Origin of the sequence: Oceanobacillus saliphilus (assembly GCF_023522835.1) — a bacterium.
Classification (GTDB): Bacteria; Bacillota; Bacilli; order Bacillales; family Amphibacillaceae; genus Oceanobacillus; species Oceanobacillus saliphilus.
In genome coordinates this window covers 256270-345010 of the sequence record NZ_JALCZU010000002.1, presented here as the reverse complement: position 1 = coordinate 345010, position 88741 = coordinate 256270, and the positions used below count along the sequence as shown (strand labels likewise).

The following is an 88741-nucleotide window of genomic DNA, read 5'->3' as shown; positions in this document are numbered from 1 at the left end:
TACGTCGCTGGGCAAGCCCGCTATACTTTTCTTTGTCCAGTGTCGCGTGGGCTAGCGACTCCAGTCATAAGCATGAGACATTCCGAGCGCAAAACCCATGCGCTCTGCGGCCTCCTGCATATGCCCTACGTCGCTGGGCAAGCCCGCTATACTTTTCTTAATAATTTTATCATATTTTACTTTATTTAGGGTGGGGTTATTGGTATTATAAAGAGAGTTGAATTATTATATATATCATTTAAGTATTTAGGTGTTAGGGATAATGAAAGGGGTGCCATTTTATGGAGTTATTATTTGGAGTAGTTTGCTTTGGGATTCTTGCACTAAACATTGGATACTGTCTTCTTGACAACGAAAAATAATAAAAGTGAAACATACTCAAGGACGAGGGGAAGAATACGTATCCCCACCTTTGAGTGTTTATCCCAGTAGAAACAAACTTGGCTGTCACCAAGCTTAACGGTGATAGCCAAGTTGTACTTATGTACATAGGAAAGTTGTATTATTCTTGCCAATGGTATGACATAACGCCCCTTGAACAGAATCGTGCTTATACGACAGTTAAACGATATTAGCAATGCGCCCTGCGTTTCTTCATCCGTATTCTTGAAGCGGAGGTCAACATGGCCATTGATGTCGGTATAGATAAGTTAAAAATAAAAGAGGGCAATTGTAGCATCTAGCCGCCCTTATTAATATTATTTTGTCAGTGACCATTCACTAAATGGATATATAATTAACTCCGATCTTCCAATGATTTCATCTTCATGAATAAATCCGAGGCCGTTTCTGCTATCCTTACTGATTAAGCGATTATCACCCATTACAAAATAACTGTCATCCGGTATTTGAATAGGCCCGAACTTTCCGGTTTTGTACATAGCATCCTCAGTTAAAAATGTTTGGATATATTCCTCACCATTTATGATTAAATCATTTCCGTTTAATTGGATTGTTTCACCAGGTAATCCTATTACCCTTTTAACATAGTTTTTTGTTGGTCTTTGAATAATGACAACGTCTCCGCGGTCAGGCTGATCCAGAATATAAATAATTTTATTGAATATTACTCTTTCTCCATGCTTTAAAGTAGGATCCATACTTTCACCTTCTACGATAGAAGTTGCAAAGATAAAAGTTCTAAGGAAAACTGCTATTAAAACGGCAATGATGATTGCTTTCGTCCATTCAAACCATTCATTTTTCTTCTTTGCTTCCGACACAGAAGTCATCCTTCCTTTACAAGTTTCATTTTAATAGTAGCATAGACTCATACAGTTATAAATCATTTTTTATTTAAAATCCGACTAGGATAAATAGCAGACATTAAATTTCAAAATAGAGAGGCTTAATTTAAAATGAATACAATAGAAGATATACTTGATCGCATTGAATTCCTCAGAAATAAAATGACTGAGGTGGCGATGGAAAAGGGTTTTACCAATATCGAGTCTGTCGAAATCAGTCAGGAACTGGATTTGCTGCTTAATTTATATGAAGAAGTCAAACACACCCAGATCACTGATTAACTATCAATGGAATCACAATAACGATTTAACGTAACGTCGTATTATTCAAGAATGTTTCTAAACGATTCAGCCCCTGTATGATCGTATCCATATCGTAAGCATACGAAAGTCTCATATAACCTTCGCCAAGACTGGAAAAACTATCACCTGGTACAAGTGCTACTTTAGCATCACGAACAAGCGCAAGTCCCAACTCAAAAGAAGACATTTCTCTAATTGGAAATTTAGGGAAAAAGTAAAAAGCTCCCTCCGGATTATTCACTTCAAGTCCCATCTTCTTCAGCCTGTCATACACATAATCCCTTCTTTTTCTGTATGCTTCCCGCATAATTCTGGTACTGTTCGAGTTGTTTGTCAATGCTTCCAATGCAGCATATTGGCTAATAGAGGAAGCACAGGTCACATTATACTGATGTACTTTCAGAATGTGCTTGCAAAGCCATTTCGGAGCAAGTACATATCCAATTCGGAATCCTGTCATGGAGTGTGATTTTGATAATCCGTTTATGACAATTGTTTTGTCTTTGATGGAGTCAAAACTCGCTATCGAGTAGTGTCGGTTTTCAAAAACAAGCTCACTATATATTTCATCTGCCAGAATAAATATATCTCTTCCTTTCAAAACTTCTGTCAGTTCCCGCAGTTCTTCCCTGGAAAAAGATGCACCTGTTGGATTGGATGGGTAGGGGAGAACTACGCATTTTGTCTTATCGGTAATATGCTGTTCCAAGGTCTCTTTTGTTAATTTAAATCCTGTTTTGGTCGTATCTGCATAGACTGTTTTCGCTCCAGCAAGTGTGATTAAAGGTTCATAGCCTGGATAGATGGGACCGGGCAGAATAACTTCATCTCCAGGAGATAATATTGTTCGGAATGTAATATCAATTGCCTGGGATGCGCCGGTTGTAACGATGATTTCTGATAGAGGATCGAAACGGATTCCATAATTCGTTTCATTGAATTTTGAAATAGCCTCTCTTAATTCAATTATACCTGCGTTGCTTGTATAGGTTGTCTTATTTTTGAAAATTGCTTCAGAAGCTGCATTTTTCACGTAGTCTGGTGTATGGAAATCAGGTTGTCCAATTGTGAGGGAGACAACGTCTTTTTCATCAGCAACCATATTAAAAAATTTGCGTATTCCCGAAATTTCGATATTTTTAACATTTTTATTCAATAGATAATCCATATAATAACCGCCTTTTCATAAATATTTCCTATTATGTGACAAAAACTTAATAAAATGTTCAAACAATTTCGATTTATAACCATAAAAATAGGGTATAATATAATTAGAACATAATAAGGAGTGTAGCATATGAGACCGAAAACATTGAACTTTGAACAATTGGTTAAGCAAAATAGACAAGAGCTTCTAAATGATGAAGAAAGTATAACACAAATAGAGCTTCGTTTAGAGAAAAAACAGGAAGCGCTGGCGAAGAAACAGCGTAAAGAGCTAGAAATCAATAAGTAAGTGATAAAAGCAGGGATGACACAAGGTCATTTCTGCTTTTCCAGTTTCATTGGTAATTTTCTGTTTCCAGCTAGTTGAATTAATAGGACAGCACCTATAATACAACCCATGCCAATCGTCTGTATGAACGTAAAGGGCTCGAGAAAAATAAATATACCTATAAGTGTCGCAACTACGGGTTCAATCGTCGATAGTATAGATGCCTTTGAAGCTTCGATATACTGTAAGCCATAGGTATAAACAATATAAGCAATTGCAGTAGGTAAAAGTCCCAGTCCAATTGCATAGAATAGAACAGATGGATCTAATAGCAGATATGATTTTTCTTTATACGGGAAAAATGGCGTAAGGGTAACAGCAGCTACAATAAAAGTAAATGTAGTAACGTTTAAACTTGAATATTTCTTTAGCGCAAATTTGCTGAAAATACTGTAGAGCGCATATCCCAATCCAGAACCAAGCCCCAATATAACAGCTGTAAATTCCAGGCTTTGAATACTATTAGGAGTTAAACCGACTACTAGACAGGTTCCGAGAAGTGTGAGTGCTAAAGCAGTCACTTTGGCTCCTGTAAAAGGTTCCTTAAAAACAAAGAAAGAGATGATTGTGACGAAAGCTGGAGCAGTATAGAGTAAAGCAGTAGCGATTGGGATTGTGGACAACTCAATTGCCGTAAATAAACAGTAATTAAAAAATATGATACTAAAAATACCTGTTCCTATAAAATAGTTGATATCGCCTATTGACTTCAAGGCAAGGTTTTTTGGAGAAACAGCAAACATATATGTAATCAATATAATTGCAGAAGACCAGGCCCGCAAAGTGACAACTTCCATAGGAGTAAATCCGAATTCATACAAATGTTTGACAAACCAGCCAATCGTCCCCCATAATGCTGCGCCAACAATAATTAATATAGCGTATTTCCTCAAAGAAATATGACCTCCCAACTATATATCGTATTTATTAGTGATTATAACTCAACTTCCGTACCAATAAAATAGGTTAAACCGTTTAATAGGGCTAAACTTAGAAAATCATTGATAATTACCCTCCTAGTTTACCTAGGTTTAGTTGCCATTTTTACTATGCGAAAGTTGAGTTAGAACAACTAAATGGCAACTAAATGTATATTTATATAAATGCAGGTAAAGAATGTTTATCGTAGGAAAAGGAGTAATTCATTGCGTAGCTGAACATAATTGTTCACCAACTTGTCTACATTTTTCAGGAAGAAGGTAGTTCATTTGGGGCTTAACAGATTCATGCAATTCATTCATATAGGAAACGTAGGCATCGTTAAGGATTATGTATACATATTCTGCTCTTTAGTAGGCATCATCATCATCTATTATTGTATGAAGCCGATTATACAATGGGCTGTAAAGTTAAAATTAGGTATATTCCTTAACTATTTGATCAGTAGCATTCTTGTATTGTTATCTATTGTTACTATTTCGTTTTTCGTGGAAAGATTTCATACGATCGATGGTATAAAATTTACTTTACAAAGTATGGCTATTTTCGGTATTATGCTGTCCATGTCGATATTGATTGGACGTTTTATAAGGAAAACAAATTAATAGAAGCGCATAACAGTGTCTATAGCTGTTATGCGCTTCTATTAGTTTTCCATTAGTTTATTGACCGTTTCCAACCATTGATATACAGGCTGGAAATATTCTTCAGGTGTAGAGAGACCAGGTGGCGCAGCATCCATTACCAGTTTTTTCTCGGTATCGGATAATTTTTCAAATTTATCCTTTAAGACATGTGTCTGATCGGCATAACGATGAAGCTCATATACGAAATCCTGTAGTTTCATTTTACCGCCTCCTTTATATGATGAGTACCCTTAATAACAAGGTAGTGAAACATCAATAAAGGAGGGGGAGAATACAAAATTTATATTATTTAGTTGGTGGCCATTCCATTTTCCCAAGAGAGGAAGGGGTATAGTAGGAAGAAGTATATCGTTTTTGCCTGGGTTTTGGTTTCTTTTCGGGTTTCCAGTCAATATATTGATAGACAATTCTTTTGGCCTGAGACAATGACATCTTGGTTTGGGGATTCCGATAGTTTTGGTCAAGGGATCCGAGATGTTTCAGGGTTTTGAAGTCTTCTTTAGAAGGAGGTATATGAAAATAATAATTATCGACTTTAACAAGTAATGTAGAATGCTGATTACTGAGTTTCGGATGGTCAGAGAAATGAAGCCCTACTTTTTCAGCCTTCTTTTCTTTCAACAGCTTGCTTATTGTGTCTTTTTTTATTTGGTATAGATGTTGCGGTTCTGGGGCTGTTTTTGCGTGTCGATTAATAGTGAATACGGCCTGCGCCAAATGTTGCAGAGGAATTTCCTGATTCATGGACATATCTCCTTTCTATATATTAGCTATATATCTATCGTATCGTAAAGCATGTCCAGTAGCAAATAGAATATAAAAAGAAGAGTCAAAATAAACATAACATTTTAACTCTTCCTCCTATTATTGAACTTTTTTCAAATCTTCAATGATAGTATCAAGAGCAGCCGAATCTACGCCACTGTAATTTTTAATGACTTCACCTTCAGGACTTACAAGGAAAAAGGAAGTGCCATGTGTAACCTGATCTGTTCCCTCTGGTGCTTCTTGAACAAAGTTTCTAAATGACTTAATAGATAGTTCCTTAATTGTTTGAAAATCATAGCCAGTGAGGAATGTCCAATTACTGAAATCAGCATTATAACTTTCTCCATAAGCTTTCAGTACTTCAGGACTATCAAATTCTGGATCTACGCTAAAGGAAACGAGCTGGGCATCAATACCCTCTTCGTCCAGCTTTGACTGCAAAGTTGCCATGTTGGATGTCATTGGCAGGCATACGGTTGTACAATTTGTAAAAATGAAATCAGCAATCCACCAATCACCTTCTAAATCATGAAGGCTTAGTGTTCCGTTATCCTGTGTTGTGAATTCAAAATCGCCAACATCCTCTGACATTGTTGTTTCGATAGGGTATCCTCCACAAGCAGTAAGAAAAATACTAAGTCCGATTATTATCAATAAATGCTTCATGAAAACGTCCTTTCTCAACAATTCATATAGATAATTTGATTCAAATTTATTATAACATTAACTATGTTTACCTATTTGACAATCATTGAAATCTTTATGACATTTTGACTTGTCCTGTCACCTGAGGTTATAATTTCTTACTTTGAAGTGTATAAACATGCAATTCAGGTTTACAAAGGAATCGGTAAGGAAGTCTTGTTGTGCCGATTCCGCTGTTAACATATAAGGTCAATTGTTCATTGTTCAAGGAATATTTCCCCTGGACATAATTTTCAGCAAATGCCGGTGTATATAAATCTCCTATAAAAGGGAAGCGTACCTGCCCGCCATGACTGTGTCCGGACATTTGAACATCTATCGGATAATGGGATGCTTTGTCTGCATAATCCGGTTCATGGGCCAAAAGGATCGTAAATAGTTCGGGGTCAGTGTCATGCAAAGCTTCATCCAAATCGGGGACACCGAGCATAACATCATCGATTCCGGCAAGTGTTATTTGCGCGTCATCTATCGTTATGGGGACATTACTGTTTTGTAAAAGATGGAATTGTGATTGTTCCATTACTTCTCGAACGATGTCTGTCCCATAGCCACCGTGATCATGATTACCATATATCCAATATTTCCCTTGATTTGCTTCCAATGATTGTAGTATTTTCGCAAGTCTAGGGTCCCAGTTGTAATTATTGGGTTCATCGACAAGGTCTCCGGTAAATACAATGATATCAGGATTTAAAGAATTAATTTTAGTTGCAAGTTCTTCCAATTGATTAAGAGAGAAATGAAAGCCAACGTGCGTATCGGAAAATTGAATAATTTTAAAATCATGAAATGCTGCATGTATTTTAGGAGAAAAAAGAGTTTCCTCTGTTATTTTAAGCAAGGAGGGTTCAATATTTCTGGAATAATAATAAGTGCCACCGCTAATACCAACAAAAGCAAGCAAACTTCCAAGTGAATTTTTTAAGAATGTTCGTCGGTTCATGTTAAGTCATACCTTTCAAAAAACATAAAAACAGATGATTTGAGTATAGCATGAATGACAGCCTATATGAAAACCGATGTACTGAAAAAAATAAAAAACTGTAAAGGTGTCAATGGATGTCATGATTCAATTACTAAAATCATCAGGGATTATTGACTTTACCAACCGATGAAACTAGCATCAATTAATGGATATGAATGATCTAAAGAACGTACTGACCGAAGCAGGGAGCGGTTAATACGTTTAAATCACCGTCTATATTACCAAAAAATGCATCGGTTAATTCCTCTTTTTCCTACTTGAATACGATTACCAACTTAACACCAAAAAAATAGGTTCCATTTCAGTATGAGATTGGAGTAATGACAGCTTGGGCTAAAGCATATTGATTTATTAACCCCCTAATAATTCCCCTGTTGGAGTTAATTGCAGGAATTACAATCACTATGGAACTCTGAATGATTCCCTTCAATCTGAATGGTACAATGAGAAATATGGAACTGGTTTTTAATCAACTCATTAGCCTTTTTCAGTATGTTGTCACGGTCTATTGATTTATTTACTACGAGATGGCAGCTCATGGACGTGAACTCGGATGTAATGGACCAAACATGCACATCATGTACATCTTCAATGTCTTCCATTTCTGCCAGGGCTTTTGTCATGGAATCAATATTGACATGATGCGGTTTACCCTCCATCAGAATATGTGTGGCATCCCTCGTGATTCGGAATCCGGCAATAACGATTAAAATTGCGACGAGAACACTTGCTATTGGGTCTGCAATATTCCAACCGAACAGAATGATAAAAAGACCTGCAAGAAGGGCACCAACAGATCCAAGCAAATCACCAATAACGTGAAATAGTGCACTACGAATATTCAGGTTTTCCTTTGAATCCCCACGCATTAGCAGCCAGGCTACTACTATATTGATACAAAGTCCCAAAAAGGCGATTATCATCATATTGCCACTTACATTTGGTGGATTGGCGAAACGATGAAAGGCTTCATAGAATATATAGAGAGAAATGATTATCAGCGTTATACCGTTAATAAAAGCAGCTATAATCTCGAATCGTCGATAACCAAAAGTTTTATTACCTGTTGCTTTTTTTTCACCGATTTTAAATGCGAGGAGACTAAGCCCCAATGCAACTGCATCACTCAACATATGTCCTGCATCTGATAATAAGGCTAAACTGTTCGTTAGAATCCCACCAATTGCCTCGACTATCATAAACGAGAAAATAAGAATAAAGCTCCAGAACAGTACACGGGTATTGGTTGTATGGTGATGGCCATGATCATGATCATGATGGTGTCCCATAGTATTCCTCCTAATTGGTGTGTTTGGAATGCTCAATTGTCTGCTCCAGTAAGTTCATGACATGATAGTCATCAGGCGAATAGTATGCCATGGTTTTATCCCTGCGTTTTTTGACCAAGTGTAATTGCTTCAAGTACTTTAATTGATGAGAGATGGTGGACTGCTTCATGTTTAGTTGTTCAGCAATTTCATTAACGGAGCATTCTTTTTGAAAAAGCAAATGCAATATTTTAATTCTGGTTGGGTCAGATAAAGCTTTAAAGATTTGGGAAACGTCTTCAATTAAACGTTCGTCCATTGTATTATATTGCAATATTCCACACCTCTTTAATATATGATCATATGTTCATATTGTAAGATGTGTGAACGTTATTTTCAACTGTTTGCAACCATAAATGATGTCTCAAATTAAGTGATATGGTAAAATTAGTATAGCGGTGTATAATCAGGATTAACATGTTATGCAATTCGTATTAGGTTAAAGTTTGTGATAGTTTTGATGAAGGGGGCGAATATATGAGTCTTATTCAAGATAAGCAGCTAGCCGAAATTTCCATTAACGATCTATTGATTCCCTCGGAAAAAGTTGCCCATGTGCAATTGAATAACCCTTTGGAGCATGCATTGCTTGTGCTCGTTAAATCAGGATACTCAGCAGTTCCGGTCTTGGACGCATCTTATAAATTGGTTGGAATTATTGGTAAAACGGTCATTTTAAATCAAATCCTTGGACTGGAAAATTTTGAAATTGAAAAACTCTCCTCCATGAAGGTTAAAGAAGTATTGAACAGGGATATTCCGACGCTTACAAGAGAAAATTCACTTCTTGACGGACTAAATGCCGTTATTGACCATCCATTTATCTGCCTGGTCGATAAGGAAGGATACTTTGATGGCATATTGACCAGAAGAGCCATCCTTAAAGAGATTAAAAAGAATATATATGTCAACTCGTACAAAAAACATTAATGTGATTATCAGCCTTTCCAAACGGAAGGCTGTTTTTTTTAGAGTAAGAGCACCGCAGGATTTTTCATTGCTGAACAAGTCATGCCCAACTTTGGAATCCTAGAAGCTTGTACTTTTGTCTTAAAATATTTGCGAGTAAATATACTGTCTGCTAAAGTAAGATAGAGATTATAAATATCAGGAGGAATTGGACATGAAAATGATGGATGCCAATGAAATTATCAGCTTTATTTCAAATAGTAAAAAAAGTACACCAGTTAAAGTATACATAAAAGGTGATTTGAATCATCTAACCTTCGACGATACGATTAAAGCCTTTGTTGAAAAGAACAGTGGTGTTTTATTTGGAGAGTGGAACGTAATCGAAGCTTTCATCGAAGCGAATAAGGATGCAATTACAGATTATGTTATCGAAAACGATAGAAGAAATTCAGCAATTCCCATGCTTGATTTAAAAGGAATAAACGCACGGATTGAACCTGGTGCAATTATTCGTGATCAAGTGGAAATTGGTGATGGTGCAGTTATTATGATGGGTGCTTCCATTAATATCGGTGCCGTTATTGGAGAAGGTACAATGATTGATATGAATGCAGTTTTAGGTGGACGGGCTACTGTAGGAAAAAATTGCCATATTGGTGCTGGGACTGTACTTGCAGGGGTCATTGAGCCACCATCTGCTAAACCGGTGATTATTGAAGATGATGTGGTAATCGGTGCAAATGTAGTTGTACTTGAAGGAGTAACTGTTGGCAAGGGTGCCATTGTAGCAGCAGGAGCAATTGTTACACAGGATGTAGCACCAAATACGCTTGTTGGAGGAACACCAGCAAGAGTATTAAAAGAAATTGATGAGCAAACAAAAACGAAAACAGAAATTAAACAAGAGCTTCGTAAACTGGACAATTAAGCAGACGATGACGATGGAGAAATATGAACTACTGCAAACAAGAAGAGAATTGCATCAGATTCCTGAATTAGGTTTTCAGGAATTTAAGACACAGAAATATTTACTTGGTAAAATTGAACAGATGAAGACGGATCGCGTTTCGATAAAAACATGGAAAACCGGGATTCTCGTCAAAGTTACAGGTACAGCCTCAACTCAGACAATCGGTTTCCGAAGTGACATGGATGGTCTACCAATTAAGGAATCCACTGATTTTTCATTTAAATCAATACATGAAGGCAGGATGCATGCTTGTGGTCATGATTTTCACATGACAATCGCACTCGGGACATTGGAACAGATCATCCATCATCCAATAAAAGATGATGTTGTGTTTATCTTTCAACCGGCTGAAGAGGGTCCAGGCGGTGCGTTGCCTATGCTTCAATCGGAGGAATTTCAACAATGGAAACCCGACGTTATTTTTGCACTGCATATCGCTCCCGAACTGCCTGTTGGGACGGTGTCATCTCGTGAGGGACTCCTCTTTGCCAATACGAGTGAATTGTTTATTGATTTTAAGGGGCTTGGAGGTCATGCTGCATACCCGCATTTAACACGTGATATGACTGTTGCAGCCAGCAATTTCATTGTTCAAATGCAGCAAATCGTATCAAGAGGGTTAGATCCATTAACCAGTGCTGTCATTACAGTAGGGAAGATGGAAAGTGGTGTCGTTCAAAATGCTATTGCAGAAACGGCAAGAATTGAAGGTACAATCCGGACACTTCATCCTGAAACTATTCTTATCATAAAAGAAAAACTTGAAAAACTCATGAGAGGATTTGAAATCAGTCATGAGTGTAAAATCACGGTAGACTATGGCGCTAATTATTATCAGGTTTATAATCAAGGGAACTATGTAGACCTATTTCGTCATTGCATGGGTGAAAATGATATTACATTTATAGAAGCGAATGCGGCTATGACAGGTGAAGACTTTGGAGATATGCTGAAAGAAATTCCAGGATTTATGTTCTGGTTGGGAGTGGATTCTCCCTATGGATTGCATAACAATATGCTAAACCCAAATGAAGATGCACTTGAAGTTGGTGTGAAATCTGTAATCAATACGTTTTATGCGCTCTCGAACGAACGTGCATAATGTGTACTTTTCTGTAAAAACTACAATTGTAAATGTACATGTTCAGAGGAGGAAACGCGTATGGCACGAATTGGTGTGGAAGGAACATTGACCGATGTAAAAACTGCATTAATGGAAATGGGTCACGAAATTATTGACTTACGTACTGAGAATGATGCAGCACATTGTGATTGCTGTGTTATTTCCGGTCAGGATAAAGATGTAATGGGAATGCAAACCACCAGTATTGCTGGACCAGTAATTAATGCACATGGGCAAAGTGCTGAAGAAGTTTGCCAAATGGTAAATCAGAAATTAAGTTAATGGATAAGCCAAAAAAAGGCAGAGTCAGTCTCTTATAGACATGACTCTGCCTTTTTAATTTATGCGAAAGTTGAGTTAGGAAGGTAGAAATTTTTGGCAGCAATTAATTTTTACACATAAACAGCCACGTCCAGCTCCGGTTCCTAGAAACTCCCGTCATAAGCAATTGAAATTCCAAGCGCCGTCCCTAAACTGGCGTTTTCGCTTTTGTTCTTGTGTCATTATCTCTATTACTTTCATATATAAAATAAGAACTTATAAAGAATGCTGCAAAGATATTCTTTCATAACAAGGGAGGAATTGGATTTGAAATTACGGGATCAAATACCGGATTTACATGCAGAAGGTGAGTGGATAAATACAAGAGGGATTCGGACGGAGGATCTTATTGGACATAAACCTACTCTTATTTATTTTTGGTCAGTGAGCTGTCATACGTGCAAAAGGGCTATGCCACTCATCAATCAAATGCGTGATGAATTTAAACGTGAATTACAGGTGTTAAGCATACACACGCCACTTACAGAGGATGATAAAGAAATAGAAAGTATTAAGAAAGAAGCAGAGAAATTCAACATAACGGAACCGCTATTTGCAGATCAAAGTGAAATGTTATCTAGGAGGTTTCAAATAAGATATGTACCTGCTTATTTTATTTTTACGAAAGAAGGAGAACTAAAACATTTTCAGTCCGGACGTAATGGTATTGCAATGTTAAGAAGACGGCTGGGCCGAATTTTGGAATAAAAGCGAACTGAAAATCATATTAGACAAATCACTCTTTCAAGGCTGTAGGAGTGATTTTTTATTTTAGACCAACATTATTTATGAAATATTTTAAAAAATTAAAAATAAGTGTAGCAATTTATTTCGGAAACCGTTATATTAATAATTATGGTATGTGAATTAGATCAGGGAGGGGGATTTTTTTGATTACATTTAAAAAGCTAAAACAATATTATTGGCCACACAAGAAATACTTCTTTTGGTCATTATTCTTTTTATTATTTGTAACAGGCATAACAGTTGTATATCCAATTATCTTGCAAGTGACGATAGATGAAGTTGTTCTTCAGAATAGGTATGAGTTAATCCCATGGATATGTGCCATCTTTCTTGGATTAATGGTTGTCAAAGGTCTTTCCACATTTATATTTCAATATTTAGGAGACCTCTTTGGGATGACAACCGTTTATCATCTGCGCAGGGCATTGTATGATAAACTCCAAGCATTGGCATTTAAGTATTACGATAATGCTAAGACTGGGGATATTATGTCACGCTTGACAGCTGATGTTGAAGGGTTCCGATTTTTTCTATCCGTTGGCTTCGCAGAATTGATTAGAATGGTACTACTGATTGCAATCAGTTTAAGTATTATGTTTTATTACTCGGTTCCACTAGCGTTCGTTACGATGGCTGCAATTCCGTTCCTGGCTATTGTTGTTTTTAAGTTTGATAAACGAGTCCATCCAGCATTCAGAGACATCAGAAAATCATTTGGTAAGCTGAATACAAGGGTTCAAGAAAACATTAGCGGTATGAATACAGTAAAATCTTTATCAAGAGAAGACTTTGAAATTGGAAGATTTTCTACAAGTAATGATAACTATCGGCAAAATTATATAAAGACATCGAAACTTTGGGCAAAATATTTTCCGTTTATGGAGTTTATTGGCAATGTTTGTGTTGTTGCATTGCTGGCTTTTGGTGGATATTTGGTTATGGAGGGGAAGCTTGGACTGGGTGAACTTGTCGCCTTCTTCAGCCTTGTATGGTATATCCTTGGACCATTAATGAACCTTGGGTTTATTGTCAACCAGTTTTCACAGGCAAAAGCATCAGGGGAACGATTAATTGAGATTTTGGATGCTAAAGAAGATATTGTTGAGATAGAGAATGCTGTTGACCATCCAATTAAAGGTCATGTGACTTTCAAACATGTTTCCTTGAATTATATTGAAAATGATGATGCTGCATTAAAAGATATCAATTTTGATGCACCTCCTGGAAAAGTGATTGGTCTGATTGGTGCCACTGGATCTGGAAAAACGAGTATTACTCAGTTAATCACTAGGTTCTATGAGCCACAGGTTGGGGAAGTACTGATTGACGGAAGACCAGTAGCAGATTATAAACTAAAAACGCTAAGAAGTCATATTGGCTTTGTTTTGCAGGAACCGTTTTTGTTCTCCACATCGATCAAGTCAAACATTGCTTACGGAAGGCCGGATATTTCAGAAAAAGAAATTATAGCAGCTGCAAAAAGAGCACAGGCACATGAATTCATTACGGAACTTCCTAATGGTTACGATACGATGCTCGGTGAACGGGGCATGGGGCTCTCAGGTGGCCAGAAGCAAAGAATAGCAATTGCACGTGCGATTTGCATTAATCCAAGTATTCTCGTCCTGGATGATGCGACATCTGCGGTTGATATGGAAACGGAATTCAACATTCAAAAAGCATTGCGTGAAGTGATGATAGGCAGAACGACATTTATTATTGCCCATCGTATTTCTTCTTTAAAACATGCAGATGAAATATTGGTTCTGGAAGATGGTAAAGTTGTGGAGCGCGGAACACATGATTATCTATTAAATCATAAAGGACCATATGAGCGCATTTACAACATTCAATATCAAGATCGTGAAGCAATCATGAACACAGTAGGTTGATAAGGAGGGGGACCTTGAATGGTAAATAAGCAGGATAAAGAAGAAAGCCGTCATTTATTGCGGTTTTCCTATACAGTTGACCAGGTAATCGATAAACCATTTAACTGGTCACAAATGGGGCGATTGCTCCAATTTGTTAAACCATATTCGAAAACATATTTACCAGCAGCAATCATAGCTATGCTCATATCGACTATTATTCGTTTAACGGTTCCTATATTAATAGGTAAAGTCGCAATTGATATGGCGATTATGGGAGAGGACTTTTCATTGCTTGGATACCTTGTAATGGGAATCGCTATCCTGTACTTAATAAATTTTGTCGCCAACACGTTTCGGATAAAATGGGTGAATATACTGGGGCAGAATGTAATTTTTGATCTTAGACAAAAATTGTTTTCACATGTTCAACGACTGTCCCACCGTTTTTTTGACACCCGTTCGGCAGGATCAATATTAGTTCGAATCTTGAATGATATCAATTCATTGCAGGAGCTTTTTACGAACGGAATCATCAATCTGTTGATGGATGCAGTGATGCTTTTTGGAATTATCGTAATCCTGTTTGTATTAAGTCCGCCACTTGCTTTGGCTGTGATTATTGTTATTCCACTAATGTTTTTTATCTCAACTAAACTCAGAAAAACAATCAGAAGATCCTGGCAGGACGTTCGTTCACATCAATCGCGCCTGAACTCTCATTTAAATGAGGGAATTCAAGGTATGAGAATCACCCAATCATTTTCACAGGAAAAAGAAAATGCTGCGTTTTTCAATGGCGTTAATGAAGGTTATTTCAACAGCTTTAAAGATGCAGCAAGAAAAAGTGCTTTTTTCCGTCCATTGGTTGAAATTTGTGATGCAATAGGGACAATAATTCTAATTGCTTTTGGTGCGTACTTGATTTTGAACGGAAGCATTGAAATTGGAACATTCGTATCCTTTGCCTTTTTCCTTGGAATGTTTTGGGAGCCTATTTCACGACTTGGACAGATGTATAATCAACTGCTCATGGCAATGGCCTCTTCTGAACGGATTTTTGAGTTTTTGGATGAGCAACCAAATGTGGAAGAAAAAAAGGATGCTTATACGTTTAAAGATATGAAGGGACACATTAAATTTGACCGTGTTGGTTTTTCCTATAATAAGGATCGTGTAGCATTACATGAAATATCTCTCGAAATTGAGGAAGGGCAGACCATTGCATTGGTGGGCCATACAGGCAGCGGAAAATCAACCATAGCTAATCTAATCAGTCGTTTTTATGATCCAACTTCTGGTGCTGTTACAGTGGATGGATATGATATAAGGGATGTTTTGCTTGATAGTTTACGTCAAAGGATAAGTGTTGTGCTTCAGGATACATTTATTTTCTCAGGGACAATTATGGAGAATATCCGATTCGGTAAACCGAACGCTACCGATGAAGAGGTGATTCAAGCTGCAAAAGTAGTAGGTGCAGATGATTTTATCCAGCGCTTGGCTGACGACTACCATACAGAGGTAGAAGAACGAGGTAACATCCTTTCTGCTGGCGAGAGACAACTACTATCGTTTGCCAGAGCACTGCTTGCTGACCCAAGCATTATTATTCTTGATGAGGCAACAGCGAGCATTGATACAGAGTCAGAAGTGAAAATTCAAAGAGCATTACGGAAACTTCTCAAAGGCAGAACATCCATAATAATTGCCCATCGATTATCGACAATACGGGAATCTGATAATATTTTCGTGTTGGAACATGGTCGGATTTTAGAGCAGGGCAGCCATGATGAATTAATGAAGAAACAAGGAAAGTATTTTGATCTGGTAAAATCGCAGTTTACAATGCTGGATGCAATCTGATCCAAAAAAAGGAGTAATCTTTCATACTGAAGGTTGCTCCTTTTCTTTTGAATGAGTATGATTGTTACTAGAGGCTGTTCGAAAAGTAACGAAATGATAAGCGTCAATTCTCTTCGTAGGCTTATCATTTTAGCTTCTCACGTATCAATTGTATACGTTTGGTTGCTTATAGCTTCGCCTTGATCTTATCACTTCTGATTTGGCAACTTTTTGGACACATACGAATAGAGTAAGTTTTAATGGAGGATAAAATATGAAAAAAGATTTCGCTGTTATCGGTCTTGGTCGGTTTGGTGGCAGTATATGCCGTGAACTAAGCAGGGAGGGGATGCAGGTTCTTGCAATCGATCATGACGAAGATCGAGTTAATGCGTATAAAAATATTGCGTACCATGCAGTTATTGCAGACTCTACGGACGAAGATATGTTGAAAGAAATAGGGATTAAAAACTTCGATCACGTTATTGTGGCTATTGGTGAGAATATCCAAGCAAGTATTTTGACCGCAGTAATTTTAACTGATCTTGGAATCAAAAAAATTACAGTTAAAGCACAAAATGATTATCATGAAAAGATATTGAATAAAATTGGCGTTAATCAAGTAGTACACCCGGAGCGCGACATGGGTAGAAGGCTTGCACATAACATTATTTCCAGCAATATACTCGATTATCTTGAACTATCTGATGAACATAGTATTGTGGAAGTGAAAGCAGGAAAGAAGATGGTAGGAAAATCACTGATTGATCTAGATGTCAGGGCCAATTACGGATGTAACATTGTTGCTATAAAGCGAGGCCGTGATATCAACGTATCCCCACGGGCTGATGACTCGCTTCAGCAAGATGACGTTTTAATCGTGATCGGAGCTGATAAGGATATATCTAGATTTGAAAAGAGACTTGTAATTGATGATGATTAAAAAAGACATGGAAGCTTGTAACTACGCTTCCATGTCTTTTTGTTTCTTATAGTTTATCAGAGCGGTCCATTTAAACTTCCATAATAATCGGTAATACCATTGGACGGCGTTTTGTTTTTTCATAAAGGAATGGTGCAATGGTATCTGTAATCTCATTTTTGATTTCAGACCATTGGGTGGTTTTTCTTTCCATTACTTTATTTAGATGAGACGAAACAAGTTTTTGCGCTTCGTTTATCAGGTCTTCAGATTCTCTCATATATACAAAGCCTCTAGAAATAATATCAGGGCCTGCAGCTATTTTGAATTCTTTCATATTAATGCTGACCACGACGATAACGAGTCCTTCTTCAGATAGGATGCGACGGTCTCGTAATACGATATTGCCGATATCACCGATTCCACTACCATCAACATAAATCGATCCAGAAGGTATTTTCCCTGAAATGGCTGCTTGGTCTTTGCTTAGGGCAAGAACATCACCATTATCCATAACAAATGAATTTTCCGGTTCTACATCACAAGCTGCAGCTAGTTTTACATGTTCTTTCAGCATACGATATTCACCATGAATCGGCATGAAAAATTTAGGTTTAATTAATCGCAGCATTAACTTCTGCTCTTCTTGACTGCCATGACCGGAAGTGTGAATATTACTTAATTTACCATGGATTACATCTGCTCCAGCACGGTATAATTTATTGATAGTCCTGCTGACACTTACCGTATTTCCAGGGATTGGAGATGAAGAAAATACGACAGTATCGCCAGGAATAATTTGAATTTGTCTGTGCGTCCCATTTGCAATGCGTGACAATGCTGCCATTGTTTCACCTTGTGATCCGGTGCAGAGAATAGTGATTTCATTTGCAGGAAATCTATTGATTTGGTTTCCCTCAATGAATGTTTCTTTTGGAGCCTGAATGTATCCGAGCTCTTGTCCAATTTTGATGGCATTCTCCATACTTCGACCAAATACAGCTACTTTACGTTTGTGTTTGACAGCTGATTCGACAACTTGTTGGAGTCTATAGATATTCGATGCAAAAGTAGCGAATATCAATCTTCCGTCAACGCGGTCGAAGATTTCATCTATGCTTTGGCCTACAACTCGTTCAGACATCGTAAAGCCAGGGACCTCACTGTTTGTGCTGTCAGACAGGAGACATAGGACGCCTTCTTTACCAATTTCAGCCATTTTTGTTAGATTAGCTGGTTCTCCAACAGGGGTAAAGTCGAATTTAAAGTCACCAGTATGAACGATATTTCCTGGTGGTGTTTTAACGACAACTCCATATGAGTCGGGAATACTATGGGTAGTACGGAAAAAACTGACGGAAGTTTTACGGAATTTAATAATATCATCTTCTTGAATCGTTGTTAATTTAGCACTTCTTAAAAGACCGTGCTCATCTAGTTTATTTCGGATTAGACCGATTGCTAGTGGTCCTGCATAAATAGGCACATTTACTTCACGTAGGAGATAAGGAATTCCACCAATATGATCTTCGTGACCGTGTGTTATGAAGAGACCTTTGATTTTATCCTGATTTTGTACAATATACGTATAATCAGGGATAACATAGTCAATTCCCAAAAGCTCATCCTCTGGAAATTTAATTCCGGCGTCAATTAGAATGATTTCATCCTGGAATTGAATCGCATACGTATTTTTTCCGATTTCGCCTAATCCACCTAGTGCGAAAACAGCGGTTTGGTCATTTTTTACAAATTTCATATTATACGTTCTCCACTTCTAATTTACCGGTTTCTTTTTCATAGTTCAGATGTGCCTCATCTAATTCTTGGATGTATTCGATGTTATAATTCCGGTTACTTAATTTCTTTCTTACTTCTCTTACTGATTCTGCTTCAACATAAATGCTTTTTGTACGTTCACGTACAGGAACCTCGTCCTGTCGTTCTTGATATAAAACTTTAAAAATCATTTTATCTCTCCTAACCGATTTTTCTTATTTTTTTGTTCAAGGAAATAAGCTATGCCTGTTATAGGCGATAACCGACTTCCGTTCAGATGATTATTATTTTTCCGTTAAAACTTCGTCCGGTATGTTTCCGTAGCAATACCAGATAATCTATAAATTACTTCATTGGTGTGATTGGTTACATCCTTGGTAGTCTTATTTAAAAGTTGTTGGAACACGTCCCTCTTTGCCTAAAAAGTCTCTCCACCGTTTCTTAAGCTTTTCTTTTAGGCGCTTCAGCATAAGGACACACGTCTCCTTTCAGATATCTAAGAAAAGCAACAAAAACTATCTACCGTCCAATCCTCTTATCTACAGTATAGTACTAAATGAGGAAAAGTTAAATAAAAATACATCATTTATAAAAAAATAGTAATAAGCGCTTATGAATTCTACTCGTATGTTTATCTTTTGCCGAGAATGAAATCTTATACATTGTTTGGCTTCGGAATCGTGTTTCGAACGGGTTTTCTGAAAGATTCAGACTGCCACAAAATCGGTAGACAGTGACATAAGGATAAAATGAATAGTAGTAATTTAAAAAGGTGACTGTGCTGTACAGTCACCAGGCGATTTATTCGATTGGAGTAGAATTGTCAGGGATTTCGAACGGATTATCTTTATTTATATGATCGTAAAACATGATTCCATTAAGATGATCAATTTCATGCTGAACGACAACTGCAGGATATCCTTTCAATCGCAGTTTTACCGGATTCCCGTCTATATCTGTTGCTTTAATGGTAATTCTTGCGTGTCTTGGAACATACCCTTCCACAGGCCGATCTACAGAAAGGCAACCCTCTCCTGAAGAAAGGTAGGATTTTTCCACAGAGTGACTAATAATCTTCGGGTTTACGAGTCCGTAGCTATACAATTTTCCGTTAAAATCTTCAAAATGAATAGCAATCATTCTCTTTTCAATACCAAGTTGGGGTGCAGCCAATCCAACTCCTGCTCTTAGATTATATTTGCCTGCTGTTTCCTCATCCTGACTGTTTTTAAGAAACTCTAGCATATCTTCAAGTATTTTTTTTTCTTCATTACTGATGGGGAGACTTACTTCTGCTGCTGCTTTTTTTAGGGAAGGATGACCTTCACGTACAATGTCTTTCATTAATATCATCATGCATTACTCCTTAATTGTTATAATGTACATAGAAAAGTGTATTAAAAAAGTAGCCGTTTTGTATAGGCTTTAAAAAGGTAAAAAAGTATGAAGATCGTATGGCTTCTTCATCTGCTAACAAAAACGACCTTGTCAAGCTCGAGCTTTTAAAGAAACTACTGGCATAAGCAATGAACGGCCTAAAGAACTAGGTCATTGGAGCGTTTTGCCAAAGGATGTGGCAAAACGTAGTGGAACTTCTTTATAGAGCAAATACTTTGCGGTTCCTTATTTATGCATCCGCTTCTTTTTATAGTCCTATGCTTTTGTGCATGGAAAATCGTTTCTCGCTTTGTCTATTCAATTTAATATTTTAACATATCCAGAGCGAATAAATCATAAATTTGAAAAGAGAGTAATGAATAGAGAGGTTACCATTAATTTTAGGGTATGGTTTATGATATACTTTTAAATACTAACGTTATTAGAACATATAGGAGGCAGAAATCGTGCAATTTAAGAACTTATTATTTATCCTATCTACCGTCATGCTGGCATTACTAACTGCGTGCAGTGGCCAGTCTACAGAGGAACAAATACATAGCCATTTGGAAGAAGCGGTTGTGCTTGAAGCTGAATTCGAAGACCAGCAAAGTGTCATTACAGACCTTGAAGTTCAGGAACAGGAAATTTACAACCAAATTATAGATTTGGGTATGGATGACTTTGACCAAATTACAGAACTCTCCAACCAAGCAATCGGAATTATTGATCAGCGAGAAGAAGAAATTGACGTTGAAAAACAGAGTATTGAAGCTTCTCATGAAGAATTCGCCAAAATTGAGGACTTGATCACCAATATTGAGAATACGGAGGTCCAAGATAAAGCGAATAGCATGTATGATGTAATGAATAATCGATATCGTTCTTACGGAGAACTGAATGAAGCATATGTGACTTCTTTGGAACTGGAAAGGGAGTTATACACCATGCTTCAGCAAGAAGATATTGAACAGGAAGAACTCACTGCTCATATTAACTCCATAAACGACAGTTATGAGCGTGTGCTTCAATCAAACGATGAATTTAATAATTACACAGTAGAATACAATGCGTTGAAAAAGGAGTTCTACGAGGCTGCACAGCTGGAAGTATCGTATGAAGAATAGGTTAAAACTTGCCTCCCTAAAAAGCGCTGGAACCAAATGGATCCAGCGCTTTTTCAATTGGTTTTAGTGCTCCTCTTGTTTTTCTATCCATTTTTCTCTCTCTTCCATCTCCCCATAGTAGAACGCTTTAACCTTAATACGATTTAATTGACATTTGGTCTATATCATTTAAATTAATACAGATTGAAGCGAGAGTTGTAACAGTTGTTGCTGGAAGGATGCTAAATGTAAGGATTTTTATGAAAATCCTTACATTTGAGTTATTTAAAGGTGTAAACTAATTGACCGAATGAGGTTAATAGGTTACTATTTAATTTGAATAATGATTGTACTAATATACTTTACATATTTTATGTAACAGGTTACTATTTAAACATGAGCAGTGATTATCATTAACTGAAACAGGGTACAATTATTATGGGTTACTATTTTGTACGTTTTTCGTGTTATGGGTAGGCTAGGAAGGATAATAATAAATTGGTGTAAAGAAAGGAAGAGGTGAACTATTTTGAAACATGTACTTGAAAATGTTGAAAGTCAGTTCGAAATGTTCCAGATTCTAAATGAAGATGGAAAAATTGTAAACGAAGATGATATGCCGGATCTATCAGATGAGGATTTAAAGGAACTTATGCGCCGCATGGTTTATACACGTATCCTCGATCAGCGCTCCATTGCGCTGAATCGTCAAGGGCGTTTAGGGTTTTATGCTCCGACAGCTGGCCAGGAGGCATCTCAATTAGGAAGTCAATTTGCACTTGAACAGGAAGATTTTATTTTACCTGGTTATCGCGATGTTCCACAGTTAATCTGGCAAGGGCTTCCATTATATCAAGCATTCTTATTTTCCAAAGGACACTTTCATGGTAACCAGTTCCCCGAGAACTTACATGCTTTAAGTCCACAAATCATCATTGGTGCACAGTATGTTCAGGCTGCTGGTGTTGCACTTGGAATTAAAAAACGCGGCAAGAAAAATGTTGCTATAACATACACAGGTGATGGCGGTACTTCCCAAGGAGATTTCTACGAAGGTATTAACTTTGCGGGTGCATATAAAGCTCCAGCTATTTTTATCGTTCAAAACAACCGATTTGCTATATCAGTACCAGTTGAAAAACAAACGAATGCCAAAACATTGGCGCAAAAGTCGGTTGCTGCTGGTATCGAAGGTATTCAAGTAGATGGTATGGACGTTTTAGCAGTATATGCTGTAACGAAGGATGCTCGTGATCGTGCAATCAATGGAGAAGGACCGACGTTGATCGAGACGTTAACCTACCGTTTTGGACCACACACGATGTCAGGAGATGATCCGACACGTTACCGTACAGAAGAACTTGATAATGAGTGGGCTAAGAAGGATCCACTTGTGCGTTTCCGTAAGTTCCTTGAGAGTAAAAAATTATGGTCTGAAGAAGATGAAAATAAAGTAATCGAAGAAGCAAAAGACGATATTAAAAAAGCGATTAAGCAAGCAGAAGAACAACCGAAGCAAAAAGTTACTGACTTAATCGGCAATATGTATGAAGAACTTCCATCCAATCTAAAGGAGCAAATGGAAATTTATAAAGAGAAGGAGTCGAAGTAAACCATGGCACAAATGACAATGATTCAAGCAATCACAGATGCAATGCGCACAGAGTTAAAAAATGACGAAAATGTGCTTGTATTTGGTGAAGATGTTGGTCAAAACGGTGGCGTATTCCGCGCTACAGAAGGATTACAGGATGAATTCGGTGAAGATCGTGTATTTGACACGCCACTTGCTGAATCAGGAATTGGCGGTCTGGCGATTGGACTTGCATTACAAGGTTATCGTCCAGTTCCGGAAATTCAATTCTTCGGCTTCGTCTATGAAGTAATGGATTCTATCAGTGGTCAAATGGCTCGTATGCGCTATCGTTCTGGAGGACATCATACAGCACCAATTACGGTTCGTGCTCCATTCGGTGGTGGTGTACACACACCTGAAATGCATGCAGATTCTCTTGAAGGATTAATGGCACAGCAACCAGGTCTTAAAGTTGTCATCCCTTCGACTCCTTATGAAGCAAAAGGATTATTAATTGCTGCAATCCGTGACAATGATCCAGTTATTTTCTTAGAGCATATGAAGCTATATCGTTCCTTCCGTGGTGAAGTTCCAGAAGAAGCATACACGGTTGAAATCGGCAAAGCTGAAGTGAAAAAAGAAGGAAAAGATGTAACACTTATCGCTTATGGTGCGATGGTACATGCATCATTAAAAGCAGCAGAAGAGCTTGAAAAAGATGGTATCGATGCGGAAGTAATTGATCTTCGTACAGTATCACCGATTGATTATGAAACTGTCATTGAGTCCGTTAAGAAAACGAATCGTGTCGTAGTTGTACAGGAAGCACAACGTCAAGCAGGTGTCGCTGCAAATGTAGTTGCAGAAATTCAGGAAAGAGCAATCCTTCATTTGGAAGCCCCTGTGTTGCGCGTGGCAGCTCCAGATACAGTTTATTCATTTTCCGATGCAGAAGAAGTTTGGTTACCAAACCATAGAGATATCGTTGAAAAAGTAAATACTGTTATTAATTTCTAATAAAAGATCAGGAGGTTTTCTTAATATGGCATTTCATTTTAAACTGCCCGATATTGGTGAAGGAATTCATGAAGGCGAAATAGTTAAGTGGTTCGTAAAAGAAGGCGATGAAGTAAAAGAAGACGATGTATTGTGTGAAGTACAAAATGATAAAGCGGTTGTAGAAATTCCATCTCAGGTGGATGGTACGGTTACGAAAATTCATGTTGAAGAAGGCGAAGTTGCTATAGTCGGTGACACGCTCATTTCCTTTGATGCAGAAGGTTATGAATCAGAAGATGAACCTGTTGAAGAGAAGAAAGACGAGCCTGCTTCAAAAGAAGAAAAATCAGAAAAGGCAACGGAAGAAGCTGCACCAGAAACTGCAGATTCTGATTCCGATGATGATTTTGATGGTGCACGTATTATCGCGATGCCTTCTGTCCGTAAGTATGCACGCGAAAATGACGTTAAAATCAGTACAGTAACAGGCTCTGGTAAAAACGGTCGTGTACTAAAAGAAGATATTGATACCTATCTGAGTGGAGATCAACAAGCAGCACCAGCAGAAAAAGCGGAAACACCTGAAGCATCTGTAGATACTCCATCTCAACCAGCAGCTGCACCACAAGGTCAGTATCCGGAAACACGTGAAAAAATGACTAGCATCCGTAAGTCAATTGCCAGAGCAATGGTTAACTCTAAAACAAAAGCACCACATGTTACCTTGCATGATGAAATTGATGTGACAGAGCTTGTTGCACACCGTAAGAAATTTAAAGCAATTGCTGCAGAGCAGGAAATCAAGCTTACCTATTTGCCGTATGTTGTGAAAGCTCTCGTTTCAGCATCCAAGAAATTCCCAATCATCAATTCGTATATTGATGAGAACACTGATGAAATTGTACAAAAGCACTACTTTAATATAGGGATTGCTGCAGATACAGATAGAGGATTGCTCGTTCCTGTTGTTAAAGATGCAGATAAAAAGTCGATTTTTGAGATATCTTCCGAAATTAATGAATTGGCAGGAAAAGCTCGTAATGGTAAACTGAAACCAGACGAGATGAAAGGGGCTTCTAATACGATTTCAAACATCGGTTCAGCAGGTGGACAATGGTTTACACCAGTTCTAAATTATCCTGAAGCCGTTATTCTCGGAATTGGTCGAATTGCAGAGAAGCCGATTGTTCGTGATGGGGAAATTGTAGTTGCTCCAGTTCTCGCTTTATCTTTAAGCTTTGATCATCGTATCGTTGATGGTGCAACTGCACAATTAGCTCTGAACCAAATTAAACGATTGCTGAATGATCCACAATTAATCATGATGGAGGCGTAGGTAATGGTAGTAGGAGATTTTCCGGTAGAAGTAGACACACTAGTAGTTGGTGCAGGTCCTGGTGGATATGTTGCTGCAATCCGTGCAGCACAATTAGGACAAAAAGTTACAATTGTCGACAAGGGAGCATTGGGTGGTGTATGTCTTAATGTTGGATGTATTCCTTCCAAAGCGCTAATTCAAGCTGGACATTTAGCTGAAGGCGCTCATGGTTCTGAAGATCTTGGTATTAAATCAGAAAATGTTACTGTTGATTTCGCCAAAGTTCAAGAATGGAAAGGTTCAGTTGTAAACAAGTTAACTTCAGGAGTAGAAAGCTTGCTTAAAGGAAATAAAGTTGACATCGTGAAAGGTGAAGCTTACTTTGTTGACAAAAATACAGCGAAAGTTATGGATGAAAAATCATCTCAAACTTATAAATTTAAAAACTGTATCGTTGCAACAGGTTCTACACCAATCGAAATTCCAACGTTCAAATTTTCGGATCGAGTTCTGGACTCCACTGGAGCATTGAACCTGAAAGAAATTCCAAAGAAAATGGTCGTTATTGGTGCTGGCTATGTCGGAAGTGAACTAGGATCAGCATATGCCAACTTTGGTACAGAGGTTATTTTTGTTGAAGGCGCTAAAGATATCCTTAGTGGATTTGAAAAACAAATGACCCAACTGGTTAAGAAACGCTTGAAAAATAAAGGTGCTACTATTGTGACACAAGCGATGGCTAAAGGCGTTGAAGAAACAAAAGACGGTGTGAAAGTAACATATGAAGCTAGTGGCAAAGAAGAAACGGTTGAAGCGGATTATGTATTGGTGACAGTTGGACGTCGTCCGAACACGAGTGAAATTGGACTTGAACAAGTTGGAATAGAACTTGATGACAGAGGTCTGATCAAAGTTAACAAGCAATGTCGTACAAGTGTTGAAAACATTTATGCAATTGGTGATATTGTTGCAGGACCACCACTTGCACACAAAGCATCTTATGAAGGCAAAATAGCGGCGGAAGCAATCAGCGGTGAAAAATCGGAAGTTGATTACATCGGTATTCCGGCTGTTGCGTTTACAGAACCTGAGCTTGCAACTGTTGGTTTGACGGAGCAGGAAGCGAAGGATGCTGGTTATGATGTGAAAGTTGGTAAGTTCCCATTTGGTGCAAATGGTCGTGCCCTATCATTAAATAATAGTGATGGCTTCTTGAAATTGATTACTCGTAAAGAAGACGGACTGGTTATCGGAGGTCAGATTGCAGGGCCAAATGCCAGTGATATGATTTCAGAAATTGGACTTGCTGTTGAAGCAGGGATGACTGCTGAAGATATTGCATTAACGATTCATGCACATCCTACTTTAGGAGAAATTACAATGGAAGCAGCAGAAGTAGCGATTGGCAAACCAATTCATATGATGAAATAATATATAATCAACATAAAAAGATGTCCCTTGTACTAATGAGGGGACATCTTTTATTTTGGACAGGTATGAAAATAATGCTTTCTTACCTGCATAAGTACTACGAAATCTCCAACAAGAAAGGATAGGGTTTTTCTATTCCTCCCGAAACGTAAATTCCAATTGTTCTATAATTTCCTTCTTGGCTTTTTTTCCGGATAATTGTGCAATGGTTGTACCATTTTTTGAGATTAAAAGGCTAGGACCGTTTTTCCTTTCAATGAAATCCATATTCATTAGATTGATATTCACTTTTTTTGCTTCGTTAAATTCAGTAGGATATTTTGCTTTTAATTCAATGAAAGCATCCATATATATTTTATCTGCTTCATCACTAGTATCATTTGGGATAAACATGACATCATAATCAGATGGCTTAAACGTGATTACTTCTGTAAGTGTACTATCATTTTGACAGGCCATTAATAAAACGAAGGCAGGAATCAGCATGAATCGCTTCGACTTCACTTTCCCCCCTCACTTTCCTTTTTAAAGTATGTTAACAATGACAGTGTATCAAAGGAAAGGGAGCAATTAGCCGATGTTAATGAACTGTAATGGGATTGTAGAATATCATGTAAATAAGAAATATTTGTACGGAAAATGTAATAGACAGGTAATCGTAAAATAGGATGTCTATTGTAGGAAAAGAGAGAAAGTCAGTTTGTTTTCCTGAGCAAGTGGTTAGAAAGCTTGGCAAATGGCTTTGTTGTGTTTATGTAGTGAAAACTATAAAATCCATCATTGCCCACGTTAACAGATTCCCTTATAATTAATCTAGTAATCTATTCGTATACATCCAGGAGGTAATTTACATATGAAGCAAATTCTTTTTGGTTTTCTAATAATCTGTTTTGTGTTTCTGGTAGCTTGTAATAATGAAACCGAAACGACGAGTCAAGGAAAATCAGAATCTGCGGAGTCGGACGGTACAGCTGTAAAAGAAGAAAAAGAAGAAAAGGACGAAAATGGTGACAGTGATCAAAGTGGTATAGAAGAAACACCGACAGTTGAACCACAATACATGGTCTCAGACAATTGGTCGCTTGTACCTATGAAGGAAGGCGTTAATGAAAACGTTGTATTGCTGACAATCGATGATGCCCCGGATAAATATGCAGTGGAAATGGCTAAAACATTAAAAGAACTTGATGCCAATGCGATATTTTTCGTGAACGGTCATTTTCTGGTAACACCTGAACAAGAAGAAATGTTGCAGGAAATACACGACTTGGGTTTTTCAATAGGTAATCATACATTTAATCATGTCACATTACCCGATGTATCAGAGGAGGAACAGAAAGAGGAGATTGTTAGTCTCAATGATCGTATTGAGGAAATCATTGGAGAACGTCCTGTGTTTTTCCGAGCACCTCATGGAGCAAACACAGATTACTCCATTGAAGTAGCCGAAGAGGAAGGTATGACCGTGATGAACTGGAGCTATGGTTATGATTATTTCAAACCATACATGGATGCGGAAAAACTGGCACATGCGATGGTTACCGGGGAGGGTCCGGAAGTGGATATATCTTATTCACTTCTTAAGCCAGGTGCAAATTTATTAATGCATGACAGAGAATGGACACTGGAAGCACTGCCGGATATTGTAAATGGATTAAGGGAAAAAGGATATGAAATGCTCGATCCTAACTTAATACAAAATCATTAAATCTAATAAACAGCCTGTTCATTCTGCAGGCTGTTTAATTTTTTTAGCAGATAGGAAAGTATAAAACTTTCCTATCTGCATAAGTGCAACTAAGGTTTTCACCGAAAAGCTTGGTGACAACCAAGTTTTCTAATATAAAATCATAATCTTTTTAATGTGATATACTAATTAGGGGTTGATTCTTTTAATGTGACATATTATAATATGAATACGTTATCATAATTCATTTAAAGGAGATGGCTTAATGGGTACAATAATTTGTCAGGATTGTCAGCATGTTATTGAACATTACGAAGAAGAGAAAGTTACAACTCTCTACGGTACATGTCCTACTTGCAATGAAACCAATAAATAATAATGATGAGCTGCATAATTGTGCAGCTCTATTTTTTATGAACAGAATACCTTTCAGATGTCACTTATATTCTATGTAAACGATTTCTATAATAGTATAATTATGTAAGAAATGATACGATTATGAGAGAACTATTATTAAAAAGGGGGATGGAAAAATGGGTTTCAAAACGAGAGTTACGGAATTATTGAGAATCGATTATCCAATTATTCAAGGTGGACTGGCACATCTTGCATATTCTGACCTGGCAGCGGCAGTATCCAATGCAGGTGGCCTTGGGCAGATTACGGCTATGAGTTTACAGGGCCCAGAGCAATTAAGAGATGAAATCAAGCGTGTCAGGTCTTTAACTGTGAAGCCGTTTGGAGTCAATTTTGCTATTGGGCAGCACGGAAGACCGTTTGAAGAAATGGTTGATGTTGCAATTGAGGAGAAGGTTCCTGCCGTATCAGTTACCGGTGGAAACCCAAAAGGACTATTGGATCGTCTGGATGGACATGATATTAAAAAGCTTGTCCTTGTGGCCGCCACAAGACAGGCTGAGAAAGCTGAAGAACTAGGTGCCGATGCTGTAATGGTTGTTGGGCAGGAGGGTGGTGGACACCTGGGCAGGGGAGATGTAGGGACATTTATATTGACTCCCCAAGTTGCAGATCGTGTATCCATCCCTGTAATTGCATCAGGCGGCATTGTCGATGGAAAAGGGCTTATGGCAGCTTTGAGTCTTGGTGCGGAGGGTATTGAAATGGGTACAAGATTCATAGCGACAAAAGAAGCACAAGCACATGAAAATTATAAACAAGCAATTGTTGAGGCAGATGAGAATAGCACAGTGGTCATAAAGCGAACAATTGGTGCTCCTGCAAGAGTATTAAGAGGGCCATGGACAGATCGCATCCTTGAAATTGAAAAACAGGAAGCGGGTTATGATTCGCTCAAATATTACATAAGTGGAAAGGTAAATAAAACGTATATCGAGCATGGAAACAACCAGGAAGGATTCGGTTGGGCTGGACAATCTGCAGCAAGAATTAATGATATTCCATCTGTTCACGAATTGATTGGAAATATTATAAAGGAAGCTGAGGAAATAAAATATAAATGGAGTAAATGAGGTGTTTTGTAATGAATTATGAATATCCAATAGATGAAACATGGTCAACGGAAGAAATTATTGACGTTGTCAACTTCTTCAGTCTCGTCGAAAAAGCTCATGAAAAGCAAGTAAAAAGACAGGATATTTTAGTATTATACAACCGATTTAAACAGATTGTCCCATCGAAGAGTGAAGAAAAATCGATCTTCTCTGAATTCGAATCCGTTTCCGGCTATTCCAGCTATAAAACGGTAAGAAAGGCAAGAGAATCCAAAGAAGAAATGATTAAAATGTAATAAAGGCAGCACATTCAAGTGCTGCCTTTATTATTTGTTTACCATTTCATTTCGGGAACGTAATGCCAACTGATAAAATGGAATCAATGTATCATAAGTATGCTTAACAGTTTCCAAAAATCTGTTTCCATCCTGCAGAATGTTATCATTCGCTTTAAAATGGCGACCGATCAGGAACTCTGCTTTTTTTACATCTCTGAATCGCTCCAAATCACTCTTTTCCAAATCGGTAAGCTGAATCGAATCCTTTTGCATATGATCAAGAGAAACAACAAAGTTATCGGGTAGCTGTTTGATTTCGTCAAACTTGGTTAGAAACGATTTCGCTATTTCTTTTTTATTTGGCAATTCATAAATGAGGGCCAGCCAGATGAACACATGGTCATCAAACAACCCCAATTGAAAATGCGGGTGTTTTTTATAGCCACGCTTATTATCGGCGATTGCCAACCATGTATCCTTTGGTGGGTTTACCGTTCTCCTTGCATGTTTCGCTATATGCAGATAGACTTCATTTCCTAATTGCAATGCCAAATGATCAGCCAATTCTGAACCCAATTCCTGAAATTTTGGCTGAATTCTTGTTTGGATTGCCTCCATTCGTTCATCCAGTCCATCTATTGTAAACGTATTGAAATCTTCTTGATTAAATCCATGAAAAGCCACATGTTTCATCCTCTCTACAACTTAAATTATAATAATTATTATTAAGGAAAATATGCAGGAAGTCAAGCCGAGGGAATAGCGAAAGTTTGTTAACAATTCTAAGGTGATGTGAACAAAAGCGCAAGCGCCCGTTTAGGGACGTACAGACTGGACTGAGCCGTAGGAGATAAAGGAAACACGGCGACCGGAGGGAGCCGATGTTGACTTATCGTACGGAGGTGAAGGAAGTCTCGCGAGTCCCTGGGCGCTGGAGCTGGACGTGGCTGTTTATGTGTAAGAATTAATTGCAGCCAAAATTTTATACCTTCTTATATGTTTAAAAAGGGTACAAATTGGGAAATGATTATAAAATAAATCACAATTATAAGAAAAAGTAATGAACAAATAAAAGACAATATCATAGTATAAAGAAAAAGATGGATTTGGTTAAACAAGCTATTGTGAAAGGAAGTGAAGATGATGAAATACGTAATGGAGGCACTGAGAAGAAAAGAGGCTCAGGAAAGATTGCCTGTTATCCGCATGGAGATTGATTATGAATTGGCAACGCTATATGATGCGATGCAGGAAGATGACAAAGTAATGATAATCAAGACGAAAGAGAGATTGGAAGAACTTAGAAAACAGATGCTGCAAATAGATAATGAACCAGTATAGTACTTGACCCCAATATGTATTGGAACATTATGAAAATATTCGAATACATATTGGGGTCATTCAAATACAATGACGTATTTACTCCATTTTGATACAATTATATATAGTTGACGAAAAGTGGAGGTAACAATATATATGGATGTCATGTTGCGCGATGAAATATATGATCAGGCTGTCAAGTGGGTACTTGAAGCTGGTCGTATTATCAGAGAGAAAATGCACGATCCACTGGATATTGAAATAAAATCCAATGCGAATGATCTTGTGACGAAGCTGGATAAAGAAACCGAACAATTTTTTGTACGTAAAATAAAAGAAAAATATAGCGACCACTTCATACTAGGGGAAGAAGGTTATGGAGATGAGCTTTCTTCATTAGACGGAACGATTTGGATTATTGATCCGATAGATGGGACGATGAATTTTGTTCACCAAAAAAGAAATTTTGCTATCTCTGTAGGAATTTATCATGATGGCGTGGGAGAAATAGGAATTATTTATGATGTAATGGCAAATATAGTTTATCATGCTAAAAAAGGTGACGGAGCATATAAAGATGATGTCCGATTGCCTAAATTAATGAAGAAAACAACGATCAATGAAGCAATCATAGGTATGAATCATTTTTGGCTATGTGAAAACAGTTTAGTGGATGAACGACATATGCAGCATTTTGTTAAACAAATTAGAGGAACACGGACATATGGATCTGCTGCATTGGAGTTCGCCTATACTGCTGAGGGCATTATTGATGGCTATATCTCCATGAGGCTATCTCCATGGGATGTGGCGGCTGGAATTGTATTAGTGAATGAGGTTGGTGGCAGAACAACGGATATCGATGGTAATGAACTCCACCTGCTAAAGAAATCTGCTATACTTACTTCTAATTCTGATTATCATCAGCATATTCTGGAGAACTTGCAAAAGGGAAGAAAGTGACGGAAAATCGTCACTTTCTTCTTTTTTTCAACGCTAAACCATACCCAAAAATGCCGAATCCAACAATGAGAAATAATAGAATTAGCCAAATATTGCGCATAGCGATAGCTAGACCAACAAGAATGAACATTAAAATTACACTCATGGCCAATAGTAGCATTGGGTAATTTACTTTTTTCATAGGAGCACCTCTATTTCCATCACCAAATAGTATATATCAAAATATAAAAATCTTCAAAATTTATCGCGCTTACAGCTTGCATTAAACCCAAGTCTTTGAAAGTTCAGGAATTCGTTAAAGTGTGGGGCAGGGGCAACTCCACGTCAGATATCCGATTCTAAAAAGCCTACAGGTCTTATTAATTTGGTACGAACAATCATAAAATTTTCACTTTATCTATTAAAAACAGTATTCATGTAACTGGCACGAATAATAAAGATTTAGTATGATAGTAGAAGGATTTATTAGAATGATGGGGGATTCATATGGATGGTTTTAGATTTGTGTTTGATATGGTTGTGGAAGTAAACGGTACTGAAAATATATTTTGGATTTTTTATACAATGAATTTTATTTTATGCGCAATTGCATACGAACTTGGATTTGCAAGGAAACTGCCACTCGGAAAAACAATTTTTGTTTACTTGATGTTGATGGTTGGTACATATATTTTAACTATATTTACAACTGTAATGAGGATGCCTACGATTGAAAGTCTGCTTGTAATCATACTTGTCCTTGCAGTTTACAGAATCAGACTCCATACGCAACGAAAAGCAAACAACAGCAAGCAATAAAAAACGTCCTTGGGGACGTTTTTTTAGGTTTATTAATAGAGTACTGTTATGACATAATATCTTGAAAACGGATCATCAATGCAGTTGTACTTTTTCTATAAGTATTGATCCACTTTCCTGTTTTCCCGATACAATCTAAATTTCCCGGTAGCGATACGTTTGTTGGTTTTAATCTCAACCCGATCATAGCAGGAATTGCATAAATACATATAAATTCGTCTATTTCTTAATCGTTTCGCTTTTAAAGAATAATCTTCTATATCTTCTATTTTATCGCAAAGAGAACATTTCACTTGCATCATATCACCTCTAACAAAGAATAAATAAATTATTATCTAGTATATCACAGATAAGACATAGATTATAAGTAGCCAAAACATGTTTGATAAGAAATAATGGGGGGAATAATAATACAAAGCATTATCAAGAAGGAAGGGACGGTTGTTAACATGAAAAAAAGATATTTACTTTCTGCAGTAGGTGCTCTTGGTGCTGGTGTCGCTGGATATTATTTGAAAGATGAAAGAAACAGGAATAAAATTAAAGATACGACAAATGAATTTACAAGTAAAATGAAGACGAAAGTGAATAAAACATTCGAGAATGCTGGTGTGCCTGACCAATCGCCAGATTTGAGTGATGATTTGTCCCAACTTGAAAATTCGAAAATGGTCTCCGAAGGTTCACAGTTTGGTGTTCAGTATTACAGCGATAAGAAAGAAGAAAATGATTCCGAAAGCCAGCAGCAATAAATAAGAAAGGTTTCTGACAATGTCAGAAACCTTTCTTATTTGTATAGTTATCCTTAGTCGGTAAGCGCATTTGCCTAAATTGTCTATAGGAAATTGCATTCCGATAATGTGCTATCTTAGCCTTTGATCATGCTGGTTTGATTGATCACTTTCGATGTTTTCCAATTTCTGTTTATCTTCTTCGTCTAAAACCTCTTTATTTTGATCTGGTTCCTGGGCCGGATCTTCGTCGACTGGTACTTCAGGCATCACTCTGCCGACAATTGCTGCAAGCTCATCAACGACACCTTGCACAGGATGCCCTTGACTTATTTTATTTCCCATTCCACGTATTCTTTCCGCAATGTCGGGATCAGCAACAACTACTGCAGTTTTTCCATAAGGATCATGGAAAAGAGCTTCCGTAACGGAATATTTGATTGTGCCGACACGTGAACGATCTAGGTTCTGATCCACATCGATCGCAACTACTGTGTATGGACCAGCGACAATTGCTGTAGCGTCGTTTACATTAGGAACCCCTGATGCAAGATTGGCAAGATGGTTAGCAATTTGGTTATTATCCAGATTCTGCCGTTCAATTGGGGTCGAATTTTTAACACGCTCAATTCGATCTGTTTCTATTTGTTCTCTAGCTAAAGGAGTTTCTTCTTGTTGTCCGCATGCTGTAAAAATCAAAACTACAGCCAAAATTAATATGTTTAATTGCAAGTTCATTCAGCATTCCTCCCATTCATATTAGCTGATGAACTTATTTTGGATAGTTATTGTAAAAATATACGGCAATAAACGATGAGATAGAAAAAAAGTCTGCTTTTATATCAGACTTTTCTTTAGATAGGGCTTTATTTTATCGGTGTCAGTCCCTGTATTATGCCTGAATATTCAGACTATGATTAATTAATAACTATCTTTTTGATATTTGTTATTGGATTATTTTTGTTGGAACCATCTTTATAAAAGTAATGTACAGGACCATCTTCTTTCAAAGGCTTTCCGTTCTGTGCAAACAGGAAATATCCATTCTTAAGTTCGTCAAGTGTAATCGTTACACCTTCATCGTCACCAGTGACCAATGTCGCATCCTGGGCTTCTGGTTTAATCTCTGCATTAGATATGAAATCCTGTAATGGCATAACATAGGAGTTTTTTAAAATTTTTTCTCCTTCAAGCTTTGATATACTTCTGTTAACCGGAGGACGATTCATTTTAGTTTCTAATACTTCTCTATTAAAACGTTCTGAGAGTTTTTCTAATTCATTATTTTCTTCTGTTTCACTGACCTGAACAGAAAATGCTTCTTCCAGTAAGATTTTTCTATCATCAAAAATCCAGACTGTTGGGTCCAATGTTATAGAATAGGAAACTTTCCCGGTAATTGGCACAATCATTTTCTCACCCCTAATTTATGTATCTCTATTTAGAATATCAGACATCAATTATTATTTCACCAGTAATGAATTATTTTTTATAAATTTTTCTGTTTTATTTGCATTTTCCTATAGCTAACGATAATATAAAATAAAAGAAAGTCTTTTTAGTGGAGGGGATTTAATTGATGCCTGAGGTGACTGTAGATCATCGTGAAAAAGCCCATGCCCTTCTTAAGGCTGACGCTGACAAAATTTTACGACTTATTGAAGTTCAAATAGAAAATCTGACGATGCCGCAATGCCCAGTTTATGAAGATGTGCTGGACACTCAAATGTTCGGTCTGTCAAGGGAAATTGATTTTGCTGTGCGTCTGAACTTGATCAGCGAGAATGAAGGTAAAGCGCTTCTTGAGAATTTGGAGAAAAAGCTTAATATATTACATGAAGCTTCACAAAAATCTTTGTGATCATTGATTCATGTTTTGGCGTTATGGTACAGCGGAGCAAAAACTTTGCCAGCATATTTTTGGCAAGGTTTTTTTGTTTAAAACATTTGAATAATTGAAATTATTAAGTTTATATGTAAAACGACATTATTTTTAATTGCCATACACTAAGAATATGTTATACTAATTAAAATTTCTTTCAATTCATCAAAATATATATGTTAGTACAAATGGTAGGAGTAGGATGATGATACAGAAGTTGAGAGATTATGACTTTACCTTAATCATAACACCAATACTTTTGGCTGGTTTTGGCATCGTTATGATATACAGCGCAAGCATGGTTACAGCTGTTATTGAAGGGCATGAAAGTACCCATTATTTAGTTAGACAATTAATTTGGTTTGGGTTGGGGATGGCGGGTTTTATTTTCTGCAGTATTTTCCCATATAATTATTATCAAAAGTTAATGAAATTTATTATCCTCGGAGTGGTATTACTTCTCATTGCCGTTCTATTATTCGGTAATTCAGTAAATAATGCAAAATCATGGTTTCAAATAGGTCCTATGAGTATGCAACCAGCAGAATTTGCCAAACTGGGTTTGATTATGTATCTCGCTTCAGTCTATTCAAAAAAGCAGGCCTATATTAATGAATTCAGTAAAGGGGTGCTGCCTCCGTTAGTGCTGACAGCAATCATTCTGGGATTAATCGTACTTCAGCCTGATATTGGAACTGCGTCGATTATTTTTCTTATTGCGTGTTCGGTAATATTCAGTTCAGGTATTCGTTTAAAGCATTTGTCATTATTGATAGGTATTGGAGTTGGACTTGCCCTTCTCGTAGTTCCGTATATGATAACTGACGAAAGACTATCCCGTTTTACGGGAGCCTATCAGCCATTTGCAACACCTGATTCCGATGGATATCAGTTGATCCAATCGTATTTGGCGATTGGTGTCGGCGGTCTGACTGGGGAGGGGCTTGGTCAAAGTGTCCAGAAGCTCGGTTATCTTATGGAAGCACATACGGATTTTATTATGGCAATTGTTGCAGAAGAATTAGGGTTTTTAGGTGTACTCATTGTAATAGGAATGCTTGCAATCATTGTATTGCGTGGTATTTTTATAGCTAGAAAATGTAATGATAGTTTTGGGTCTTTACTGGCAATTGGTATATCTTCCATGGTTGGTATACAGACCTTCATAAACCTGGGTGCTATCAGTGGGCTTCTGCCGATAACCGGTGTGCCACTTCCATTTGTCAGCTATGGTGGTTCATCACTTCTCATCATGCTTATTTCGATGGGAATACTTAATAACATTGCTATGGCAGTAAAAAGACAGGAAAGCAACGCAGTAGAGATGAAACCAAATAATAACAGTAATACGATTAATTATAATAGGGGTGGAAAGATATGGCAGAATTAAAAAACATTAAGAAAGTTCTAGTTGCAAATCGCGGTGAAATTGCTATTCGGGTGTTTCGCGCATGTACAGAATTAAATATACGCACAGTGGCAGTATACTCATCGGAAGATACAGTATCATTTCATCGATTCAAAGCAGATGAGGCTTATCTAATTGGAAAAGGGAAGAAACCCATCGATGCCTACTTGGACATTGAAGCAATCATCGATTTAGCTAAAGAAGTAAATGTCGATGCAATACATCCGGGTTACGGTTTTCTTTCGGAAAATATCAATTTTGCGAGAAGATGTGAAGAAGAGGGCATTATTTTTATCGGTCCAACGAGTGAGCACTTAAATATGTTCGGTGACAAAGTCAAGGCAAGAGAGCAAGCCGAAAAAGCGAACTTACCGATTATTCCTGGTAGCGGTGGTGCTGTATCTTCATTAGAAGAAGTTGAAGCATTTGGTAAGGATTACGGATATCCAATTATTATCAAAGCCTCTTTAGGTGGCGGTGGACGCGGAATGAGGATTGTCCACAATGAATCAGAGGTTAAGGAATCGTATGAACGTGCAAAGTCAGAAGCGAAGGCTGCTTTTGGAAACGACGAAATTTACTTAGAGAAATTTATTGAAAATCCAAAACATATTGAAGTGCAAATCCTGGGTGATAAGCAAGGCAATATTGTTCATTTGCATGAAAGGGATTGTTCTGTGCAACGACGACATCAAAAAGTCATTGAAGTTGCTCCGAGTCTTTCCTTATCGGATGAACTTCGTGAAGAAATCTGTAAAGCTGCAGTATCTTTAATGGAAAATGTTGGCTATATCAATGCAGGTACAGTAGAATTTCTTGTAACGAATAATGATTTTTATTTCATTGAAGTAAATCCTCGGGTGCAGGTGGAACATACCATTACAGAGATGATTACCGGAATTGATATCGTACAGACGCAATTAAAGGTAGCTGATGGATTAAGCCTTCATGATGAGGCAGTAGGAGTACCGCACCAAGAAGAAATCAAGATTAGTGGGTATGCGATCCAGTCAAGGGTTACAACGGAGGATCCACTAAATAACTTTATGCCTGATACAGGGAAAATAAATGCCTACCGTACAGGTGGGGGGTTTGGTGTAAGGCTTGATGCAGGAAATGGCTATCAAGGTGCTGTGATTTCACCGCATTACGACTCACTGCTCGTAAAAGTTTCCACATGGGCACTGACTTTTGAACAGGCTGCAATCAAAATGGTTAGAAACTTGAAAGAATTCCGAATCCGGGGAATTAAAACAAATATACATTTTCTAGAGAATGTAATCCTGCATGAAAAATTTATGTCGGGTCAGTATAATACAACATTTATTGATAATACACCGGAGTTATTCGTGTTCCCAAAAAGAAAAGACCGTGGAACGAAGATGCTTACTTATATCGCTGAGACAACTCTAAATGGCGTGGAAGGTGCAACTAAAAAAGAAAAACCATCCTTTTCACAATTATTGATTCCGGAAGTGGACTCTCATCAGGAGGTTCAAGCGGGAACCAAGCAAATACTCGATGAACGTGGTCCACAGGGGTTGGCAAACTGGCTGAAGGAACAGAAGGAAGTTATGCTGACAGACACAACTTTCCGCGACGCACACCAATCATTACTTGCTACACGTGTGAGGACAAATGATCTGCTGCATATCGCTGAACCAACTTCCAGAATGCTGCCAAATCTTTTCTCGGTTGAGATGTGGGGCGGGGCAACCTTTGATGTAGCATACAGGTTCCTCAAAGAGGATCCATGGACAAGACTTCTGAAGCTAAGAGAAAAAATGCCAAATGTTCTTTTTCAAATGTTGCTTCGTTCAAGTAATGCTGTCGGGTACAAAAATTATCCGGACAATCTAATTCAGGAATTCGTTGAAAAAAGCTCCAGTGCCGGAATTGATGTCTTCAGGATTTTTGATAGTTTAAATTGGGTGGAAGGTATGAAGCTTGCAATTGAGTCAGTTCGTGAAAATAATAAGATCGCAGAAGCAACAATCTGCTATACAGGCGATATTCTCGATTCAGGTCGCAGAAAATATGATCTGGACTATTATAAAAATATGGCAAAGGAGCTCGAAGCGTCCGGTGCACATATTCTAGGTATTAAAGATATGGCTGGATTATTAAAGCCGGAAGCAGCCTATCAATTAATATCTACCTTAAAAGAGACAGTCGATCTCCCAATACATTTGCATACACATGATACAAGTGGAAATGGCATTTATACGTACGCAAGAGCAATCGACGCAGGTGTTGATGTTGTGGATGTTGCAGCCGGGCCAATGGCAGGATTGACTTCACAACCAAGTGCTCAGACGTTGTATCATGCATTGGAAGGGAAGAGCCGACAACCGAAAATTGATATTGAATCTTATGAACAGATCTCACATTACTGGGAAGGTATCAGAGAATATTATCAGGACTTTGAAAGTGGCATGAAATCCCCGCATACAGAAATCTATTTTCATGAGATGCCAGGTGGGCAATACAGTAACCTAAAACAGCAGGCGAAAGCAGTCGGCCTGGAAAACAGATGGAATGAAGTAAAGACGATGTTCCGCAAAGTGAATGATATGTTTGGAGATATTGTAAAAGTTACGCCTTCTTCAAAAGTAATCGGCGATATGACGTTGTTTATGGTACAAAATGATTTAACGGAAGAAGATATATATGAAAAGGGAGATTCGATCGATTTTCCTGATTCCGTTATTGAATTTGCGCAAGGCTATATTGGGCAGCCATATCAAGGGTTCCCTGAAAAATTGCAAAAAATCATCTTGAAGGACAGAGAAGCAATTAACGTAAGACCGGGAGAACTATTGGAACCAATTGATTTTAAACAACTGCGAGATACCTTATTTGAGACATTGGAACGCCAAGTTACCAGTTTTGATCTGATTTCCCATGCGTTGTATCCAAAGGTGTTTATGGATTATACAAAATTCTGTGAAACATACGGTGATATGTCTGCGCTGGACACTCCGACCTTCTTCTATGGAATGAAGCTTGGGGAAGAAATAGAAGTGGAAATAGAAAAGGGTAAGACATTAATTGTTAAGCTCGTATCCATTTCCGAACCGAAAGAAGATGGTACGCGTGTTTTCTATTTTGATTTGAATGGTCAGTCACGAGAAATACGTGTGAAAGACGAAAGTATTGAATCGCTGCTAGTCACTAGACCCAAAGCAGATAAATCAAATAATAAGCATATAGGAGCGACAATGCCAGGGACAGTTCTGGCAGTTAATTGTTCCAAGGGTGATACAGTTGAAAAAGGTGATCATTTGTTAACGAATGAGGCTATGAAAATGGAGACGACTATTCAAGCCCCATATTCAGGTGTCATTAAAGAAATCCATGTCGACAGTGGAGATACGATTGAAGTGAATGATTTATTGATTGAATTTGAATAAATGAACAAGGCACCAGCTGGCCTGCCCGTTTCTGGAAATCAGTTGGCTGCTGCAGTACATTTATACTCTCTAGGCCTATATAAAAAAACAGGAAGCAATTATAAATTGCCTCCTGTTTTTTCTGTTTTGGCGCTTCTTGTGGACAGTAGAATAAAATAACTGAGCATCCCAAAGTACAAGGAAATTACCAATGCATGCATTAAGGCTACACCAAGATTCAATAAAGTAAAAATGATCATTGCTCCAAAGAATACTTGAAGGAGAATCAGTGAAAAGGTGATGATCCATCCCCAATACATAATTTTGCTGTTAGGATAGTGCTTAATCATTCTGATCATCAGCACGAGTGTCCAAATAAACAGTAATCCAGCTGCTAACCGATGTCCCATTTGCACCCACTGATTAAAGCTGTAGTCGACAAAGGCAAAAGGGGAAGTGTTCGTACAAAACGGCCAGTCTCCACAAACTAGGTTGGAGTCGGTGTGTCGTACTAAGGCACCTGTATAAACAACAATCATCGTGTAAATGGAAATAGCATAAATCTCAATTCGGTGTGGTTTTTTAATATGCAATGCCATTGTATCCAGCTTCTTATCCACTTCAAATATGATTAGCATCAGTAAAAATACAGAAGCAAAAGATATTAAGGAAATGCCGAAGTGGGCTGCAAGGATGAAATCTGATTGTCCCCACATGACAGCTGCTGCACCAATTAAAGCTTGAAGAACAATAAAAAAGATGGATGAAAACGCAAGAAATTTCACTTCGCGTATATGGCCTATTTTGATCCATGCTAGAACTGCAAGCGCAACAACTACAATTCCGACCACTCCGGTAACGGCTCTGTGACTTAATTCAACCACCATTTCAAAAGTGAATTCTGATGGTATCAGTTCACCCTCACATAATGGCCAACTATCCCCACAGCCATCAGCTGACCCGGTTTTTGTAACCAATGCGCCGCCCAGCAGAATCAATAGCATCCCAATTGTAGCGATTACAGACAGAGTTTTTAAATATTTTACCATTCTCATATAGCCCTCACTTTGGATGATTAGAAATTCTTGGATACTTTCACTCTATAATAATATTAATTTAATACCAAATGCAATTAAATGAGTTTAAAACTAACGTTGGACACATAATTGTAATAGTATCATGTTTTAAAAGTGTTTTCACTATGGAAATAAAGAAAAGTCTTGCATTAATTCGTTTTGTTTGCTAGAAATAGTATATGAGATAACCATGTAATTTCAAGTGTGTTCGTATTTTAGTGGATATCGTACATAATTTATAATCTGATTAAACTTCGTATTCTTTCACATATTTGTCACATTTAAATAGTGAATATGATGTAAAATGTTACAAGTAGGTTAATTAGATTGTAATCAAAATCCGTGATAGAATGAGAGTGAATATCAGAATAGTAGAATTCTGACTTATTAACATATCGATGCCCGGATTTAAAAGGGGGGATAAAATGAATAAAGTGGAAACGCCATATTCTGAGATGATAGGGGATACTCCCATTACCAATAAGGGTAAAATTTCTATTTTCATTTCTGAAATAAAAGCACTTATGAAAATTGGTATTGTGAACTCAAACTTAATAACGACCTTAGCCGGTTTGTTGCTTGCGGTTCATTTTACTGGATCTTCCTTTATAAATCATTGGGGAACATTCCTGCTTACAATGATAGGGAGTGCGTTGGTTATCGCCGGAGGATGCATCATTAATAACTGGTATGACGTCGATATAGATCCCAAGATGTCAAGAACCAAAAATCGTCCTACTGTAACCGGATACTTTTCTTTAAAGACAGTACTAATTCTTGGATTGGGAACTACTGTAGTTGGTCTGGGTCTTCTCTTGTTTACAACCGTACAGGCAACAATATTTGCGTTTCTCGGTTGGTTTATCTATGTGGTACTTTATACGATGTGGTCGAAGCGCCGCTATACGTTGAACACTGCAATTGGAAGTTTCTCGGGAGCGATGCCGCCGCTTATTGGTTGGGCAGCCATTAGTCCATCACCACATATTGTTCCAATAGTTATGTTTATGATTATGTTTATATGGCAAACACCACATTTTTTAGCATTGGCCATGAAAAAAACTGAAGATTATCGAGAAGCCGGAATTCCAATGTTGCCGGTCGTATACGGGTTTGAATTTACGAAACGTCAAATTGTCGTATATATAGCATGTCTGTTGCCTTTACCGATTTTTCTTGCTTCATCATTGGGGATAACATTTACTGTAATTGCAACGCTGCTTAATGTTGGATGGCTTGTGTTGGGCTTTAGAGGGTTCTTTATCAAAGATGATTTGAAATGGGCAAATATGATTTTCATCTACTCTTTAAATTATTTAATTATATTATTTCCATTAATGATAATTGTAACATTGCCTATATTCAACTAATTATTTGTCCTTAAAAAAATAAATATAAGGAAACAACAAGAAGAAAGAGAGGTATTTATACATGAAAGGTTGGATGGGAAAATCAAAAGCATTATTTCTTTTTACAATGCTAGCTTTGTTTTTAGCTGGTTGTGGTAAAGAAAACTTGACCGCGTTGGAACCAAAGGGATATGGTGCTGAACGATCCATGGACTTAATCATACTCACAACACTGATTATGATTGGCGTATTTTTAGTCGTAATGGTTATCTATGTTATTGCTCTAATTAAATTCCGCAGAAAAAAGGGGCAGGAAGATTACATTCCGAAACAAATCGAAGGGAACCACAAGCTGGAGACTATCTGGACAGTAATTCCGATTATCCTTGTTTTGATTATCGCTGTTCCTACAGTAATTGCTACATTTGATTTAGCGGATGAGTCGCAGGCAAGTACAAGTCTTAATGTCGAAGTTACCGGTAATCAATACTGGTGGCATTTTAATTATGAAGATGAAGAAATTGTGACAAGTCAGGATCTATATATACCTGCTGGTGAAAGGGTATACCTAAACATGCAATCTTCAGATGTTATTCACTCATTCTGGGTACCGTCCATTTCAGGTAAGATGGATGTTAACCCTGAAAATGTAAACACCATGTTCCTGGAAGCGTATGAAGAAGGCGTCTACTGGGGTAAATGTGCAGAGCTTTGTGGACCTTCGCATTCCTTAATGGACTTCAAAGTTATTGTAGTAAGTCCAGAAGAATTTGATCAATGGGTTTCTGACATGCAGAATGTTGATCCTGAGCAAGTTCCAGAAGGAGCTGTAGCACAGCAAGGTCAAGCACTTTTTGAGGCTAATAATTGCATGGCCTGTCACGCTATTGGGTCTTCACCTGTAGCAACCGGTCCAAATTTAACTAACTTTGGAGACCGCTCAACAGTTGCTGGTATTCTTGAACCTACAAAAGAAAATTTAGTAGAATGGATTGTCGATCCTGAATCAATTAAACCTGGTAACAAAATGACAGGTGCATATCCTAGCATTTCTGAAGAAGAAGCAAATAGCATTGCTGAATATTTAATGCAATTAAAGCCTTCTGAAATAACACCTGAGAGCGCTGGGAATTAAAATATATAAAATGGGATGAAAGACACAAAAGGGAGGTTTGAACTTTGAGTATTACAGCTACTCAAAAGAGAGGTTTTAGTGCTGTTCTGTGGGATTACTTGACTACCGTCGACCATAAAAAAGTCGGTATTTTATACTTAATCGGTGGTGGTTTCTTTTTCCTGCTTGGTGGACTAGAAGCTCTTATTATTCGAATTCAGCTAATCAAACCTGAGAATGACTTTATTAGTGCAGGTTTGTATAATGAAATGATTACGATGCATGGAACAACAATGATTTTCCTTGCGGCAACACCTTTATTATTTGGTTTAATGAACTATATTATGCCACTTCAAATTGGAGCACGTGATGTTGCGTTCCCGTTTTTAAACGCACTTGGCTTCTGGTTATTTTTCTCTGGTGGCGTTCTTTTAAATCTTAGTTGGTTTACTGGTGCACCAGATGCTGGTTGGACTAACTATGCACCACTCTCTGTGCAATCACCGGGGCATGGGGTTGATTTTTACGTGATGGGTCTCCAGCTCGCGGGTGCTGGTACTTTAATGAGTGGAATAAACTTCATTGTTACAATTGTAACGATGCGAGCACCGGGAATGACATACATGCGCATGCCTTTGTTTTCTTGGACTACGCTTGTAACAAGTATTCTTGTCCTGTTTGCTTTTCCAGCATTGACTGTTGGTTTATTCTTAATGATGTTCGATCGTATGTTTGATACTGCATTCTTTGATGTGGCATTAGGTGGTAATACGGTCATATGGCAACATCTATTCTGGATATTTGGACACCCAGAGGTATACATACTGATTCTACCTGCATTCGGTATTTTCAGTGAAATTATACCTACATTCTCAAGAAAAAGATTATTTGGATATACGGCAATGGTATTTGCCACGTTCCTGATCGCATTTCTTGGATTCATGGTATGGGCTCACCACATGTTTACAGTAGGATTGGGACCTGTTGCTAACTCCATATTTGCTGTTGCAACAATGGCAATCGCAGTTCCGACAGGGATTAAAATATTTAACTGGTTGTTTACGATGTGGGGCGGAAGTATTGTCATCAACTCTGCGATGCTCTGGACGCTTGCATTTGTTCCTTCATTTACGATTGGTGGTATGACAGGGGTTATGCTAGGGGCATCTGTAGCTGATTATCAGTATCATGATACTTACTTCGTAGTTGCCCACTTCCACTATGTTATTGTTGGTGGGGTAGTATTCGCATTACTTGCAGCAATGCATTATTGGTGGCCGAAAATGTTCGGTAGAATTCTCCATGAAGGTTTGGGTAAACTTGCATTCTGGACATTCTTTATTGGTTTCCATTTAACGTTTTTTATCCAGCATTTCCTTGGGTTAATGGGGATGCCTCGTCGTTACTGGGTATTCTTGGAGAATCAAGGTTTAGATACAGGTAACTTAATCAGTACAATAGGTGCCTTCTTTATGACTTTCGGTACCATTGTTTTCGTAATTAACATTGTTTACACTGCTATGAAAGGTGAAAAAGCACCTGCAGATCCGTGGGACGGACGTACGTTGGAATGGACGCTTTCATCCCCACCTGCACATTACAACTTTAAACAATTGCCATTAGTTCGTGGACTTGATCCATTATGGATTGAAAAGACGGAGGGTAATGGAAAGATGACACCTGCTGAGCCATTAGATGAAATCCATATGCCAAACTCATCTATTGTTCCTTTGATTATGACAATTGGTTTCTTTATTGCATCTTACGGTTTCATTTATCAGGTTGATCATAAAGCTTGGTTAATAGCAGTATATGTTGGTATGGCTATAGCTTTGGGAAGTATGTTATACAGATCATTAAAAGACGATCACGGTCATCATATTACAAAAGATGAACTAGAAAGGGAGGCTGACTGATATGAGTCAAGATCATTCCTTGAATCCGGAAACAATGCCTCAGGATCCTGCTAAAGCAACAATGGAAGGAAAGCATAAACATTTAGGTTTATGGATTTTCCTTGGCGGAGAGACAGTTCTGTTCGCGTGTTTATTCGGTACGTACCTTGCTTTGAGAAATTCAACTGCAGGTGGTCCATCTTCGCAAGATTTGTTTGGCCTGGAACTTGTATTCTTAATGACAATTCTGTTATTGACTAGTTCTTTAACAAGTGTTTATGCAATTTATCACATGAAAAATAATGACTTTAAAAAAATGCAATTATGGTTTGGAATTACTGCTTTGCTCGGTATCTCCTTCCTTGCATTGGAAATTTATGAGTTCGCTCATTATATTATTGATTATGGATTTACATTCCGTTCTTCGGCATTTGGTTCTGCATTTTATGCATTAGTCGGATTCCATGGTGGACACGTAGCCTTTGGTCTTGGCTGGCTGATTGCACTTATGGTACGAAATGCGAAGAGAGGTTTAAGTCTTTATAATGCTCCAAAATACAATACATTTGGATTGTATTGGCATTTCATTGACGTCGTTTGGGTATTTATCTTTACAGTTGTCTACTTGATGGGGATGGTGAGTTAATTTATGACGGAAAATACAAATACCAACAAAATTAATTCGTTCCAAAGAGAAAAAAATAGAGACGAAATGAGACAGCAGATTATTACTTTCGCATTGATGATTTTCTTTACAATGATTGCATTCTTTGCAGTTATGATGGGAATCAGCTCTACTTTTGTAATCCCGTTACTTCTCGTTTTAGCTGTTGTACAGGTAGGTTTTCAATTCTATTACTTCATGCACATGAAAGATAAAGGCCATGAAATCCCTGCAGCATTGATTTACGGGGGCATTTTTGTCACGGCTCTTGTAATTGTTACATTTGTAGCAATTATCTGGTGGTAATTTAAACGTAAATGTTGCTGCACCATAAACAAAAAAAGATCGGGATAGTTGTTCCCGATCTTTTTTTTGCTAAAATCGTCACAATAACGACAGATTCTTAATCGATAATTCAGTTATAATAGCAGGATAGTCAGCTAATTGGAGTGATAATATTATGTGGTTGGAATTACAAATTTTCGGCTTTCGTGCATTGTGGAGTCCTTATTATTTTTTGTTTATATTAGGTTTGGCGGTACTGTATTATTTAATTACTGGTCCATTTCGCCATAGATTTGGTGGCGACGAAAAACCTACAGATAAACAGCAATTCTTGTTTTATCTAGCTTTGTTATTATTGTATATTGTGAAAGGGTCACCAATCGATTTGCTTACACATATTACATTGACTGCACATATGATACAGATGTCAATTTATTTACTTGTTGTCCCAATACTTATGCTGAAAGGGATACCGGCATGGATTTGGAGAAAAGTAATAAATATCCCGGTCATTAAACCAATTATTAATTTGCTGACCAAGCCACTCATTGCATTACTGCTATTTAATGGCCTATTCTCACTCTATCATATTCCAGTTGTATTCAATTTCTCTAAATCATCAATGATTGCACATACTACGATTTCTCTGATTTTATTCATTGTGGCATTCATCGTTTGGTTTCCAATAATTTCTCCAATCAAGGAACTGGACAAGATGCAGCCATTATTGAAGATCGGCTATATTTTTGCAAATAGCGTATTGATTACGCCAGCATGTGTACTTATTATTTTTTCATCTACACCCCTATATGCTGCATATACACAGGACGGTTCCTGGATTCAGGCACTAAGCCTCTGTGTGCCTGGGGATGTACTTAGTGGTTTGACTCCAACTCTTTCAGGACCAGAGATGTTTACAAGCATGGACGTTGTATATGATCAGCAATTAGGTGGTATTATCATGAAGGTTATGCAGGAAGTAATCTACGGAATTGTGCTAGGTTCCATTTTCTTCAAATGGTTTTCAAAAGAAAGTCAAACCGTTGATCCGGTTCCAGCAACTGCGGAGTGATAGAAAAGGTTAAATTATTTATGGAGGGAAGTTGTTCGCTCCCGGGAAAGGATTTGTATAAACTATGCCATTTTTGCCTACTATTAGTACTTTTTTTATTGTATTGAGTGCCATACTCGTTGCAATAGGCTGGGTATTAATTTCAAAAGGAAAGAAAGAAGCACATAAGAAGGTAATGCTTTCTGCTGCAGTAAGTGCAATACTGTTCTTTATCATTTACGTGTCCCGTACGATATTTGACGGAAATACGAGTTTTGGTGGACCAGATGATATTAAAATCTATTATACGCTGTTTCTGATTTTCCATATCATTTTAGCTACAACAGGGGCGGTTTTTGGAATTGTAACGATCTCTCTAGCACTTAAAAGAAATATTGTAAAACATAGAAAGTTAGGGCCTGTTACAAGTATAATTTGGTTTTTTACAGCAATAACTGGCGTAATGGTGTATCTACTGCTCTATGTTATTTACGATGGCGGTGAAACAACTAGTATGTTTAAAGCTATTTTCGGACTTTAGTATTAGAAAACGAAGGTAATTGACAAGTATGGCAATTTCCTTCGGTACACGTATGCAGGTTTCTAAGTATATACTTTTCTAGCTGTAAAAAAAGGTGGAAGCAACCGAAGTTGTTTCCACCTTTTATATTTTCATGTTCCATTTTATTATTCCTGCTTCTTTAGCGGAAGTAAATGCAATTACAATCAATGGTCCGATAAGGAATCCAAGGATTCCAAAAAGCTGAAGTCCAATAAACATTGAAATTAATGTTGCAAGTGGTGATAGCCCGATATGCTGACCCATTACCTTTGGTTCAACCGTTCGTCTAATGGCCAGTAATATGACAGCTAAAATCGCTAATTGAATACCTGTAGTTGTGTCACCTGTCAATAGCATAAATAAGGCCCATGGTCCCAATATGATGATAGAACCTATGATAGGTATTAAATCAACCAACCAGATGATCAGAGACATGATTAATGCTACTTCTGGAACAATAAGGTATAGACCAATGAGTGAGACTGCCAAAATAATAATGCTCACTAAAAGCTGTGCTTTGAAAAATCCTAATAGTACGCTGGATAGTCTGGCATTCATAAAGGATACTTTCTCAGCTGTTTCTCTTCTAAGCAACCCATATAAATTAGATTTTAATATTGGCAATTCAAGCATAAAGAGGAATAAAGCAATCAAATAAACAATAAAACTAATGAGAAAATCAGGGACCTTAGCGAAAATCTTGGCTATATTATCCAGTGTAATAATCTCTCTGATTGTTGTGCTAATGGAAGCTATAGTCCCTTCAACACTTGCAGTGATTTCATTCACAAATTCGATAGGCAGGTCACTTGCATATCGATGCAGATCCGCTTCCCATTGGCTGTATAATTCATTCAGCTTATTAACATAACCTGGTACTGATTCCGCGAAAATAACTAGCTGTGTCGCAGATTTCGTAACAATAAAAGTACCGACAATACCTACCATAACCAAAAATAAGAGAAACACCACCGTTACAGATGCTCTTCGATTTATTTTTAATCGTTGCTGAATCAGTCGAATCAGAGGATTTAGAATAAGAGCAGTAACCAATGCAACTACTAATGGGATGGAAATCGGCAAGATAAAAAAGATCAAGATTAATAATAGTAGTACTAAAAATATAAGTGTCCAGTGACGTTTGGTCATATTTAGAAACAAGGGGCAGCTTGTCTCCTTTCGATAAAAGTTTATGTAATCGTTAAAAGTTACTGTCATTCATTGGAATTAAAGATAGGGTGTCAAAAAAACCAACTGTTCAACAGGTTAGCAGACAGTTGGTTTTGATTTATAAGGTTGCTTATTTTTTATAATGTTGAATTTCTTCAGCAACTTTAGAAACAAGTGTTTGAGCACGTTCAATTAAACTTTCAGGGAAGTTTTCTCCTTCACCATACTCAACTCCATGGGGGTAATAATGTTTTCCTAAAAGTGGAGTCATAAGTTTAATGACAGCATTTCCAGTATCTACATCCCCTTCAAGAGCGTAACCTTGAATTCGAATGTAATATGTAATATTTTTTTCTTTTGAACCAATCTTATAGTCGTAAGAAACTCTTTCATAATCCCATTGACCTGCACGTATAAAAGCGTGTTTACCAGTTAAATGATCTAAAGGTTTTAAATCGACTACGGAATCTTCAATACCAGTATTTTCCAACCTCATTTTATTCACCTCGTATATTAGTCCTGATTGTTTAATAATAGTACGAAAACGGTTAATATGCAATTAAAACGAAATATTATAGCAAATTAATCAATGTATCATTTTAATTTTATTTCTCACAGGGTATTATAATAAATAGTAGAAACATAGAATATAACTATTTTTAACTCATACTATAAAATATAATATAAATAGATAGGGGGAAGCAATCCTTGCGTATGATTCGAAGTATCCTATTAATGACAATCATAGCTTTAATTGCTTTTTACTTTATAGAGAGAGTAGATAACAATCCTGGAGAAATATTGGGTAATGTTACCAATGTAGTGAAAGAAAAGAGAAATGTGCTACAGTCGAAAATTGCCCCGGAAATACCACCATCTCACGTACCACTGGAAGGAAATATTTTCAGCTTGATTGGGAAAACAGAACAGGAGTTGCTGGATGAACTGGGCGAACCTAGTAGAATAGATCCAAGTGCTTATGATTATAAATGGTGGGTTTATAAAGATGCCGAAAACCAATATGTTCAATATGGAATAGAAGCGGGTGAAATCAAAACAATATATGCTATAGGAGAAAATTTGGAAACGGAACCTGTCCACATTGGTCAGACGTACGATGATATTCGTGAGCAGTTTACATTAACCAATGAAGTCACATATAGTGAAGGGCTTTCTTCCTATACGTTTCGTTTATCAGAAGAAGATTTAGCCATGAGACCACTAGTTAAACTAAACCAAGATACATTTATCCAGTTATATTTTGACACATTTACAAATGAATTATCTTCACTTCGGATATTAACGGCACAAACGTTGCTTAAACATCGGCCTTATGAGATTGAATATCGTGGAAAATTACCAAATGAACCGAATCTTTCTGAGGAAGAATGGTCGGATATAGAGACAGGAATGGAGCAGCAAATCTTTGATATAACGAATGTCATGCGACACCAGCAAGGTAAAAAAAAGCTTGACTGGGAAGAAAGCGTCAGCAATGTAGCTTATCATCATAGTAAAGATATGGCAGACAACAATTATTTTTCCCATTATAGTCTAAATGGTGATGGATTAAAAGAGCGATTAGAAGCCGAGCGTGTATTTTATATTGCTGCTGGAGAAAATATCGCTGCTCAATATCCTGATGCTCCCGCAGCGATGGAAGGTTGGTTAAACAGCGAAGGGCACCGTGAAGCACTTCTCAATGATGATTATACGCATATCGGGGTAGGTGTATTTCGTTTCTTTTATACGCAAAATTTTCTTCATAAACCATTATAAGATGAAATGTAATCCCGTGGTGATCACCCTCCATTTTCCATACAAGAAAAATATAAGGTCACTTGATGTTAAATCAGGTGGCTTTTTTGGCAAGTATGAAAGTGTAAAATCTTGGCTATCATCAATTCTTACACGTAAACAGTCACGTCCACGCTAATTCCTAGAAACGTAAGTTATAGTCAGGAGATTCCAAGCGCAAAAAACATGCGCTTTTTTCCTGTCTGCACAATACGGTGTTAACCGCATAAATTAAATAGTACAGATGACTATTCATAAAGGGGTGAAAAAATTGGAAGAATTACATCCAACAGTAGTTGCTTTTAAAGAATTTATCAACAAACATCCGCTTCTATTAAGGGAAATTAGAAAGAGTGGAAGAGCATGGCAGGAGTATTATGAACAATGGGTATTATTGGGTGAAGATGATCCTCATTGGGATAATTATAAAGGAGAACCCCAAGCAGACAATGTGGATAAAACAGATAAGACATCAGGGAAAGACTCTGAGCTCATGGGGCAGCTGTTGAAATATACATCCAATCTGGATATTAACAAGATGCAGGGACAGGTGACGCAATTGAGTAAGGCCATCGCAGGCATTCAAGAAATGATGGAGCAGTTTAAAGGGTCACAGAAAAAAGAACAACCTCCCAGAGATCCATTTAGCTGGGTAAGAGATTGAGGTCATAAATATGGATCCCATTGTAGAACAATATTTGAAAGAAAATCCGAAATTAGCTGTATTTGTAAGGTATAATCCGCAATGGTACCGTTTTTTATCGAGAAATCCGGGCAGAATAGAAGAGATGGAAAAGGAAGCAAAGAAATTTTATGGTAAAACATTTCCACAACAGATTGAAAATTTAAACAGTCGGATACAAATGGTAAATATGCTTGCACAGGTTGCAAAAGCAATGAAGGATTAGATCTTAAATCAATATATTTTCAATCCAGGAATTAAATGATAGTATATATAATAGTGGAGGTGCTATAAATGATAGCTACATTGGAATATGTAAATATTCTTGATCGATCAGAGAAACTGGGGAAGATGGTTATGGATTCTGAAGTTATGGAAGCCTACCTGAAGGCCCAATCAATACTTGATGCAGATAAAGAAGCACAAAAGCTAATTAAAGCTTTTTCAGATATGAAAGAACAGTATAATGATGTCGAGCGGTTTGGACGGTACCACCCGGATTATTATGAAATCATGAAAAATGTCAGATCCACAAAAAGAGACATGGACATGAATGATAGTGTAGCTGCCTTTAAAGTGGCCGAGCGAAATCTTCAGAAATTACTCGATGAGATTAGCCAGTATGTTGCGGGTAGTGTTAGTGAACAGATAAAAGCACCAAAAGATGGAGCAGCTCTCAGTGACAGTGGATGTGGTTGTGGCAGTGGCGGGGCATGCGGATGTGCCTCTTAATGGATCAGTAGATGCCTTCAGAGAATTTCTGGAGGTATCCTCCTACTTTTTTACATAGATAAAGAAAAACTCTGATATGGAAGTGAGGGAATAACATGAGAACTGACCGACAAGGGCTTGTTGTCTGGTTTCAGCATATGAAGAACTTGAAACAACTTAAAAGATACGGGAATATGGTTTATACTTCCAAGCGATTGAAATATGCGGTTATCTATGTGAACCGGGAAGAGTTAGAAGAAGTTGAAATGAAAATAATGAAGCATTCGTTTGTGTCGAGAATAGAAAGGTCATACAAACCGTTTCTCCGTACAGACTATGAAAATGCAAAACCAGACAAAGCGAAGCAATATGATTATAAAATGGGTATTTAAACCTCTGTGAATCCGTGTGTATTCACAGAGGTTTTTTATTTGCAGGTAGGAAAGTTTATCTTTTACTCAAACCAAAAGAAAAAAACCTGCAGAAATATTTCTGCAGGTCCCTTTGTTTTTCGCCTTGAAAAACAAAAAGGCAAAGGGAGAGGAGAAACCGGAGGAAGAACTTATGGGGAAGTTTAAGTCTTCTCCGTTTTGAAACAACCAAACTAACGATTAGTTGAATCATTATGATATTATGGACAATGTAGGAGAATATATACATAGATAGTCGTTTATCCATTTTATCCTGTATGAATCGTTATTATTATCCCACTCTTAGAATACGGGAGCAGCAAAGAATTGCTATGTAGAGGAAGCGTATTATCATACTGAGTACGTTTCACATCATTTGGCGGTTTTCTAAACAATCGTTTTATGGTAGGATAAGTGTCGAATAGCGTCAAATAGAGGTGAAACCATGCGCGTAATAGCAGGTCATTTAAAAGGTAGACAATTAAAAGCTGTCCCAGGAAAATCAACGAGACCTACTACAGACAAAGTGAAAGAATCTGTCTTTCAAGTGATAGGCCCATTTTTTGATGGCGGTACCGTTCTGGACTTGTTTGCAGGCAGTGGTTCATTGGGAATAGAAGCGATGAGCCGAGGTATGGAGTATGGAGTATTCGTCGATAAGCATCCAAAGGCGATACATATTATTAAAGAGAATCTTCGTGCTATGAAGCTTGATCAAAGCTCGGAAGTTTTTCGTGCAGAAGCACATCGTGCACTTAAAGCAGCTGCAAAGAGAGGGCTCAAATTTGATTTAATTTTATTGGATCCACCTTATGGAAAGGTTGATTATGAAGAAATTCTAACTAGCATGATTGAACTGCAATTAGTAAATCCCGGATGCACGATTTATTGTGAACATGAATTATCTGAAAAGTTACCTGGCAAACTCATGCATTTGGAAGTTTATAAAGAGGATCGTTACGGTGGCACGATTGGCATTACGATATATAAAGCAGAGTAAGGAGCGTTAATAATGGGAAAACTGGCAATATGTCCTGGAAGTTTTGATCCAATTACGAACGGGCATCTGGATATTATAAATAGAGGCGCAAAAGTGTTTGAAAAAGTAATCGTGACTGTTTTTAATAATCAGTCCAAATCACCTTTGTTTACTGTTGAAGAAAGAATTCACTTATTGGAAGAGTCAACTAAGGATATGCCTAATGTTACTGTGGATTCATCTGACCATCTATTGATGGATTATGCTCAGGAAAAGAAAGCACATGCTGTTATTCGTGGTCTTCGTGCCATCAGTGATTTTGAATATGAAATGCAGATTACGTCCATGAACAGAAAATTGAATGAAGATATTGAAACGTTCTTTATGATGACCAATAATCAGTATTCTTTTCTAAGTTCAAGTATGGTAAAAGAAGTGGCCAAATATAACGGAAATATTAGCGGGTTGGTTCCTAAACATGTGGAAGAAGCTCTAAAAAGAAAATTTAATTATAAGTAAAAAGATGGCTTTCAAGCCCTCTTTTTACTTATTTCTTTTGTATAAAATAACTGCAGCAATTCCTAGGAAACAAATAGTAATTAGTGGACCGAACCCTTGCAAATACTGAAGGATAATAAGCCATATGTTATCTGTGACCAATTCCGTTGAAACAGGTATTTCATACAGTTCGAGTGTACGCCTGTCCAAGTATAGTGGTTTATATAAGATGATTGTTAAGATGACTGCAAAAGTTCCATGCAATAACCGGGCAAAGAAATACGGTGCATATCTAATATCCGTTCTTGCGAGAATACTGGCTACTTGTGCATGGATGGATAATCCATTAAAACCAAGAATGAAACTTACCAGTATCGCTTTTTGCAGCAATGAATCTGCTGTTGTTTGAGATATCATGTTTGCTCCGATCGTAATTTCAAACAGTCCTGAAAAGAAGGGAAGTGCTAAATCTGCAGAAAACCCGAATCCTTTTAAAAGTGGTTCGAAAATTGCTGCAATCGCCGGTGTGATGCCAACCAAAAACAATAATTTTATTAGGACTGAAAACAGTATAATAAATCCTCCAACCATGACTAATGTTTTAATGGAATTTAAAACGGCATCACCGAGAATTTCACCTAATGGTTTGTTCTCCTTCATACGCGTTTGATGCATTTCCTTAAAAGCTCTTACCATTGGAATTCCGTTTGTACTGCGCTCTTCCATTCGATAATGGCTAGATTCCTTTCTCCCATGAAATCGCATGCAAATCCCGACAAAAGCATTACTGACATAATGGCAAAATGCTAAAAGAGTTCCCATTTTTAAATCGTGAAAAAATCCTGCTGAGATCGCTCCAAAAATGAATAAAGGACTGGAATTATTCGTAAAAGAAACAAGTCTTTCTGCTTCAATCTTAGTCAACTGTTTCTCTTCCCGCAAACGCGCCGTGATTTTCGCTCCAGTTGGATAACCACTTGCCATGCCCATCATCCAGCCGAAACTACCGGCACCTGGGACATTAAATAACGGACGCATGATTGGTTCGAACAATATCCCAATAAATTTAACAACTCCAAATGCAAGTAATAATTCAGCAGTAATAAAAAATGGAAGCAATGAAGGAAATACGACCTCCCACCACATATTCAAACCTCGAATGGCAGCTTCCAGTGCCTGGTCAGGGAAATTGATAAGACAAATAGTTAAAAGAATTGTAGAACCTGAATAAATAAAAGTTTTTATTATTTGCTTCAATAGAAAGCCCCCTAAATAATGAGCCAAGCTCTGTACAACTTATTTTGTTAGTAGTAGAATTATTCTAGCTTGTTTTAACCGATCAATCGATTAAGAACAGGTCTGTACAATATACGCTCATACATAGGTTAAATATTCCATACATATGTTAAAGAATTGTTTTAAGAGGATAGGAAGGAGCAGACTGCACGATGAAATTAACCAAAAGAAATATCATATTTTTTATAATTATGGTTTCCATCATATACTTTTTAGGTATATATCAATTACCTTATTACATTCAAAAGCCCGGTGGAGCGAATCCATTGAACCCAATCGTCGAAGTTGCAGAGGGATATGAAAGTAAAGGAGATATGCATCTCGTGACTGTGAGCGGGCTGCAGGCTACACCGTTACAGTATGTATTCGCGAAATTTTTATCGTATCAGGAAATTATCCCATTGGAGCAGGTTTTTCCAGAAGGAATCTCCCAGGATGATTACATGCATGTACAACTTCAGGTGATGGAAAGCTCACAGGAAGCTGCAACTGTTGTAGCATATGAAGCGGCAGGGGGAGATATCACAATTGAGTATAATGGGGTATATGTTGTATTGGTCGTCGAAGGTATGCCTGCAGAGGGAATCCTTCAAACCGGTGACCGTATTATCGGCATAGACGGTATAGAGATAAAAGAAGCTGGAGACTTAATTGACTATGTTGATGCGTTACAGGCAAGTGATATCATTACGATTGAATTTGTTCGGGATGATGAAACAATTCATGAAGCTATTACGCTGGAAGAATTTAGTGATATTGATAATAAAGTAGGGATTGGAATCAGCCTCGTAACCGACAGGAATGTGACAGTTCAACCAGAAATTAAATTTTCAAGTGGAAATATTGGAGGTCCGAGTGCAGGATTAATGTTTTCATTAGAAATTTATGATCAATTAACAGAGGAAGATTTGACGAAGGGGAAGGAAATAGCTGGTACTGGTGAAGTGGACTATGATGGAAATGTTCTTCGTATCGGGGGTATTGATAAAAAAATTGTAGCTGCTGACAGAGAAGGAATCGATATTTTCTTTGCCCCTAACGAAAATGATGCTCACAATTCAAACTATCAACTTGCGGTAAAGACTGCAGAGGAGATTGGTACCGATATGGAAATTGTCCCTGTCGACACCTTTGAGGACGCTTTGAACTACTTACAGCAGTTGCAGTAACTCCTTTAACCTTATATTGTAATGCACCCAAACAGTCAAGTTTACGTTACTTTTGGGTGCATAACACTTTCATTTTAATTTAAGGCGCTTATATTTTCGTTGAAATGATTGGTGCCTGTAACTCCTGCTTAAACAGTAGGTTTCTTTTTTGGGTAGGAAGTATACTATAATAAGCATTAGCAGCCTTTTCTTCCATAGATAAGGCGTCTGACTGGTTACGAGTTAATTTGGAAATAAGTGGTACATTCATTAACTTTTTTTGTTTGTTTAAATACTCGCGCCCCGTTTCTGTCATTCCAAGCAGCCGAACATATGGAATGGAAGGATGGTATACGCTCTCCATGTCTGCTTTTTTTGTATTTGTTAAAATATGTACGAAGATGCGCTGAATCCGTGTCCATGTATAACGTTTTGTTTTGATTGCTTCCATCCAGTCATGGAAGGATGTTGCTTTCTGCGCTGTTTTTAGAATTCGGTTTTCCAGACCTTCCTCTACATCATGTATGGCTGCAATCTCAGATGCTGTCATTGTCAATACACGATAGGAAAGGAGGGGAAAGTATTTTTCCCACTCATGCCAAACGGAAGACTTTTCCCTGTATATCTTTAATTGATTTGCGGTTTCTTCCGGTATCGTGGGTACTATATTTGATGTCAGTGAATCATGTTTTAATAGCTCACCTCTGATGCTTGTAGCACTGGCAATCGTGCTAGAAATGATTTTATCGTGAAAATCATTGTTTGTTCGTTGTATGGTTAATGGTGTAATTGGCAGGTTGTTTTCCAGTATTGTTTTTACATAACTGTAACCCAGAATATTATTGGGCTTTGAAAGATCCATCCTTTCTCCAGTCAGACCGATACTTTTATAGGCATGCTTACTGGCTTCAGGGAAAGAAAAACCTTTATTCAAAAATTGTTTAAGTGTTGTTTTAAAAGTGGCCTGATTTTCTTTAACGTTATGATAGCTCGTTATAAAATTAGAAATGGATCCAGATTCGCTTCCAAAACAAATACTGGTGACACCAATTTCATTTAATGTTTTAACAGCGCCATCTGCAAATAAATCACTATTTTGCACAGCATATAGGTAGGGCAACTCAAGAACAATATCAATACCTGTCCGTAAAGCAGCTTGAGCACGGTGGAATTTGTCTATGACTGCGGGCTCTCCGCGCTGAAGGAAATTGCCGCTCATCACAGCAATCATGCAGTCTGCACCAGATGCTTTGCGTGCTTCTTCAATATGGTAGACATGCCCGTTATGGAATGGGTTATATTCGACAATCAGACCACAAGCATTCATATTTTCATCTCCTAGGATTGGATGTTAATCATTGTAACAAATTATTAGTTGTCGTGCATCTAGGAGTATTATATGATTATTAAGGATAGAAGCGGGAAATATAGAAGTATGTGTAAAGAAAATATGTTGACAAAAGTTCTTTTTTCTTTTAAAATAACTCTTGTTGCCTAGAGGTGATCGTAATGAAATTAACACTGAGCCAAATCAGAAAAAATGCGGTTAACAAACCATTTGAATTTGATGAAATGGTGAATGTGTCCGACCTGGAAACAATGAACAATGATATTCGCGAAATAAAGCCTGTCAGGGTTCATGGGAAAGCTGACATTCAAGGAGACCAGTTTTTTTTCTCTTTTACAATCGAAGGGGAAATGATATTGCCTTGCGCGAGAACATTAGTGGATGTTCCTTATCCTTTCTCCATTAAAGCAGACGAAATATTTACCACGTCTTCCTATTATGGAAGTGATGAAGCAGAACATGAAATTCATCTAATAGATGGAGAAGTTCTTGACTTAACTCCATATATCGAGGAAAATATTATATTGGAAATTCCTTTTCGGGTTTTTTCAAATGAGGCTGATCCTGAAGGAGGAGCTCCTTCTCAAGGGAATGGATGGGAATTCGTTTCAGAAGATGTAAAAGTAGAAAAGACAATAGATCCCCGTTTGAGAAAATTGGAATCGTTGCTTGAAAATAAAAAGAAAGAAAAATAAGAATTGTATTCAAGTTTTACTTTCATTTGAAGGAGGTGTAAGTCATGGCAGTACCTAAGCAAAGAACGTCAAAAAAAGTTAAGAATCAACGTCGTACTCATAAAAAATTACACGTACCTGGCATGGTAGAGTGTTCAAATTGTGGAGAATTAACAAAACCGCACCATGTTTGCAAATCTTGCGGACATTATGACGGGAAAGAAGTAGTTAACGACTAATGTAAAGAAACAGATCACAATTATTGTGGTCTGTTTTTTTAGTTCGCAGATAGAAAAGTATAAAACCTTCTTACCTGGCATAAGAGCAACGAAGGCTGTCACCGAAAGGTTTGATGACAACTTAGTTTTCTAATCTGTATCTAATCTATATAGTATGATAGGGAAAGTGTAGGGGGATGTTTACGTGGAGGAATTTGTTACTTACGAAAGCAACGATTATGGATATGGGGAAATCTGTCTAAATAGGCCGGATAAGCGGAATGCCATTTCAAAAGTGATGAGGAATCAATTATCGGTCTGTCTTCAAGAGGCGAGGGAGGATTCAATTAAATTTTTGATTATAACCGGTGCTGGTGAAAAAATGTTCTCAGCAGGTGGGGATTTAAATGAATTGCATGCCGATCTTTCAACAGAAGCTGCTTATGCAGTATTGCATCCAATGAAGGAATTAATCTATCAGATTTTAACGTTTCCAGTTCCGACAATTTGTTTGTTAAATGGTGATGCTGTAGGTGGAGGCTGTGAAATTGCAACGGCTTGTGATATCAGAATTGCAAAAGAAGACACCAAATTCGGTTTTGTGCAGACTAACCTTGGTATTCTCCCTGGTTGGGGAGGAGGAGAAATTTTATATCAAAAAGTCAATCAAAGTTTTGCAATGCAATGGTTAATGGAAGGTAAGACCTATAAAGCTGACGAATTAAAGGAACAGGGCTGGATACATCGAATTGTAAGTAAAAATGATTGGAATAATCGTCATGCACTATTAGCTGATTATATTTCCAAATCCTATAAACAAATGATTCTGCTTAAAAAACAGTATTTGAAAAAGATAATAGTTACCGATTTATCAGATTGGATGGATGAGGAAGTTCAACATGCTGCAAGTCTTTGGGATTCCTCAGAACACAAGGATGCCGTACAAAAATTTTTAACGAGGAAATAAGAAACCTATTCTAGCACCCCTATTTTTTGCATACATTGATAGCAAACATATTAGGAGGGGTGTTATGAATGATACGAGACAGGATGCCTGGACAAATGATGAGGATTTAATTCTTGCGGAAACAGTATTACAATTTATCCGGGAAGGTAGAACACAGCTTGAAGCATTTAAAGAAGTTGCAAATCAGCTTTCCCGTACATCAGCTGCGTGTGGATTCAGATGGAATGCTACAATTAGAAAGCAATATCAGCATGCTATACAATCGGCAAAAGAGGAAAGAAAAAATGGATTAAAAAAAGTTGGAGTTATTTCTGATCCTAACGAAACAGAAGAGAAGTATACAATAGATTCTGCCATACAACTACTTAAAAAAATGAAATCGCAATTTCCAGAAGGGGAAAATGCAGCTAATAAAGTAAATCAGGAAAAAGTGGAATACTTGCAGAGAGAGAATGAAAAGTTGAAAAGTCAATTACAGCGTTATGATAATGCATGGCAGGAAATGAATAAATTATGGTCCTGGGTTAAAAATGGGGATTAAATCCCGACGGTGTGCTTGTATTTACAAACGAAAAGACATGAATGGGAAACAACCTTCATGTCTTTTTTTTGTGATTAAGGTCTGATGCAGATAGATAAAACCAATGCTTGTAGTTATGATTTAGCTCTTTTCCATAACACCATCAGGAAGCCAAATCAGCGGATTTTCCCCTAAGTCTCTTTCCATCTCATAGTGCGCCTTTACAAACCCCATTTTTTCCCAGAACCCATGTGAATTAATTCGTGGACTTGTTTTTATCGGAAGTTTAAAGCCTTTTGCAAAGTCTACCATAGCTTTTCCGTAGCCTCTCCCCTGATAATCGGGAAGTACCTCAAGTTTCCAAATGGTCAGATAGTCTTGAGGTGGTTCAAAATAATAGTCATACTTCTTATTTACCTCATACAAACTCATTCGGGCAATCAGGTTGTTACCGTGGTAAATCCCGAAGAATGGAGATTTACTATCATTTTCAATGATATTATTCTGCAAATCTTCCATCATCGTCAGCTCTTGATTCCCGTATTCTTTGAATCTCTTGAACTTTTCAAGCGTCTTATAATTAACTAAAAGATTTTCAACTTTAATATGTTCCATAAAAATTTCCCCCATTCGTTAATTTTCCACTTCCATACCCCTTGTAGGAAGCGTCTGTCTTGTTAATGAAATTTACATAGCAATACAACGCTATTATAATATAAAAGTGATAATTTTGAAATTATTTAGGGGTTGGAATGCGGGGTACCAATCCATGAATATGTAACTCGACTTTCTGACTAATAAAAGAGTTCTAAGTTGACTAGAGTTACAGATTAGTTGAATTAATATATAGAGTATTTATGCCACGATGGTTTATTATCTGATACAATAAAAAATGGGAATTGAGAACGGTTCGTACGTGTAGTGGCTAACAAATTTCTTGAAACATTCGTTGTGAGGACTTCTTAAGTGGAAAGGAAATCGAAGAAGGGAAAAATAAAAGTATGTTCGAATACATCATCTATATTATATCAATTTTTATTACCATTCCGTTTATCGCAACGATCCTGGTTTATTTAGCTTCAGTAAAAATACATAATAAGAAACTAAAAGCAGTTCATACGGCTGTCAACTGGACAACTGCATTTTATGTCATAGCTGTATCAATGCTGCTTTATTTGATTTTTGAACGGAGTTTTATCAGTTGGATGATTATTATCTTTATCCTATCTATTTCTGCCATTATCATTTATCAATGGAAGACAAGAACAGAAGTTGAATTGGGAAAAGCTTTGAAAATTATTTGGAGGTTCTCATTTTTGCTTTTTTTGTTGTTGTACGTTGTTCTTGTATTGATTGGTATCATTCAAAAAATTCTTAGTTGAGCAATAGTCAAACAGATTAGATGAAATGAGATAGAAACTTATGTACAATACAGATTGTACATTATGAATAGAAGGAGCATGGGATCAATGCATATCGACCCTATACAATTGAAAGCTCAAAGTCGCCTGATCACTGATTACCGAAAAAACCATAAACGCGTAATGGAATTTTTTGATTACAATCCTTATAGTGATTATGAACAGAGACTTAGGGATCTGGATGATCTTAATTTTAACCGCGAGCAATTAACGAATGTTTTACATACCATTAATGAAGCATGGGGTGCCCCGCAATCCACTCATAACAATATTAATAAGCTGAATGATCCAAAGAGTGTTACAGTGATTGGTGGACAGCAGGCGGGTCTATTGACTGGTCCGATGTATACCATCAACAAACTAATCTCCATTATTCAGTTTGCAAGACAGCAGGAAGATAAACTGGGCATTCCTGTCGTGCCCGTATTTTGGATAGCGGGAGAAGACCATGATTTTGATGAAATAAATCATGTATATTTGCCTGATGTGCCGCAAATGAAAAAATATAAGCTTGCACATCATTTGATGGAAAAAAGATCGGTTTCAGATATAGCAATTGATCAGAAAGCACTTTCGAAATGGGTGGACAATTTATTTGAAATGCTTGAAGAAACGGTACATACAAAAGATTTATACAAAGCCATTGTTGACATGAAGAATCAATCTAAAACATATGCTGATTTCTTTGCGCAAATTATTTTTCATGTGTTTAAGGATGAAGGAGTTGTATTAATTGACTCTGGTAATAGTAAGGTAAGAAAATTGGAAAGCAGCCATTTCCAAAAAATGATAAAGCATCAGCCTGGGATCAGTGAGGGAGTTTTTGCTGCATTAAAAGACCTTAAAGAACAGGGCTACACGATTTCACTAGAGGCCGGTCCTTTGGATGGTCATCTTTTCTACCATAAAAATAAGGAGCGGATTCTCCTTACTCGTGATGAATCAGGGGATTGGGTCGGTAAGCAGAATGAGATTCGTTTAACTACGGATGAATTAATGGAAACAGCTGAAAATGAGCCAGAATTACTCAGTAATAATGTTGTAACTCGCCCCCTCATGCAAGAGTTGCTTTTTCCAACATTGGCATTTATAGGCGGTCCCGGAGAAGTTGGGTATTGGGCTGCACTTAAACAAGCATTCCATACACTGGACTTGAAAATGCCACCCGTACTTCCTCGACTTTCCATGACAATCGTGGAAAGCAACATTGTAAAAGTTGTTGAAAAATACAGAATGGATACAGCAGAAGCCATAAATGTTGGTGTGAAGGAAGAAAAAGACAAATGGCTGCAATCGAAAAGCGACCCGAGAATTGATGAACTTGCTACTGAGATAAAAGCCGTAATCGAAAAGGCGCATAAACCGCTAAGAGAAGTGGCCAAAGGTATCCGAGACGATTTGGGAGCATTGAGTGAAAAAAACTTGTTCTATTTATACAGGGATATTGATTTCTTGGAAAGTAGATTAATAAAAGCTTTGGAAGAAAAATACGAAAAGGAGTTAAATGAATTCAATCGAGTGGATACTGCATTGCACCCGAATGGGGGCTTACAGGAGCGGATTTGGAATCCACTGCACTGGATAAATGTTTATGGTACAGATTTCATAACAGAGCTGACCGAACAAGATTTTTCCTTCCATGAAGAACATTATGTAGTATATCTCTGATTTTTAGGGAAGGCTCACCACTCTCCACCACCATCCTGAAATTTTACGCAAAAAAGCTGTCTATCATCGATAGAACAGCTTTTTTTTTTGGCTTAAAAAAATAGTGGAAACAGCGATTTAATACTTTAGAAATTTTTTTTGATAATTAAGTGGAGGATAGTGGGGGATTGTGGTATTATAAAAAATATGAAAGTGGGGCGGACTATATGTTCATGGGTGAATTCCTTCATAGCATTGATACAAAGGGCAGAATTATTGTCCCTTCCAAGTTCCGCGATGAACTTGGAGCAAGCTTTGTTGTAACCCGTGGACTGGATAAATGTCTGTTTGCATACCCCATGGATGAATGGAAAATATTAGAAGAAAAACTGAAAAAACTCCCACTTACAAAGAAAGATGCTAGAGCATTTACACGTTTTTTCTTTTCTGGAGCTGTTGAATGTGAAGTGGATAAGCAGGGAAGAATAAACATTCCGCAAGGGCTTCGTAAATATGCAGGTTTGGAAAAAGAGTGTAATGTCATAGGCGTTTCCAATCGGATTGAATTCTGGGCAAGTGACAGCTGGGAAGATTATGTTACGGATTCAGAGGATTCATTTGCAGAGCTTGCTGAAAATCTTATGGATTTTGATATTTGATTTAAAACTAGTAGAACACGGAAGAACATCGGTCATAAATTTCGTAAATCAATAAAGTAAGTGGGTGTAAGTATGTTTGAACATTATAGTGTACTAAAAGATGAAACCATACAAGGATTGGCTATTAAACCAGACGGAATCTATGTTGATTGTACCGTTGGGGGTGGAGGTCATTCCGGGGAAATAGCTTCTAGATTAAGTGATGATGGATTGCTGATAGCTTTTGATCAGGATTTGGATGCATTAGAGGCAGCGAAAGAAAAATTAAACATGTACGAGGATAGAATTTTGTTTATTCATTCTAATTTTCGCGGATTGGAAAAAGAACTGAGCGAACACAATATTTCTCATGTCGATGGTATTTTATTTGACCTCGGAGTCTCTTCTCCTCAACTAGATAGAGGTGAGAGAGGGTTCAGTTACCAGCATGATGCTCAATTGGACATGAGAATGAATCAAGAACAGGAATTGACTGCATATGAAATTGTGAACACGTGGTCATTCCATAAACTTGTCTCGATTTTTTTCAACTACGGAGAAGAGAAGTTTTCAAAACAAATTGCAAGAAAAATAGAAGCACATAGAGAAATAGATGAAATCAAAACAACCCATCAGCTAGTGGAAATAATCAAGGAAGGGATTCCTGCTCCTGCACGAAGAAAAGGCGGGCATCCGGCAAAGCGAATTTTCCAGGCATTGCGAATAGCTGTTAATGATGAATTAGCTGCATTTAATGATGCACTCCATCAAGCGGCTAAAGTTGTCGGGATTGAAGGAAGAATTGCAGTGATTACATTTCATTCTCTTGAAGACAGATTATGTAAGCAGGCATTCAAGAAATGGAGTACGGAAAAAGCAACTCCGAGACATCTCCCGGTAGTACCGAAAGACCATCAAGCACCGTTTGAATTAATATCTAGAAAACCAATTGTAGCAGCTGACATTGAACTTGAAGAAAATCGGAGGTCGCGTTCTGCAAAATTAAGAGTAGTAAAGAAGGTTGGAGCGTGGAGAAATGAATTTACTTATGAGGAAGGGTGGAAGAAATAATGAGTGCTAATCAAGCCCGCAGTTGGCAACAATCAAACCCGCAACATATTCCTGCCAGAGAAGAAAAAGTTGCAGTAAAGGTAAGGAAAAATGGCTGGATTACAAAAGGTGAAAAAATTATCTATTCTCTTATCGGTGCCTGTGTGATTGCATCTGGGATTTTTATGGTGTCATACGCATCAACAACGGACTCAATAAATAGAGAATTACAGCAGCTTGAACAAACTGTAAGTACGCAGCAGGTGAAAAATGAAGGACTGTTATTTGAAATGAAAGAATTGTCCAGGCCTGAGAGAATTATTCAGATTGCGGAACAAAATGGGCTGAAAATCCAAAACGCGGAAGTTAAACAAGCGCAGTCATTCAACAATTAGGCAAGGGGCTTACCTATGAAAAAAAACAAGACAACGCATTTGATGGCTGGAATATACATCATTATCTTTGTCGCGGTTTTTATCGTTTTAACGGGAAGGTTTATGTATATCCAGGCAACTGGAGAGATAGACGGAGTTTCTTTAGATGAGTGGGCTGATCAAAAGAGAACTTCATCTTATAATTTAAGTGCTGAACGTGGAAAGATTTTTGATAAAAACGGAATGACACTCGCATACGATCGACCTACATACCGGATGTATGCGATATTAGATGAAACATACTCAGATAAATCAGAGGAGCCCTTGCACGTAGAAGACCCGCAAAAGACAGCGGAAACGCTGGCTCCTCTTTTAGATGTTGAAGTAAATGAATTACTGAATCCGTTAGAAAATGGAATCGAAAATGAACGATTTCAGGTTGAATTTGGGAAAAACGGTAAAGAACTTTCCCAACAAAAAAAAGATGAAATTCTTGCGTTGAATATCCCTGGTATTAACTTTAAGGAAGAAGCTATACGCTATTATCCAAATGGAATGTTCGCTTCCCATATTATCGGATTTGCGAGGGAAACTGAAATAGAGACGGAAAATGGATATAAAGATGAAATTATTGGAATAGCAGGTATGGAAAATGAAATGAACGATCTTTTAAGTGGAAAAGATGGTTTTATTTCCTATCAACGGGACAGATATAATAAAAAGTTATTGAATCCGAATGAAATCATTCAAGTGCCGGAAGATGGCGATGATGTCTATTTGACCATTGATCAAAAAATTCAGACTCTATTGGAAGATGTGCTTTCACAAGTCGATGAAAATTATAATCCCGAAAAAATGAATGCAGTCGTAATGGATGCAAAAACTGGACAAGTTTTAGCAATGAGCAGTCGTCCCAGCTATGATCCGAACAACCCTGCAAATGTGGAAAATTGGTACAATGATGTCGTTTCGGCGCCGTTTGAGCCAGGTTCCACAATCAAGATGTTTACGTGGGCGGCGGCAATTGAGGAAGGTGTATATAACGGTTCCGAAGGTTTTCAGTCTGGAAGTTATCAGCCTAATGAACAAGTAAGGAAAATCCACGACCATAATGGTGGTAATGGATGGGGAACCATATCCTATGATGAGGGTTTCCAGCGTTCTTCCAACGTTGCAGCAGCAAAGCTTGTCTGGGAGAAAATGGGCACAGGTACATTTTTGGAATATTTACAGGCTTTTGGTTTTGATGAAAAAACAGGGATAGATTTGCCTGGAGAAGTGTCCGGACGCATTCTTTATAACTGGCCGATAGAAAAAATTACGACGTCATTTGGTCAAGGGAGTACGACTACCCCTATTCAGCAAATGAAGGCAGCTACTGCAATAACAAACGGCGGAAAGATGCTTCAACCGTATGTCATTGATAAAATTGTCGATTCAACAACAGGAGAAATTATGGAACAAAAATCTCCTCAAGTTGTTGGAGAGCCTATTTCGGAAGAAACAGCAGAACAGGTATTAAAATTGTTGGAATCTGTGGTCAATGGAGAAAATGGTACAGGAAAAATTTATCAGTTGGAAGACTATACAGTTGGTGGAAAATCAGGTACGGCAGAAATACCGAATCCTGAAGGTGGCGGCTATTTAACGGGAAGAGAAAACTATGTATTTTCATTTTTAGGAATGGCCCCGATTGAAGATCCAGAGCTAATTATGTATGTTTCTATTCAACAGCCTGAATTGGAACCAACCGAGACTGGGTCTGTCCCACTATCCTTTATTTTTAACAATGTTATTGAAAATAGCCTACACTACTTAAATATTGAACCAGATAATGAGGAAAATGAAGAGGTTCAGCAGATTATCATGCCAAATGTTATTGGCGATAATGCAACAACCACTCGGGACATACTCACAGAGCAAGGGCTGAAAGTTTCACTTGTTGGTGATGGAGAAAAGATTGTGGCCACTAGTGTCACGGAAGAAGAGAGAGTTCTTCCGAGCGATCGAATTATTTTAATTACCGATGAACCTACGATGCCAAATATAATTGGCTGGTCACTAAGAGATGTTATGAAACTATCAGATTTAATGAAATTCAAGGTTGAGACATTTGGAAATGGTTATGTTGTAACGCAGAATATTCCTGAAGGTACAGCAATAAAGGAAAATGATTATTTGGGAATTGAACTTTTATCACCAGATGAAAATTTGGATGATGGTACAGGTGACATGGATGAAGAAAATGATGATGAAGCAGTAAACTTAACGGATGATACTTCTTCAGAGTCAGAATAAAAAAAGTTTTAGAATATATACCCGATAGACAAACAGTGTTCTATTCAGTTTTTTTAACTCATATAGTGGATACAAACCGACCTGTGTAAAGGGGATGGAGAATGAAACGTGTATCTACTGTTACAGTAAAAAAACGAATCGTTACTGTTTTTCTTTTTGGGGCCATCATACTTGCAGTCATCGTCTTTCGGTTAGGTTATGTGCAATTTGTGATGGGAGAAAGACTGACAGGACAAGCCAATGATCTTTGGACAAGAGATATAATATTTGAAGCGGAAAGAGGCCATATTCTGGATGCTGAGGGGGACATATTAGCTGAAAATGTAACAGCTCCCTCCGTAGTAGCTATACCTAGACAAATAGAGGATCCCGAAGATACAGCAAAGAAACTGGCACGAATTCTTGATGTGGCAGAAGAAAAAGTAATGGACACGATTACGAAGAATGCATCCAGTGTCAGTATTAGGCCGGAGGGAATCAAAATTTCGGAAGAACAGGAAAAAGCAATCCGCGAGCTGAACCTTGCGGGAATTTATTTGGCAAAAGATTCAAAGAGACACTATCCATACGGTGATGATTTGTCACATGTACTCGGTTTTACCGGAATAGATAATCAGGGATTGATGGGTCTGGAGCTCTCGTATGAAGAAAAGCTTCGAGGGGAGCATGGTAGTCTTTCATTTTATTCAGATGCAAAGGGAAGAAGACTCGATACGCTTGCTGATGTCTATACGCCGCCTAATGACGGGTTAAGTCTTAAAACGACGATTAATTCGAAAGTTCAGACCATAATGGAACGTGAACTTGATGCGGCGGTGTTGAAATATAATCCCGATGGGGCGTTGGCTATTGCCATTAATCCAAAAACTGGTGGCATTCTCGGTATGACATCACGTCCTAATTTCCATCCGGAAAATTATCAGGAAGTGGATGCATCTATCTTTGGAAGAAATTTGCCTATTTGGAGTACGTATGAGCCTGGTTCTACATTTAAAATAATTACGCTTGCAGCTGCATTGGAAGAAAAAATTGTAGATTTGGAAGAAGACGACTATTATGATGACGGTGATATTTCGGTAGGGGGAGCAACCATACATTGTTGGAAAAGTGGAGGGCATGGACATCAAAGTTACTTGGAAGTGGTTCAGAATTCATGTAACCCGGGATTTGTAAATCTTGGACAGTTACTGGGGACAGAAAAACTCTTCGCTTATATAGACAATTTTGGATTTGGTGAAAAAACGGGGATTGATTTACAGGGAGAAGGGAATGGTATACTATTCGCCCCTGAAAATGTTGGCCCAGTAGAATTGGCTACCACTTCATTCGGGCAAGGCGTCTCTGTTACACCGATTCAGCAGGCTATTGCTGTTGCTGCAGCAGTTAATGGTGGTTATTTGTATGAGCCTTATATTGCTGAAGAATGGATAGATCCTAAGACAGGCCAGACAGTGGAAAGAGTTGAACCAAACTTGAAAAGAAGAGTCATATCGGAATCGACTTCCGAAGAAATTCGCTTTGCTCTCGAAAGTGTCGTCGCTCAAGGAACAGGACGACCAGCATATGTTGACGGTTACCGTGTGGGCGGAAAGACTGGTACAGCCCAGAAAGTAGGCCCCAATGGTGCATACTTGGAAAATAATTACATCGTTTCATTTATAGGATTTGCTCCAGCAGATGACCCTGAAATTATTGTATATCTGGCTGTAGATAATCCGAAGAATACGGTTCAATTTGGCGGTGTCGTGGCAGCGCCAATTGTTGGAACAATCATAGGGGACAGTTTAAGAGCAATGGAAGTCGAACCACGTTTAGATGGGCTCGATAAAGAGTACATGTGGCCAGAAATGCCAAAAGTCGAAGTTCCTGATCTGATTGGCCATTCAAAACAGGAGCTCACCGAGTATTTGCTTGATTTATCAATAGAAACAAGTGGGGAGGGTGAGTATATTGCTGACCAGTCTCCGGAGCCAGGAACAAAATTGGAACAAGGCTCCACAATAAGAATTTATCTGTCTGACGAAAAACATCGTTAAACTTCAGGAAGTTTGCTATAATATATTAGCGAATATGTAAAGAGGGTGTTTACCACCCTCTTAAAATCCGATAGCTTGTGGAATACATATGTAGGATATAAAAGATAAGGATGTTAGTTATGAATTTAAAAGAATTGTTAGGTGTGTTACCCTTTTATGAAACGAATTCAGCAATAGATAAGATTGAATTTAACGACCTGGAAATGGATTCACGGAGAGTAAAACCCGGGAATGTTTTTATTTGCATACCAGGCTTTACAGTCGATGGTCATGACTATGTTGCTCAGGCTGTAGCGAATGGTGCAGTCGCAGTAATTGCTGAAAAAACGCTACATGTAAATGTTGCTGTACCAATAATTATGGTTTCAGATACAAATAGAGTTCTTCCCATGCTTGCAGCAAAACATTTTAACTATCCAACTGCAAAACTTCCACTTATAGGTGTAACGGGTACGAATGGGAAAACAACTGTCACCTATCTTTTGGAAAAGATATTTCAACTCCACAGCAAAAAAACTGGGGTAATTGGAACAATACAATTGAAAATAGGTGACGATACATATCCTGTCGCAAATACGACTCCTGATGCATTGCACCTTCAAAGAATTTTCAACAAAATGCTTACAGAAAATGTGGACCAGGCAATTATGGAAGTATCCTCCCACGCGCTTGATTTGGGGCGTGTCTTCGGCTGTGAATATGACATTGCTATTTTTACGAATCTATCACAGGATCATTTGGACTATCATACAGATTTGCAGGATTATTTGCGTGTTAAAAGCTTACTATTTTCCCAACTCGGAAATAGTTATAATAGTAATTCCCAAAAGTTTGCAATCATCAATGAAGATGATCCATCAAGCAGCTTATTGAAGCATAGTACTGCACAACACATTTTGACATATGGATGCAAAAAGAAGGCATCCGTTATGGCTGAGAATATCAACCTAAAAGCTACCGGGACTTCTTTCAAATTAACGTCACCAGCAGGGGATATTGAGATCAACAGCAGATTGATAGGCATGTTCAATGTCTATAATATGCTCGCTGCCAGTGCAGCAGCGATAGCTGCTAAAGTTCCTTTATCGATCATCAAGAATGCTTTGGAAAGCATAAATGGTGTTAATGGTCGATTTGAACCGGTTGTAGAGGGACAGGATTTTGCTGTCATCGTCGATTATGCTCATACTCCTGATTCTTTGGAAAATGTGCTGCAGACCAGTAGAGAATTTGCAAAGAAAAAAGTGTATGTCGTTGTTGGTTGTGGCGGAGATCGAGACAGAACGAAGCGCCCGCTGATGGCATCCATTGCCCTTAACTATGCAGATCATGCGATTTTCACTTCCGACAATCCCAGGACGGAGGATCCAGAACAAATATTGGATGATATGACCAGGGGATTGCAGGAATCCGATGGAAGTTTTGAAGTAATTGCAGATCGTAATGAAGCAATTATACAGGCAGTAAATTACGCCCAAGAGGAAGATATTATCCTTATCGCTGGAAAGGGACATGAAACATATCAGATTATTGGTCATACGAAGCATGATTTCGATGATCGTGAAGTAGCTAGAACAGCAATACTTGCTAAGGAGAAATAATGATGTTATTTACGACAAAATGGTTATCCGAAATCTTTCCGAACTATCAAGGGGTGATTTCTGAAAAAAATGAAATAAATTCTGTAACTACTGACAGCAGAAGTAAAGAGAGCAATTCCTTGTTTATACCTATCATCGGGGAAAATTTTGATGGTCATGATTTTGCTGAACAGGCAATAGAAAACGGAGCAAGTGGGATAATATGGGATAAAGGAAAAAAAATCCCTAATTCGATACCGAATGATTTTCCAATTTTTTTCGTGAATGATACACTCAAGGCGCTACAGGATTTGGCAACAAGTTACAGAGATGAAATCAATCCAATAGTTATTGGAGTTACCGGGTCAAATGGGAAAACGACAACGAAAGATTTGACGGCAGCTGTAGTGAAGACAAACTATCGTACACATTATACGAACGGTAATTTTAATAATCATATTGGATTGCCACTTACGATATTGTCAATGCCTCGGGATACAGAAGCTTTAATACTCGAAATGGGGATGAGCAACTTCGGGGAAATAGATTTATTAACAAAGATTTCCAGGCCGGATTATGCAATTATTACGAATATTGGAGAATCACATATTGAGTTTTTAGGAACTCGTGAGGGGATTTCAAAAGCAAAACTTGAAATTGTGAATGGTCTGAAAGAGAATGGGATATTGATTGTGGACGGGGACGAACCATTGCTCGAGAATTTGAACTTATCCCAACAGGTCATAAAAAATGGCTTTCTTGAAACAAATGATAATGTATTGTCAGAAGTGGCAATCACCCCAACAGAAACAGGGTTTAACATGTCTGATGGATTGCGTTATAGGGTTCCGCTCTTAGGTAAACATCATGCTAAAAATGCTTCTTTTGCTGTAACAATCGGTAAACTTCTGAAAATCGCTCCAGAAAAAAGCAATGATGCATTCCAAAAACTGGAGCTTACAGGTATGCGATTCGAACTGATAAAAGGAATAAACGATGTTTCCATTATTAATGATGCCTATAATGCTTCACCTACTTCGATGAAAGCATCCATCGAGGTCGTAAAACAAATGGATGGGTTCAGACAAAAGGTATTGATTCTCGGAGATATCCTGGAGCTTGGCAGTTATTCTGAAGTACTACATCGTTCAATAGCTGATACGATTGAAGCTCCAATTACTGCTGTATTAACTTATGGTGAACATGCAAAGTTGATAGCAAAAGAGGTAGCAGAGCAAGGGAAAATAAAAGAATGCAACCATTTTACTTCAAAAGAAGCGTTGACAGAGGCATTGCATTCATACTTAACAAAAGATGCTTTATTATTATTCAAGGCGTCACGAGGATTAAAATTCGAAACGATTATAGAAGCAATACAAAAGTTATCAGAGAAAAATTAACCAAATCTTAGTTGGACGGTTATGTATGAGGAGGAAATGAAGTGAATATAACTGTTTTAATAGTAACAATAGCTATAGCATTTCTCATTACCGTTCTTCTATCTCCAATATTGATTCCATTTTTAAGAAGATTAAAGTTTGGGCAAAGCATTAGAGAAGAAGGACCACAATCACATATGAAAAAAACGGGTACCCCAACAATGGGTGGTATCATGATCATCTTCAGTATTATCATTACATCTATTATTATGGCTAGCAGAGCTGGTGACACGGGGATAGGATATGAAATTTGGCTATTGATATTTGTTCTATTCGGTTACGGTCTGCTTGGATTCCTGGATGACTTCATTAAAGTTGCCATGAAACGGAATCTTGGACTCACATCGAAACAAAAGCTGCTGGGCCAAATTATTATAGCCCTCGTATTTTATTTTATTTTAAGAAGTCAGGATTTCTCAACTGCAATTAACATTCCTGGAACCGATATTCAATGGGATATTGGCTGGGGATATGCATTACTGATTATTTTTATGATGGTTGGTTCATCGAATGCCGTAAATCTGACAGATGGGTTGGATGGGCTATTGGCCGGGACAGCAGCCATTGCCTTTGGAGCTTTCGCGGTTCTTGCCTGGTATGCTACTCCACAAAATGAGGCAGCAATATTTGCCCTCGCAGTAGTTGGAGCATTACTTGGTTTTCTTGTATTCAATGCTCACCCAGCAAAAGTATTTATGGGTGATACAGGTTCTTTAGCTCTTGGTGGAGCTATTGCTGCCCTTGCAATCATCTTGAAGATGGAGATTCTCCTCGTCATTATTGGTGGGATATTCGTAATTGAAACGCTCTCCGTAATTATTCAGGTTATCTCTTTTAAAACAACAGGAAAAAGAGTGTTTAAAATGAGTCCTCTGCATCACCATTACGAATTGGTTGGGTGGTCAGAATGGCGTGTCGTAACGACATTTTGGCTGGTGGGACTCTTATTTGCAGCACTCGGCATCTATATTGAGGTGGGCTTGTAATGAAGAAATTTACAGATTTCCCTTATTCCAGCATACTTGTACTCGGTCTGGCGAAAAGTGGTACGGCGGCAGCTCAGACATTGCTTGCAAATGATAAAAAGGTTATTGTCAACGATAGGAATGCACGTGAACATGATGAGATTGTAGTCAATTTAAGAAAGATGGGCGCTGATGTTATCGTCGGCTCCCATCCTATTTCTATTTTGGATGAAATAGAAATAGTCGTGAAAAACCCGGGAATTCCTTACGACAACCCAATTGCTGCCGAAGCGGTCAAACGAGGAATTCCCATTATTACTGAAATTGAATTGGCATTTCATTTAGCAGATGGACCAATTATCGCTGTCACCGGATCCAATGGGAAAACGACTACGACAACACTCGTAACAGAAATGCTTAGAGAGAGCGATGTTCCTGTCAAAGTTGCCGGAAACATTGGGATTGTGGCTACAGAAGCAGTGCATGATTTGGGTGAAAATGAAAAACTTGTACTTGAATTATCATCCTTCCAGTTGCAAGGTATTGAAAAATTCAAACCTGCGACCGCGGTTCTGCTCAATATTTTTGAAGCACACCTTGATTATCATAAAACACTTGATAATTATAAACAGGCGAAGTTTAATATTTTCAGAAATCAAACTGCTCAGGATTACCTGGTATATAATGCTGATGATGCTTCAATTGCCAAGGTAATTCACCAGGCAAAAGCAAAACTTGTTCCGTTTTCTGTCAGCAAAAAACTGGAAACTGGTGCCTGGGCAGATGATTCGTATATTTATTTTAATGGTGAAAAGTTAATCTCAAGGAAGGAAATTGTTCTGGTCGGTGAGCATAATCTCGAAAATATATTAGCTGCCGTAGCTTGTGGAAAACTAAATGGTGCAACAAACGAAGGGATCAGAAAAGTTTTGATGACTTTTACCGGTGTTAGACATCGCCTTCAATTCGTAGGAAATTTAAATGGTCGTTTATTCTATAATGATTCAAAGGCAACAAATATATTGGCTGCCCAAAAAGCTTTGAGCGCTTTTAGACAACCGATTATACTGTTGGCCGGTGGACTTGACCGGGGAAATGAATTTACCGATTTATTACCTTTTCTCAAAAATGTTAAAACCATGGTGGTGTTCGGCCAGACTGCGGGGAAACTGAAGCAATTGGCTAAAGAAGCCGGCATCCAAACAATTATTGATGCGGAGAATGTTCAAGATGCTGTTGAAAAAGCCTATCCTACTTCAAAGGAAAATGATGTTATCCTTCTCTCTCCTGCATGTGCAAGCTGGGATCAATACCGTACGTTTGAAGAAAGAGGAGACATTTTTGTACAAGCCGTGCATAAACTTAAGTAGGGGCAATGCAAAAGCTTAAAGCTAGGTTTACGCCGGATGATCGTGACTGTTTAGGTGACGATCTTATCTGCAACATCACAATAGTATAAAACAACAACAAACGCCCCTAATCCTATATTGGAAAAAGGGGTGTTTTTTTGTTTAATAAACGTTTAAACGAGCAAAGGAAACCAGATCTTACTTTGCTTTTTGTCATAGTTATATTACTGACTGCCGGTATTGTCATGGTATACAGCTCGTCCTATATTTGGTCTGAATACAAATTTGATGATGCCTATTACTACTTGAAAAGACAGCTATTATTTGCCGGTGCTGGCGTAATAGCGATGCTCCTTTTTATGGTGATTCCCTATTATACGTGGAAGAAATACGCCAATATAATTCTTATCCTATGTTTTGCACTATTACTTCTCGTGCTTATACCGGGAGTTGGTCTTATAAGGGGTGGGGCACAAAGTTGGATAGGTGTGGGTGCGTTCAGCATTCAACCATCGGAATTTATGAAACTGGGATTGATCATTTTTCTGGCCGCAATCCTTTCTGCAAATCAAAAGTACATCACTTCGTTCAAAAAGGGCTTTTTTCCTTGTATATTGTTGATCTTCACTGCATTTGGACTTATTATGCTCCAACCTGACCTTGGCACTGGAATGGTGCTTGTACTAACTTGTATGATTATGATTTTTGTGGCCGGTGCTCGTCTAACACATTTTTTTGGACTGGCTGCACTGGGTCTCCTTGGTTTTGTTGGTTTAATCGCTTCAGCTCCCTACAGAATTAACCGTATTACAGCTTTTTTGAATCCATGGGAGGATCCTTTGGGAGATGGGTTTCAGATTATACAATCTCTTTATGCAATTGGTCCTGGTGGATTAATGGGGTTAGGGCTGGGGAACAGTCTGCAAAAGTACTTCTATTTACCAGAACCCCAAACAGATTTCATATTTGCAATTTTGGGAGAGGAACTTGGCTTTATTGGAGGAGCAACAATCATACTACTGTTTTTTCTGCTATTGTGGAGAGGGATAAAAATAGCTTTGGAAGCACCGGACTTGTTCGGCCGTTTTCTGGCTTTAGGTATTGCTGCGATGCTTGCAGTACAGGCGATGATTAATATTAGTGTTGTCATTGGACTGATACCGGTAACAGGCATTACATTACCGTTTTTAAGTTATGGAGGATCCTCTTTGACATTAACACTATGTTCGGTAGGAATACTGTTGAATATTAGCATATATTCTAAAATCTAAATGTATTTTTTCCTACTTATATAAATGCAACTAAGGCTGTCACCGAAAGGTTTGGTGACAACCAAGTTCTCTAATTTTCCAATTGGTTAAGAGTCATACTGTAATTACTAGTAAAAAAACTGATAAACTATAGTAAGTACACTACATCTTCCACTATGTTTTATGATATAATTCTTGTAAATAGATAGAAACGGATCATATAATGCCGTTTATTCTTTTAATATTGTAAAAAGGAAGAAATGGGGATGAGCAAAAAAAACATTGTTTCAATCGAAGATCGTATTCCAAAATTGAAACAAGCCCGTAAAAAGAAAGCAAATAGACGTCTTATTTTTTATCTGTCCATCTTTTTTATCTTAATATCAGTAATTGTCTATCTGCAATCACCATGGAGCAACATTAAGGCAATCAATGTCAATGGAAATTTATATATATCGGATGATGAGGTAATTGAGTACAGTAAATTAACCACAAATTCAAATATTTGGACGATCAACAAAACGGATATTGAAAACTTAATTGTCAGTAATCCTCTTGTAGAATCTGCATCACTAGAAAGAAAATTGCCCTGGACAGTACAAATTAATGTTACAGAACACCAAATTATCGGGTATTTACGCGAAGGTTCCATTTACTATCCCGTTATGGGTAATGGAGAAATCTTAGAAGTGGCCGGAGATAGTTTCAGCGGCGATGCACCATTAATCTTTGGATTTGATGATGAAAACTATTTGAAAAAGATGGCTGAAGAACTGGAAAAGTTACCTGTGAACATTCTAGATATCATTTCTGAGATTCATTGGAAGCCAACAGAAGAAAACAAAAATAATATTCTTCTTTATATGAATGATGGTTACCTTGTTAAAGGGACGATTCGTGATTTTGCAGACAAAATGGAAGTTTACCCTTCGATCGTATCCCAGCTTGATCCTGAAGAAAAAGGAATTATTCATATTGGAGTTGGGGTTTACTTTGAATCATTTCATACAGAAGAGGACGAGACAGAAACTGATACTGTGACTGAAGAGGAAATTGACTTCGATGATTCAGAACAATAATCCATTCTTTATGGTTAAAAGTCATATAAGCTAACTACTTTGCGAAAGATATAGTAAGGAAATCTAGTTTTTTGGGGACCGTATGCATTTCTTGGCAGTTAAGAAAGTATAAATACTTTTTTATGCATACACAACTGAGGCGGCATTCGCTAACCCTTTAGCGAATGCCAAGTTTTCTAATGTATAACATATATATTTTATTTTTTTGAGATTTCCTATAAAATAGTAGATTATACGATAAATAGAAGTAGTATCATAGAAACATTATATGAAATGGGATGTTTCTTAATCCGGAGGTGCCATTCGTTGAATAATAGTGAAATATTAGTAAGTCTTGATATAGGTACAACTGCAATAAAAGTTATTATTGGTGAAGTCTTAAACGATTCCCTGAATATTATTGGAGTTGGAACTGCTAAATCAAACGGCATGAAAAAAGGTGCCATTGTTGACATTGATCAAACCGTACACTCTATCAGAAGTGCAGTGGAACAGGCTGAACGTATGGTAGGAATGCAAATCGAAAGCGTTGTAGTGGGAATCAACGGTAATCATATTCAATTGCAGCCTTGTCATGGAGTGGTGGCAGTCCAGAGTGAAAACAGGGAAATTGGAGATGAGGATGTTACACGAGTAATCGAAGGAGCACAGGTGATTTCCATTCCACCGGAACGTGAAATCATTGATGTTATTCCGAAACAGTTTATTGTCGATGGTTTGGATGAAATAACTGATCCACGAGGGATGATTGGTGTCCGGCTGGAAATGGAAGGAACAATTATAACCTGTTCTAAAACAGTATTACATAACATTCTAAAATGTGTGGAGCGTGCAAATCTGCAGGTTTCCGACATTTGTCTGCAACCACTCGCCTCAGGTACAATTGCCCTTTCAAAAGATGAGAAAAACATGGGAGTGGCACTTATTGATGTCGGAGGAGGCTGTACAACTGTTTCCATATTCGAAAATGACCATCTTGTAACTACTAGTGTGATAAGTTTAGGTGGGGACAATATTACAAAAGATTTGTCTATTGGTTTGAGAACATCAACCGAAGAAGCAGAAGATATTAAATTGAACTATGGTCATGCATTTTATGATGATGCACAGGAAGAAGAAACATTTGAAGTATCTACCATAGGAAGCAATACGAAGCAAACCTTCAACCAGTTGCAGCTATCCGATATGATTGAAGCAAGATTGGAAGAAGTATACGCATACGTGGAAAGAGAAATACGGAAGATGGGCTATCATGATTTGCCTGGAGGATATGTACTGACAGGTGGTACCATTGCTATGCAGGGAAGTCTAGAACTTGCTCAGGATCTTTTCCGTTCCAACGTACGTGTAGCTATCCCGGATTACATCGGTGTTAGGGAACCGCAATTCACAGCAGGAGTTGGCATTTTGCAGTTTGCCTATCGTAACGCCAAAATTCAAGGGAAGGAATTATTCCCTTCTGTCGTATTGAATTCGAATGAACCGAAACCGAAACCAAAAAGACAGCTGAAACAATCCAAAGAAAAGAATGAGAAGAAGGAAAACAAAAAAAAGGATTCTGGTTTTGCTAATTTGTTTAAGTATTTCTTTGACTAAAAAGGGTTTCGAAACGTTTTGTCCGAGAGATTTTGCTTACGGAATTTCTGTAATTTGCATATTAGGAGGAAAGTTAAATGTTGGATTTTGATACAAATATGGAGGAATTAGCTACAATAAAAGTCATCGGTGTAGGCGGTGGCGGAAATAACGCTGTAAACCGAATGATCGAGCATGGTGTTGAAGGTGTTGAATTTATTGCTGTTAACACAGATGCACAAGCATTGAATTTATCTAAAGCAGAAGCGAAAATTCAAATTGGTGGGAAATTGACACGCGGTTTGGGTGCTGGTGCCAATCCGGAAGTAGGTAAAAAGGCAGCAGAAGAAAGCAAGGAACAATTGGAAGAAGTATTAAAAGGTGCTGACATGGTTTTTGTTACTGCAGGTATGGGGGGCGGTACTGGTACTGGTGCTGCGCCGGTAATTGCACAAGTAGCAAAAGATCTTGGTGCATTAACTGTAGGTGTTGTGACCCGTCCATTCTCCTTTGAAGGCAGAAGAAGGTCTACACAGGCTATTACAGGGATTGATACGTTAAAAGGAAGCGTTGATACGCTAATCGTCATTCCGAATGATAGATTACTTGAGATTGTCGACAAAAATACACCGATGCTTGAAGCTTTCCGTGAAGCGGACAATGTCCTGAGACAAGGTGTACAGGGGATCTCTGATTTGATCGCTAAGCCGGGTCTGATTAATGTAGACTTTGCAGATGTGAAAACAATTATGTATGATAAAGGTTCTGCATTAATGGGTATTGGTATTGCAACAGGTGAAACCCGTGCAACAGAGGCTGCCAAGAAAGCAATCTCTTCTCCATTACTTGAAACATCTATTGATGGTGCTCACGGTATCTTGATGAATATTACTGGAGGAACAAATCTTAGCCTTTATGAAGTTCAGGAAGCAGCAGACCTTGTAACTTCGGCTGCAGATAAAGAAGTGAATGTTATCTTCGGATCTGTTATCAATGAGAATTTGAATGATGAGATTGTTGTTACGGTTATTGCAACAGGCTTTGATGAAACTGTACAAAAAGTTGATAATAGACAAAAACAGCAACGACCAATTATTGGTCACCAGCAGCACGCTGCAGCAAAAGCACCAGAGGAGCAGCCTGTTCAACGTGAACAGCAGCAATCACAAGCACAATCACAACCTCGTGTAAGACAAGAGGATGATGAGCTGGATATTCCTACTTTCTTAAGGAATCGTAACCGAAACAGATAAGAATTATATGATAAAAAGCATTGACAAGGTTGTCTCACAATGAGGGTGAATCCCCATTGTGAGACAACCTTTTTAAGTTTAAAATTAAATTTTACTACAGTATCTAAATGATTGAATTTAGTTAGAAACTCTTTATTGATTGTCGATCCGGACTCCCCCGCTTTTGTTCATAAGTCAGACTTCGACTAAAATTGCAATGCCCGGTTGTACTGTTTTTAGTCTGGCTTTTTCCAATTTAATTGTCCTTACATGGAACACGTAACCGACATTTCTTCCGAGAAATAGTTAAAATTAGATTTTTTATGCATACAAGAAGTGACAGACTTTGCTTGGTTGGTCATCTATACTTTTGAGTAATTCCATATATCCATAAATATATCTTTGAAAGTTTAAATTCCGTATTGATATGTAAGGAAGGAAGAGAAACATTGACCATTTATCTTGATGCTGTCTGGGCATTGAACTTTTTTCTCGATTTGATGCTTCTCATGCTGACAAAAGCATTGGCCAGGGATAATGCAGGTAAATTACGATTGCTTTTTGGAGCTTTTATTGCTTCCTTGATTGTTCCAATTACATTATTTTTTCCAAGTTCTTTTGTTAATGGCTTGCCAGGGAAAATGATGTATTCAGCACTCATTATTCTATGCACTTTTGGTTTTACTGGTTTTTACCGGTTGATGAAATTATTATTATTATTTTATTTTACATCATTTGCAATTGGAGGTGGATTGACAGCGATATATTTTTTGCTTGCAAACCCTGTATCGGTTACTGAAAGTGGAATATTGACTTTTAACAGAGGGTATGGTGATCCGATTAGCTGGCTGTTTATCATCATCGGATTTCCAATTGTATGGTACTTTACTAAATACCGAATGGACGAGCATGCGAGCGGCAAAATACGATATGACCAACTTTGCGAGGTTAACATTCAAATTAATAATATTACCTTTTCAACGATGGGTTATATTGATAGCGGCAATCAACTTATTGATCCACTTACAAAAAGGCCTGTCGTTATATGTGATGAAATATTTTTGAAAAACTGGTTCTCCGATGAAGAATGGGAGCAATTGAAAGAAGTTAATGACCTCTTGGCATTTGATCGAGTTCCTAAAGGTTGGGAAAGCAAAATACAGATAATTCCCTATCAGGGTGTGGAAGGTAAAAGTATGTTTTTACTTGCAATCAGACCTGATCAGATAATGGTAAACCATGAAAACCAAAATTTGATTTCCACAAATGTATTAATCGGCATTCAATTTGGGACATTGATCAAGGATGACAGCTATCATTGTTTACTGCATCCGCAAATTATTAAACTGGCAACAATACAATCTGCATAAGGGAGTGGGGGAATGTGAGTTTGTGGAAATTGAAGCTAAAATTAGGCTGGTATAAACTATTAATCAAGTTAGGATTGAAATCTTCTGAAATATATTATATAGGTGGCAGCGAGGCACTTCCACCTCCACTTTCAAAACAGGAAGAACAGGAATTGCTTATTCTACTTCCGAAGGGTGATAAAGCAGCAAGGGCGATGTTGATTGAACGCAATCTTAGGCTTGTTGTCTATATTGCCCGTAAATTTGAAAACACAGGAATTAATATTGAGGATTTGATAAGTATAGGTACTATAGGGTTAATCAAGGCCGTCAATACATTCAATCCAGAGAAGAAAATCAAACTAGCTACATATGCATCCAGATGTATTGAAAATGAAATTCTAATGTATCTGCGCCGAAACAATAAATTGAAGTCCGAAATTTCTTTTGATGAACCGTTGAATATTGATTGGGATGGAAATGAATTACTATTATCAGATGTGCTAGGAACAGAAGAAGATATTATCACAAAAAACCTGGAATCAAGTGTCGATAAAACGTTACTGAAAAGTGCACTGGAAAAATTGAATGCCCGAGAAAAACAGATTATGGAGTTGCGTTTCGGGCTTATTGGTGAAGAAGAGAAAACACAAAAAGATGTTGCTGATATGCTTGGGATTTCACAGTCCTATATTTCGAGATTGGAAAAGAAAATCATCCGCAGACTGAAAAAAGAATTTAATAAAATGGTTTAGCGCGATATCATAAGGATTTGACCCGATTTCGGTCCTTGGATTGAATTTTGTAATTGCATAAAAACCTTCCCGTGAGGAGATACTGTCCTTGAACAGCATCACCGACTGGGAGGGTTGACTTAAATGACTAGACATAAAGTTGAGATATGTGGTGTTGACACATCAAAACTGCCTGTACTTAAAAATGATGAAATGAAGAAATTGTTTATTAGAATGCAACAGGAAGGCGATTTATCTGCACGTGAAGAGCTTGTAAATGGCAATTTAAGACTTGTATTAAGTGTTATCCAGAGATTTAATAACCGGGGAGAATATGTGGATGATTTGTTTCAGGTTGGCTGTATTGGATTAATGAAATCAATCGATAATTTTGATTTATCCCATAATGTTAGATTCTCCACGTATGCTGTTCCGATGATTATAGGAGAAATCAGAAGGTATCTTCGTGATAACAATCCAATACGTGTTTCCAGATCTTTGCGTGATATTGCTTATAAAGCATTGCAAGTAAGGGAAAAATTGATCAGTAAATCTTCAAAGGAACCAACTCCTGCAGAAATTGCGGAGGAAATGGGTATACCTCATTCCGATATTGTGTTTGCACTGGATGCCATTCAGGATCCTGTTTCGTTATTTGAGCCAATCTATAATGATGGTGGAGATCCCATATTTGTAATGGATCAGATTAGTGACGATAAGGATAAGGATTCTACCTGGGTAGATAAGCTTTCCCTGAAAGAAGGAATGCATCAATTAAATGATAGGGAAAAAATGATATTGAACAAGCGTTTTTTTCAAGGGAAAACCCAAATGGAAGTTGCTGATGAAATCGGGATATCACAAGCACAAGTATCCCGCTTAGAAAAGGCAGCAATAAGCCAAATGAATAAGCAAATGTTTGAATAGAATGAACAGAAATAAATAAAATACCCATAAAATTATATGCAACGTACATTTTATGAGACCAGAAAGAACAGTACATAAACTGTTTTTTCTGGTTTTTTGCATGGAAAAGCGAAATAATCTTGTCTGCCAGCATATATTTAAATGAAGGCAGGTGAGCATAATGGTAAAATTATCCGAATTACAAATAAAAGAGGTTATTATCATTGATGACGGCAGGAGACTGGGGCATATCACAGATTTGGAAATTGATGGTAATACCGGCAGGGTTCTTGCTATTGTTATTGTTGCCAGAGATAAGAAAAGTGGCATGTTTGCCAAAGCAGATGAATTGATGATTTCCTGGACACAGATTGTCAGAATCGGTTCAGATGTTATTCTTGTAAAAGACGTTCAAGCACCGGATTTATATGGGAGAGCATAATACAAACTTACAGCTTAATTTTTTGCCGAAATATGATAAAATAAGACAAGTCTGATTCCAGGGGGATTATAAATGAATGAACCATTTAAAGGAAAAGATGAGTCCTATTTACATCTTGAAATTTGGCAGAAGCTTCATCCGAAACTTGTTGCAGGTTTTACAACGAGAAATGGCGGGGTAAGCAATGTGCCATACAATACATTCAATTTTGGACTCCATGTTCCTGATAGTAAGCAAGATATAATAAAAAATCGAAAAATATTATCCGATAAATTGAATTTTCCTCTTGAAAAATGGGTATCTGGTCAACAGGTGCATCAAACATTCGTCAAGGAAATATCTGCAGTTGATCAGGGTAAAGGATCCACAGATTATGAAACTTCCATAGAAGGCACGGATGGATTCATTACAGACAGTAAAGGAATTCTTTGTACGGCATTTTTTGCGGATTGTGTTCCTTTGTTCTTCTTCGATCCAGTAACCGAATATATTGGAATCGCACATGCCGGATGGAAGGGGACGGTTGGTCGGATCGCTGAAAAGATGGTTGATGCATTTAAAGAAAGGGGTACCGACCCAAAAGACCTGCGCGTTGCAATCGGTCCTTCTATCGGAAAAGAAAATTATGAGGTCGATCATCATGTTATTGGCAGTATTGAGGTAAAAGAAAGGGACAAAACGGTCTCACCATTGGAGAATAATCGTTATTTATTGGATTTAAAGCAGTTAAATGTAGAAATCCTTTTACAATCTGGTGTAATACGTCATAATATAGAGGTAACAAATTATTGCACCTACCGTGATGAGAACTTATTTTTCTCACACAGGAGAGATCAGGGAAAAACAGGGAGAATGTTGGGGTTTATTGGATTAAAAGCATGAAAATATAATGGAGGAATAATAGAGATTATGGAAGTCGCAGCAAATCTGGAATGGATACAGGAAAAAATTGGACAGGCCTGTGCAAGAAGTGGTCGTAATCCGGACGATATCACGATAATTGGAGTTACAAAATATGTTACAATAGAACGAACAAAGGAAGCTATCGACGCTGGGGTTAAAAACCTTGGCGAAAATCGGAATGAAGGCTTTCTTGAAAAGCACAGCCATATTGGGAATCAGGCAAAATGGCATTTTATAGGGTCATTGCAGTCGAGAAAAGTAAAAGACATTATCGACAAAATAGATGCACTGCATTCGCTTGACAGAATGTCCCTCGCTAATGAAATCAACAAGCGTGCCACTGTGCCTATCGATTGTTTTGTGCAGGTTAATGTGAGCGGAGAAGAATCAAAGCATGGATTGGAACCTGAAGAGGTAATACCTTTTATAGAGAAGGTTGAACAGTATGCTCATATCCGGGTAGTTGGTTTAATGACAATGGCCCCTCATATTGATGATCCGGATCAAATCAGGAAGGTTTTCAGAAATCTGGCACAACTCAGGGATCGTATCCGTGGAAAGAATTGGACGCATGCTCCGTGTGAATACTTGTCAATGGGGATGAGCAATGATTATGAGATCGCAGTTGAGGAGGGTGCAACACACATTCGGATTGGTTCCAAGCTAGTTGGTAGCTAAGACGAAATGAAATGGAGAGGTGAAAAAATTGAGTATAAAAAATAAGATTAAAAATTACTTCACCATGGATGACGAATATGAGTATGACTATGTGGAAGAAGAAGTTGTACCGGAAAATAAACCTACTGCAAAGCAAAAGACGCAAAATGTTGTCAATTTGACGAGTGTCCAACAGTCTTCGTCCAAGGTGGTATTGTGTGAACCACGAAACTATAATGAAGCTCAAGAAATTGCCGATAATATCGTAAACAGACGTGCAGTCGTGATTAATCTCCAACGTGTCGATCATCAGCAGGCGAAGCGCATTGTTGATTTTCTAAGCGGTACTGTCTATGCTGTTAATGGAGATATTCAAAAACTTGGTTCAGAAACATTTTTATGTACACCTGATAATGTGGAAGTTTCCGGAACAATATCGGAAGTATTTACAGAACAGGAAGAATTTGAAAAAGGATGGTAGCAGTTAATGGTTGAATTATATACAGTAATACATTATGCACTGGTCTTCTATGGCTATGCACTTATCGTGTACATTTTCATGTCATGGTTTCCGGGGGCTCGTGAGTCTTCATTCGGTCAGTTTTTAACTAAGATTTGTGAACCTTATTTGGAACAGTTCCGTAAATTTATCCCCCCACTTGGTATGATTGATTTGTCACCAATCGTCGGAATTCTTGTACTGCATTTGGCCCGTGCAGGTCTTTTTGAATTTTTCCGCATGTTTTTATTTTAACAGCTAGGAAGGTATATACCGACCAACCTGTATACGTGTAACGAAGGTTGTCACCGAAGGCTTGGTGACAATCTAGTTTCTAAAAGGAAGTATGATTCGATATGGATATATATCAGCACTTCAGAAAAGAAGAACAGCCTTTTATTGATCAGGTGTTATCCTGGAAGGAACAGGTGGAGCTGACCTATCAGCCAAAATTAACGGATTTTCTCGACCCCCGTGAACAGCAAATTGTTGAGATGTTAATTGGTGTCAGCACGGACGAGGTGAAAATCTATAAACATGGCGGTGGAACAGAAGCAGAGAGAAAGCGGATGGTAATAGCACCTTTTTATGAAGATGTTTCCGATGAAACATTTCAGCTTTCACTTTTGGAAGCAACCTATCAGGATAAATTTATTAATGTGGAACATAGGGATGTAATGGGATCGTTTTTATCCCTGGGAGTGAAACGCAAAAAGCTAGGCGATATCAATGTTGGTAATGGAACCATCCAAATTGTCCTTGCTAAGGAAATCGGCGCCTATATTTCAACGAATTTGACTTCGATCAAGAAAGCGAATGTAATCTTTGAAGAAAAACCGATGTCAGCATTTAAGGATAGTAAAGAGAAATGGGTGGAAGCAGATAAAACCGTTTCATCTTTGAGGCTCGATGCTGTGCTAAAGGAAATTTACAATATTTCAAGAAAAGAAGCTTCTTCTTTCATTCAAAAACTGCAGGTCAAGGTAAATTATAAAGTTGTCGATGACAGCAAATTCCAACTGCAGCAAGGAGATCTAATTTCCTTGCGTGGAAAAGGAAGAAGCAGGCTACTGGAGATAAAGGGATTGTCAAAAAAAGATAAAGTAAAAATTAGTATTGCTACGTTAAAATAAACGTCTTTGCAGGAATTTAAGTTTTTTTGTCGAATAAGTTTAATACCATTATGAAATTATAGTTTAATAGCATAAATTCCTTAAGGAGGTGGCCGTTGTGCCATTAACACCACTTGATATTCACAACAAAGAATTTACAAGAAGAATGCGTGGGTATGACGAAGATGAAGTAAATGAATTCCTTGATCAGGTCATTAAAGATTATGAAATGGTAATCAGGGAGAAAAAAGATCTTACTGAAAAAGTAAACCAGCTAAACGAGAGACTTGGGCATTTTACAAATATTGAAGAAACGCTGAATAAATCAATCCTGGTAGCACAGGAGACAGCCGAAGAAGTAAAGGGCAATGCGACTAAGGAATCTAGGTTAATTATTAAAGAAGCTGAAAAAAATGCAGATAGAATTATCAATGAAGCATTAAGCAAATCACGCAGAATTTCTATGGATGTTGAAGAACTTAAAAAGCAAGCAAAAGTTTTCCGTACTAGATTAAGAATGCTTGTTCAAGCACAATTGGAAATGCTCGGTACAGATGATTGGGAAGAATTATTCGATACAGAGATGGGCGAAGAGCTCGAACTTGTTGAAAACGAATCTTAGACCTTGACGTTTATAGGAATTTTACATATAATTCATACAGATAAAGGTCATTTTAATAATTTACAAATACATTGACAGAGAAAGTATAAAAGCAATTGCTGATCAGCGAGCCGGAAGCTGGTGGAAGTCCGGTACAGCAGGCTTTTAGAAAATCACTCTTGAGTATCCATTATGAAGTTAGTAATAATGGACGGTTATCCCCGTTATGGATTTCGAGTGAATTTAAAATAATCATTTTAAATTTATAAGGGTGGTACCGCGAGTCTTCTCGTCCCTTTTGGGATAAGAAGGCTTTTTTGTATACAAAAGCGGAAGTGACCGTTTAGAAACGGACGCATAAGCAAGGGACCGAAAAGTAGGTGTACTATCCTGCTTATAGGTCAATTGCTTATGCCGGTAGTTTCTGGGAACTGGAGCTAGCCGATACAAAAGCGGAAGTGACCGTTTAGAAACGGACGCATAAGCAAGGGACCGAAAAGTAGGTGTACTATCCTGCTTATAGGTCAATTGCTTATGCCGGTA

At 37.7% G+C, this 88741-nt stretch carries 95 protein-coding genes and 1 other annotated feature; of the genes, 71 read left to right on the top strand and 24 right to left on the bottom strand.

Annotated features, from left to right (window positions below; all coding sequences use genetic code 11):
- Positions 1-698: 698 nt before the first annotated feature.
- Entirely contained in the window at positions 699-1223 is a 525-nt protein-coding gene (lepB, locus tag MN204_RS04790; protein ID WP_249869940.1) for a signal peptidase I, read from the bottom strand.
- A gap of 135 nt (positions 1224-1358) precedes the next feature.
- On the opposite strand from lepB, the gene MN204_RS04785 reads away from it, so the two are divergent.
- Positions 1359-1529 carry an aspartyl-phosphate phosphatase Spo0E family protein gene (locus MN204_RS04785; RefSeq protein ID WP_249869939.1) on the top strand — a complete coding sequence of 57 codons (171 nt, stop codon included), beginning with the start codon at positions 1359-1361 and terminating at the stop codon, positions 1527-1529.
- A gap of 25 nt (positions 1530-1554) precedes the next feature.
- On the opposite strand, the gene MN204_RS04780 is transcribed toward MN204_RS04785, so the two are convergent.
- Positions 1555-2718, bottom strand: a complete 1164-nt coding sequence (locus tag MN204_RS04780) for an aminotransferase A (RefSeq protein WP_249869938.1) — start codon at positions 2716-2718, stop codon at positions 1555-1557.
- 129 nt (positions 2719-2847) lie between these two features.
- Between MN204_RS04780 and MN204_RS04775 the strand changes: the two genes are divergently transcribed.
- Complete coding sequence (locus MN204_RS04775; protein ID WP_249869937.1) at positions 2848-3006, top strand: FbpB family small basic protein; 159 nt, start codon at positions 2848-2850, stop codon at positions 3004-3006.
- 26 nt (positions 3007-3032) lie between these two features.
- On the opposite strand, the gene MN204_RS04770 is transcribed toward MN204_RS04775, so the two are convergent.
- Positions 3033-3938 (bottom strand): DMT family transporter, encoded by a 906-nt coding sequence (locus tag MN204_RS04770; RefSeq protein WP_249869936.1) that lies wholly within the window; start codon positions 3936-3938, stop codon positions 3033-3035.
- Positions 3939-4253: 315 nt separating this feature from the next.
- Between MN204_RS04770 and MN204_RS04765 the strand changes: the two genes are divergently transcribed.
- Positions 4254-4589 (top strand): hypothetical protein, encoded by a 336-nt coding sequence (locus tag MN204_RS04765; RefSeq protein WP_249869935.1) that lies wholly within the window; start codon positions 4254-4256, stop codon positions 4587-4589.
- 41 nt (positions 4590-4630) lie between these two features.
- On the opposite strand, the gene MN204_RS04760 is transcribed toward MN204_RS04765, so the two are convergent.
- The 6 genes from MN204_RS04760 to MN204_RS04735 all read right to left on the bottom strand — a co-directional run bounded on the left by MN204_RS04760 (position 4631) and on the right by MN204_RS04735 (position 8679).
- Complete coding sequence (locus MN204_RS04760) at positions 4631-4831, bottom strand: hypothetical protein (RefSeq protein WP_249869934.1); 201 nt, start codon at positions 4829-4831, stop codon at positions 4631-4633.
- 85 nt (positions 4832-4916) lie between these two features.
- Positions 4917-5375, bottom strand: coding sequence for a YkyB family protein (locus tag MN204_RS04755; protein WP_249869933.1), 459 nt, complete (start codon positions 5373-5375; stop codon positions 4917-4919).
- A 120-nt stretch (positions 5376-5495) separates the two neighbouring features.
- On the bottom strand, positions 5496-6065 hold the full coding sequence (locus MN204_RS04750; RefSeq protein WP_249869932.1) for an SCO family protein: 570 nt from the start codon (positions 6063-6065) through the stop codon (positions 5496-5498).
- Positions 6066-6192: 127 nt separating this feature from the next.
- Positions 6193-7050, bottom strand: coding sequence for a metallophosphoesterase (locus MN204_RS04745; RefSeq protein ID WP_249869931.1), 858 nt, complete (start codon positions 7048-7050; stop codon positions 6193-6195).
- Between the two features lie 422 nt (positions 7051-7472).
- A complete protein-coding gene (locus MN204_RS04740; protein ID WP_249869930.1) occupies positions 7473-8381 on the bottom strand; it encodes a cation diffusion facilitator family transporter in 909 nt (302 codons plus the stop codon).
- 10 nt (positions 8382-8391) lie between these two features.
- On the bottom strand, positions 8392-8679 hold the full coding sequence (locus MN204_RS04735; protein ID WP_249870242.1) for an ArsR/SmtB family transcription factor: 288 nt from the start codon (positions 8677-8679) through the stop codon (positions 8392-8394).
- A gap of 218 nt (positions 8680-8897) precedes the next feature.
- Between MN204_RS04735 and cbpB the strand changes: the two genes are divergently transcribed.
- From cbpB to MN204_RS04695, 8 genes are all read left to right on the top strand, one after another.
- Positions 8898-9350: a cyclic-di-AMP-binding protein CbpB gene (gene cbpB, locus MN204_RS04730; RefSeq protein WP_249869929.1), complete on the top strand. Its 453-nt coding sequence runs from the start codon at positions 8898-8900 to the stop codon at positions 9348-9350.
- Between the two features lie 193 nt (positions 9351-9543).
- Complete coding sequence (gene dapD / locus MN204_RS04725; protein WP_249869928.1) at positions 9544-10260, top strand: 2,3,4,5-tetrahydropyridine-2,6-dicarboxylate N-acetyltransferase; 717 nt, start codon at positions 9544-9546, stop codon at positions 10258-10260.
- Positions 10261-10273: 13 nt separating this feature from the next.
- Positions 10274-11404 (top strand): N-acetyldiaminopimelate deacetylase, encoded by a 1131-nt coding sequence (locus tag MN204_RS04720; protein ID WP_249870241.1) that lies wholly within the window; start codon positions 10274-10276, stop codon positions 11402-11404.
- A 60-nt stretch (positions 11405-11464) separates the two neighbouring features.
- On the top strand, positions 11465-11707 hold the full coding sequence (locus tag MN204_RS04715) for a YkuS family protein (RefSeq protein ID WP_249869927.1): 243 nt from the start codon (positions 11465-11467) through the stop codon (positions 11705-11707).
- A gap of 306 nt (positions 11708-12013) precedes the next feature.
- Positions 12014-12454, top strand: a complete 441-nt coding sequence (locus MN204_RS04710; protein ID WP_249869926.1) for a TlpA family protein disulfide reductase — start codon at positions 12014-12016, stop codon at positions 12452-12454.
- Between the two features lie 182 nt (positions 12455-12636).
- Complete coding sequence (locus MN204_RS04705) at positions 12637-14385, top strand: ABC transporter ATP-binding protein (RefSeq protein ID WP_249869925.1); 1749 nt, start codon at positions 12637-12639, stop codon at positions 14383-14385.
- Positions 14386-14403: 18 nt separating this feature from the next.
- Complete coding sequence (locus tag MN204_RS04700) at positions 14404-16230, top strand: ABC transporter ATP-binding protein (protein ID WP_249869924.1); 1827 nt, start codon at positions 14404-14406, stop codon at positions 16228-16230.
- A gap of 253 nt (positions 16231-16483) precedes the next feature.
- Positions 16484-17152, top strand: coding sequence for a potassium channel family protein (locus tag MN204_RS04695; RefSeq protein ID WP_249869923.1), 669 nt, complete (start codon positions 16484-16486; stop codon positions 17150-17152).
- Positions 17153-17222: 70 nt separating this feature from the next.
- Here MN204_RS04695 and rnjA read toward each other — a convergent pair whose 3' ends face one another.
- The 3 genes from rnjA to def all read right to left on the bottom strand — a co-directional run bounded on the left by rnjA (position 17223) and on the right by def (position 20263).
- On the bottom strand, positions 17223-18890 hold the full coding sequence (rnjA, locus tag MN204_RS04690) for a ribonuclease J1 (RefSeq protein ID WP_249869922.1): 1668 nt from the start codon (positions 18888-18890) through the stop codon (positions 17223-17225).
- Position 18891: 1 nt separating this feature from the next.
- Complete coding sequence (locus tag MN204_RS04685; RefSeq protein WP_249869921.1) at positions 18892-19101, bottom strand: DNA-dependent RNA polymerase subunit epsilon; 210 nt, start codon at positions 19099-19101, stop codon at positions 18892-18894.
- Between the two features lie 610 nt (positions 19102-19711).
- On the bottom strand, positions 19712-20263 hold the full coding sequence (def, locus tag MN204_RS04680) for a peptide deformylase (protein WP_249869920.1): 552 nt from the start codon (positions 20261-20263) through the stop codon (positions 19712-19714).
- 491 nt (positions 20264-20754) lie between these two features.
- On the opposite strand from def, the gene MN204_RS04675 reads away from it, so the two are divergent.
- The 5 genes from MN204_RS04675 (at position 20755) to lpdA (ending at position 26717) form a co-directional block, all read left to right on the top strand.
- The gene (locus MN204_RS04675) at positions 20755-21414 is read left to right on the top strand and encodes a YkyA family protein (protein ID WP_249869919.1); all 660 of its coding nucleotides are present in this window, start codon (positions 20755-20757) and stop codon (positions 21412-21414) included.
- 547 nt (positions 21415-21961) lie between these two features.
- A complete protein-coding gene (gene pdhA / locus MN204_RS04670; protein WP_249870240.1) occupies positions 21962-23005 on the top strand; it encodes a pyruvate dehydrogenase (acetyl-transferring) E1 component subunit alpha in 1044 nt (347 codons plus the stop codon).
- 3 nt (positions 23006-23008) lie between these two features.
- The gene (locus tag MN204_RS04665) at positions 23009-23986 is read left to right on the top strand and encodes an alpha-ketoacid dehydrogenase subunit beta (RefSeq protein WP_249869918.1); all 978 of its coding nucleotides are present in this window, start codon (positions 23009-23011) and stop codon (positions 23984-23986) included.
- A gap of 25 nt (positions 23987-24011) precedes the next feature.
- On the top strand, positions 24012-25304 hold the full coding sequence (locus MN204_RS04660) for a dihydrolipoamide acetyltransferase family protein (RefSeq protein ID WP_249869917.1): 1293 nt from the start codon (positions 24012-24014) through the stop codon (positions 25302-25304).
- 3 nt (positions 25305-25307) lie between these two features.
- The gene (gene lpdA, locus MN204_RS04655) at positions 25308-26717 is read left to right on the top strand and encodes a dihydrolipoyl dehydrogenase (protein WP_249869916.1); all 1410 of its coding nucleotides are present in this window, start codon (positions 25308-25310) and stop codon (positions 26715-26717) included.
- Between the two features lie 132 nt (positions 26718-26849).
- Here the strand turns inward: lpdA and MN204_RS04650 are convergent, their stop codons facing one another.
- Complete coding sequence (locus tag MN204_RS04650) at positions 26850-27221, bottom strand: hypothetical protein (protein ID WP_249869915.1); 372 nt, start codon at positions 27219-27221, stop codon at positions 26850-26852.
- 349 nt (positions 27222-27570) lie between these two features.
- On the opposite strand from MN204_RS04650, the gene MN204_RS04645 reads away from it, so the two are divergent.
- From MN204_RS04645 to MN204_RS04630, 4 genes are all read left to right on the top strand, one after another.
- On the top strand, positions 27571-28425 hold the full coding sequence (locus tag MN204_RS04645; RefSeq protein WP_249869914.1) for a polysaccharide deacetylase family protein: 855 nt from the start codon (positions 27571-27573) through the stop codon (positions 28423-28425).
- Between the two features lie 244 nt (positions 28426-28669).
- On the top strand, positions 28670-28780 hold the full coding sequence (locus tag MN204_RS04640; RefSeq protein WP_249869913.1) for a GapA-binding peptide SR1P: 111 nt from the start codon (positions 28670-28672) through the stop codon (positions 28778-28780).
- Between the two features lie 157 nt (positions 28781-28937).
- The gene (locus tag MN204_RS04635; RefSeq protein ID WP_249869912.1) at positions 28938-29894 is read left to right on the top strand and encodes an NAD(P)H-dependent flavin oxidoreductase; all 957 of its coding nucleotides are present in this window, start codon (positions 28938-28940) and stop codon (positions 29892-29894) included.
- Positions 29895-29905: 11 nt separating this feature from the next.
- On the top strand, positions 29906-30172 hold the full coding sequence (locus tag MN204_RS04630) for a UPF0223 family protein (RefSeq protein ID WP_249869911.1): 267 nt from the start codon (positions 29906-29908) through the stop codon (positions 30170-30172).
- A 30-nt stretch (positions 30173-30202) separates the two neighbouring features.
- On the opposite strand, the gene MN204_RS04625 is transcribed toward MN204_RS04630, so the two are convergent.
- On the bottom strand, positions 30203-30838 hold the full coding sequence (locus MN204_RS04625; protein ID WP_249869910.1) for a YktB family protein: 636 nt from the start codon (positions 30836-30838) through the stop codon (positions 30203-30205).
- Between the two features lie 459 nt (positions 30839-31297).
- On the opposite strand from MN204_RS04625, the gene MN204_RS04620 reads away from it, so the two are divergent.
- Both MN204_RS04620 and MN204_RS04615 read left to right on the top strand, forming a co-directional pair.
- Positions 31298-31495 (top strand): YkzI domain-containing protein, encoded by a 198-nt coding sequence (locus tag MN204_RS04620; RefSeq protein WP_249869909.1) that lies wholly within the window; start codon positions 31298-31300, stop codon positions 31493-31495.
- A 135-nt stretch (positions 31496-31630) separates the two neighbouring features.
- Entirely contained in the window at positions 31631-32437 is an 807-nt protein-coding gene (locus tag MN204_RS04615; RefSeq protein ID WP_249869908.1) for an inositol monophosphatase family protein, read from the top strand.
- A 10-nt stretch (positions 32438-32447) separates the two neighbouring features.
- On the opposite strand, the gene MN204_RS04610 is transcribed toward MN204_RS04615, so the two are convergent.
- Positions 32448-32618 carry a DUF5325 family protein gene (locus MN204_RS04610; protein WP_249869907.1) on the bottom strand — a complete coding sequence of 57 codons (171 nt, stop codon included), beginning with the start codon at positions 32616-32618 and terminating at the stop codon, positions 32448-32450.
- A 305-nt stretch (positions 32619-32923) separates the two neighbouring features.
- Here MN204_RS04610 and MN204_RS04605 point away from each other — a divergent pair, with 305 nt between their 5' ends.
- Positions 32924-33235: a YlaH-like family protein gene (locus MN204_RS04605; protein ID WP_249869906.1), complete on the top strand. Its 312-nt coding sequence runs from the start codon at positions 32924-32926 to the stop codon at positions 33233-33235.
- Between the two features lie 95 nt (positions 33236-33330).
- Here the strand turns inward: MN204_RS04605 and MN204_RS04600 are convergent, their stop codons facing one another.
- Positions 33331-33534 carry a YlaI family protein gene (locus tag MN204_RS04600; RefSeq protein WP_249870239.1) on the bottom strand — a complete coding sequence of 68 codons (204 nt, stop codon included), beginning with the start codon at positions 33532-33534 and terminating at the stop codon, positions 33331-33333.
- A 150-nt stretch (positions 33535-33684) separates the two neighbouring features.
- On the opposite strand from MN204_RS04600, the gene MN204_RS04595 reads away from it, so the two are divergent.
- On the top strand, positions 33685-33987 hold the full coding sequence (locus tag MN204_RS04595) for a YbyB family protein (protein ID WP_249869905.1): 303 nt from the start codon (positions 33685-33687) through the stop codon (positions 33985-33987).
- Between the two features lie 111 nt (positions 33988-34098).
- Here the strand turns inward: MN204_RS04595 and MN204_RS04590 are convergent, their stop codons facing one another.
- Both MN204_RS04590 and MN204_RS04585 read right to left on the bottom strand, forming a co-directional pair.
- Entirely contained in the window at positions 34099-34704 is a 606-nt protein-coding gene (locus MN204_RS04590; protein ID WP_249869904.1) for a YhcN/YlaJ family sporulation lipoprotein, read from the bottom strand.
- A 179-nt stretch (positions 34705-34883) separates the two neighbouring features.
- Complete coding sequence (locus tag MN204_RS04585; RefSeq protein WP_249869903.1) at positions 34884-35378, bottom strand: hypothetical protein; 495 nt, start codon at positions 35376-35378, stop codon at positions 34884-34886.
- Between the two features lie 167 nt (positions 35379-35545).
- Here MN204_RS04585 and MN204_RS04580 point away from each other — a divergent pair, with 167 nt between their 5' ends.
- The 3 genes from MN204_RS04580 (at position 35546) to pyc (ending at position 40669) form a co-directional block, all read left to right on the top strand.
- Entirely contained in the window at positions 35546-35827 is a 282-nt protein-coding gene (locus MN204_RS04580) for an Fpa/YlaN family protein (RefSeq protein WP_249869902.1), read from the top strand.
- 226 nt (positions 35828-36053) lie between these two features.
- The gene (ftsW, locus tag MN204_RS04575; RefSeq protein ID WP_249869901.1) at positions 36054-37238 is read left to right on the top strand and encodes a putative lipid II flippase FtsW; all 1185 of its coding nucleotides are present in this window, start codon (positions 36054-36056) and stop codon (positions 37236-37238) included.
- Positions 37226-40669 (top strand): pyruvate carboxylase, encoded by a 3444-nt coding sequence (gene pyc / locus MN204_RS04570; protein WP_249869900.1) that lies wholly within the window; start codon positions 37226-37228, stop codon positions 40667-40669. Before ftsW ends, pyc begins: the two co-directional genes overlap by 13 nt.
- A 98-nt stretch (positions 40670-40767) precedes the next feature.
- Here the strand turns inward: pyc and MN204_RS04565 are convergent, their stop codons facing one another.
- Complete coding sequence (locus MN204_RS04565; protein ID WP_249870238.1) at positions 40768-41697, bottom strand: COX15/CtaA family protein; 930 nt, start codon at positions 41695-41697, stop codon at positions 40768-40770.
- 452 nt (positions 41698-42149) lie between these two features.
- Between MN204_RS04565 and cyoE the strand changes: the two genes are divergently transcribed.
- The 7 genes from cyoE (at position 42150) to MN204_RS04530 (ending at position 48623) form a co-directional block, all read left to right on the top strand.
- Positions 42150-43094, top strand: a complete 945-nt coding sequence (cyoE, locus tag MN204_RS04560) for a heme o synthase (protein WP_249869899.1) — start codon at positions 42150-42152, stop codon at positions 43092-43094.
- Positions 43095-43155: 61 nt separating this feature from the next.
- On the top strand, positions 43156-44208 hold the full coding sequence (gene coxB, locus MN204_RS04555; RefSeq protein WP_249869898.1) for a cytochrome c oxidase subunit II: 1053 nt from the start codon (positions 43156-43158) through the stop codon (positions 44206-44208).
- 44 nt (positions 44209-44252) lie between these two features.
- Positions 44253-46103: a cytochrome c oxidase subunit I gene (gene ctaD / locus MN204_RS04550; protein ID WP_249869897.1), complete on the top strand. Its 1851-nt coding sequence runs from the start codon at positions 44253-44255 to the stop codon at positions 46101-46103.
- Between the two features lies 1 nt (position 46104).
- The gene (locus tag MN204_RS04545; protein ID WP_249869896.1) at positions 46105-46728 is read left to right on the top strand and encodes a cytochrome (ubi)quinol oxidase subunit III; all 624 of its coding nucleotides are present in this window, start codon (positions 46105-46107) and stop codon (positions 46726-46728) included.
- A gap of 3 nt (positions 46729-46731) precedes the next feature.
- A complete protein-coding gene (ctaF, locus tag MN204_RS04540; RefSeq protein ID WP_249869895.1) occupies positions 46732-47052 on the top strand; it encodes a cytochrome c oxidase subunit IVB in 321 nt (106 codons plus the stop codon).
- A gap of 154 nt (positions 47053-47206) precedes the next feature.
- Positions 47207-48103, top strand: coding sequence for a cytochrome c oxidase assembly factor CtaG (ctaG, locus tag MN204_RS04535; RefSeq protein WP_249869894.1), 897 nt, complete (start codon positions 47207-47209; stop codon positions 48101-48103).
- A 64-nt stretch (positions 48104-48167) separates the two neighbouring features.
- Entirely contained in the window at positions 48168-48623 is a 456-nt protein-coding gene (locus MN204_RS04530) for a DUF420 domain-containing protein (RefSeq protein WP_249869893.1), read from the top strand.
- A 123-nt stretch (positions 48624-48746) separates the two neighbouring features.
- Here the strand turns inward: MN204_RS04530 and ytvI are convergent, their stop codons facing one another.
- Together ytvI and MN204_RS04520 are read right to left on the bottom strand one after the other, a co-directional pair.
- A complete protein-coding gene (ytvI, locus tag MN204_RS04525; protein WP_249869892.1) occupies positions 48747-49805 on the bottom strand; it encodes a sporulation integral membrane protein YtvI in 1059 nt (352 codons plus the stop codon).
- 139 nt (positions 49806-49944) lie between these two features.
- Entirely contained in the window at positions 49945-50310 is a 366-nt protein-coding gene (locus MN204_RS04520) for a YugN family protein (protein WP_249869891.1), read from the bottom strand.
- A gap of 218 nt (positions 50311-50528) precedes the next feature.
- Between MN204_RS04520 and MN204_RS04515 the strand changes: the two genes are divergently transcribed.
- The 7 genes from MN204_RS04515 (at position 50529) to coaD (ending at position 54912) form a co-directional block, all read left to right on the top strand.
- Positions 50529-51593: a CAP domain-containing protein gene (locus tag MN204_RS04515; protein WP_249870237.1), complete on the top strand. Its 1065-nt coding sequence runs from the start codon at positions 50529-50531 to the stop codon at positions 51591-51593.
- A gap of 289 nt (positions 51594-51882) precedes the next feature.
- Positions 51883-52275 (top strand): YlbD family protein, encoded by a 393-nt coding sequence (locus MN204_RS04510; RefSeq protein WP_249869890.1) that lies wholly within the window; start codon positions 51883-51885, stop codon positions 52273-52275.
- A 10-nt stretch (positions 52276-52285) separates the two neighbouring features.
- Positions 52286-52519: a YlbE-like family protein gene (locus MN204_RS04505; RefSeq protein ID WP_249869889.1), complete on the top strand. Its 234-nt coding sequence runs from the start codon at positions 52286-52288 to the stop codon at positions 52517-52519.
- Between the two features lie 68 nt (positions 52520-52587).
- Complete coding sequence (locus tag MN204_RS04500) at positions 52588-53025, top strand: YlbF/YmcA family competence regulator (RefSeq protein ID WP_249869888.1); 438 nt, start codon at positions 52588-52590, stop codon at positions 53023-53025.
- A gap of 95 nt (positions 53026-53120) precedes the next feature.
- The gene (locus MN204_RS04495) at positions 53121-53396 is read left to right on the top strand and encodes a YlbG family protein (RefSeq protein WP_249869887.1); all 276 of its coding nucleotides are present in this window, start codon (positions 53121-53123) and stop codon (positions 53394-53396) included.
- Positions 53397-53859: 463 nt separating this feature from the next.
- Positions 53860-54414: a 16S rRNA (guanine(966)-N(2))-methyltransferase RsmD gene (rsmD, locus tag MN204_RS04490; RefSeq protein ID WP_249869886.1), complete on the top strand. Its 555-nt coding sequence runs from the start codon at positions 53860-53862 to the stop codon at positions 54412-54414.
- Positions 54415-54426: 12 nt separating this feature from the next.
- On the top strand, positions 54427-54912 hold the full coding sequence (coaD, locus tag MN204_RS04485) for a pantetheine-phosphate adenylyltransferase (protein ID WP_249869885.1): 486 nt from the start codon (positions 54427-54429) through the stop codon (positions 54910-54912).
- A 24-nt stretch (positions 54913-54936) separates the two neighbouring features.
- On the opposite strand, the gene ylbJ is transcribed toward coaD, so the two are convergent.
- Positions 54937-56148, bottom strand: a complete 1212-nt coding sequence (gene ylbJ, locus MN204_RS04480) for a dipicolinic acid transporter SpoVV (RefSeq protein WP_249869884.1) — start codon at positions 56146-56148, stop codon at positions 54937-54939.
- 191 nt (positions 56149-56339) lie between these two features.
- On the opposite strand from ylbJ, the gene MN204_RS04475 reads away from it, so the two are divergent.
- Positions 56340-57356 (top strand): SepM family pheromone-processing serine protease, encoded by a 1017-nt coding sequence (locus tag MN204_RS04475; protein ID WP_249869883.1) that lies wholly within the window; start codon positions 56340-56342, stop codon positions 57354-57356.
- An 88-nt stretch (positions 57357-57444) separates the two neighbouring features.
- Here MN204_RS04475 and MN204_RS04470 read toward each other — a convergent pair whose 3' ends face one another.
- Positions 57445-58662 (bottom strand): nucleotidyltransferase, encoded by a 1218-nt coding sequence (locus MN204_RS04470; RefSeq protein WP_249869882.1) that lies wholly within the window; start codon positions 58660-58662, stop codon positions 57445-57447.
- A gap of 182 nt (positions 58663-58844) precedes the next feature.
- Here MN204_RS04470 and MN204_RS04465 point away from each other — a divergent pair, with 182 nt between their 5' ends.
- The 4 genes from MN204_RS04465 to MN204_RS04450 all read left to right on the top strand — a co-directional run bounded on the left by MN204_RS04465 (position 58845) and on the right by MN204_RS04450 (position 61083).
- Complete coding sequence (locus MN204_RS04465) at positions 58845-59378, top strand: YceD family protein (protein WP_249869881.1); 534 nt, start codon at positions 58845-58847, stop codon at positions 59376-59378.
- A gap of 44 nt (positions 59379-59422) precedes the next feature.
- Positions 59423-59596 (top strand): 50S ribosomal protein L32, encoded by a 174-nt coding sequence (gene rpmF / locus MN204_RS04460; protein ID WP_010649496.1) that lies wholly within the window; start codon positions 59423-59425, stop codon positions 59594-59596.
- A gap of 184 nt (positions 59597-59780) precedes the next feature.
- Complete coding sequence (locus MN204_RS04455) at positions 59781-60542, top strand: enoyl-CoA hydratase/isomerase family protein (protein WP_249869880.1); 762 nt, start codon at positions 59781-59783, stop codon at positions 60540-60542.
- Positions 60543-60606: 64 nt separating this feature from the next.
- Complete coding sequence (locus tag MN204_RS04450) at positions 60607-61083, top strand: RsfA family transcriptional regulator (RefSeq protein WP_249869879.1); 477 nt, start codon at positions 60607-60609, stop codon at positions 61081-61083.
- A 120-nt stretch (positions 61084-61203) separates the two neighbouring features.
- On the opposite strand, the gene MN204_RS04445 is transcribed toward MN204_RS04450, so the two are convergent.
- On the bottom strand, positions 61204-61677 hold the full coding sequence (locus tag MN204_RS04445) for an N-acetyltransferase (RefSeq protein WP_249869878.1): 474 nt from the start codon (positions 61675-61677) through the stop codon (positions 61204-61206).
- A 386-nt stretch (positions 61678-62063) separates the two neighbouring features.
- Here MN204_RS04445 and MN204_RS04440 point away from each other — a divergent pair, with 386 nt between their 5' ends.
- The 25 genes from MN204_RS04440 (at position 62064) to MN204_RS04320 (ending at position 88219) form a co-directional block, all read left to right on the top strand.
- Positions 62064-62444, top strand: coding sequence for a DUF3397 family protein (locus MN204_RS04440; RefSeq protein ID WP_249869877.1), 381 nt, complete (start codon positions 62064-62066; stop codon positions 62442-62444).
- An 87-nt stretch (positions 62445-62531) separates the two neighbouring features.
- Positions 62532-64151: a bacillithiol biosynthesis cysteine-adding enzyme BshC gene (gene bshC / locus MN204_RS04435; protein WP_249869876.1), complete on the top strand. Its 1620-nt coding sequence runs from the start codon at positions 62532-62534 to the stop codon at positions 64149-64151.
- Positions 64152-64357: 206 nt separating this feature from the next.
- Positions 64358-64789 carry a division/cell wall cluster transcriptional repressor MraZ gene (mraZ, locus tag MN204_RS04430; RefSeq protein ID WP_249870236.1) on the top strand — a complete coding sequence of 144 codons (432 nt, stop codon included), beginning with the start codon at positions 64358-64360 and terminating at the stop codon, positions 64787-64789.
- Positions 64790-64861: 72 nt separating this feature from the next.
- A complete protein-coding gene (gene rsmH / locus MN204_RS04425; protein ID WP_249869875.1) occupies positions 64862-65839 on the top strand; it encodes a 16S rRNA (cytosine(1402)-N(4))-methyltransferase RsmH in 978 nt (325 codons plus the stop codon).
- Positions 65839-66213 carry a cell division protein FtsL gene (gene ftsL / locus MN204_RS04420; protein WP_249869874.1) on the top strand — a complete coding sequence of 125 codons (375 nt, stop codon included), beginning with the start codon at positions 65839-65841 and terminating at the stop codon, positions 66211-66213. The genes rsmH and ftsL overlap by 1 nt, the downstream gene beginning before the upstream one ends.
- A gap of 15 nt (positions 66214-66228) precedes the next feature.
- The gene (locus MN204_RS04415; RefSeq protein WP_249869873.1) at positions 66229-68490 is read left to right on the top strand and encodes a penicillin-binding protein; all 2262 of its coding nucleotides are present in this window, start codon (positions 66229-66231) and stop codon (positions 68488-68490) included.
- A 101-nt stretch (positions 68491-68591) separates the two neighbouring features.
- Positions 68592-70526: a stage V sporulation protein D gene (locus MN204_RS04410; protein WP_249869872.1), complete on the top strand. Its 1935-nt coding sequence runs from the start codon at positions 68592-68594 to the stop codon at positions 70524-70526.
- Positions 70527-70645: 119 nt separating this feature from the next.
- Positions 70646-72127 carry a UDP-N-acetylmuramoyl-L-alanyl-D-glutamate--2,6-diaminopimelate ligase gene (locus tag MN204_RS04405; RefSeq protein ID WP_249869871.1) on the top strand — a complete coding sequence of 494 codons (1482 nt, stop codon included), beginning with the start codon at positions 70646-70648 and terminating at the stop codon, positions 72125-72127.
- A 2-nt stretch (positions 72128-72129) separates the two neighbouring features.
- Entirely contained in the window at positions 72130-73506 is a 1377-nt protein-coding gene (locus MN204_RS04400) for a UDP-N-acetylmuramoyl-tripeptide--D-alanyl-D-alanine ligase (protein ID WP_249869870.1), read from the top strand.
- A 41-nt stretch (positions 73507-73547) separates the two neighbouring features.
- Positions 73548-74531 carry a phospho-N-acetylmuramoyl-pentapeptide-transferase gene (gene mraY / locus MN204_RS04395; protein ID WP_249869869.1) on the top strand — a complete coding sequence of 328 codons (984 nt, stop codon included), beginning with the start codon at positions 73548-73550 and terminating at the stop codon, positions 74529-74531.
- Positions 74531-75880, top strand: a complete 1350-nt coding sequence (gene murD / locus MN204_RS04390; RefSeq protein WP_249869868.1) for a UDP-N-acetylmuramoyl-L-alanine--D-glutamate ligase — start codon at positions 74531-74533, stop codon at positions 75878-75880. The genes mraY and murD overlap by 1 nt, the downstream gene beginning before the upstream one ends.
- Positions 75881-76017: 137 nt before the next feature.
- The gene (gene spoVE / locus MN204_RS04385; protein ID WP_438804684.1) at positions 76018-77130 is read left to right on the top strand and encodes a stage V sporulation protein E; all 1113 of its coding nucleotides are present in this window, start codon (positions 76018-76020) and stop codon (positions 77128-77130) included.
- A gap of 245 nt (positions 77131-77375) precedes the next feature.
- Positions 77376-78188 carry a cell division protein FtsQ/DivIB gene (locus MN204_RS04380; protein ID WP_249869867.1) on the top strand — a complete coding sequence of 271 codons (813 nt, stop codon included), beginning with the start codon at positions 77376-77378 and terminating at the stop codon, positions 78186-78188.
- A 306-nt stretch (positions 78189-78494) separates the two neighbouring features.
- Positions 78495-79784, top strand: coding sequence for a cell division protein FtsA (ftsA, locus tag MN204_RS04375; protein WP_249869866.1), 1290 nt, complete (start codon positions 78495-78497; stop codon positions 79782-79784).
- Positions 79785-79861: 77 nt separating this feature from the next.
- On the top strand, positions 79862-81016 hold the full coding sequence (ftsZ, locus tag MN204_RS04370) for a cell division protein FtsZ (protein WP_249869865.1): 1155 nt from the start codon (positions 79862-79864) through the stop codon (positions 81014-81016).
- 428 nt (positions 81017-81444) lie between these two features.
- Positions 81445-82365, top strand: a complete 921-nt coding sequence (gene spoIIGA / locus MN204_RS04365) for a sigma-E processing peptidase SpoIIGA (RefSeq protein ID WP_249869864.1) — start codon at positions 81445-81447, stop codon at positions 82363-82365.
- Between the two features lie 20 nt (positions 82366-82385).
- Positions 82386-83099, top strand: a complete 714-nt coding sequence (gene sigE / locus MN204_RS04360; RefSeq protein ID WP_249870234.1) for an RNA polymerase sporulation sigma factor SigE — start codon at positions 82386-82388, stop codon at positions 83097-83099.
- Positions 83100-83222: 123 nt separating this feature from the next.
- Positions 83223-84005 carry an RNA polymerase sporulation sigma factor SigG gene (gene sigG / locus MN204_RS04355; RefSeq protein WP_249869863.1) on the top strand — a complete coding sequence of 261 codons (783 nt, stop codon included), beginning with the start codon at positions 83223-83225 and terminating at the stop codon, positions 84003-84005.
- A 160-nt stretch (positions 84006-84165) separates the two neighbouring features.
- Entirely contained in the window at positions 84166-84426 is a 261-nt protein-coding gene (locus MN204_RS04350) for a YlmC/YmxH family sporulation protein (protein ID WP_249869862.1), read from the top strand.
- Between the two features lie 72 nt (positions 84427-84498).
- A complete protein-coding gene (gene pgeF, locus MN204_RS04345) occupies positions 84499-85308 on the top strand; it encodes a peptidoglycan editing factor PgeF (protein WP_249869861.1) in 810 nt (269 codons plus the stop codon).
- A gap of 27 nt (positions 85309-85335) precedes the next feature.
- Positions 85336-86007 (top strand): YggS family pyridoxal phosphate-dependent enzyme, encoded by a 672-nt coding sequence (locus tag MN204_RS04340; RefSeq protein WP_249869860.1) that lies wholly within the window; start codon positions 85336-85338, stop codon positions 86005-86007.
- Between the two features lie 28 nt (positions 86008-86035).
- A complete protein-coding gene (locus MN204_RS04335) occupies positions 86036-86467 on the top strand; it encodes a cell division protein SepF (protein ID WP_249869859.1) in 432 nt (143 codons plus the stop codon).
- A gap of 6 nt (positions 86468-86473) precedes the next feature.
- A complete protein-coding gene (locus tag MN204_RS04330) occupies positions 86474-86740 on the top strand; it encodes a YggT family protein (RefSeq protein ID WP_249869858.1) in 267 nt (88 codons plus the stop codon).
- Between the two features lie 101 nt (positions 86741-86841).
- Complete coding sequence (locus MN204_RS04325) at positions 86842-87618, top strand: YlmH family RNA-binding protein (RefSeq protein ID WP_249869857.1); 777 nt, start codon at positions 86842-86844, stop codon at positions 87616-87618.
- A gap of 97 nt (positions 87619-87715) precedes the next feature.
- Complete coding sequence (locus MN204_RS04320) at positions 87716-88219, top strand: DivIVA domain-containing protein (protein ID WP_249869856.1); 504 nt, start codon at positions 87716-87718, stop codon at positions 88217-88219.
- A 62-nt stretch (positions 88220-88281) separates the two neighbouring features.
- Positions 88282-88498: a binding site (T-box leader), on the top strand.
- Positions 88499-88741: the final 243 nt, after the last annotated feature.

Bases quoted from the DNA above. Each gene is read 5' to 3' on its own strand.
- MN204_RS04785 (WP_249869939.1), top strand. From the start codon at position 1,359: ATGAATACAATAGAAGATATACTTGATCGCATTGAATTCCTCAGAAAT.
- MN204_RS04780 (WP_249869938.1), bottom strand. From the start codon at position 2,718: ATGGATTATCTATTGAATAAAAATGTTAAAAATATCGAAATTTCGGGA.
- MN204_RS04775 (WP_249869937.1), top strand. From the start codon at position 2,848: ATGAGACCGAAAACATTGAACTTTGAACAATTGGTTAAGCAAAATAGA.
- MN204_RS04760 (WP_249869934.1), bottom strand. From the start codon at position 4,831: ATGAAACTACAGGATTTCGTATATGAGCTTCATCGTTATGCCGATCAG.
- MN204_RS04755 (WP_249869933.1), bottom strand. From the start codon at position 5,375: ATGAATCAGGAAATTCCTCTGCAACATTTGGCGCAGGCCGTATTCACT.
- MN204_RS04750 (WP_249869932.1), bottom strand. From the start codon at position 6,065: ATGAAGCATTTATTGATAATAATCGGACTTAGTATTTTTCTTACTGCT.
- MN204_RS04745 (WP_249869931.1), bottom strand. From the start codon at position 7,050: ATGAACCGACGAACATTCTTAAAAAATTCACTTGGAAGTTTGCTTGCT.
- MN204_RS04740 (WP_249869930.1), bottom strand. From the start codon at position 8,381: ATGGGACACCATCATGATCATGATCATGGCCATCACCATACAACCAAT.
- MN204_RS04735 (WP_249870242.1), bottom strand. From the start codon at position 8,679: ATGGACGAACGTTTAATTGAAGACGTTTCCCAAATCTTTAAAGCTTTA.
- cbpB (WP_249869929.1), top strand. From the start codon at position 8,898: ATGAGTCTTATTCAAGATAAGCAGCTAGCCGAAATTTCCATTAACGAT.
- dapD (WP_249869928.1), top strand. From the start codon at position 9,544: ATGAAAATGATGGATGCCAATGAAATTATCAGCTTTATTTCAAATAGT.
- MN204_RS04720 (WP_249870241.1), top strand. From the start codon at position 10,274: ATGGAGAAATATGAACTACTGCAAACAAGAAGAGAATTGCATCAGATT.
- MN204_RS04715 (WP_249869927.1), top strand. From the start codon at position 11,465: ATGGCACGAATTGGTGTGGAAGGAACATTGACCGATGTAAAAACTGCA.
- MN204_RS04700 (WP_249869924.1), top strand. From the start codon at position 14,404: ATGGTAAATAAGCAGGATAAAGAAGAAAGCCGTCATTTATTGCGGTTT.
- MN204_RS04695 (WP_249869923.1), top strand. From the start codon at position 16,484: ATGAAAAAAGATTTCGCTGTTATCGGTCTTGGTCGGTTTGGTGGCAGT.
- rnjA (WP_249869922.1), bottom strand. From the start codon at position 18,890: ATGAAATTTGTAAAAAATGACCAAACCGCTGTTTTCGCACTAGGTGGA.
- MN204_RS04685 (WP_249869921.1), bottom strand. From the start codon at position 19,101: ATGATTTTTAAAGTTTTATATCAAGAACGACAGGACGAGGTTCCTGTA.
- def (WP_249869920.1), bottom strand. From the start codon at position 20,263: ATGATATTAATGAAAGACATTGTACGTGAAGGTCATCCTTCCCTAAAA.
- pdhA (WP_249870240.1), top strand. From the start codon at position 21,962: ATGTTCCAGATTCTAAATGAAGATGGAAAAATTGTAAACGAAGATGAT.
- MN204_RS04665 (WP_249869918.1), top strand. From the start codon at position 23,009: ATGGCACAAATGACAATGATTCAAGCAATCACAGATGCAATGCGCACA.
- MN204_RS04660 (WP_249869917.1), top strand. From the start codon at position 24,012: ATGGCATTTCATTTTAAACTGCCCGATATTGGTGAAGGAATTCATGAA.
- lpdA (WP_249869916.1), top strand. From the start codon at position 25,308: ATGGTAGTAGGAGATTTTCCGGTAGAAGTAGACACACTAGTAGTTGGT.
- MN204_RS04645 (WP_249869914.1), top strand. From the start codon at position 27,571: ATGAAGCAAATTCTTTTTGGTTTTCTAATAATCTGTTTTGTGTTTCTG.
- MN204_RS04640 (WP_249869913.1), top strand. From the start codon at position 28,670: ATGGGTACAATAATTTGTCAGGATTGTCAGCATGTTATTGAACATTAC.
- MN204_RS04635 (WP_249869912.1), top strand. From the start codon at position 28,938: ATGGGTTTCAAAACGAGAGTTACGGAATTATTGAGAATCGATTATCCA.
- MN204_RS04630 (WP_249869911.1), top strand. From the start codon at position 29,906: ATGAATTATGAATATCCAATAGATGAAACATGGTCAACGGAAGAAATT.
- MN204_RS04620 (WP_249869909.1), top strand. From the start codon at position 31,298: ATGAAATACGTAATGGAGGCACTGAGAAGAAAAGAGGCTCAGGAAAGA.
- MN204_RS04615 (WP_249869908.1), top strand. From the start codon at position 31,631: ATGGATGTCATGTTGCGCGATGAAATATATGATCAGGCTGTCAAGTGG.
- MN204_RS04610 (WP_249869907.1), bottom strand. From the start codon at position 32,618: ATGAAAAAAGTAAATTACCCAATGCTACTATTGGCCATGAGTGTAATT.
- MN204_RS04605 (WP_249869906.1), top strand. From the start codon at position 32,924: ATGGATGGTTTTAGATTTGTGTTTGATATGGTTGTGGAAGTAAACGGT.
- MN204_RS04600 (WP_249870239.1), bottom strand. From the start codon at position 33,534: ATGCAAGTGAAATGTTCTCTTTGCGATAAAATAGAAGATATAGAAGAT.
- MN204_RS04595 (WP_249869905.1), top strand. From the start codon at position 33,685: ATGAAAAAAAGATATTTACTTTCTGCAGTAGGTGCTCTTGGTGCTGGT.
- MN204_RS04590 (WP_249869904.1), bottom strand. From the start codon at position 34,704: ATGAACTTGCAATTAAACATATTAATTTTGGCTGTAGTTTTGATTTTT.
- MN204_RS04585 (WP_249869903.1), bottom strand. From the start codon at position 35,378: ATGATTGTGCCAATTACCGGGAAAGTTTCCTATTCTATAACATTGGAC.
- MN204_RS04580 (WP_249869902.1), top strand. From the start codon at position 35,546: ATGCCTGAGGTGACTGTAGATCATCGTGAAAAAGCCCATGCCCTTCTT.
- ftsW (WP_249869901.1), top strand. From the start codon at position 36,054: ATGATACAGAAGTTGAGAGATTATGACTTTACCTTAATCATAACACCA.
- pyc (WP_249869900.1), top strand. From the start codon at position 37,226: ATGGCAGAATTAAAAAACATTAAGAAAGTTCTAGTTGCAAATCGCGGT.
- MN204_RS04565 (WP_249870238.1), bottom strand. From the start codon at position 41,697: ATGGTAAAATATTTAAAAACTCTGTCTGTAATCGCTACAATTGGGATG.
- cyoE (WP_249869899.1), top strand. From the start codon at position 42,150: ATGAATAAAGTGGAAACGCCATATTCTGAGATGATAGGGGATACTCCC.
- coxB (WP_249869898.1), top strand. From the start codon at position 43,156: ATGAAAGGTTGGATGGGAAAATCAAAAGCATTATTTCTTTTTACAATG.
- MN204_RS04545 (WP_249869896.1), top strand. From the start codon at position 46,105: ATGAGTCAAGATCATTCCTTGAATCCGGAAACAATGCCTCAGGATCCT.
- ctaF (WP_249869895.1), top strand. From the start codon at position 46,732: ATGACGGAAAATACAAATACCAACAAAATTAATTCGTTCCAAAGAGAA.
- ctaG (WP_249869894.1), top strand. From the start codon at position 47,207: ATGTGGTTGGAATTACAAATTTTCGGCTTTCGTGCATTGTGGAGTCCT.
- MN204_RS04530 (WP_249869893.1), top strand. From the start codon at position 48,168: ATGCCATTTTTGCCTACTATTAGTACTTTTTTTATTGTATTGAGTGCC.
- MN204_RS04520 (WP_249869891.1), bottom strand. From the start codon at position 50,310: ATGAGGTTGGAAAATACTGGTATTGAAGATTCCGTAGTCGATTTAAAA.
- MN204_RS04515 (WP_249870237.1), top strand. From the start codon at position 50,529: ATGATTCGAAGTATCCTATTAATGACAATCATAGCTTTAATTGCTTTT.
- MN204_RS04505 (WP_249869889.1), top strand. From the start codon at position 52,286: ATGGATCCCATTGTAGAACAATATTTGAAAGAAAATCCGAAATTAGCT.
- MN204_RS04500 (WP_249869888.1), top strand. From the start codon at position 52,588: ATGATAGCTACATTGGAATATGTAAATATTCTTGATCGATCAGAGAAA.
- MN204_RS04495 (WP_249869887.1), top strand. From the start codon at position 53,121: ATGAGAACTGACCGACAAGGGCTTGTTGTCTGGTTTCAGCATATGAAG.
- rsmD (WP_249869886.1), top strand. From the start codon at position 53,860: ATGCGCGTAATAGCAGGTCATTTAAAAGGTAGACAATTAAAAGCTGTC.
- coaD (WP_249869885.1), top strand. From the start codon at position 54,427: ATGGGAAAACTGGCAATATGTCCTGGAAGTTTTGATCCAATTACGAAC.
- MN204_RS04475 (WP_249869883.1), top strand. From the start codon at position 56,340: ATGAAATTAACCAAAAGAAATATCATATTTTTTATAATTATGGTTTCC.
- MN204_RS04470 (WP_249869882.1), bottom strand. From the start codon at position 58,662: ATGAATGCTTGTGGTCTGATTGTCGAATATAACCCATTCCATAACGGG.
- MN204_RS04465 (WP_249869881.1), top strand. From the start codon at position 58,845: ATGAAATTAACACTGAGCCAAATCAGAAAAAATGCGGTTAACAAACCA.
- rpmF (WP_010649496.1), top strand. From the start codon at position 59,423: ATGGCAGTACCTAAGCAAAGAACGTCAAAAAAAGTTAAGAATCAACGT.
- MN204_RS04450 (WP_249869879.1), top strand. From the start codon at position 60,607: ATGAATGATACGAGACAGGATGCCTGGACAAATGATGAGGATTTAATT.
- MN204_RS04445 (WP_249869878.1), bottom strand. From the start codon at position 61,677: ATGGAACATATTAAAGTTGAAAATCTTTTAGTTAATTATAAGACGCTT.
- MN204_RS04440 (WP_249869877.1), top strand. From the start codon at position 62,064: ATGTTCGAATACATCATCTATATTATATCAATTTTTATTACCATTCCG.
- bshC (WP_249869876.1), top strand. From the start codon at position 62,532: ATGCATATCGACCCTATACAATTGAAAGCTCAAAGTCGCCTGATCACT.
- mraZ (WP_249870236.1), top strand. From the start codon at position 64,358: ATGTTCATGGGTGAATTCCTTCATAGCATTGATACAAAGGGCAGAATT.
- rsmH (WP_249869875.1), top strand. From the start codon at position 64,862: ATGTTTGAACATTATAGTGTACTAAAAGATGAAACCATACAAGGATTG.
- ftsL (WP_249869874.1), top strand. From the start codon at position 65,839: ATGAGTGCTAATCAAGCCCGCAGTTGGCAACAATCAAACCCGCAACAT.
- MN204_RS04415 (WP_249869873.1), top strand. From the start codon at position 66,229: ATGAAAAAAAACAAGACAACGCATTTGATGGCTGGAATATACATCATT.
- MN204_RS04410 (WP_249869872.1), top strand. From the start codon at position 68,592: ATGAAACGTGTATCTACTGTTACAGTAAAAAAACGAATCGTTACTGTT.
- MN204_RS04405 (WP_249869871.1), top strand. From the start codon at position 70,646: ATGAATTTAAAAGAATTGTTAGGTGTGTTACCCTTTTATGAAACGAAT.
- MN204_RS04400 (WP_249869870.1), top strand. From the start codon at position 72,130: ATGTTATTTACGACAAAATGGTTATCCGAAATCTTTCCGAACTATCAA.
- murD (WP_249869868.1), top strand. From the start codon at position 74,531: ATGAAGAAATTTACAGATTTCCCTTATTCCAGCATACTTGTACTCGGT.
- MN204_RS04380 (WP_249869867.1), top strand. From the start codon at position 77,376: ATGAGCAAAAAAAACATTGTTTCAATCGAAGATCGTATTCCAAAATTG.
- ftsZ (WP_249869865.1), top strand. From the start codon at position 79,862: ATGTTGGATTTTGATACAAATATGGAGGAATTAGCTACAATAAAAGTC.
- sigG (WP_249869863.1), top strand. From the start codon at position 83,223: ATGACTAGACATAAAGTTGAGATATGTGGTGTTGACACATCAAAACTG.
- MN204_RS04350 (WP_249869862.1), top strand. From the start codon at position 84,166: ATGGTAAAATTATCCGAATTACAAATAAAAGAGGTTATTATCATTGAT.
- pgeF (WP_249869861.1), top strand. From the start codon at position 84,499: ATGAATGAACCATTTAAAGGAAAAGATGAGTCCTATTTACATCTTGAA.
- MN204_RS04340 (WP_249869860.1), top strand. From the start codon at position 85,336: ATGGAAGTCGCAGCAAATCTGGAATGGATACAGGAAAAAATTGGACAG.
- MN204_RS04330 (WP_249869858.1), top strand. From the start codon at position 86,474: ATGGTTGAATTATATACAGTAATACATTATGCACTGGTCTTCTATGGC.
- MN204_RS04325 (WP_249869857.1), top strand. From the start codon at position 86,842: ATGGATATATATCAGCACTTCAGAAAAGAAGAACAGCCTTTTATTGAT.